The organism is Halomonas sp. BDJS001 (assembly GCF_026104355.1).
In the GTDB taxonomy this organism is placed as follows: Bacteria; Pseudomonadota; Gammaproteobacteria; order Pseudomonadales; family Halomonadaceae; genus Vreelandella.
In genome coordinates this window covers 2,939,137-3,054,479 of sequence record NZ_CP110535.1, presented here as the reverse complement: position 1 = coordinate 3,054,479, position 115,343 = coordinate 2,939,137, and the positions used below count along the sequence as shown (strand labels likewise).

Genomic DNA, 115,343 nt, shown 5'->3' with positions numbered 1-115,343 from the left:
CGCTGCCAGAGCGAGTCGAGCGGCTAACGCTGATTGATGGGCTCGGTGCGCTCAATACGCCTATTGAAGAGACCGCTAGTCAACTGCGCAAGGGGTTAATCGCCTATCGTCGGCCGCTTTCGCGGGCACCGCGTTACCCCGATATCGAGAGTGCCGTTGCCGCACGGGTTGCTGGTGGGGTCACGCCGTTGGATAGCATCACGGCAACGCCGTTGGTGGAGCGGAATACCCAGCCTACCGCCGATGGCCATGTGCAAATGCGCACTGACAGCCGACTACTGAAGCCTTCCCTGGTGCGCTTTACCCCGGAACAGGTGCTATCACTGCTGGCAGCCATTAACGCTCCGATGCTATTAATTGAAGGAGAGCAGGGGATTTTGGGGAACGAAAATGGGCCCAAGAGGCGCGGCAAGTGGTCAAAGGGTTAACCCGTCAGGTGCTCAGCGGCGGCCATCACTTACACTTGGAGCCCAGAGCAGTGGCGCAAGTTGCCTCGGTTATCGGCGGTCACTGGGGTAACTCCGGTTCCGTCTAGGGAAGGAACGTAGTATGAATGAATTGGCATATTTGAGTAGTGGCAAAAAGGTCGCACTGGTGCTGGGCAGCGGTGGCGCCCGCGGCTACGCCCATATCGGTGTGATTGAAGCGCTGGAGGCGCGAGGGTTTGAGATCGTTGCGGTATCCGGGTGTTCAATGGGCGCCGTGATCGGCGGTATTTACGCCGCTGGTAAGCTACCTGAATACCGCGACTGGGTGTGTCAACTCGACTACCTGGATGTGCTCAAACTGGTGGATGTCACCTGGAACTCTATGGGGGCGATGCGTGCCAGCAAAGTCATGAGCAAACTGGAGGCACTGGTCGGCGATATTCTCATCGAAGACCTGCCGATCCCCGTCACTACGGTAGCGACAGACCTGGTGCGACAGCGGGAAGTGTGGTTTCAAAGTGGCCCCTTGCTGCAGGCGATTCGTGCCTCCATGGCCGTACCGGGCGTTATCACCCCGGTTCATCTTGGCGATCAGGTGCTGGTGGACGGCGGGCTGCTCAACCCACTGCCGATCATGCCTATGGTCGCCGCCCACCAGGCGGATTTTGTGGTCGCAGTTAATGTGACTGCCCATAGCCCATTGCCGGTGACCTTAGAGGAGTTACTGCCTAAAGAGGAGGAAACCGCCGATAGTCGCACCCAAAGTGAGATCGACCGTGATCAACGCATGGGGCGCTGGATCGGCGATGTGCGCGCCGCTACGCAAAAACTGTGGGCAGGTCTTGGTGCTAATGTCGATGTCGCAAACGGGGAGGGCGACGACGAAGAGCTAGAGGAAACCACTGAAGCGCGCGGTAAGCGCGAGTGGAGCAAGCTAGATATGATTTTGGAGTCGTTTGATATTACCCAGGCGGCGTTGGCCAAATACAAGGTGGCAGGGTACCCGCCCGATGTGCTGATCGAAATCCCCAAAACGGTGTGTAGCACTTATGAATTTTACCGGGGCCGAGACTTGATTCGGCTTGGCCGTCATTTGGCGGATGAAGCGCTGGAGCGACGCATGCCCAGCATTGCGTCCGACGCAACCGAGTAGAGGGCTATTGGCCCCGCTTGCGGAGTAATATATACACCGCCCCGGTGCCGCCATCAATATCGATGGCCGAGCAGAATGCCAGCACTCCCGGCCACTCCCGCAGCCAAGCGTTGGTATGGCTTTTGAGCACAGGAAAATCCGCCGTAGTGCCCCAGGCTTTGCCGTGCACCACCAGTACGCAGCGCAGACCCTGGCTAGCCGAATCGCGTAAAAAGCTCTCTAACTCCGCACGCGCCTCCTCCAGGGTATAGCCATGCAGATCAAGCCCCGCTTGCCACGCCGTTTGGCCGCGTTTTAACTGGCTAAATGTGCGCCACGGCAAGTCGGGCACGCTGAACTCAAGATACTCGGAGGGGCGCACGGCTTCCACCCGGCCATCCGAGGTGCGTCCACTGGATTGGGGGGGACTGCTTTCTATTGCCGCATGGCGCCGCGCCTCATGGGCCTTATCGTCGCGCTTTGGTTTGCCAGGGTCTGCCTGATTGGTGGCGATAGGGCGTACCCCCGCCGCCTTCAAAGCGTCGCGAAAGGCACTGATATCGTCATCATTAGGCAGGTGGCGGCGTCGCGTCATGGGCAGGCTCAAGTGGTAGAAAAAGTGAATCAGTTAAAGGAGCACAGTATAGCGGGCTGAGCGTTGCTGTGAACCGGACGAAGTGAAAGGTACAATCTTTTCATTCGTAATACGTATAACGCATTATTGCCATGAGTACCGTTAACCAGGAGCCGCTGTGACCACGCATCTAAACGTTGAGCATTCACACTCAACCCTTTCCCTGTCGGAGTCGTCGCTGGTGAGCCAGCTGTTTACCCTACGCGACTACCTGCGCTGGGTCTCAAGCGAGTTTTATCTGGCGGGGCTGCACTATGGCCATGGCACTGACTCAGCCTGGGATGAGGCGGTGGCGCTCTGCTTAGGCGCGCTGCATCTGCCGTGGAATATTGACCCCAGTGTGTTAGAGGCGCGGCTGCTGCCCGTTGAACGCCAGCGCATTATTGCCCTGGCGCGGGAGCGGGTCACCACCCGTCGTCCGCTGCCTTATCTGCTCGGTGAGAGCTTCTTTGCGGGTCACCCGTTTAGCGTTGATGAGCGCGTACTGATACCGCGCTCGCCGATTGCCGAGCTGATTGAAGATGGCTTTGCCGCCTGGTTCCCCGAAGAGCCGCCCGCCAGCGTGCTGGATCTATGCACTGGCTCCGGTTGTATTGGCATTGCCACAGCCCTCTACTTACCCACTTGCGAAGTGGCGCTGGCCGATATCAGCCAGGATGCCCTCGCTGTGGCACGGCAAAATATTACCCGCCACGATGTAGGGGATCGGGTGCGAGCGATGGAGTCGGATGTCTTCAGCGGCTTGGAAGGTCGGCGTTTTGATCTCATCGTCTCCAACCCGCCCTATGTGGATGCCCGCGACCTGGCCACCATGCCTGCTGAGTTTCGCCATGAACCCTCGTTAGCGCTGGGGGCAGGTAGCGATGGCCTGGATATTGTGCGGCGCATACTGCGCGAAGCGCGGGAACACCTAACCGATGGGGGCTGGCTAATTGTAGAAGTCGGCAACTCTGATCGCCATGTGGAAGCAGCGTTTCCCGACGTGCCTTTCCTGTGGCTTGAATTCGAGCGTGGCGGCCAGGGCGTATTTGCTTTGAGCGCCGCTGAACTCGACGCCCATGCGGCGTCTTTCCAGTGAGGAACTAACCGCCATGTCTGGCAATACCTTTGGCAAACTATTTACCGTCACAACGTTTGGTGAGAGTCACGGCCCTGCGCTAGGCGCGATCGTTGATGGCTGCCCGCCGGGGCTAGCGTTAAGCGAAGCCGATTTGCAGCATGATCTGGATCGCCGCAGGCCGGGCAGCTCACGGCATACCACCCAGCGCAAAGAGCCTGATCAGGTGCGTATCCTATCCGGGGTGTTTGAAGGTAAGACTACCGGCACCGCTATTGGCCTGTTGATTGAGAATACTGACCAGCGCTCCAACGACTACTCAAAAATCAAGGAGCAGTTTCGGCCAGCGCATGCGGATTACACCTACCACCATAAATATGGCCACCGGGACTATCGTGGTGGCGGGCGCTCCAGTGCCCGTGAAACTGCCATGCGGGTGGCTGCCGGAGCGATCGCCAAAAAGTATTTGGCTGCCCAAGGCGTACAGGTTCGCGGCTATATGAGCCAGCTGGGCCCGATCAAGATTGAGTTCAAACAGTGGGAGTCGGTGGGTCAAAATGCTTTTTTCTGCCCCGACCCGGAGCGCGTAGCCGAACTGGAAGCCTATATGGATCAGCTGCGCCGCGATCAGGACTCGGTAGGTGCTGAGATCACCGTGATTGCCGAAGGCGTGCCGGTAGGGCTGGGCGAGCCGGTGTTTGACCGCCTGGATGCTGATCTGGCGCATGGTTTGATGAGTATTAATGCGGTAAAAGGGGTTGAGATAGGTGCAGGGTTTGGCTGTGTCGCCCAGCGTGGCAGTGAACACCGTGACGAGATGACGCCCGAAGGCTTTCTCTCCAATCATGCCGGTGGCGTGTTAGGCGGTATCTCCAGCGGCCAGCCCATTGTGGCTCGCTTGGCGCTAAAACCGACGTCCAGTATCACCACGCCAGGGCGCTCTATTGATATCCATGGTCAGGCGGTGGAGGTGATTACCAAAGGGCGTCACGACCCCTGTGTGGGTATTCGCGCAACGCCCATTGCTGAGGCGATGATGGCGATTACGCTGTTGGATCACTGGCTGCGTCAGCGTGGACAAAATGGAGAGGTGAGCGTTGATACGCCGCGTTTAACCCAGCGCTAACGCAATACGGTGAGGTTTGCAGTTCGCTGCTACACTCAAATAAAACAAATGCATGAGAATCAGTCATGAAAAGCCGTGCAGGAGCCGCCTATGAAGATTAACGTTGAGTTTGATCTTACTCCCGATGAATTTCGCCAATCGCTGGGACTGCCGGATGTCGAAGCTTTCCAGAAAAACCTGCTGGAAAATATTCAACGGCAGATGGAGTCTGGCGTCGAGGGCTACGACCCTATGAGTCTGATGCGGCCTTTTCTGCAGCAGCCGATGATGCAGCAAGGTCTCTCTCAGGGGCTCTCTGAAGGACTGTCTCAAGGGCTAGCCAACTTTGGCACTTATCAGCAAATGATGCTTGATATGTTGCGCCAAGCAGGCAGCGCAAGCACTAATGCCAGTGCGTCTTCGGCAAAGGGCAGTGAGGCGGAGCACCACGGTAACACCAGCGCAAAAAGCAGTGCGGCGAGTGCCAAGGCGAATAGTGCCAATAAAAATGCCAGTAGTAGCAGTGGTGGTAAGGCCAAGTCGACAGCGTCGTCACGCTCCCGTTCAGGCTCAAGCACACGTTCAACATCCAAACGCAGTGATTCATAAATCGGTAACGATATACGGGCAAAGATAGATTGTGAAAGTGGGCTGTAAGCGATTGGTAACGTGGTAAAGGTCGCTACCAGCGATGAGAGTCGTCATGCGGAGCCGTTGTTGTAGCGTTACCGGATGCTGCGGCTTAAAACGGTATCGCTGTTGCAATGCAGCATGTGTAGGACTACTCTTTTTGCAGTGCAGCAAGTCGAGGTGAAGTAAGACCAGCTACATCACGATGAGTCACTCCAAGGCTCATGCCAAGGAACTAAACAGGAGCAGACACTATGCAAGACAATATGATGGACGCCTTCAACGCCCAAACTAAGCAAATGTTTGAGCCCATGCGTAAAATTAATTCGCTGATGCTCAACAACATGGAAAAAATGACCCAGTACCAGCTGGAAGCCATGAAGCGCTACAGCCAGATGGGTACCGAGCGCATTCGTAGCGCTACCGAGATTCAAGATGCAGAGAGCCTGCGCGATTTCGGCACCAAGCAAGCTGAAATGATGAACGAGCTGTCCCAGCAGATGCAGGAAGACGCACGCGTAATGAGCGAGATGAGCCTGCAGTTTAAGTCTGAAATGGAAAAGATGTTCAGCGAGGCTGGCCAGCAAATGTCCGAGCAAGCCAAGGCGGCTACTAAAAGCGAGCAGCCTGCCAAAGCCTCTAGTCAGTCCTCGCGTAAGAGCTGATTAGTGACATCATCGCGGCGCCCAAGGGCGCCGCGATGCATTTATAAGCTTAAATTTATATATGCTTACATAGCCAAAGCGGTCGGTGCGCCTGAAGATAGGCGTAGGGAGAATAAGTATGCAGTCAGCGTGGCACAATCCGTTCCAGGCAATATCGCAAGGGCTCTCTGAAAGTCTGTCTCATGGGCTAGGCGAAGGATTTACGCAAGGGCTTTCTCAAGGAGTGCCTGAAGGGCTATCTCCAGCAGAGATTGAAGCCTGGAATAATCAGCTTAAAGAGATTAGCGAACAGTACCAAGGATTGATGCAGGATCTGCTTTCCCGTATTGCACCCAGTGAAGCCGCCGATTCAATTTACAGTGATATGCGCGAAAGCTTTGAAGCGGCCGCGCAGTCGCTAATGCAGAACCCTACCCTGTTGTGGGAGACCCAGAGCCGATTGCTACAAGACCAATGGCTGTTGTGGCAGCAAGCCGTCCGTGGCATGGCGGGAGAGCAAGTCACACCACTGATTACCCCGGCCAAAAGTGACCGCCGCTTCAAAGATGAAGCCTGGATCCAAGATCCGCACTACATGGCCATTATGCAGCAGTACTTACTGTTTTCGCAGATGGTGGAAGAGCTGGTTGAGAACTTAAGTGGATTGGATGAAACCCAGAAGCGTAACTTGATGTTTTATGCGCGCCAGTTGGTTAACGCGATGGCGCCTACTAATTTTATAACCACCAATCCAGAGGTCATGCGGCGCACTATTGAGACCCGTGGTCAAAACCTAGTGGATGGTTTGGCCCGTCTACGTGAAGATTTAGGTAACTCTGGTGAAGGCATTAATGTACGCATGACAGACCGCGCTGCCTTTGGCGTGGGCGAAAACATCGCCGTAACACCCGGTTCGGTGGTGTACGAAAACGAATTGATCCAGTTGATCCAGTACACGCCAACGACGGAAAAGACCTTTAAAACGCCGTTGCTAATGGTGCCGCCGTGGATCAATAAGTATTACATCCTTGACCTGCGTGAAGATAACTCCATGGTGAAGTGGCTGGTGGATCAGGGGCATACGGTGTTTCTGATCTCCTGGCGTAACCCTGGCCCGGAACAGCGCGATATCACCTGGGCCGACTATATGCAGATGGGGCCGATTAGCGCGATAGAAGCCATTGAGCAGGCCTGCGGCGAGAAGTCGGTTAACCTACTCAGCTATTGCGTTGGAGGCACGTTAACGGCTTCTACAGTGGCATACCTCACCAGCACTAGGCGAGGGCGCAAAGTAAAGTCGGTGACCTATATGGCCACGCTGCAGGACTTCCGTGATCCTGGCGACATCGGCGTGTTTCTAAATGATCGGGTCGTTGCAGGAATCGAAAAAACGCTAGAAGTGAAGGGCTATCTTGATGGGCGCTCCATGGCCTATACCTTCAACTTGCTGCGTGAGAATGATCTGTTTTGGTCGTTTTACATTAATAACTATTTGAAGGGCGAGACGCCCGCCGCCTTTGATCTGCTCTACTGGAACACTGATGGCACTAACTTACCTGCTGGGACGCATGCATGGTACTTACGCCATATGTATCTGGAAAACCGTCTGGTTGAGCCCGGTGGCATTGAGCTGGATGGCGTGAAAATTGATCTGCGTAAGGTCTCGGCGCCCAGCTACTTTGTGTCCACCAAAGAAGACCATATTGCCAAGTGGAACAGTACCTACTACGGGGCCTTGCTTCCCAAGGGGCCGGTTACTTTTGTGTTAGGTGGCTCGGGGCATATCGCAGGTATCGTCAATCCGCCCCATAAAAACAAATATGGCTACTGGACTAACGACGCGTTACCGGCAACCCACGAAGAGTGGCTGGAAAGCGCTACGGCACAAGAGGGCTCCTGGTGGCCCCATTGGCAGGCGTGGATGACCGACAATGGCTATGCCGATAGCGAAAAAATGGTGCCTGTGCGCCAACCCGGTGACGGTGAGCTCAAGGTGATTGAGCCTGCGCCAGGGCGCTATGTGAAGATGACGATCCCTGAGGTGTTGGGTGAGATACCGTCTTCTTCGTAATTAGCATAGGCGAATAGCCAAGGGCTTCGCGAGCGAAGCTTCCTTCCACTAAAAAGCCCGCTGACAACATGTCAGCGGGCGTTTCTTCGCCACTATCAGTTTCGAATGAGATAGTCGAAAGCACCCAGCGATGCCTTGGCGCCTTCGCCCATGGCAATAATGATCTGCTTGTAGGGCACGGTAGTTACATCGCCCGCGGCGAAGACGCCGGGCACGGATGTCATGCCGTGAGCATCGACGATGATCTCACCGCGGGGCGTCATTTCAATCGGAGAGCCTTTCAACCACTCGGTGTTAGGCACTAGACCAATCTGAACAAAAATGCCTTCCAGCGCGATGGATTTGCTCTCATCAGACGTGCGGTCTTTATAGTTCAAACCGTTAACGCGGCTGCCATCGCCCGTTACTTCAGTGGTTTGTGCGTTGAGAATGATATCGACGTTAGGCAGGCTTTTAAGCTTTTTCTGCAGTACTGCGTCGGCGCGCATCTCGCCCATAAACTCTATGAGCGTCACATGGCCGACAATACCCGCCAGATCAATCGCTGCTTCAACACCAGAGTTACCACCGCCAATGACTGCTACCCGCTTACCTTTGAACAGCGGGCCATCACAGTGAGGGCAGTAAGCCACCCCTTTGTTGCGGTACTGCTGTTCGCCGGGTACATTCATTTCGCGCCAGCGGGCACCCGTTGCCAGTACCAGGGTTTTGCTCTTAAGCGTCGCACCTGACTCAAAGGTAACTTCGTGCAGTCCACCTTCTGCCTCGGCTGCTTTAAACGCCGTGGCAAGTTGAAGGTTCATGACATCGACTTCGTACTCTTTTACGTGTTCTTCAAGCGCGCTTACCAGCTTGGGGCCTTCGGTATGGGAAACAGAGATAAAGTTTTCGATCCCCATGGTATCAGCCACCTGCCCACCGAAGCGCTCAGCGGCAACGCCGGTATTAATGCCCTTACGCGCTGAGTAAATGGCGGCCGCAGCGCCTGCGGGGCCACCACCAATGACGAGCGTATCGAAAGCGGCTTTTTCGCTGAGCTTTTTGGCGTCGCGTTCGGCAGCACCGGTATCTACCTTAGCCAGAATCTGTTCAAGGGTCATGCGGCCTTGATCGAACGGTTTACCGTTTAGATAGATGCTCGGTACCGACATGATTTCCCGCGACTCAACTTCGTCCTGAAACAGTGCCCCGTCAATAGCGACGTGACGCACGTTCGGGTTGAAAATAGCCATCAGGTTAAGCGCTTGAACCACGTCAGGGCAGTTCTGACAGGAGAGTGAGTAGTACGTCTCGAAAAGCATCTCGCCATCGAGGGCTCTGATTTGGTCGAGTAGCTCATCAGAGGTTTTGGGCGGATGGCCGCCGACTTGCAGCAGCGCCAACACCAGCGATGTGAACTCGTGGCCCATGGGGATACCGGCAAACACCACGCCAGTTTCTTCACCCGGGCGGTTAATCGCAAACGATGGCGTGCGGTCGTCCTGGCCATCGCTGTGTAGGGTAATCTGATCACTCAGGCTGCTGATATCCTCAAGCAGGCCGAGTAGTTCTTGTGACTTGGCACCGTCATCGAGGGAGGCAACGATCTCGAACGGCTGAGTCACTTTTTCCAGATACGCTTTTAACTGGGATTTTAAATTGGCGTCCAGCATGACGGTCGCTTCCTCGCAGTAAACATGTCGGTGTTTGATCACAGGACACGCAGTAAAAAGTGCCCTTAAAACGTGCTCTTAAAAAAACACCCGGGCTAGTGCCCGGGTGTCGCGCTGCCAAAAGAGCTACTAGAGGGTTAAAAAATGTCCGATTGGCAGCCGTGGGCAGTTTAGATTTTGCCTACGAGATCCAGCGAGGGCGCGAGTGTTTCTTCGCCTTCTTTCCATTTAGCCGGGCACACTTCGTTCGGGTTGGCACGAACGTATTGAGCGGCTTTCACTTTACGCAGTAGCTCTTCGGCATTACGGCCGATGTTGCCCGCGTTGATTTCAACAATCTGGATTTTGCCATCGGGGTCGACAACAAAGGTGCCGCGCTCTGCAAGGCCTGCTTCTTCAATCAATACTTCGAAGTTACGAGAAATCTGTAGCGTCGGATCAGCAATCATCGGGTACTGCAGTTTACCGATGGTCTCAGAGCTGTCGTGCCACGCTTTGTGAGTAAAGTGGGTGTCGGTTGAAACGCTGTAGATTTCAACGCCCAGCTTCTTGAACTCAGCGTAGTTATCGGCCAAATCGCCCAGCTCAGTGGGGCAAACAAAAGTAAAGTCGGCCGGGTAGAAGAAGAAAATAGACCACTGGCCTTGCAGATCCGCTTCAGTCACATCGACGAATTCGCCATTCAGATAAGCAGTGGCTTTAAACGGCTTTACTTCAGTGTTGATCAAGGACATTCAGATAATCTCCAGTTGTCATGAGTGTAGGTCTATAAAGTAAGGCTAATACTAACGGCTAGAGACTAATGTCTAAAATTAAAAAAGCCATCCAGTCAATAGCATTGCCCTATTGGCGAATAATGAGAATGCTGGTTTTACAAACTACTTAATGGGGTCGTTAGGGCAAAATACAAGAATTTTCCACATTGGCTTGCGGTAGGCGTCACTGCACCGCAAAATTCGCACGGTCAGCATTATGGCCTACGCTATGGTTAGCCGCTGACGGCTGCTTCGGGCAGCGGCAGAGCATACTTGGTAAAAAGCACGAGGCAAGACGTTTGGCTGAATGGTTGAGTGAATGCTGAACTCTTACGTGAATAGGTTAGACAACAGGAGCAGTGATAATGGGGAACATCCACAAACTTTCCGCGGCCGTTGCGGCCATCTCGTTCGCCGCAGCGGCTAGCGCTGCCCACGCCGAAGAGGTGCGGGTGTTTAACTGGTCAGACTACATTGCTCCGGAAACGCTGGAAAAATTTACCGAGCGTACCGGCATTGAAGTGACCTATGACGTTTATGACAGCAATGAAATCTTGGATGCTGCACTGCTCGCCGGGCGTTCCGGCTACGATGTGGTAGTCCCTTCTACCTACTACTTTACCCGCCAAGTGAAAGCCGGTGTTTTCCAGCCGCTTGACCATGAGTTACTGCCCAATTTAGACAATCTTAATCCCGAACTGATGGCCAATCTGGAAACCATCGACGCCGGTAGTGAATACTCGGTTCCTTATATGTGGGGCACCAACGGGATCGGCTATAATATTGATCGCGTTAAAGAAATTTTGGGAGACGACGCGCCGGTAGATAGTTGGGCGCTGCTGTTTGATCTGGAAATAACCGCGGCGTTAAGCGAGGCGGGCTGCGGCTTGTCGATGCTGGATTCCGCCGATGAGATGCTCTCTCCCGCCATGGCGTACCTGGGCTTAGATCCACTGAGTGAGAATATCGACGATCTGGAAGCCGCCGGTGAACTGATCGCTGAAGTGCGCGACGACATGACCTACTTCCACTCTTCGCGCTATGTATCCGATTTGGCCAATGGTGATATCTGCGTGGCCGCAGGCTACTCAGGGGATGTTTTCCAAGCCGCTGAGCGCGCTGAGGAAGCCGGACGTGACTTCAGTATCGGTTATAGCATTCCCAAAGAAGGCGCCGCGCTCTGGTTCGACATGATGGCGGTACCCGCCGATGCGCCGAATACTGAAAACGCTCACGCCTTTATTAATTTTATCCTCGACCCTGAAATCGCCGCTGAAATTACCGAGTACGTACGCTATGCCAATCCTAACGCGGCGGCCGATGAGTACCTCTCTGAAGAGATCATCAATGACCCGGCTATTTACCCGGAAACCGAGGTCATGCAAAACCTATACGTGCAGGCTGAAAAGCCTCAAGATGTGCTGCGTGCACGTACGCGCATTTGGAATCGCGTAAAGTCTGGTCGTTAAACCGACATTTATCCGATGGTGAGTCTGGGGTTGATGCTCAGACTCGCTGTTCGTCTTTTTAATGCCCGGACTGCCGGGCCTTTTGATGGGAGTGGCGAATGGTCACTACGTCCCTATCGAACGAGCCTTCATCTGCTTCGCCAATCACGCCTTCTTCGTCGCGCCCCCAGGGTAAAACCCCGCGGTTTGCTGAAGATGTGGTGCTGGAAGTAAAGCGCTTAAGCAAGCGGTTTGATGATGCGCTGGCGGTGGATGATGTCAATTTGCAGGTTAAGCGTGGGGAAATTTTCGCCCTGTTGGGTGGTTCCGGGTCGGGTAAATCAACCCTGCTGCGAATGTTGGCGGGCTTTGAAACGCCTTCTGAGGGCCGCATTGTCTTAGACGGTGAAAATATCACCGATATCCCTCCTCACAAGCGGCCTATCAATATGATGTTCCAGTCCTATGCGCTATTCCCGCATATGACGGTGGCGCAGAATATTGCCTTTGGTTTAAAGCAGGACAAGCTGCCCAAAGCGGATATCGACGCGCGGGTCGCGCAGATGCTGAAGCTGGTGCATATGGAACGCTTTGCCAAACGCAAGCCCCATCAGCTTTCTGGCGGTCAGCGCCAGCGGGTGGCGCTGGCTCGCTCGCTGGCTAAGCGGCCCAAGCTGCTACTGCTGGATGAACCCATGGGCGCGCTGGATAAGAAGCTGCGCACTGAAATGCAGCTAGAAGTGGTGGAGATCATCGAACAGGTGGGCGTGACCTGCATTATGGTGACTCACGATCAGGAAGAGGCCATGACCATGGCTGACCGTGTGGCGATTATGGCCGATGGCTGGATCGAACAGATAGGCTCACCTATCGATATTTATGAAAGCCCGGTGAGCCGTATGGTGGCGGAGTTCGTCGGTACGGTGAACCTGTTTGAAGGTGAGATTATCGAAGACGCTGCCGACCACTGCCGCATCGTTGCTCCCGCACTTGAGCGCCCCATTTATATTGACCACGGTATTACCACTCAGGCGGTCGATCGGCGGGTTTGGGTCGCGCTGCGCCCTGAGAAGATTTGGCTTACCCGTGAAAAACCCACTACGGAGTACAACTGGGCGGCTGGCAAGGTGGATGATATTGCCTATTTAGGCGGTTTCTCACTCTACTACGTGCGCACCCAATCGGGTCAAATCATTAAAGTCAGTATGGCCAATACAGAGCGTCGCGGTGATCGACCTACCTGGGAAGACAGTGTGTATGTCTACTGGGAAGACCACAGCACGATTGTATTAAACCGTTGATGCATGGCTTTTTTACCGCGGGGAGACCACTCTAAATGATGCTATCTCGTGTGTCAGCGATGCTCAAACGCTGGCAATTAGGGCGTCGTGCCGTGATTGCGTTTCCACTTTTGTGGCTGACGCTGTTTTTTTACTGCCCTTTGCGCTGGTACTCAAAATCAGCCTCTCCGAGGGGGCGATTGCGATTCCGCCCTATGGCCCGCTGCTTGAGTACGCTGATCAGACGCTGCATATATTTCTGAATCTGGGTAATTACCTCTTCCTGCTTTCGGACTCGCTCTACATTGCTGCTTACTGGGGCTCGGTAAAGACGGCGTTTATCGCCACGCTGGTCTGCTTGTTACTGGGTTATCCGATGGCGTATGCCATGGCCCGTGCCCCGGCGCGCTGGCAACTGCTGTTACTGCTGCTGGTCATGCTGCCTTCTTGGACGTCGTTTTTGATTCGGGTCTACGCTTGGATGGGGATTCTAAGCAACAGTGGCCTGATCAATAACCTATTGATAGGGCTTGGCCTCATTGATTCGCCGCTGCGCATGATGAATACCCAGTTTGCGGTCACCATCGGCATTGTTTATGCCTACCTGCCGTTTATGGTGCTGCCGCTCTACGCCCACTTAACCCGTATGGACAACTCGCTGTTGGAGGCCGCCGCCGATTTGGGTTCGCGCAAACTCAATACCTTTATTAAAGTCACCCTGCCACTCTCAACGGGGGGGATCGTCGCGGGTTCGATGCTGGTGTTTATCCCGGCGGTAGGGGAGTTTGTGATTCCTGAGCTGCTGGGCGGCCCTGACACGTTAATGATCGGTAAAGTACTGTGGGAGGAGTTCTTCCTTAACCGTGACTGGCCCGTGGCATCGGCGCTGGCCATGGTGATGCTGCTGCTGCTACTGGTGCCAATTGTCTGGTTTCATCGTTACCAGTCCAAGGAGCTTGAATAATGAGCATGCGACGGCCGAGCTTCTCAACGGTCATGCTGGTGCTTGGCCTGCTGTTTCTTTACCTGCCAATGTTTGTGCTGGTGGTGTATTCGTTTAACGCCTCGAAACTGGTCACGGTGTGGGCGGGGTTTTCTACCCAGTGGTACGGCGAACTGTTTCGCGATCAGCAAATTTTGTCGGCGGTATGGACGAGTCTGCGCATCGCGTTTTTCGCTGCCAGCATGGCGGTTTGCCTGGGCACAGTGGCGGCTTTTGTAATGACGCGCTATGGCCACTTTCGTGGTAAAACGGCGCTGTCGAGTATGGTCACGGCGCCGCTGGTAATGCCGGAAGTTATCACGGGCCTTTCGCTGCTGCTGCTATTTGTGCAAATGGCGCAAATTACCGGCTGGCCAGCCGACCGGGGCATGGCAACCATCTGGATTGCTCACACCACTTTTTGCAGTGCCTATGTGGCGGTTGTGGTGGCTGCACGCTTGCGGGAAGTGGATCACTCGATCGAAGAGGCAGCCATGGATCTGGGGTCACCTCCAGTGAAAACCTTCTTCTCTATCACGCTGCCGATCATTACCCCCGCGCTGGCTGCAGGCTGGTTGCTTGCGTTTACCCTCTCCCTGGATGACTTGGTGATCGCCAGCTTTGTTTCCGGGCCAGGAGCCAATACGCTGCCGATGGTGGTGTTTTCGTCGGTGCGTATGGGGGTGTCGCCGAAGATCAATGCCCTTGCTACATTGATTATCCTAACGGTATCGCTGGCGACACTGTTGGCGTGGTTTTTTATGCGGCGTAATGAGACCCGGCGTAAGGCTGCTCTACGAGATGTTTAGGTCAAACTATAGAACGTCGTCGTCGCGTCCGGCGACGACGCTATCGAGTTCTCCAGTCACCGGTGAGACGATAATTTGTAGCTGGATGGGCGCGCAGCATTGATGGCAATCCTCCCAGGTATCATGGCTGCCCTGTGACGTATCGATCAGGAAGGTCAGCGGCGAATCGCAGTAGGGGCAGTGGAAGTCATAATTGACCAGGGCGTCGTCTTGCATTGTTGGCTACCTTGTATAGCGGATGCGCTAAATCAGTTTCTTACCCAATGAGTGTAGCAGTGTGGTCGTCGGGTAGGGCATCAATGGATTGAATCAGGTAGGATATCTCAGGATTTAAGTTCCCAAAGCAACGCAGCGAGAGTAGCGATGATGTTACGTAACATGGCAGTAGCGGCCCTAGTGGCCTTTCCGATGGTCGCGTTGGCTGAAACCCCCAATGTCACCGCTGGTGAGTGGGAGTTTGTGAGCAAAACCAGCATCAGCGGCGAAATGGAAATTCCGGATCAAACGGAAACCGAACGCCAGTGTATTAGCCAGGAAGAGCTAGAAGGGGCCGAATTTGGCTTCATTGAGGAAGAAGAAGGCTGCGAGCTGCTCGACCAGGATCTGAACGCTGACGGTCTAAGCTACAGCATGGTGTGTCGCGCTGAGGGTGGCGAAGCCACCATCGATGGCGAAATGCGCTTTATGGGCGAGCGTATTGAAGGCAGCGTCGATATTCTTACCCAGTCCCCTATGGGAGAGCTGAGCATGAATACCGTGATTGAAGGCGAGTATCTTGGCGAGTGTGAGTGATCGCTTTCTGCCGTTAATAACTCGTTAGTTAATAACCAGCAGTAGCTTTCTAAAAGGGCGCTCCTTCACTAGGGCGCCCTTTTAGTTTACCGTCTTTATATGTCGGAGGTTCCCCTTGGGGCGTTAGCTATTTCCTCCTCCAGCTGTCGCTTCACTGCCCCGGGCGAACCGGTGTGGCGCGCCAGCAAGTCGTAAGCCACAGGCACCACAAACAGCGTAAACAGCGTTGCCGAGCCGACTCCCGCCATAATCACGGTGCCGATGACCAGGCGCGACTCAGCCCCCGGCCCTGTCGAGATGATCAGCGGAATGGCGCCGGCCATGGTGGTCACGGCGGTCATTAAGATGGGCCTCAGGCGTGTCACAGAGGCTTCAATTAACGCGTTACGAAAGGCTTTACCCTCATCACGCAACTGGTTGGCAAACTCGACAATCAGAATGCCGTTTTTCGCCGCCAGGCCAATTAGCAGCACCAAGCCTACCTGGCTGTAGATATTCAACGATTGACCGCTTAGCAGCAGGGCAAGCAAAGCACCGCTCATCGCCAACGGCACCGTCAGCATAATCACAAAGGGGTGAATTAGGCTCTCGAACTGCGCTGCTAACACCAAAAAGACCACTAGCGCGCCCAGTATCAGTAGGAACGCGGTGGCGCCACTGGCTTGTTGAAAGTCCCGCGAGGCGCCTGCCACATTGGTTTGCACCTCTTCGGGCAGTAACTCCGCAGCACTCTGATCTAAATAGGCCAGTGCTTCGCCAAGGGGGTAGCCATCGGCGAGATTGGCTTCAATGGTAATCGCCCGTATACGGTCAAAGCGGTTCAGGGTGCTGGCGCCAGCAAAGTCGGAGAGGGTGACGAGACTGGCCAGGGGGATCAGCTCCCCCGTGCGTGCAGAGCGCACCTGTATGTTATCCAGCGCCCGCGGGCTGTTCTGACTGCCCCGGTCGCCTTCCAAAATCACATCGTACTCTTCACCGTTATCCACATAGCGAGTGACGTTACGGCCACCTAACAGCACTTCAAGCGTTCTACCTATCTCGATGACGGTAACGCCCAGCGAAGCGGCACGTTCATAATCAATATCCACCCGCAGCTGTGGCTGTGTTTCGTTGTAATTGCTCTCAAGCGCCATCAGGCGCGGGTTATTCTCGCGTACATGATCGATGAGAGTATCGCGCCAGCGGGCCAGCTCTTCGTATGTCCCGCCACCCAGCACAAACTGCACCGGCTTTTGGGTGCGCTGCCCAAATCCTTGGCGCATCACTGGGAAAGCCTGTACCCCTGGGAGGGTGCGTAGCTTTTCACGCACTTCGGCCATTATCTCCCAGGCGCTGCGTCGACTGCCCCAGTCGGCCATATTGACGATAATAAAGCCGCTATTAAAGTTCTCGATGTTACCGAAACCACGTGGGGCGCGCACCACCACGCGCTTCAGCTCACCGCTCTCTACTAACGGCGTCATGCGTGCTTCGATCTCATCCATATAGTCCATCATATAGTCGAAGGTAGCGCCTTCGGGGCCGTTGACTAATACGATAAAGTTGCCGCGATCTTCCTGGGGTGTGTATTCGTTGGGCAGTACTGTGGCCAGCCAGGCGGTGGCGGTAATCAACAATACAAACGCTGCGACCACCAGCCAGCGCATTTTAAGCATCCACTCTAACGTGGCCTGATAGCGGCGTTGAGTGCCGCTGAGCAGCCACTGCACGGCTTTACCAATCCGGCTGTCGTGCATGCCTGGCTTGAGAATTTTAGACGCCATCATCGGCGTAAGCGTCAACGCCAACAGGGTAGAGACCACTACCGCGGCGGCCATGGTCAGTGCAAACTCGGAAAATAGCCGGCCAATATCGCCTTGCAACATACTGAGTGGCAAGAAAACCGCCACCAACACCAGGGTAGTGGCTATTACCGCAAAGGCGATTTGCCGAGTGCCTCGAAAGGCGGCGACTAGCGGTGTTTCGCCGTAGTCGTGCATGCGCCGATTAATGTTTTCAAGTACGACAATGGCGTCATCGACAATTAGGCCGATCGCCAGCACCAGCGCCAGCAGCGTGAGCAGATTGATGGAGAAGTTCATCGCTGCCAGCGCGGTAAAAGCCCCAATAACAGCAATGGGAACGGTCACCGCAGGTACCAGGGTGGTACGCAAATTACCCAAAAACATAAAGATCACCACCACCACCAAGCCCATGGCAATGAATAGTGTCATAACGACCTGCTCAATCGCTCCGGAGACAAACAGTGAGGCATCGTAGTTCAGGCTTAGCGACATGCCTTCGGGTAGGGTTCCCTGCAGACGTTCCAGTTCGATCTGTACGGCTTCGGATAGCTCGATCACATTGGCCGTCGACTGCATGATCATCCCTAGGCCCACCATGGGGATGCCGTTGGAGCGGAATACCGAGCGATCCTCCACCGCGCCGACTTCGACTCTTGCTACGTCAGCAAGGCGCACCAGATAGCCGTTTTCCTCCTGGTTTTGAGGAGAGCTGAGGGCGAGGCGCTGAAAATCTTCGGCGCTGGCAAAACTGCGGGGAAGGCGGACAATAAACTGGCGATCTTCGGATTCAAGCGAGCCTGCTGGTAGTTCGACGTTCTCTGCCCGCAGGGCATCTTCGATATCGCTTACGGTGAGTCCCCGTGCGGCCAGGGCATTGCGATCCAGCCATACGCGCATGGCGTAGTCGCTGCCGCCGCCGACACGCACCCGCGCGACCCCCGGTTGAACGGAAAGGCTGTCGACCAGAAAGCGGTTAGCGTAGTCGGTCAGCTCGGTGATCGAGTAGTCCTCGCCGGAAAGGCTTAACCACACCACTATCTCTTCACTGCTATCGGCTTTGGTCACCTCGGGGGTGTCAGCATCGTCGGGCAGGTTGCGCAGCGCGCCGGAAATGCGGTCACGAATATCGTTGGCGGCGGCATTGATATCCATATCGATACTGAACTCGATTTCAATCTGCGAGCGGCCATCCTCGCTTTGCGAGGTGATTAGCTCAATGCCTTCAACGCCAGCAATGCGGTCTTCTAATACTTGGGTAATGCGTGTTTCGACGACGCTGGCCGAGGCACCGGGGTAGCGGGTATCGATGGTGACCACTGGCGGGTCGATGGTGGGGTACTCTTGCAGCGGCAAGCGATTGAGCGCCAGCAGGCCAAAGGCAATAATCAGCGCTGCGATCACCATCGCCAGTACTGGCCGCTGAACAGAGATATCCGATAAGCGCATTAGCGGTCGGCCTCCAGCAGCGCTCGTATGCCGGTCTCGTCATCGACGATGCCGATCAGTCTCGCTTCTTGTCCATCTCGGGCCAGCTGTAGGCCATGCACGACAATTAAATCGTCGGGGGCCAACCCTTCAAGAATTTCCACTTCACCCTTGCGCCGCTCGCCGATTGCTATTTCGCGCCGAGCCAAGCGAGTCGTGTCGTCAGTCTGTTCGATAAGCATCACAAAGTGGCGGTCACCGCTAGGTTCAATGGCTGCCTCCGGGATAACAATAGTATCGCGTACGCGCTGTTGAACGATCACTTCCATCAGCATGCCTGGGCGCAGACGGCCATCGGCATTCTCAAGTTCAGCGCGGACGCTTACGCTGCGCGTCACCGGATCCACCCGTGTGCCAATGGTGGCAATTTCACCACTAAACACCTCGTCGGGGTAGGCGGCAGTGGTGGTATTAAGCATCAAACCGGGTGAAAGACGGCCGAGAAACACTTCGGGGACGCTAAAGTCGAGCTGCATAATATCCAGTTTATCGAGTGTCACCAGCTCCATTCCTGGAGTGACCAGGGCGCCGATGCTGATGTTGCGAAAGCCAACACGGCCGCTGAAGGGCGCTTTTATCTGGTAATTGGCCAACTCCGCTTCAATCGCTTGTATATCGGCATCTGCCTGACGCAGTCGTGATTGGCTATCTTCTACATCGGCACGGGCCGCAAGGTTGCGATCTTGCAGCTGGGAAGCACGATTTGACGCATTACGTCGCTCTTCGCGTAGTGCTTGAGAGGCCCTCAGCTGTGCCTGCTCTTCGGCATCCTCCAGGCGAATAAGTAACTGCCCCTCTTCGACCTGCTCGCCGTCGCGGAAATTGATCTCTGCAATGATGTCTGTGACGGTAGCTGAAAGCGTGACATTCTCATCAGCTCTAAGAGTGCCCAAGGCTTCGAGTGGATCCGACCACGTGGTCATGGCCACTCGTGTGCCGATGACCGATGGCATCGATTGAGCCATCGTTGCATTGGACAGCAGCAGGGTGAGGGGTACAAGTGCGAGTCGCAGCAAACATCGTCGATGTATAGACAGAAGCATAGTGTTCTCAGCGTTGGATAATATTTATACAATTATTGTATATGGTAATTTTGCCATATAATAATTTTTAAGTGTGACCCTGTTAGAATGCCTGCCTTTTACGGCGGGAATCGCCCTTAATATGAGCTGTCCATTATGATCTATGACGTTGTCGTCATCGGTGCTGGCGCCGCAGGCTTGATGTGTGCAGCGCAAGCGGGCTATGCCGGAAAACGAGTCTTAGTGCTTGATCATGCTAACAAAGCGGGTAAGAAGATTCTGATGTCTGGGGGCGGCCGCTGCAACTTTACCAATCTTGGCACAACGCCACAGCACTTTTACTCGTCAAACCCCTACTTTTGTATTTCAGCGCTCAAACGTTACCGCCCTGAGCACTTTGTTGAGCTGGTAGAGCGACATGGCGTTGAGCATGTGGAGAAAACGCCGGGCCAGCTATTTTGTGCCACTTCGGCCAAAGAGATCGTTCGTACGCTGCTTACGGAGTGTGAGTGGGCGGGGGCCGATGTCAGGCTCAGTACACAGATTACCGGGGTGGAGCAGCAGGGCGCCGCCATGCGGCTATCGACCTCGATAGGTAGAATAGAGGCGGGCGTGGTGGTGGTGGCGAGTGGTGGATTGTCCATTCCGAGTATGGGCGCGACGGGATTTGGCTACGATATAGCCCGTCAATTTGGTCTTGAGGTATTTGATACACGCCCTGGCCTAGTGCCGTTCACGCTGAGCGATACGTGGAAGGCGCGCGCTGCAGAGCTTTCAGGGGTAAGCGTACCCGTGGCCGTAAGCGCGGGCGGCCGGCGCTTTGTGGAGCCTATGCTATTTACCCACCGCGGCTTGTCTGGCCCTGCCATGCTGCAGATATCCAGCGTCTGGCAGCCTGGTGAGCGCATTACGATTGATCTGCTGCCCAGGGAGAATGTAGCGGCATCGCTGCGTGAGGCACGCCAGGAAGCGCCCAAACGCCAGCTATCGACTTGGCTTGGCGAACGCTTTCCGAAACGTTTGGCGCAAGCGCTGCTGGAGTGGTATCCCGACCATGATCCGGCCCGGCCACTGGCCCAGTACGCCAATGCGGCGTTGGATGAATGGGCGTCAAGGCTCAACACCTGGCAACTGAAACCAGCGGGCACCGAGGGTTGGCGTACCGCAGAGGTGACCATGGGAGGGGTAAATACCGACGCGTTATCATCCAAAACCTTTGAGGTTAAAGGCCTGCCGCAGTTGCGCTTTATTGGAGAAGTTTTGGATGTGACAGGAGAGCTGGGAGGGTATAACTTTCAGTGGGCGTGGGCGAGTGGCGTCGCCTGTGGTCAATCTTGCTAGGCTAGGAAATGCGTTTCACATTCATCCTAGCCCTATACAAAAGAGCCCAGTACAAAAAACATTAACGTTAAGTAGCCACTTTGGCTAATAACTTAAGCTTTTTGAATAGCATATAGCCCGCAAGCGCTTTTCTGCCTGCTGCCATGGCGCCGCCTGGGTGGCGCATCAGCCTGTACGCAGCAAGGCCACCGATGGCGTAGAGCGGCAGTTTGAAGCTTTGCCAGTTTCTATCCAGTGGTGAAGCGGCTTGCTGTAAATATTCGCTATCGACCAAAATATCCACGCGCTGCTGCTCAAGCTCGGCTAACAGTAGCGCTTTGCGCTCAGCACGGCTGAGCGGCTTTGTGTGTGGCTTAGCGGTGTCTGCGGATGGTTTCATCACTGGGCTCCTCAAGCAGTGCTCGGTCAGCAGCAAGCTGTTTGAGTGTTTCTTTTAACAGCGAGTGTTGCTTGGACTGGCGAATCGCAATAACCGCAAGTAGCAAACTGGCGCCTATCAACACGGCTGCGCTGATTGCAATAGCAGTGAGGCGGTAGGTATCCCAGAATAGCACCACTACTAGTGCCGTTAGCGTGGCAATCCCCAACAACATCAGCAGTAAACTTGCCCCTGCGAGCAGCAGTAGAACCAGTAAACGAGCACGCTCCTCCTCTAACTCAAACACCGCCAAACGCAGACGGGTTTCGCTATTGGCAATCAGCGATTTCAGTAAGCGTTTGGCGGCAGAGAAGACGCGTTGGGTTGGCCCCAAAGCCATTAGCGACGACCGAGCAGCATACCGATAACCATACCCGCTGCGGCGCCAATGCCAATACTCGTCCAGGGGTTCTCATGCACATAGCGGTCGCATGCATCGGCTTGATGGGTCAGCGAATCACGGGTTTCGTCATAGAGGCGTTCGCCACGTGCTTCAAGACGTGCACGAGTGTCTTTCAAGCGGCGCTCGGCGCGACTACGTAGATCGTTCATCTCTCCGCTGGCATCTTTAGCGGTCGCATTGACCAGCTCTTCAACGGTTTCACTCAGGTGGCGCAGATCATCTTTGAGTTGATCGGCTTGAGTAGAGTAAGTGGACTGACGTTTAGCCATGGAGTCTTCCTTTGACGAGTGAATGATAGCGCTGCTACTAGCATAGCAGTCACATGGGTAGAGACAAGTAAATGCCCTTACCGGTTCAGCCCAGAGGCACTAAATAAGGGATTTAAACTAAACCCAAGGCTTAAGCGGTGTACGCGATGATCATAATCGATCATGCTTTCCCCATATCCATAGTAGTACTGTACATGCGCTCGCAAGCTGTTGAAAGCAGGCCAACTGTAATCAATTTGGGTGCCTATATTGCCAGCACTGGGGTTGCCGCGTAACTGACCACTCACTTCATGGTTATTGTTGAGGCGCTTGGCGAGACGAATATCGCCGTATCCCATGTAGCGTTCGATATCCGGGTTGTCGTCATCCTCTGAGGATTCTGGTACCCGCCAATGGGGTGCCAGGGTGAATGCCCAGTCGCCGCGCTGGAAGGTGCTTTCAAGGTATATCCGGTTCCAGCTGCGTGAGAGAGGATCTGAGCGACCATTAGATTGGTGATTGAGGGATATTCGGTTGCGGGTATTGACCCAGCCAAGCGCCTCCCAGGCATTATCAAAATCGATAAATATTTCAGGCTCGTAGTTAGTTTCCCGAAAAGGCGACGAGGCGTCGGTATTATACGCCTGCCACCAACTGCGCTGGGTGTAACCAAAGTAGACGTCACCGTAGTCACCGAACATCCGTTCAGCCAGATTAACCTTGGCGCTAAACTGGAATTTTAGCTCTACGTCACTCACTTCACCATCGTTAGAGATATTGCGAAAGCTTTCACGGTTTTGGTTGGTGTTAAAGCTAACCGGAAACAGGTAGTTGGTGCGGTGGGTGGTGATTGAAAACGGATTGCGACTTGACTCCTGCTCGAGCTCACGACGCTCGTTCAAATCCTCCCGTGCGACCTCTTCAGGCAACTGTTCATACGGTAAGCCTAGTACGGCGTCTTCGGGATTCTCTATCTGCTGCAACTGTTGGTGCAGAGCATGCAGCTCAGCATTGAGGGCACGGATACGCGCCTCAATTTCCTGTTGAGACTCGGCGACGGCATTCGCACTAAAAGTAGCAAGGCTCAGTAGAACAATAAGTTTAGTCAACGGCAGTTTTCGGGTGACCATCAAGGTGACTCGCAAAATGAAGGAATAGGCAAATGCCAAGCTTGTTTCTATCACGCCGCCTGTGGAAGTCAACACCTCTGATTGCGCTGGCTATCAGAACGTCTGACAATAACCTCATTCTCCGTCTCTGCGGAGCATTTGATGTCAGCGAGGCCTTAAGTAACGTGTTGAGACGTAACGTGGTAAGAAGCGCCTGTAAGTGGAGTATAACCTGTTTGTTTCTGCTGCTCGTCATTAGCAGTAGCGCCGCATTTCATTCAGCCCACGCTGCGCTTCAGGCAAACATGCTTGACCGGGTGCCTGAACAGGCTGAGCTGGCTTCAAGACTTGCTCAGTTAGAGGCTCTTGAGGAGCCTTTAACTGACCAGCAGGCCAGGGATAAAGAGGCCCTGGAAGCGGCTATCGAAGCTTATGAACGTTTGGCCTCTGTGGACGAGCGCCTTACTGCGTTAGACACCCGGGTAGAGCAAGCCCCTGAAATGTTAGCACGTCTGCAGCGCGAGTTGAGCGAAGCTGAAGAAGCCTCTCAGCAGTTAACCGTTGCCGACTTGAGCGATCGTCCCCTCGACGAGCTGGAAACGTTGCAAACTAACGCCGTGGTCGAGCTTCAGCAGTTGCAAAGCCAACTGGCTGAAGTGAACTCGCAGCTGCTGGCCGCCCAAACACTTCCTGAACGTGCCCAGCAATCAATCGCGGAAACCCTCCAGCGAGCGGAAAGTTTACGCCGGCAGCACGATGAGCGCGAGGCTTTGCTAGTGGATCGTCAACTCTCTGCATTAAACGATGCACGGCTAATCCAACTACGTCTTGAGCGGGCGTTGGCCGAACGTGAAGTGAGTTTTTATCAGCGCGAGCTAAGCGCTAATAGCCGCCTGCGCGAACTAGCTCAGGAGCGCCGTGATGTGCTGATGGTGCAGATCGATTACCAAGAGCAGCAGCTAACCATGCTGCAAGGGGTAATTGATCGGCAGCGCCGGTTGGCCTCAGAGCAAGCCATTGCCGATGCCGCCAGAGATAACCCGTTAATCGCTGCGGGGCATCCGGTAGTGGTGCAGGCGCAGCAAACCAATCAGACACTTAGCCTGGAGCTACTGCGGGCAACTGACCGTGCCAACACGGTGGTTCGCGAAAATATTGAAGCCCAACGGCAGTTGGAGAACGTGCGCCAGTTACAGCGTAGCCTTAATGAACAAATTGAGGCAATACGCGGCAGCCAACTACTGTCGCGTATTCTGCGCGAGCAGCGCAAGTCACTTCCTCCCTTGGCGGCTCCACGCAATTTGCAGGACGAAATTGCCGACCTGCGCTTAAAGCAATTCGATTTAGTTCGCCAGCGCGATCAACTGCGCCAAAGCGAGCAGTTTGCCACTACGCGTTTGGCTGAGGCGGGCATTGAGGCGACGCCGGGGTTAGTCGATTCCCTTTCGCAGCTTTATCAATCGCGACGTGAGCTGGTGGAGCAACTAGAGCAGTCTTACGGCAGCTTATTAAGCGCGGCGATTGAGCTTCAGCTCAACCAACAGCAGTTGGTAACGACAACCGTTGAGTTGCGCAAAACTATCGATGAGCAGCTTTTTTGGGTCGCCAACAGTCGGCCTATGGATCTGAATTGGGTGCGCCAATTACCCCGCAACCTGAAGCTGGAATGGCAAGAAGGGGAGTGGCGCGCCATTTTACCCACCCGCTGGCAAGGGTTTTCATGGGAAGTACTTAGAGGCGCACCGCTAGTGTTGTTGAGTCTGGTGCTAATGGGGTTGCGTCGTAAAATCAAGACCCGCTTGGCCACGCTGCATTCGCAGATTGGTCGGTTAAAGAGCGATACCCAGTTGCACACACCCAGGGCGGTGCTGCTGAATGCGTTGCTGGCCCTCTCCGGCCCGCTGGCATTAGCGGGTATTGGCGTTGGGCTGCAGGGAGCGGCTGGGCCCTTGGCTAATAGCGTTGCCCCGGCGCTACTTCAATTGGCCTTGAGTTGGGCCGTCGTCGCCTGGGGGCGCAGGCTACTGGTCGCCGATGGGGTGGCCGAGCGCCACTTTACCTGGTCGCCACAGTACAACGCCCGGTTACGTCAGTTGTTAGGCGGGCTAGGTATCGCCCTGGTGCCGGTCATCGCCATTGCAGCGATGTCTGGAGAGATGGAAACGCCGCTAGCGCAGCGTCCTGTTGCCTTGGGGTTATTCTCGTGTGGCTTGATAGCGATGAGCTGGTGGCTGGCCCAGTTGATCCTGGCGCATATCCCCATTTTTGGTGTCCACCTGTTCCGCTTGCTGTTGGGGCTGGCGATGGCCTCGGTGCCATTGATCCTACTGGGATTGGTGGTTTGGGGTTACGAATACACCGCATTAAGATTAGTCGGACGGTTCGCGATCACCCTTTACTTGCTGGGGCTATGGGTCGTGGTGGAAGCTTCGCTGGTGAGAAGTCTCGCGGTGGCCGCACGGCGGCTCGCTTATCGCCGTGCCTTGGCGCGACGTCGCGCTCAGGTGCAAGAGGGGGCGGAAGGAGGTCTTGAGGTAGTAGAAGAGCCACCGCTTGATATGGCGCAGATCAACAGTCAGTCGCTGCGGCTCTCCAAGCTGATTGTGTTGATTGGCTTCAGTGCGCTGCTTTATTTGGTCTGGTCGGACTTGCTTTCGGTGCTTGGCTATTTGGATAACGTATCATTGTGGGAAGCGCAAGAGGGGGATTTGGTAGATAACGCACTATCGATATCCGACGTCTTTGCTGCCCTGCTGATTGTGGCTATTACGTTTATCATGGCGGGCAATTTGCCGGGGCTGTTGGAAGTGATGGTGCTCTCCCGGCTGTCATTGAAACAGGGCAGCGCCTATGCCATTAGCTCGCTGCTCTCCTACACCATTGTGGGCACGGGGATTGTCATGGGGCTGTCGACCCTTGGGGTTTCCTGGGACAAGCTTCAGTGGCTGGTGGCCGCCCTGAGTGTGGGGTTAGGGTTTGGCTTACAAGAGATTTTTGCCAACTTTATATCCGGTTTGATCATTCTGTTCGAGCGGCCGATTCGTATTGGCGACACCATCACTATTGGCAATTTGCACGGCACCGTTAGCCGTATCCGTATCCGTGCGACTACCGTCACCGATTTTGACCGCAAAGAGATTATTATCCCCAATAAAACCTTTGTGACCGACCAGCTGATCAACTGGTCGCTGTCGGATAATATCACCCGGGTCGTGCTCACCTACGGTGTGGCCCACGGCTCCGATATGACCAAGGTGCACCAGCTATTGCGGCAGGCGGCGGATGAAAATCCTCGTGTGCTAGCCGACCCTGAACCCCAGGTTTTCTGTTTAAGCTATGGGCAGCACAGCCTCAATTTTGAGCTGCGGATTTTCGTCAACGACCTGCTTGATCGGCTGTTTGCTGCCGATGAAATCAACTGCCGTATAGACGCGCTGTTCCGCGAAGCCGGCGTACGCGTGGCGTTTGAGCAGATGGATGTGTGGCTACACCCTGATCAGGGCGACGCTGTTAAAGTGCAGTCGGCGAACCAACTGCCCCCTGCATCGACTTAGTGCACTTTTAGGGCTCTCTTTTTAAGCCTCTTTTACTGCGTGCAGGAGGAATTCGCGGTTGCCGTCGCCGCCGGTAATTGGGCTCTCCTGCCAGTGGTGGATAGCCAGGCCGCAGGCGTTGCAACTGCGACGAATGCTGGCTTCCACTTCCGTAAAACGCTTTGCGTCGCGCACTACGCCGCGTTTATCCAGGGCGCCAGGCGTTAGTTCAAACTGCGGTTTGACCAGCGAAATCAACTGACCGCCCGATGGCAGAAGGGCTCCAATCTCGGGTAGAATCAGCGTTTGAGAAATAAACGAGACGTCCATAATGGCGCTATCGAGAGGGTAAACTGAAAGTACCTTGGCAAGGGCCTCGCTGCTACTCATCGAGCGGGCATTTAACCCTTCCAGGCAGGTGATTCGCGGATCTCCGCGCAGTTCAGCTGCCAACTGTCCGTGGCCAACTTCGACGCCAATCACGTGGCGGGCGCCAAAGTGCAGTGCGCAGTCGGTGAAGCCGCCGGTTGATTGGCCAATATCGAGCACGGTGCAGCCGTCAAATCGCAGCTCAAGCGCTGTGAGCACCGCTTCTAACTTCAATCCTGCCCGGGAGACATAGCGCTCTTCAGGATCGTCTTCTACTTCAAAACGGGTATCGTCGGGCCATTTCTCGGACGCTTTGATTAACGGCTTGCCACTATCGGCAAGCCGTATCCGCCCGTGACGAATAAGCCTTTGGGCGCGGGTACGCGAGTTGGCCAGCCCTTGGCTGACCAACAGTTGATCGAGTCGCATCATAGTGGTTAAAAGTGTCGTTAAGTGGGCTGCTTACCCCACGTCTGGGGACGTATTGGGTAGTGGTGAATCGGGTAGGGTTGAACTAGCGCCCTGATCCGCTTGTAGCTCAGTCGGTGGTAAGCGAGACGCGCCCCAGCTACGGTGCAAGTAATGTTTAACATTTTCCACCTCTTCGCTGGTCACATCGGCTGTGTCAACGCGCTCAAGAGGATCGTAGTGATAAATATATAGCCGCGATGCAAAGCGATCGAAAGGCAGCGAGGCCTCACCAAAGCGCTCACCATTGCCTGATGTACTCACAACCACACCATCGCCCCAATCCTGCCCGCTATCATTGTTGGGATTATAGAAGTAAATCCGCATGACATCAGACGGGTCGAGAGACGCCCGTAAAATGGTAATTGCGTGCCAACCAATAAATCGCGCTGCGCTATCGGTAACCGCAATGCCTGCTGGCTGAGGGTGGATCAGTGGCTGGTTGCCATTGTAATAGGGGTGATAGTAGGCGAAAAAGTGACGTATGAAGTCGTCGACATCGCTTAGTTGACCGGTGGCGACATCGACATTGATGCGAAAGCCCCGTCCCGACCACCAGCCATGAAATTCAGGGTTTACCCAGCGGTGTGGGTCACCTTCACGGCCAATGCAGCGCCGACCCATTTCGGCATAAATGCGATCCAGGTGGGGCACCACAATCAGCGAAACCGGGTCGAGGTCGATGGGCAACTGGGTCGCCACACCAGTGAGGCTTGCCATGGATGAAATGGCTTGCCCCTCGAAATGCATGATGATTTCGTCGTCGCGGGCTGCCCATGCCACCATCTGCAGCAGGTAGTCTGGGTCGTTGTACGCCCACATGGAGAGCGCTCGGGCTGACTGGCAGGTAGGATTGTTGCCCTGGCCAACGCCTAGCGGTAACCCCAGCATGCAGAGCACGCCTTCAATCAGTCTCGCCCGGGGAGAAACGGTGTCGCCATAGGCCAGGGTGAGCCGCGACTGCGCCCACTCGGATAGCGGCAGGTTAAGTTGACGCCACATGGCGGGCGCCACCGGCGGCTGATAAAGAATGCCGCGCTCAAGCATCAGCGCCAGGCCGTAAACCGCTTGTGCGGTGGCTGGATAAACGCCGCCTCGGATAAGCGCTTGAACCAGCTCGCGATAGCAGAGTAGGCAGTCGCGGCCAGTAGATGAAAGCCCCAGCGCCTCGGAGAGTAAGTGGTCACCCTCTTCGAGTAGGTGGCGCAATAGCACGGCGTGATAAGGCGATACCAAGCCGGTGTCGTGCATCGCCCGAGCGAAACCGGTAGATTCGGCCTGCAGAGCAGCCTGATCCATATGCTCTAATCGCTCGCGATAAACATCGACGCCAGGATCTTCGCGGCACGCTTGGGTGGGCCCGTAAAGCGAGCTGACCAGACGGTCAGCGCCCTGGCCGCTCGCGCCAAGATCGATCGTCGGGTTAGCCTGACACAGGGCGATTTGGGTAATCATCTGTTTGATCGAATCAACCTGAATCGGGCGCTGTTTTAAAATACGCCAGATCTCGTCAATTAGTTGATCAACAATATGTTCGTAGCCAATGCGATCGGCTAGGTGTTGGAAGAGATGGCGAGGAATGGTCGCCAGTCGCCCTTGGGTTTCCCGTTCGGCTTCACTGGGCGGTAAAAACAGCAGCCATAAATTAATCGCCATTACCTGAGTAAGGTAGTGGTGCGCATGCTCTGCGGATACCAGCGGGTGCTCAAAATTACCTTTAGCGACAGCCAGGAGTCGAAGTTCGCTTAATGCCTCAATGACGACCACATCGGCATCCGCGCTTTTCAAAGCGAAGGTGGTTAGGGTCGGCACCAAGTATTGAGGTGTTTCCCAATCGGAGCCCAGAAACACACCAGCATCCTCAAACGCTTGGGCGCGGGACTCGAGAGCTTCACAGCCTCCATCCTGAAGCAGGACGCGCCGCGCCGTATCCAATACACGCGGCAGCTTGGCGGGCTTTGAGAAGGCGGGCGCCTGGGTGAGCAGGCGCACGGCGTCGTCAAATTTGCTCAACAATCCATTGAGCTTGTTATCTTCATGAGAAGACGTCACTTGATCTGTCTCCACGGTGACTCCTTATCCCAGCATTAGCGGGGATTATACATAGAAGTCGAGATCTTCTTGGCGTTTTAGCAGATCGCGAATCGTATGCGCATCCTCGCCTTTAAAGTAGATCAGACCCCAATGGGTACCAAACGCAGTGCGTTTAGTAACGGTTTCTTCTACGGGTGAGGTTAGCTCATGAGACTCAAAATAGGGGTGATCTTCGGTCTCTTCGGGAATTTCCAAGCGGCTGACCACGCGGCGGCGTGGGTAAACACCAAAGCAACCGGCAAAGCCATTGGCATCGACCACTTCTTGCGGGAAGAATTTGGCCACTTCTTCTTGCGTGGTTTTTGGGTCGAATACCAGCATTGATGCCTGGTAAGCATTAAAGCCGTAAACACGCTCTAGTAGTTCAAATACTTTGAAGCCAGGCGGACGGTAAGCCACTTCCCCAAAGTACATTTCGCCATCGCTGGTGACAAAGTATTCTGGATGTAACAAACCAAACTCAATGTCGAATGCTTTAATGAGCTTTTCAATCTGTTGAGTAATCTGTTCGCGATAAATCTCTAGTTCAGGTGAGGCGGGCACAAATACCGAGTAACCCAGCGTCACGTATTCAGAGATGTTCAAGAAGGCGATTTTGCCATCATGAACCCAGGCTTCGACGGCAAACTCCCAGCCATCCAGATGCGATTCCATTAGCACCGGGAACTCTTCATCCGGGATGGTATCGACCTCATCAGGCGTGCGAATAACGCGGTGGCCCAGGCAGCCTGCTTTATCAAACGCTTTCAGGTGAATCGGGTCGTTGGGGTCGCCGTCCAGCTTGAGCAGCGTCTGGTTAACGCGCTTCAGGAAGCGCACTACATCATCTTTATCGTGGGCTTCTTCAAAAATGCCCACGCGGATGCCACCTAGTTGAGCACGACGCTTCATCAACGCTTTATCGCGCAACAGCAGCGACTGACCATAAAGACGAGGGTTATCCAGGAGTACAGAGTTAATGGCACCTGCCCACTCAACGGTCTCCTCATAAAGCGGAATGGCGACATCGACACCTTTTTCTTTGAGCGTCTCGGCAATTTCCATCGAGCGATCATTGAGTCGCTCGAAATTCCAAGGCACGTAAGGAATGTTGTGTTTTTGGCAATACTCTTCCGCCCAATCGGGTGCAACGACAATGTAGCGACGGTCAAAATTTTCGGCCGCTTCAATCGCATTGAGACTCCAGCCTAATAGAGCGATATAGCCCTTATTGGGATCCTTCTGCATGTTGATGACTCCTACTTGGTGAACGAACATAATTGCCAAATCACGCTCACCACCATACACGAGGGGGGCATGCGCGGCTAATGAGCCCATTATCCGTCGCATTACCGCTAAGCTTTCTAAGCTATCAGCGTAAAGGCGTGGCGGTGGGAATATGGTAAGCTAGGCGGTTCAACTCAATGTACGAATGGCAAGAGGATTAGGCCAAGATGGCGGCCAAGCCGATCTACCGTGTGGTGGTTCACCAGCAGGGTGAAATTTGGGATTTATACGTCCGTGAGATCTTTCAAAGCGAACTCTGGGGCTTTATTGAAGTCGAGGAGTTTGTCTTTGACGATGCTTCACGGGTAGTAGTGGATCCTGCGACTGAAAAATTGCAACGAACCTTCGATGGTGTCAAACGTAGCTATCTCCCTTTAAATGCTATTGTGCGCATTGATGAAGTAGAGCGCGAGGGGCCATTGAAGGCGGTCAAAACCGATGCCCGGGTAGCGGAGTTCCCCCGTCCCTTTCCGTTGCCTCCGCGCGGCGAAGGGTAAGCGTATGAGACAAGCGCACCGCTAAATTAGGCGATAAGCGCTGTTGGCTTCGTCCGCCTTGCAGCGTTTTTAATCAGGACATGATGTCATGCTAGTAAATAGAACTCGTTATCGAAATTATGCCGCTGCGGCTGGTCTTTTACTCACTGTTACCAGCTTCGATGCCACTGCCCAGTCCGCTAATCAGGCATGGGTGACCGATGAGCTGAGCACCTACGTGCGCAGCGGCCCCACCGATGGTTATCGCATCATTGGTACGCTCAACGCAGGCGAGCAGGTTGAGGTGTTGGAAACTAGCGGTGACTACACCCGTGTGCGTAACAGTGATGGTAATGCGGTCTGGGTGTTGAGCAGTGAGCTTCAGCAAACGCCTAGTGCGGTTGAACAGCTACCTGCGTTAGAAGCCCAGGTAGAGGAGCTCACCGCGGAGCTTGAGGATATCAATGAAACCTGGGAACAGCGTACGGCCTCAATGACGGAGACGTTAGAGCTGCGCGAGCGCCGCATTGCCGAGCTTGAAGCCAGTAACCAAGAGCTGGATGCTCAAGCAGAGCAGTCCCGACGGCAAGTGAGGGCGCTCCAGGCGCGCCTGGAAACTCAGGAAGAAGACCTGCTGATGCGCTACTTCATGTACGGAGGCGGTGTGGCTGGCGCGGGTTTATTGGTGGGGCTGATTGTGCCGCACCTACCCCGTCGGCGTAAAAAGCGCGACCGCTGGTTCTAAGATCACCTGAAGGCAGCCGAACCATGAGCGATCAGTGGCGCAAGCGTTGGCAAGAGGGGCGTATTGGCTTTCATCTACAGCAGGCGCATCCGGCGTTGCTGCGCCATTGGGCGTCACTTGGGGTTACTAATCGCACCAAAGTGCTGGTGCCACTGTGTGGTAAAAGCCTTGATATGCGCTGGCTGGCGGATGAAGGGCATCCAGTACTGGGGATTGAGTTTGCACCTGAGGCGGTTGAGCAGTTTTTGGCTCAGCGCAGTACAGCCGTATCCCGCTACCGTCAGGCAGGGTTTACGATTTCCCGCCAAGGTAATGTGGAGTTGTGGTGTGGGGACTTTTTTCACCTGCATATTCAGCAGGCTGCCGAGATTGGTGCATTTTACGACCGCGCCTCGCTGATAGCGCTGCCGCCAGCCACTCGGCAGCGCTATGCGTTCCACCTTGCGCAGCTTGTGCCGCCTGGGGCCAAAGGCCTGCTGATTAGTTTGTCACACCCCGATGGCAGTGCTGGGCCGCCCTATAGCGTGCCGGATAGCGAAATAGAAAGCCTGTTCACTGCCAACTTCACGCTCACGTTTCTGGAAGAGGGCACACCCGATGAGCGTGGCCGGAAGGAGAGCGTATGGGCACTGGAACGACGCGGGCCACGTCTTTAGAAGCTAAAAGACGCAGCCCTTGTCTACACTGCTGTGAATAAGAGAGGCCTTAACGTGCAAGTAAACGGCCCAGTTCCGGGTCGCTAAAGGCGCGGTTCAAGCCATCACTAACTAGGTCACTGAGCATACGTGTGTTGCTATCAGCGTCCGGTTTAAGGGCATAACCCTGGGTACGGCGTGATGTATAGGTGCCGGTGTAAGTGGTGCCCTTATTTTTAGCAATCGCGCGGAAAACGCCTTCAAGGCGCGCTTCATCGACCAGTGGCTGGCCGCTGTCGCCACGGGCGTAGTTGAGGCTGGCAAGTTCCAGCGTTAAGCTTGGCCGACCTTCGGCCTGCTCCGTGGTGGGGCTAAAGCCCATGTCCCGCACGGCGCGCTCGGCCTCTTCCTGCAAACGCGGAATCAGCTCATGGCTGCTCACGGTAATATGCGCCGTCGACATGCCGCCGCCTGCACGGTTGCCAATAATATCGCTCTCGCGGCCATCCTGGGCAATCACCGTGACCTGCTGGCCTGAGCCTACCTGCGGCACCTCCGCGCTGCGCTGTGGGCTGAGCTGTAAGTATTGGGGGCTGGCGCAACCGGCAAGCCACGCGCTGGCAAGCAGCACACCTGAAATCCGTAAAAAGTGACGCCGAAGCATGGTCATCCTCCGCTATGGCTAAAACGCCAGTATAACGCGGGTAGCGCGTTGGCGGTATGTTCTGGCGATGCGGCTTTACCAATAACGATCAAGATTGTCGTGGCGCTGCACTATCCAATCCAATTTAGCTGGGTTTCATGCAGTGGTGAGGGCAAAAGAGGCATTGTTATGACGTATACAGATCTGTTTGAAAACGACGATATGAAGTTGATTAATCTGCTTCCGCGGGATGGTGAGGTTTACTACCACGGCAAAGTCTTGGATACACTTACTGCCGATATGTATCTGGATAAGTGTCTAAGCGAACTAAGCTGGGAGCATGATCGCGCCTTTATTTATGGCAAAGAGATCGTTACTAAACGCAAGATAGCCTGGTATGCGGATAAGCCGGTTTCCTATACTTACTCTGGGTACACAAAAATGGCATTAGTGTGGCCGGACTTTCTGCGCGAGATTAAACAGCGGGTGGAGAGAGTGTGTGGAGAGGTGTTTAATTCATGCCTGTGTAATTTTTATAGCACGGGGGAGGAGGGCATGAGTTGGCACAGCGATGCCGAAAAAGACCTTGTCGAGAATGGTGTCATCGGGGCGTTGAGTTTAGGTGGGGAGAGGAAGTTTGCGTTTAAAAATAGACAAACAGGGGAGAGTGTTTCGCTTGTTTTAGCCCACGGTAGCCTGTTGATTATGAAAGGTACCACGCAGAAAAATTGGTTACATAGCCTGCCCAAAACCAAGAGAGATATTGAGCCGCGGGTGAGCCTCACCTTCAGGCAAATGCGCTTTTGAGATCATCTTATGAAACGCTAGCACTAGCGGCCCCGCTTGGGGCAACTAGCGCTTCTACAACAGCGTTATGCTACGCGGCTTTGTTCCATCGCTTTCGTTTCTACTTTGGGGAAGCGCCGCCAGTGGCGTGGATGAGCGAATAAGCGCTGCCCACGTTGTAGCGCCAGGTGTTCAAAGTCCGTATGGCGCACGGTCGCAAGCCAGGGCTGGGCCAGCCAATCAGCCTCTAGTTCCACGCGCACCTCGGCGCCCACCGGCGAGATCGCCGTGATAGTAACCGGTAGATGGCTCTCAGCGGTGGGCTGCTCGGTTAGCCGCACTTCGTGAGGGCGCAGCAGCAGCTCTTCGTGACCATCGGGTAGATCCACGTGCCAATAGGCGTCACCGCAGGTGAGGACGCCGTTGGTTATGTTGCCTTCCAGGTGATTCACATCGCCTAAAAACTCGAACACAAAGCGGTTTTTGGGCTCACGGTAGAGTTCATCGGGGGTATCAATTTGCTCAATGCGGCCATTGCTCATCACTACCACACGGTCGGAAAGCTCCAGCGCTTCCTCCTGGTCGTGGGTGACAAAGACGCTGGTGAAATTGAACTCGTCATGCAGGTGACGTAGCCAGCGGCGAAGCTCTTGACGCACCTTGGCATCGAGCGCGCCAAAGGGTTCGTCGAGCAGCAGAACTTCCGGCTCCACGGCCAGCGCGCGGGCCAGAGAGACCCGCTGCTGCTGGCCGCCGGAAAGCTGCGCTGGGTAGCGGTTGGCCAGGTGTTCCAGCTTGACCATTTCAAGCAGCCTAAACACCCGTGCACGAATTTCACCGCTGCTGGGTCGGCGTTTACGCGACTGCACGGTCAGTCCAAAGGCAACATTGTCGTAAACGCTCATATGGCGGAACAGCGCGTAGTGCTGGAAAACAAAGCCAATGCGACGATCACGAACATGCACATTGGTCACGTCGCGGTTACCAAACAGAATTTTACCCGGCTGGGCCGAGTGGTCGGCACTCTCCAGGCCGGCGATAATCCGCAGCAAGGTGGTCTTGCCTGAACCAGACGGGCCCAATAGGCCAACCAGCTCACCATCGTGAATATCCAGGTTAATCGGCTCTAATGCCTGAGTGTTGCCGAAGTGTTTGGCGATGTTGTGTAAGTGAATGCTCATGCAAATGCCTCCCGGCGCGCTGCGCGCCATTCCAGCCCGGCCTTGGCGGCGAGCGTCAGTAGGGCAATAAAGGCGAGTAGGGCCGCGCAGGCAAATGCCCCCACGGCGTTATAATCCTGATAAAGCTGCTCAAGGTGCAGGGGGAGTGTGTTGGTTTTGCCACGAATAGCCCCTGAAACTACCGAGACAGCGCCAAATTCCCCTACCGCGCGGGCGTTGGTAAGAATTACGCCGTACAGTAGTGCCCAGCGGATATTGGGCAGCGTAACGCGTCGAAAGGTCGTCCAGCCGGAGGCGCCCAGGGTTACCGCCGCCTCCTCTTCACGGGAACCTTGCGCCTGCATTAACGGAATCAGCTCGCGGGCAACAAAGGGGCAGGTGACAAAAATGGTCACCATCAGAATGCCCGGCCATGAGAACATGAGCTGAATATCATGACCATTCAGCCAGGTGCCGATCCAGCCGTTACGGCCATAGAGCAGCAGGTAAATCAGGCCAGCCACAACGGGGGAGACTGCAAAGGGGATATCGATCAACGTTTGCAGAACGCGTCGCCCAGGGAAGCTGAAGCGCGTGACCAGCCATGCAAGGGCAACGCCGAATACCAGGCATACGGGAATGGTCAGGAGCGCAATCACCAGCGTTAAGCCAATGGCGTGCAGGGTGAAGGTGTTGCTGACGTTCGCCCAGAACACCATGACGCCCTGGGATAATGCCTGGGCAAAAATGGCTACCAGAGGCAGCAGTAAAAACAGCGCTGACAGCACCAGGGCGGTACCTATCAGCAGGCGCCGGATAAGTGGCGCATCACCAATTCGACGCATTACCCTTTACCTCCATGCAGGCGACGTACAAAACGCCCTTGCCAAATATTGATCGCCAGCAGCAGCGCCAGGGATACAAACAGCACCACCGAGGCAATGGCCGATGCCCCTGCATAGTCATACTCTTGCAGTTTGACGAAAATCATCAGTGCGGTGATCTCGGTTTCATAAGGCATGTTGCCAGCGATAAAGATAATCGCCCCGAACTCACCCAATGAGCGAACAAACGCTAAGCCCGTACCGGTCACCAGGGCAGGCCAAATGTGTGGCAGTATCACCCGCCGAAAGGCCACTCCGTCGGTCGCGCCCAGCGACATGGCTGCTTCATCGACTTCGGCGGGAAGGTCTTCCAGCACCGGCTGCACCGTGCGCACGACAAAAGGGATGCTGGTAAACGCCATCGCTAGGGCAATACCTACCCAGGTGTAGGCGACCTGAAAGCCCAGTGGTTCCAGCAACCTACCCATCCAGCCGCTGCCGGCATAAAGGGTTGCCAGCGTGATGCCAGCCACCGCAGTTGGTAGTGCAAAGGGGAGATCCATCAGTGCATCTAGCAGACGCTTACCGGGGAACTCATAGCGCACCAGCACCCATGCCAGTAATAAACCAAAGATGGCGTTGACGATCGCTGCTACGGCCGCTGCGCCAATGGTAACCATGTAGCTGGCGACGACTCGCCCTTCGGTGATGATCGCCCAGTATTCGGCGAAGCTAAGCTCGGATAACTGGCCAAACAGGCCGGTAATCGGCAAGAGCAGCACCAGCGAGATGAACAGTACGCTGATACCCAGAGAAAGGCCAAAACCCGGCAGCACACGGGTGCTGCCGGTTCGCCAGGAGGCAAGTTGACTCATAGTTCAGGCTGGCTCATGAGTGAATATTAGCGACGCTGTAACTGGTCGAGAAGGGCGCCACCCTCGAAGTGAGTCTCCATGGCTTCATCCCAGCTGCCGAACACCTCATCCACTTCAAGCAGTTCGGTTTCGGGGAACTGGTCGGCAAACTCTTCAACCACGGTCTCGTTATGCACGCGGTAGTTGAAGCCCGCAAGCAGGCGCTGGATCTCTTCAGTATAGAGGTACTCAAGATAGCTCTGGGCCAAATCGCTGTTGCCGTTGCGCTCAGCATTTTCGCCCACAACGGCAACGGGGAACTCGGCCAGAATGCTCACTGGCGGCACGATCACTTCGTAGTCATCGCTGCCATACTCGCTGCGGATATTGTTCACTTCAGACTCAAAGCTAATCAGCACATCGCCAATTTCACGCTCGATAAAGCTAGTGGTTGCGCCACGACCGCCGGTATCGAATACCGCCACATTAGCTAGGAAAGTGCGCATGAAGTCTTCAATTTGCTCTTCATCGCCATCGAACTCATTCTCGGCAAAGCCCCAGGCGGCTAAGTAGGTATAGCGACCGTTACCCGAGGTTTTCGGGTTGGGGAAGACCATCTTTACATCTTCTTTGACTAAGTCGTCCCAGCTCTCAATACCTTTGGGGTTGCCCTTACGCACAAGGAAGGCAGTGGTAGAGTAGTAGGGCGACGCATTGTTCTCAAACGCATCCTGCCAATCTTCAGCCACCAGCCCGGCATCGGCGAGTACCTGCACGTCGGTCACCTGGTTAAAGGTCACCACATCGGCGCGCAGGCCTTGAAGAATGGCACGGGCCTGGGCGGAAGAGCCGCCATGAGACTGGCTAATTTCAATCTCTTCGCCGTGCTCTTCCTGCCACCAGGCCTGAAACTCGGGATTGATCGCCGCAAATAATTCCCGTGCGATATCGTAGGAAGAGTTGAGCAGTTCCCGCTCCTGGGCAGCAGCGGTACCACTAACGGTAACGCCTAGTGCAATGGCAATCAGGCTGCGGCGGAAAATGGTGGGCAGTGCCATAGAGAAGCTCCTTAAAACAGTAAGCGCAAAGTATCGCCGAATCGTAGCGTCGCAATATTGACAAGGTTAAATCTATCAATGTGGAATTACAATCATGTTTTATATTCTATTTAAGAATATAAGTGTGCGCAGATGTCCAATGCAAAGCCGTATAGGAGATGGGGCTTAGTAGGTGGCTCTGGTAACATAGCCGGCTTATTCCCCTGTTAATTTAGGAACGTGCTATGACCGCTGCGCAGGACTTTTTGATTGCCCCCTCTATTCTTTCCGCTAACTTTGCGCGGCTTGGCGAGGAAGTTGATAACGTGTTGGCGGCTGGCGCGGATGTGGTGCACTTCGACGTCATGGATAATCACTATGTGCCCAACCTGACCATTGGCCCCATGGTGTGCAAAGCGCTGCGTAAACACGGCGTGACGGCGCCCATCGATGTGCATTTGATGGTCAAGCCGGTAGATCGCATGATCAGCGACTTTATTGAGGCGGGCGCCAGCTACATTACCTTTCACCCGGAGGCGTCTGAGCACATCGATCGCTCACTCCAGCTCATTCGTGATGGCGGCTGTAAAGCTGGCTTGGTGTTTAATCCGGCCACGCCGCTCTCCTATCTCGACTATGTGATGGATAAAGTCGATATGGTGCTACTAATGAGCGTTAACCCAGGTTTTGGCGGACAATCCTTTATCCCCAGTACGTTGGATAAGCTGCGCGAGGCGCGGGCGCGCATTGACGCCTCAAGATTTGATATACGCCTGGAGATCGACGGCGGGGTGAAAGTGGATAATATTGCCGAGATCGCCGCCGCGGGCGCCGATACCTTTGTGGCGGGATCCGCCATTTTCAGCGCCCACCAGGCCAGCGATCCCCACGGCTATGACACGGTAATCAAGCAGATGCGTGCGGCGCTGGCCAAGTAAAAGTCAGTGTCGTAGTGTCGTTTAGTGAAGCTTCATGCGCGGCTTTAAGTAACGGTTAAGCTTATCGACCAGCCACGCTAGCCCCGTCTTCGGCGCCCCATGAATAGAGAGCTGGTGCATGCGGTAGAGCGATGCATAGGCCTGGCGGGCCAGCCAGCCCTCTAAAAACAAGCCTTTGGAGGCGGAGCTACGCATTAAATTGCCCACTGCATCGTAGCGGGCCAGTGATACCAATGAGCCGTGATCGCGGTAGCGGAAATCGGCGAGTGGTTTGCCATCGAGTCGATTGACGATATTTTTGGCGAGCAGTTTGGCCTGCTGATGAGCCGCCTGGGCGCGCGGTGGCACCGTGCCACTTTCTCCCATTGGGCAACTGGCGCAGTCGCCTAGGGCAAAAATCTTCTCATCATCGACACTTTGCAGAGTGCTGTTGACTTCAATTTGGTTTTTCTTATTCGTGGTTAGGCCTAGTTCCGCCAAAAACGGCGGCGCTTTGATCCCCGCTGCCCAGACGTTGATGTCGGTCTTGATCACCTCATCGTCACCAGTGACCAACTGGTACTCTTGAGCCTCTTTCACGGCGGTATCGGTGTGAACCGTCACGCCCATCTCTTCAAGCTCTGTTTTAACCGTTTGACTGACCCGTTCCGAAAGTCCTGGCAGCAAGCGGGGAGCTGCTTCTAGCAAGTGCACACTGATTTGCTGGTTATCCAGCGCCGTCACTCCATAGGCATTGAGCATGCGCGAAGCGTCAAACAACTCGGCCGCAAGCTCTACGCCTGTTGCTCCGCCGCCGACAATTCCAATGGTCAACTGCGTATGCTGGCGCAGGTTGGGGTCGGTATAGCGCAGAAAGGTATTGATCATATCGCGCTGGAACGCCTTGGCCTGCTCGGGGGAATCAATAAAGTGGCAGTGCTCCGCCACACCGGGTGTGCCGAAATCGTTGGAGACGCTGCCTATGGCCATGACCAGGTAGTCATAGGCAAGCTCTCGGGCAGGCAGCACTTCATATCCTTCTTCGTCAAGAATCGGGGCTAACTGGAGCGTCTGCTGCTCGCGATTAATGCCGGTGAGCGAACCGCGCTGAAAGCGGTAGAAGTGCGCCGATGAGTGCCCGCGAAGATCCACCTCGTCCATGCTGGAGTTCAGCACGCCGGTCGCCAGTTCGTGGAGCAGCGGTTTCCACACATGGGTGGTATTGCGATCCAGCAGCACAATTTCTGCGCGTTTGCGCTTACCTAAAGTGCGACCTAAACGTGTAGCGAGGGCTAAACCACCTGCGCCGGCGCCGACAATCACGATTCTGGGAGTGGGCATATCACTACCTCTTTAACTAAATTAGCCCAAGCATAGAGGGTTCTGACGCTTCTTACTAATGCGCACCGTTGCTGGGAACAGGTAAGATGGTTTTCTAATGAAAATGAGGTAGAGAGCATTGCAAGTACATTCAAGTCACTACTCAGAACGACACGCGGTGCTACAAGGAAAACGGCTGATTGCCTTCGACTTGGACGGCACGCTGATCGATTCAGTGCCGGATCTTGCCGTCGCAGTGGCGCGCACCTTAAATGAGCTGGATTTGCCAGCGCCGAGTGGGGCGGAGGTGAGGGACTGGGTCGGCAATGGTGCGCCCGTATTGGTTGAAAGAGCCCTGACCTGGGCGCTAGAAGCAGCACCGGAACCTGCTCTTCTGAAGCGCGGTTATGATGTGTTTATGGTGCACTACGGCGCTGCCCCCAATACCCTGACAACGCTCTACCCTGGGGTCAAACAAGCACTGCAGGCACTGCATCAGCAAGGCCTGACGTTGGTGTTGATCACCAATAAGCCCGAACGCTTTATTGAGCCGCTGCTAAGTCACTTCGAGCTGCTGGACTATTTCACCCTCTGCATTGGTGGTGATTCGCTGCCCGAAAAGAAGCCCCATCCTTTACCGTTGTTGCATGCTGCTCGACACTGCCAAGTGCCGCCAGAGGCGTGTGTGATGGTAGGCGACTCCCGTCATGATATAGCTGCTGGCAAGGCCGCGGGCTTTACGACCCTGGCGCTACCCTACGGCTATAATCATGGTGAACCGATTGAAAGCAGCTGCCCTGATCTGGTGCTCAGTTCGTTAACCGAATTACTGGCCGCTCCCTTGAAGGCACCGGCAACTGATTAATACCTGCGGCGGGTCGACTACTCTGCCGTCGCGCCCCCCAGGGCAGTATGCATGACTTCTGCATTATGGCGCAGCATGGCCGAATAGTTGGCTGCCGGGCCGTCTGCACCGCTTAATGAGTCCACATACAGCGGGCCCGCAAGAGGAATTGAGGCTTCTCTGGACAGGGCATCCATGTGAATGCTTGGGGTGGTGCTTTCAAAAAACAGCGACGGAGGTCGTGGGCGATTATTAGTGAGGTATTCGCTCATTTTGGCCATGGCCTGGGCGCTGCCCTGGGTTTCGTGATTAACGCCCCACACACCTAGGGCTTCAAAGGCGTAGGCGCGGGCGAAATAGCCAAAGCCTGCCTCACTGGTCACTAAGGTACGGTTCGTTTGTGGAATGCCGTCCAGGCGCTCTTTCACCGCTAGATTAAGGTTGTTCAACGCTTTGCGTGCCTCTTCAGCACGGGTATAAAACGCTTCGGCCTGGTCGGGTAGGTGCGCTGCCAGGGTCTCGGCAATCACATCAATGTAGGCCGCTGCCCCCTCTGGATCCATCCACATATGCGGATCCAGCTCGCCTTTATACTGCCCGGTCGAGATGATTAGCGGTGTATAGTCGGCTTCTCTAGCCACTTCCACTAGCGTAAGCTCATCGTCAGACATCGCTTCGACGTGGCGTATCCAGGGTTCTAGCCCAAGCCCGTTATAAAACACGATATGGGTCTCTTCCAGCGCCAGCACGTTGGGCGGCGTTAACTCCCAGCGGTGAACATCTTCCCCCCGCGGCACAATGACATTAACGCTGACTGTGTCGCCCGCCACCCGTTTTACCAGTTCCTCCATGACGGAAAAGGAGGCAATAACGCGCAGCGTTGTATTGGCATACGCTGGCGCAGCGCTTAGCAGCGCGACGAATAAGAGCGCACATACCCAGGTAACCCACTTTGACATCCCACGCTCCTAACTGGTTAAAAAAGCTATCGAAAAAGACGGCAGATAATAAAGACTGCGGTGGCCTGTTGCCAGTTCCGATACAGCGGCAGGCCGAAACAAGTATTGCTCAAGGGAGAATACCCTCAAGTGGAGAGGGCCACTATGCTGAAAAGAGCCTGTATTTCACTTCTAAGCATAGCGTGCCTTATGACCGTCCGAAGGGTTTCTTCTTTGCCGAATCGACGTGGTCATCCAAAGCTGTGATCTGTAGCCCGTAGGGCTGGTGGTCAAAAGGGAAGACTTGGCTGTCACTTACCCCCTGCAAGGGAGTGCTCGGTTGCGGTATCATCACTCAATAGCGGTTTAATCTGTGGTCGTAATGACGCAATGGAGTAAGTGGGGCAATGGCGCAAGCTCAGTCGGTGCAGAAACAGCCATCTCAGGAGCAGACAGCGCCGAAAGTGGTGATGTTGGATAATTACGATAGCTTTACGTTTAACATCGTGCAGTATCTGGGTGAGCTGGGCGCAAACGTTATCACCCACCTCAATGACGCCATCACCATTGAGCAAATCGAAGCGCACGCGCCGACGCACCTGGTGGTGTCGCCCGGCCCCTGCACACCCAATGAGGCGGGAGTCTCCATGGCTGCCATCAAACACTTTGCAGGCAAGCTACCTATTTTGGGCGTCTGCCTTGGCCATCAGGCGATTGGCCAAGTGTATGGGGGGAAGGTCGTGCGTGCGCCGCAGGTGATGCACGGCAAAACCTCTGCTGTGCGACACGCTAATCAAGGCGTTTTTGAAGGGCTGGATAATCCCGTTGAGGTGACTCGCTATCACTCCCTGGTGGTTGATAAAGCGAGCCTACCCGACTGTTTGCAAGTCACTGCCTGGACAGGCGATGACGATGTAACCCCCGGGTTAGTCATGGGATTTCGTCATCGCGAACTGGATATTGAAGGGGTTCAGTTTCACCCCGAGTCGATTCTTACCCGCCAAGGCCATGAGCTGTTGGCCAACTTTTTAAAACGCGGCTAATGGCCGGTTTCACACGCTTTTAGGGGCCCCTCTGCTCATGCAAATGCGAGATGCGATTAATGCGGTGATGCGCCGCGAAGACCTCTCTTTCGATGCGATGCACGCCTTGATGCGCCAAATCATGACCGGCGATGCATCTGACGCGCAAATTGGCGGCCTGCTGGTAGGCCTCGCCATGAAAGGCGAAACCGCCGCGGAAATTAGCGCTGCCGCCCAGGTAATGCGCGAGCTGATGAAGCGCGTTGAGCTGAGTGCTGACAACGTTGTGGATATTGTCGGTACCGGTGGTGATGGCGCTAACCTGTTTAACGTTTCCACCGCTGCCAGTTTTGTCGCCGCGGCTGCTGGAGCGCACGTGGCCAAACACGGTAACCGTAGCGTTTCATCGTCATCGGGCAGTGCGGATCTGTTCGATGTGGCGGGTATCTACCTGGATCTCAGGCCTGATCAAGTAGCGCGCTGTATCGAGCAGGTAGGCGTAGGCTTTATGTTTGCACCCAATCATCACCCGGCCATGCGCTATGCTATTGGCCCGCGCCGAGAAATGGGCGTGCGCACGCTGTTTAATATTTTAGGCCCGCTGACCAATCCTGCGGGGGCGCCCAACCAAGTACTGGGTGTTTACGCGCCGGAGCTGGTGCCGCTGATGGCGGAAGTGCTGAAAACTCTGGGCAGCCGCCATGTAATGGTCGTACATTCTGAGGACGGCCTGGACGAGATCTCACTAGCCAGCCCTACCTTGGTAGCCGAGCTCAAAGAGGGGAAGATTAGCCAGTATACCATTACCCCCGAAGAGCTGGGTATTGAGCGCCAGAGCCTGGCAACGCTGAAAGCCGCCACTGCAGAAGACAGCCTACGCCTGGTCAAGGCCGCGCTGTCTGGTGAAGGCGCGGCTGCCGATATGGTCGCGCTAAACGCCGGCGCCGCGCTCTACTGTGCGGGCGTGGCAGACACCTTAAAAGAGGGGGTGATGGTTGCCCAGGACGCTCAGGCCTCTAAACTGCCGCTTGAAAAACTCAAAGAGCTGTCGCACTTCACCAGCGTTTTTAAGCAGTAGGTGCTTAAACAAGATAAGCTTAAAAAAGAGATCAACATGACTCAACAGGCAACGCCGACTATTTTAACGCGCATTCTGGCTCGCAAAGAGCAGGAAGTGGCTGAGCGCCGTCAGGCCGTTTCAGAGGCGGATCTGCTCGCCCTCGGTGAGCAGCAGAGCGCCCCGCGTGGTTTTATCGCAGCCCTCAACGCGCGCATTGCAGCGGGTGATCCGGCGATTATTGCGGAGGTGAAAAAAGCCTCGCCCTCAAAGGGCGTGATTCGTGAAGAGTTTCACCCCTCGGATATCGCCAAAAGCTATGCCCAGGGTGGCGCCGCCTGTCTCTCCGTGCTGACTGACGCCGACTTTTTCCAGGGACACGAAGACTATCTCATCGCTGCCCGTGATGTCTGTTCGCTGCCGGTGATTCGCAAAGACTTTATTACCCACGGCTATCAGGTCTGTGAGGCACGCGCCATTGGCGCTGACTGTATTCTACTGATTGTCGCTGCCCTGGACGACGCCCAGCTGCGCGACCTGAATCAGCAGGCTACTCACTTGGGGATGGATGTATTGGTTGAAGTCCACGATGCTGAGGAACTTGAGCGCGCCCTTGCGCTGGATCTTAAGCTGGTGGGCATCAACAACCGTAACCTACATACCTTTGAAACCAGCCTCAACACCACACTGGATCTGCTGCCGCGTATTCCAGAGGGCGTTACGGTGATTACCGAATCCGGTATTCATACCCGCGATGACGTGGAGCTGATGCGCGACCATAACGTTAACGGCTTCCTGGTCGGCGAAGCCTTTATGCGTGAGAGTGATCCAGGCTTGGCACTTAAACGGCTATTCTTTTAGGCAAGGCTCAAGTAGATTGCCTTTCGCTTTTCCAGCTCAGCACGGCAACCGTTAGAGCGGGCAGGAACGTAACGGTCACAATCGCCGTGCCGAGCAGGCCGAACAGCACAATGGCACCGACACCGCGGTAAAGCTCGGTGCCTTCCCCAGGTAGAAACACCAGCGGTGAAAGGCCACACAAAGTGGTTAGCGTGGTCATCGCGATAGGCCGCAAGCGGCTTTCTACCGCGTGTTGAACGGCTTCGCGAACACCCATGCTCGCCGTGCGTAAATTCTCCCTCGCCTGATGAACTACCAATATCGGGTTGTTGACCACTGTCCCCATCAGAATCAAGAATCCCAACATGGTGATCATATCAAACGGCTGGCTGATGGCATTCAAGCCAATTTTCGGCAGTTGAGCGCCTACCGTATTCATCAGCCAGAGCCCCACAATCCCCCCAGCGGCGCCTAGCGGAATAGTAGCGAGAATAAGCAGCGGGTAACCCCAGTGAGCAAAAATTGCCACCAGCAGCAGATACACAATCGCCAGTGCGATTAACGCATTGCCGGTTAGTGCCTGCCGTGTGGCATCTAGCTGGTCGCCAGCACCGCTCACCGTGACATTAATGTTAGCGGGCAACTCGCCTTCGTCGCTCAGGTAGTCAATCACCTCACGCTGCATCGTCTCGATACCGGCTTCCAGCGCTACGCTGCGCGGTGGAAGGACGTCTAGCGTAACGCTGCGGCGACCGTCTACCCTTCGTAGCGTAGCCGTTCCCACGGTTTCCTGAATATCAGCAAGGGTGTTGAGCGGAACGCTTATCCCTGAGGGCGTGTGAATGGGCAGGGTGGCCAGGTCATCGAGATCAATATCCCCCGCGTCTGGGCCGTAGCCGTAGAGGTCGATTTTCTCATCGTCGAGATAAAAGTCATCCAGGTAGGCGCCGTTGGTAAGCACCGCCACGGTGGTACCCAACTCGCCGGTATCCAGGCCGACTTCTGCGGCGCGCTCCCAATTGGGATACACCTCGATTAGCGGCTGGCCAAGATCCAGGGCGGAGGGGCGCGACTGAATACGCGGGTTGTCGAACACCGCCTCGGCGCGCTGATAAATCGCATTGGCGGTGGTATAGAGTTCGTTTAGATCGTTGCCAGCAATATCCAGCGTGATACTGCGCGTGCCCCCATCATTGCTGGAGATAATCGATCCGCGGGCGGCAAAGGCGCGCATGTCTGGATATCTTTCAAAGCGCTGTGTGAGGGCGTCCATCAAGGCTTCGATATGGGTGGGGTCGATGGTTTCAGCGATGATTCGCAGGCTCTGGGCTTCTGCTTGAATACCCATGGTGCGAATCGGCGGAACGTCGGTGTCACCGCGCTCGAAGCGCTCTGGCTCAGCGCCCACATGGGGCTCCAACTCCTGTTGCAAGGTTTGGGCAATCGCATCCATGGTGGCCAGGTTGTAACTTGCCGGGGCGTTCATGCTGGCAAAGGTTTTGGCCTCTTCGCCTTCGGGCAGGTACTCCGCCGGGGGCGTCAGCCAGACAAAAATGCCGATACCCCCCACAATGCCCAGCACGATAGCGAGAAAGCGCCGGGAGGCGGTGCGGATAATGCTATTAACCACCCACAGGCAACCGCGCATCCAGCGAGGAGCAGAGGTTGAGGCGCTCTCCTTACCGCGAAAATCGATATGCGCGCCCAGGGTGGGAATCACGGTAATCGCGACCACCATCGAGACAATAATCGAGGTCGAGATAGCCACCGCAATATCGGAGTAAAGCTGCCCGGCTTCCTGCTGGATAAAGAAGATCGGCACGAAAACTAAAATAGTCGTCAACGTTGAGGCCAGCACCGCGGGCCACACTTGCTTGACGCCCTCCAGAGCCGCTTCAAAACGCGCCAGGCCACGGCGACGCTGGGTCTCGATGCTCTCAAGTACCACGATAGTGTTATCAATGGTCATGCCAATAGCGAAAGCGACACCCGCCAGCGAAATAACGTTGAGCGTGCGCTCTGCCAGCAGCAGGCCTAGAAAGGCGGCGATGGTGCAGATAGGAATGCCGATGACGCCAGCCAGGGTTGCGCGCGCAGAGCGCAGAAAGGTGTACATCACCAGGGTGGCAAACAGCGCACCCAGGCCCAGGTTGACCCACACATTGGCAATTGACGATTCCACGTAGCGCACGTCGTCGCTGGAGAGCGTCATGCGCATACCCTGCTGAGCCAGCATTCCAGCGTTTAATGTATCGACCTCGTCGAGCATGGCGCGCTTGATATCGATGACGTTGGCGCCCGGTTCCCGGCGCACCTGCACGCTCAGTACCGGCTGACCGTCCGAGCTGTAAGCCCGGGAGGTGAGTTCGGCGTAGGATTGGCGCACCTCAGCCACATCGCTTAGCCGGGTGACCGCGTCGCCGTCACGGATGAGAATCAGCGCTTCAAGACTCTCAACATCCTCAAAGCGGCCCACGGTACGCAGCAGGTAGCGGCGTTTACCGGTCTCAAGGTTGCCACCGGAGACATCCTGATTGCGGTTCTGAAGGGCGGCCTGAATATCAGCAATACTCAGTTCACGGGCGACTAGTGTTTCAGGGTCGATCAGCAACTGCATCTGCCGCTCTGCACCTCCGGAAACCGTCACTTCCGACACGCCAGCAACGCTCTCCAGGCGCGGGCGGACGTTATCCTCCAGGTAGTCGCGCATAGCGGGCATATCGAGCTGGCGCGGGTTACCCTCCCGGGGGCCAACGTTAAAGTACATAAAGGCGTTAGCGGAAAAAGAGTTAGCGACAATGCGCGGCTGGTCGACATTGTTGGGGTAGGAGGGCACCTGGCTTAGCGCATTGTTAACCCGAATCAAGGTTTCGGTGAGATCGACGCCAAACGGGAACTCCAGCTCGATTTCGGCGCTGCCGCTGCTGGCGGTGGACTCCATGCGCTGCAGGTTGGGCACATTGCGCAGGAACTCCTCCTGTTCGATCAGGATATCCTTCTCGATATCCTGAGGCGTTGCGCCCGGCCACTGGGTCTCAATGCCGATGACGCGGGTTTCCAGGTCGGGAATCATCTGCACCGGAATACGCCATATGGCAGCGATGCCTAGAATCAACAGGATAAGCGTCGTCACGCTAACCAAGATACCGTGACGGATAATGGCGGCAAACATAGCTGAGGGCGGCTCCTTTAGTCGTCGCTCAGGGACACGCTTTGCCCCTCTTCAAGGCGTTCGTTGCCGACGACAATGACACGGTCACCCGCCGATAGGCCTTCATTGATAGCGACTTCCCCCTGGTGGCTGCTACCAATCTCAACCCGCTGCTCAAAAGCTCGCCAAGTGTCTTCTTCTTGGCGAGCGAGCCAAACGCTGACACTGCCATCCGGGCGGCGGATTAGCGCATCCCGCGGCACGCTGGGGCCGCTTTCGCCATTAAGTTGCAAACGGCCTTCCACTGCCATGCCCGGTAGCATTTCCAGTGACTTTTCAGGCACAGCACGGAGTAGAAACTGTCGTGAACTGGCATCAAGCGGAATGCGCGCGAGAGTGTGTGCCGGGTGCCATTGGTCACTGCCTTCTAAGCGCACCTCTAATTGAGAGCCTGCAAAGCGTTGATAGGCAGAGAGTGGCACCGAGAAATCCAAGCGAAGAGACGCTAAATCGACCAAAGTAAGCAGGGTATCGCCAGGGTTGACCCACTCACCGACATTGCTCTCCCGCTGGGTGACCATGCCGTCGAAGGGAGCACGTATCTGGTGACGCTCAAGCTGCAGTTGGGCCAACGCGTAGTCGGCTCGGCGCGCTTCAAAGATGGCCTGAGCCGCCGCTAAAGTGCTTTCACGCTGGCGGCGTTCGCTGGCGGCAAAGTTTTGCGCCGAGAGCTGGTTGGCTTCGCTCACTAAACGTTGCGCTTCGTCGCGCTCGGCTTCGGCCTGGGCTAGATCTGCGCGGGCACGCTGGCTTTCCAGGCTAATATCGCGGATATCCAGGGAGAGCAGTTGCTGGCCTTGAGTGACTGTATCGCCCATTTCAACCGTTAACTCGCTGACCTGACCCGCTTCAGCACTTGATAGCTGTGAGGTGTGTGGAGCGCTGACGCTGCCGGTAAGCGTCAATATCTCAATTCGTGGAGAGTCAGCCACCACCTGTGTCTCAACGCGGTTTTCCTGAGCGACCGCCATGGCCACCAGGCTCAGGGTTAAAATGGCGCCTGAGCCGAAGCGAGTCAGGGAAGAAAATAGAGACAACAAGGCAGCTCCTGAAAAATAACAGCCAATGAACAGCATGACAGCTTTTTGCGCTGTACGCCGTTAGCTCCCTCAACCTTATACAAGGTTTAGTGTTTGTACAAACTTTAGCTGCGCTTTAGGGCAATGAGCAGCGCCTGCAAAGGATGTAGCAGAACTTGTTCAGAGTAGCGCTTCACCTGGCTGCGGCAGGAGTAGCCGGTCGCCAGTAACTTGCCTGTGTTTTCTTTGGCTTCCACCTGGGGCTGCCAGGACTGGGCGTAGATCGTTTTTGATGTAGCGGCGTTGCGGGTTTCGTGGCCGTAGGTGCCCGACATACCGCAGCAGCCGGTGGCCATCAACTCTAGCTCTAACCCAAACGCCGCAAATACCTGCTGCCACGCTTTCGGGCTGCCCGGCGCGTTGGTCTTCTCGGTGCAGTGGGAGAGCAGCTTAAAGCCTGGGTCGGTTAGCTGGAACTGGTTGGGCGCTAGCGTGTTAATACGGGTTGCCAGCCACTCTTGCAGCATTAGCACCTCGGGCACCGCCTCATTGCCTAACGCTTTGACATACTCCTGGCGATAGGTGAGCGTCATGGCTGGGTCGATGCCCACCAGGGGAATATCAAAACGGGCCAGGGTGCGTAGCCGCTCGGCCTGCTTGGCAGCGGTGCTCTCGAAGGCGCCCAAGAAGCCCTGCACCTGGAGCGGTTTGCCGTTCGCCGAAAAGGGCATCACGAATACGCGTAGATTTAGACGCGATAGTAGCTCCACTACGTCCATCACCAGCTTGGCTTCAAAGTGAGTAGTAAAGGCGTCCTGGACAATAATCACGCTGTTGGCGCGCTGCTGTTCGGTTAACAGCGCCAGTGAGAGCGGCGTTGCTTCGGCGATGCCCCAGGCCTTCAGCTGTTTCTTCACGCTGGCGTGGGAGAGGGCTGGGGAATCACTCATGCCCAAGGTGCTGCGCATCAGCTTTTCCACCCAGCCCTGGCCGATGACTGCGTTATACAGTGGTGCGGCCTTGGCCAGGGTGGGCAGCATAAACTCAGTGCCGCCAATCACGTAGTCCCGCACTGGGCGCAGGTAGCGGCCGTGGTAGACCTCAAGAAACTGGGAGCGGAACTGCGGCACGTTGACCTTGATGGGGCACTGCCCGGCGCAGGACTTACACGCCAAACAGCCCGCCATGGCGTCATAAACTTCGTGGGAGTAGTCGTGGTGCTGCTTGCGGCTTAGGGTGTTCGCCACCCGCAGCGGAAAGCTCTTAATAAAGCCCCAGCCGCCTTCGGCTTTTTTCTTACGCGACTCCTCAACGACATCGATCCCCGCCTGGGTCTGCAGGCGCAGCCATTCGCGGATCAGGCTGGCGCGGCCTTTGGGCGAGTGGCGGCGATCCCCGGTGGCCTTCCAGGAGGGGCACATGGGGTCGTCGAGGTCGTAGTTGTAGCAGGCGCCGTTACCGTTACAGTACACCGCGGCGTCGTAGGCCTGCCAGGCGCGCTCGTCGATGGTGCGGTCAAGCTGGCCGCGCATGGGCACGCCATCAATGGTCAGCAGATCGGGGTCGCTATCCTTGGCGATGACCTCGCCGCTCTCAGAGGGTGTGGCGATCTTGCCGGGATTAAGCTGGTTAAACGGGTCAAAGGCGGCTTTGACCCGCTGTAGGCTGGGGTAGAGTTCGCCAAAGAACCGGGGGGCGTACTCCGAGCGCACACCTTTGCCGTGTTCGCCCCATAGTAGGCCGCCGTATTTTTGGGTCAGCGCAGCGACTTCATCGGAGACCGCTCGAATCAGTTTTTCCTGCTCTGGATCCTTCATATCGATGGCGGGGCGTACGTGGAGTACCCCCGCATCCACATGACCAAACATCCCATAGGAGAGCCCGCGGGCATCCAGCGCGGCGCGGAACTCGGCAATAAAGTCCGCCAGATGTTCCGGTGGCACAGCGGTATCTTCCACAAATGGAATCGGGCGCTTTTCCCCTTGCACATTGCCGAGCAACCCCACCGAGCGTTTGCGCATAGCGTAGACTTTCTGAATCTGCCCGCGTCCCTCTGCCAGGGTATAGCCCAGGCGTTCGACAGTAGTGTCTTGGCTTAGATGGCCGGTGAAGGCTTCAACCCGCGCGGCCAGGGCGCTCTCATCGTCGTCATTGAACTCGATCAGGTTAATGCCGCGAATCGGCGCCGTTCCGGTTGCCGGGAAAAATTCGGCCACGCTGTCCCAGACAAAGTCCTCCATGGCGAGCTGGAGGACGGTGTCATCCACCGTTTCGATGGAGGTGGGGCGGGCGCTGGCGGCTTTCAGCGTTTTGGCATCCCGCAGGGCGTCCATAAAGCTTGTATAGCGCACATTGACCAACGTGGAGTGCTTGGGAATCGGCAGCACGTTCAGCACCGCTTCATTTAAAAAGCCCAGCGAGCCTTCCGAACCGCACAGCAGGCTGTTGAGGTTAAGCTGCCCCTCGTCGTCGCGCAGGTGGGCCAAGTCGTAGCCGGTCAAGCAGCGGTTGAGCGGCGGAAATTTTGTCTCTATCAGCTCACGCTGCTGGTCGATAATCTCGGCGGCGATGGTATGCACGCGGCCAAGAATGCCTTCCTGCTGGCGCTCGGCCTGCTCTTCGTCCGGGGTTAGGGCACGGCTGTGTAGATGCTGACCGCCAATCAGAACGGTGTCGAGCTCCAGTACGTGGTCGCGGGTTTTGCCGTATTCGCAGCTGCCCTGACCGCTGGCATCGGTAGAGATCATGCCGCCAATGGTGGCGCGGTTGGACGTCGACAGTTCCGGGGCGAAAAACAGCCCGTGGGGTTTGAGTGCGGCGTTGAGCTGGTCTTTGATCACCCCGGCCTGAACGCGCACCCGACGGTTTTCAACGTCGATCTCAAGGATCCGGTTCATATGGCGGGAGACATCCACTACGATGCCATCGGTGAGCGACTGGCCGTTGGTACCGGTACCGCCGCCTCTGGGCGTTAATACAATGCTGCGGTGAGTGGTTTGCGCGGCCAGCCGGGTTAGGCGTTCCAGGTCTTCGGCATGCTTGGGGTAGACCGCCGCCTGGGGCAGGCGCTGGTAAATCGAGTTATCCGTCGCCAGCACCGTGCGGTTGGCGTAATCGGGAGCGATTTCGCCTTCAAAGCCGCGCGTTTTAAGCGCCTGTAGAAAACGTACATACTCATTGCCCAAGCGTTCGAACGGGGCGGTACGGGTGTCCAAGGATGCAATCATAGTTGATCAAGCCGTCAGTGCCGGGGGCGCAATAAAAGAAGACCGCTACTTTACCGCAGCGGCTGCCCCGCTGCATCTCACGGTAGCGCATTGCTCTGTAGCTTATCCCACCCTTACTCCACACCCAGGGCCTCTTTTACCAGCGCTAATGAGGCGTCCGACATGGGGAGTTGCAAGGCCAGTTCGTGGGCGCGGGGTGACATTTTTCGCCAGGTCATCTGCACGATCCGTACCATATGGTCGTGCTCGATCTTGCGCGAAAAGTCGGCAAAGTAGTTTTCTAAAAACACCAGACAGGCGCAATCTTCCAGCGCCTGCACATCGGGGTCGCGGCCCAGGCCTTTCTTGCCAATAATGGTTTTGACTCGATTGGCCTCTTCGTCACTGTAGCCTGCCTCGCGCATTAGCTGGGCGGTCGTCTCGCCCGCGCGCTTGCCCTGGTCGCGCCGCCAGGTTAAATAGCCTACGCGCCCTTCGGGGTACTCTTCACGCGGCACTAACCAGCGCTGTAAGTGCTGGGCGCGTACCGCTAAGCGCAGCACTTCGTCTGGGTTGTCATGAACGCGGTCTAGCCAGTCGCTCATGCGCTGGGCATAGGCCAGTTCCTGGGGCATGGAGGTGCCATCGGCAAGGGTCGTGGCGCGCGGATCCTCGGCATGCAGGGCATCGATGGCGGCGAGCGTTTGATTAAAAGCGGTAGGCATAGCTGCGTTGCTCGGCTGGAAATGATGCTAATAGGTTGCCGAGAAACCGTCAGAATCACAACTGCTGTATAGCAGGGGAAGGCTATGAAGGGAAAGCGCAGTGCCCGCTGCTCATCACAGCGGGCACCCGTTCAGACGCTATCAAAGGCTAGGTTCAGGCTAGCGGCGGTTGTAGATCTCTTCATTGAGCTCCCCTTCGCTTTTACCTACCAGGGTTGTCACCATCAAATCACCGGCAACGTTGACGCTGGTGCGTGCCATATCAAGGATACGATCAATCCCCGCGACCACGGCGATGGCTTCCAGCGGCAGGCCAACCTGGGCCATGACAATCGAGAGCATAATCAAGCCCGCGCCCGGTACGCCCGCTGTGCCAATGGAGGCCAGCGTGCCGGTGGCAACAATCATGCCGTAATCCATCATGCTCAAGTCCGTGCCAGTCATCTGGGCGATAAATAGCACCACCACGCCTTGATAAAGCGCGGTGCCATCCATATTGATGGTGGCGCCCACGGGCAGCACAAACCCGGAAACCCCTTCGGAAACGCCCAGGTTCTTCTGCGCACAGCGGATAGAGACCGGCAGGGTGCCCGCAGAAGACGCCGACGAGAACGCTACGACAATAGCGTCCAGGCTGCCCTGCAAATAACGCATGGGGTTTAGCCGCCCCAGCAGCGAGATCAAGCCCGAGTAGATCACTAGCACGTGAAGTATGCTGGCCAGGTACGCCACGCCAATCAGCTTGGCCAGCGGCAGCAGTATCTCTAAGCCGTACTGGCCCGAGACATGGGCGATCAAGCCAAAGACGCCGAACGGGGCGAAGGCCATCACAATGCCGGTGAGCTTGTACATCGCCTCGGCAAAGCTATCGAAGACCTTCATGACCGGCTCGCCTTTGTCGCCAATCAGCGTTAGGGAAATACCCAAACCAATGGCAAACACAATGATCTGCATAATGTTGCCGTTGGCCAGGGCGTCCAGTGGGTTGCGCGGTACTAAGTTAACCAGAATAGAAACCAGCGAGGGTGCTTCGTTAGCGGCCACTTCAGAGTCGAAGCTTAAATCAACGCCCACGCCCGGCTGTAGCAGGGTGGATAACAATAGGCCAATACTTATGGCGAAGGCGGTAGTAATCAAGTAGAGCGTAATCGTGCGTGCGCCGATACGACCCATTTTCTGTGGGTCGCGCATGGAGGTAATGCCCACCACCAGCGTTGAGAACACCAGCGGCACAATCAGCATCATAATGGCGTTAATAAAAATATCGCCCAGCGGTTTAAACACGCTGGCGGTGTCGCCTAACAGCGCACCCGCCAAAATACCCAACGCCAAACCGGCGAGAATCTTCTTCCATAGGGCAATTCGTCGCCACCAGGCAAATTTTCCTTGCTGTGCTGTTTCCTGCACTGCCTTTCTCCTGTCCAAACTGTGAATATCTATTATTGAGCGATTCGTCAGTGGAATCGGCGGGCACTCTATCACTTTTGGCTAATGGGCTGGGATGGATATGCCGAGTGGTAATAGCACATACAGTCGACTCGATAACTGAATCTTACTTAGCGATAGTGCAAGCCTATTACGTGCCGCTAACTTCTAGCAGCGCTGCGCACTGCATTCGCGGGTGCGCCGTAGGCTTACCACGCGCTACTGGAGTGTGGCGTTATAAAGAGCATTGCTAGTGCCGACTTCTCTGGAGCTAGAGCCTTTAAGCGTAGCTAAACGTGTGTCTGGTGATACCGGCCATGGCTCCCCGCCGCGCTTTTGCCTACAATAGTTCCTTTTATGCACGCGCATTGGCGCGTTGCTCTTATTGTTTTCAGGCCAAGGGACAGGATTCATGCTCGATCCGAAACTGCTGCGCGGTGATCTTGATACGGTTGCTCAACAACTGGCCCGCCGGGGCTTTGTGCTTGATAAAGCGGGATTGCAGGCGCTGGAGTCGCGTCGTCGCGAGCTGCAAACCCAAACCGAGCAGTTGCAAAACGAGCGCAATATGCGCTCCAAAGCGATTGGTAAAGCCAAGGCCAACGGTGAAGATATTCAGCCGCTGCTGAATGAAGTCAGCGATTTAGGCGATCGCCTGGATAAAGCCAAAAAAGAATTGGCCGACGTGCAGGAAGAGTGGGACGAAGCCATTAGTGGTATCCCTAACTTGCCCCATGAGAGCGTGCCGGAAGGTAAAAGCGAAGACGATAACGTTGAGATGCACCGCTGGGGCACGCCGCGGGCGTTTGATTTCGAGGTGCTGGATCACGTTGATCTGGGCAAAAAATCCGGTTATCTCGATTTTGAACTGGCGGCTAAAATCACCGGTGCTCGCTTTGCGGTCATGCGCGGGCCGATAGCGCGCCTGCATCGGGCATTGGCGCAGTTTATGCTGGATACCCAAACCGAACAGCACGGCTATGAAGAGTGCTACGTGCCGTATATGGTTAACCGTGATTCGCTGATGGGCACCGGCCAACTGCCGAAGTTTGGCGAAGATTTGTTCAAGTTGGACGATGAGCGCGAGTACCATCTGATTCCCACTTCAGAAGTACCGCTGACCAACTTTGTGCGTGATGAAATCGTTGAGCAGGCGGCGCTGCCGATGAAGCTTACCGCCCATACGCCCTGTTTCCGCTCTGAAGCAGGCTCACACGGGCGCGATACTCGCGGTATGATCCGCCAGCATCAGTTCGATAAAGTCGAAATGGTGCAGATTGTGGAGCCGGAGAAGAGCTACGAAGCGCTGGAAGAGATGCGCGGGCATGCGGAAGCCATTCTTCAGGCACTGGAGCTACCGTACCGTGTGGTGACTTTGTGTACCGGTGATATGGGCTTTGGGGCGACCAAGACCTACGACTTGGAAGTGTGGCTGCCTAGCCAGGAGACGTATCGTGAGATCTCTTCGGTCTCAAACTGCGAGGATTTCCAGGCCCGGCGCATGCAGGCGCGTTATCGCCATCCGGATGCCAAAAAGCCGCAGTTGCTGCATACCTTGAACGGTTCAGGTCTGGCGGTAGGTCGTTGCCTGCTGGCGGTGCTTGAAAACCACCAGCAGGCGGATGGTTCGGTGGTTATTCCTGAGCCGCTACGTCGCTATCTGGGCGGCGTGGAGCGTCTGGCCCTTTAAGCGCCCACTCAACGCTAACCCCGGCATCAATGCGGATGGTGCCGGGGCTGTAATCACTGGCGGCACCCGATTGGCTTGAAGCAGTGTCGCTCTCTGCCCGCATTGCCATCATGCGCGGCTGGAAGATAGGCGATTGGGTCTCTTCAATACGCTGCACATGGCCCAGTTCAGCATCTAAGCTATCGGCCATCAGGTTCGCTTTGTGCTGTGCTTTCTCTAGCGCTTTAACCAGCGCTTCGTCAGTGGCAGCGTCGCGATCTTGAAGGTCGAACTGCACGCCGTCCAATGAGTTGACACCCGCGGCTATTAGCGCGTCTAACACTTCACTCAACTGATCCAGATCGGTTAATTCGACGGTGATTGGGCGCTCGAGACGCGTGCGCTGCAAGGTCTCATGCTCGCCATCTTCGTTGCGTGGCCCTTGTACGTGTTCGGGATAGACATTCAACGAACCCGCATTAATGGCGCTGCGTTCAAGGCCGGTGGCTTCCATTTGTTCGATTAATTCGCTGGCACGGCTCTCCAAACGTTCGCGGGCATCGCTAAGTGCGCTACTATCGCTCTCTTCCAGAGTGGAAAGGGCTGGCGTGTTTTCCCATAGCCGGGCATTGAGGGTGGCTTTGTCGGGTTCTACCTCTACCCATGACTGCGCTTGAACGTGCAGGCTTGGTGGGGGCGTGTGTGGCGGTGAAGCGTGGGCTAAGGGAGCGCAAATAAGTGCCAGCAGAGCACTGCCAATCAGACCACTGCGTAAACGTTTAGTGCGCAGGTTTTGAGAGCCTGATTTACGAAGACCGGGTTTACGAAAACCTGACTTTGGCAAATTAAGAGGAGTTGCTTTCATAAATGACTTCCTTAGTGTGCGGGCTGGTGTGCCGCTGAGTTAAACCCGAAATTCAAAACGTTAGGGTAGACGTTGCTTGGAAGCGTACAGGTCGTTTTGAAGCTTAGAAGAAGAGAAAGTTCAGCAGGGAAGAGTGAACGCAAAACAGTTGCTTATTATTTGCACGGTTTGTGCAATATGTCGTATGCAGCCATTATATATTGACAGCAAGCTAAGGATGGATCATGTCGAAATTGTCAGACGAGGATTACCGCAGTATCCCACTTAACGCCACTTTGGCGCTCGCCGCCTTGGTGGTGATTATTGCGGGTATGAAAGTAGGCGCTGATCTACTTGTGCCGCTGTTACTGGCGGTATTTATCGCGGTAGTGTGTACCTCACCAGTGCAATGGTTGCATCGCTGTGGCTTAAGTATGCGGGTGTCTGCCTTTCTAACCTTAATGGTATTGCTAGGGTTTTTGTCGCTGATTGGCCTGCTGGTGGTGAATAGCTTTAGTACCTTCATAGCGGCGTTGCCTGAGATAGAGTCGCGGCTTTATGAGCAGTATTGGAACTTGCTTAATGCGCTCTCTTCTCGGGGGCTGGCGATTAATCCTGATCAGATCAACTCGCTCTTTGAAGGAGAAGATGAAGGCTCTTGGATGCCAGAGCTACTGAGCCAGCTTGGCAACCTGTTCATGCAAAGCATCATTGTTGGGCTGCTGGTCATCTTCATGCTGTTTGAAACACTCAATGTGCGTGACAAAGTCTCGCGTGCACTGGAAAACCCTGCGCCCAGCTTGAAACGCTTTAGCGAGTTCAGCTTAACACTGAAGCGTTATCTGGCTGTTAAAACCATGATCAGTCTGGCCACTGGGGTTCTGGTATGGCTCTCCTGTGTGGTTGTTGGCGTGGATTTCCCGCTGCTATGGGGCGTGTTGGCGTTTGCCCTTAACTTTATACCCAATATCGGCTCAGCCATTGCTGCCATTCCACCGGTGCTGTTGCTGCTGGTATCTCAGGATGGCGGTGCCTTTCAGGCGCTATTGCTGGCTTCGGCTTATCTGGTGATCAACTTTGTGCTCGGTAACTTGATCGAGCCGAGGGTAATGGGGCAAGCGTTGGGGCTTTCCACCTTCGTGGCGTTTTTATCGCTAGTGGTATGGGGGTGGATCTTCGGTGCGGCGGGGATGCTGCTTTCGGTGGTGCTGACGATGACGTTGAAGATTGCCCTTGATAGCCATCCACAAACCCGCTGGATCGCTAGGCTGTTAGGGCCTGGGAAACGCCGTGTGAAAGATATCCGGTCGAGTGACGCAAGTTTGCCACCCTGGAAACGCAGAAACTAGCGAAAGAAAAACCGCCGACAGTGTCGGCGGTTTTCACAAGTGCTAAACGCACTGATCAAGCGTTTTGTTCGATGAACTGCGTCAGTTGCGATTTAGACTGCGCGCCAACCAGTGAAGCGACTTTAGTGCCGGATTTAAACAGCATCACGGTAGGTACACCGCGAACGCCTTGCTCGGCAGCAATTTCAGGAGCGTCGTCTACATTAACGCTAACGACTTTCAGGCTCTCCTGTCGTTCGGCGGCCACTTCATCAACGACCGGGGCCATGACTTTGCATGGGCCACACCACGGTGCCCAGAATTTCATTAGCACAGGCTGTTCAGCGTTGAGGACTTCTTGCTCAAAATTGGCGTTGGTGACATCAACATTATTAGCCATTTGCTTCTCCGTTTGCGTTGCTCTTACTGGTTCGTTGCCTCAAATGGAGCAACGGTCATTACGCGATCTATTGGCGCTCTTTTGCCGCGCCTCGTGTCTATCGCGATAAGCGTGGGCAGATGTTAGCGGGCGCGAAGGTTGCTGGCAAATTTCCCGCACGGTGAGTTAACTAAATAGCAGAAATTAATGGGTGCTGGTAGGGCATTTTTTTATAATATAAAAGCATTATTATGGTGTTTTTTATTCTATATGGTGCTGTAGAGTGCCGGTTGAGCCAAGCAGTGCAATGTAAGGTAAAGCAACGCAAAGCAATATACCCAGCCAGACGTGATGTGGCACCAGCGTATGGATGCGCTTAAACATTCGGCCTGCATAGAGATACGGTCTACATAGATCTGTCTAGAGAATAAATAAGGTGAGGACATGAAGCTACAACAGCTACGCTATATCTGGGAAGTCAATCGGCATAACCTGAATGTCTCGGCCACAGCGCAAAGTCTATTTACCTCACAGCCGGGGATCTCCAAGCAAATTCGTTTGTTAGAGGACGAGCTTGGCGTCGAGATTTTTGCTCGCAGCGGCAAACACCTAACACGGGTCACGCCTGCCGGGCAGTCGATTATTGACCTGGCGGGGCAGGTTCTGCGCCTCACCGAAAACATTAAACAGGTGGCCCAGGAGCATAGCGATGAGCGTCGCGGCAGCTTGGCCATAGCCACGACCCATACCCAGGCTCGCTACGCCTTACCGCCTATTATCAGCGAGTTCACCCTGAAATACCCGGATGTGGCGCTGCATATGCAGCAGGGCACGCCCAAGCAGATCGCCCAGATGGTCAGTGAAGGGCAAGCCGATTTTGCTATTGCGACCGAGTCGCTAGAGCTGTTTACCGATTTAGTGCTACTGCCGTGCTACCGCTGGAATCGTTGCGTACTGGTACCCAAGGGGCACCCACTAGCCACGCATCAGGGCCCGTTGACTCTAGAGGCGCTTGGCGAGCATCCATTGGTTACCTATGTGTTCGGGTTTACCGGTCGTTCGCAGTTAGACGATGCCTTTAAGGCCAAGGGCCTAACGCCCAATGTGGTGCTGACAGCGGCTGATGCGGATGTGATTAAAACCTACGTACGGCTGGGGATGGGAGTCGGCATTGTGGCGCATATGGCCGTGGATGAGGCACTTGATGATGATCTCGTCGCCCTGGATGCCAGTCACCTGTTTGCTAGCTCGACAACCAAGATTGGTATTCGTCGCGGCACTTTTATGCGTGGCTATATGTACGACTTTTTAGAGCGCTTTGCGCCTCATCTAACCCGTGACCGGGTAGAAGAAGCGCTTATGGCAGGCCCGCGCCATGAACAGTCGCTGTTCGATGACTTAGACCTGCCCGAATATTAATTCACGGTGTAAATCAGTGCTGTAAATGCAGTCCGCATTCGCGCTTCTCTTCCACCTTGGTGGGGTCGAAGTAGTCGAAGTTGTTGGGCAAGTTATGCGCCTGAAGGTATTGGTACATATCTTTGGCGCTCCACTGTAGCAGCGGGGCAACTTTCAATAGGCCATCGCTGTTGCGGCTAACCGGCTGCATTTTGGCGCGCTCTGGTGTGTCTTCAGCGCGCAGCGCGGTAAACCATACGTCGGGCTGCATTTCACGCAGCGCCCGCTCGAAGGGTTCGATTTTTACTTCCTGAGTAAAGGCCGCGTGGCGCGGGTCGTCGATGCCAGGCATAGGGCCCTCCAACGCCTCACGGTGGGCACGGGTTCGCTGGGGTATAAAGCTCACCAGATTAAGATTGAGCTGTTTGATGACTTCATCAGCAAACTGATAGGTCGCCTCGGTGTTGTAGCCACTGTCCATCCACACAATCGGAATATCCGGGCGCACCTGGGTCACCATATGCAGGATCACCGCCTCAAAGGGGCGAAAGTTGGTGGTGCAAATAGGCCGTGCACCCTGGGTCAGCGCCCATTCAACTAACCCTTTAGGATTATTGGCGAAATCTCTGTTAATCGCTGCAAGCTCTGAGGACATGCTGCCTCCTAATCGAGAATTAAATATCGAAAGTTAAATAATACTGACTAGGCTACCAAACAGGAGGCAGCGAGCCCCAATACCGTTTAGTTTGGCTTTTATATTCCTTTTTGATATAGAGCTCGCGTTGCTTATTCCAAAGCGCCAATTAGGTGACGGATTTTATCCAGCGTTTCGGTGTACTCTTCCTCCGCTTGGGAGTCTGCCACCAAACCCCCACCGCCCCATACATGCACTCTTCCCGCCTCGGCCACCATCGTGCGAATAGCGATAGAGGTATCCATGCTGCCGCGTACATCCACATAGCCAAGGCTGCCGCAATACACGCTGCGTTGGCAGGGTTCCAGTTCATCGATGATCTGCATCGCACGAATTTTAGGCGCGCCGGTAATTGAGCCGCCAGGGAAGGCTGCTTTAAGCAGTGCCAGCGGGGTATAGGCATTGGCCAGGGTTCCCTGCACGACACTGACCAGATGGTGCACGTTAGGGTAGCTCTCAAGATGACACAGCTGCGGTACGCGGATGGTACCGGGTTGGCAGACGCGACCTAAATCATTGCGCAGCAGGTCGACGATCATGACATTTTCAGCGCGATCTTTAGTGCTGCTCAATAGCTGCTCCGCCAGCGCCTGATCCTCTTCAAACGTCGTGCCACGCGGGCGGGTGCCTTTAATCGGCCGAGTTTCTACCTCGCCGTTGCGGCACTGAATAAACCGTTCTGGTGAAAGTGACATGACCGCTTTGTCGCCCCAGGCCATAAAGCCTGAATAGGGTGTTGGGGTGGCTTGGCGCAGTTGCAGGTATGCCTGCCACTCATCCCCCTGGTAGTCGGCATAAAAGCGCTGCGCCAGGTTAATTTGATAGCAGTCGCCCGCCCGAATATAGCGCTGAACGGCGTTAAAACGTGCCACGTACTGGGCGTGGCTAAGTTCTGCCTTAAAGGTATCCGTTAATGTGAATGCATGAGTGGGCGCTGGGGACTGGGTAAGCCAACCCTCTACCTGCTCACGGCGTTGCGGTGTGGCGATTAACCACGCCTGTTGGGCCATGTGATCCAGGGTAATACACCAGTCGTAAAGTCCTAAACGGGCTTGTGGCAGTGTGACCGGGCTTGCTTGACGGCTCGGGATGGATAAGGTTTTACGGCCTAAATCGTATCCCCAGTAGCCTATTAGCCCGCCCAGAAACGGGAGTTCGCTGGTTTCATCCGGAATATCCAATTGATCCAGCAGCCACTGCTGAAGGGCAAAGGCATCGTTGGCCAAGTGCGCCGGAGGGCTAAGCCGATCCGACGCGATACTCGCCTCACCATTATGAGCAACCTCAAGCGTAGCGAGCGGGTCACTGCTGATTATATCAAAGCGGCCGGTAGCGACCGGGCGGCCACTGTCGAGCAGTATTGCACCGGGCCTGGTACGCAGGCGAGCGAATAAACCCAATGGGTCGGGTGAATAGGGCAGGGCTGATATCGTCAACGCCTTGGTCATTAAGCAAACGCCTAGCCAGTAAAGGGCGGGTCATTTTAGAGGCGCGTAGACAATCACACCAGCGCAGCGCTTCGACGCCTTTCTCACGCAGAGAATTATCCGCAGCGTTGAGTAAAAAAAGGGCTTGATTGTTGACAAGATGGATTTTGTTGCGCCTGCTAATACAACGAAAGGCGTATAAAATCGGTAAACAAGGCTGGTTGACGGTTTAATTGACACGCGCTAGAGTTTATTTACTTTTCAATTGTCGACAATCAATTATGGCTTCTCTTGCTACTCCTTCACTAAGCACCACTGCAAGTTCGTCCGAAGAAAGTTCGTCTGAATCCACGACGCCTGAAGTGCGTACCCTCGCCGAGCGGGTGTTTCATCAGTTGCAGGATGCCATCGTACGGGGCGAGCTAGCTCCTGGCAGTAAGATCACCGAGCCCGGGTTATCAAAAACCTACGGCATTTCCCGTGGGCCGCTGCGCGAGGCGATGCGGCGTCTGGAGGCACATCGACTCATTGAGCGCGTTCCCCATGTGGGCGCACGAGTAGTTAAGCTCTCGATGAAAGAACTTCTAGAGCTGTTTGATCTGCGCGAAGCCCTTGAAAGCATGGCGGCGCGGCTGGCAGCTGAGCATATGACACCGGCAGAGGTTCAGGGCTTGCGGGATGTGCTGGCGCTGCACGAGGGCCAGGCCGATCTCAAGCGTGGCGAAGCCTACTACCAGCGCGAAGGTGACCTCGATTTTCACTACTGTATCGTTCAGGGCAGCCATAACAAGATGCTAATGAACCTGCTCTGCGATGATCTCTACTACCTTGTGCGCCTTTATCGCACCCAGTTTAGCGCCAGCGGCACCCGGCCCCAACGCGCTTTTGTGGAGCACCATCGCATTGTGGATGCCATTGAAGCGGGCGATGCAGAGTTGGCCGAGCTGCTGATGCGCCGCCATGTTAGTGCCTCCCGCGCCAATGTGGCAGATCGCTATGCCGCAGCCCTGGAGCAATCAGCAGCTAAACCGCAAGGTTAAAACATCACTAAATAAAGCTATGACATAACTAAAAATTAGCAATAGGAGAAACGCCCCATGTCCCAGATGACGCCAGGCGCCCGCTTTCGGGCTGCCCTCGACGCTAATCGCCCGCTGCCGATCTTAGGCACCATCAATGCTTATACCGCGCTGATGGCCGATAAAGTGGGCCATCAAGCGATTTATCTCTCCGGCGGCGGTGTGGCCAACGCCTCGTTCGGCTTGCCGGATCTGGGCATGACGACCATGAATGATGTGGTGGAGGATGCCCACCGTATCTGCGGCGCCACCGAGCTACCTTTGCTGGTGGATATCGATACCGGCTGGGGCGGCGCCTTCAATATCGCTCGCACTGTGAAAGAGATGCAGCGCGCTGGTGTCGCCGCGGTGCATATGGAAGACCAGGTGGCGCAAAAGCGTTGTGGACACCGCCCGAATAAAGCGATTGTTTCCCAGCAGGAGATGGTCGACCGTATCAAAGCCGCCGCCGATGCCAAGATCGACCCCGACTTCTATCTCATTGCCCGCACCGATGCGTTCCAAAAAGAGGGCCTTGACGCCGCCATTGAACGCGCCAATGCCTGTGTGGAAGCGGGGGCGGATGCCATCTTTGCCGAAGCGGTGCACACCCTGGATGATTACAAGGCTTTCTGCCAACGGGTCAATGCGCCGATTCTAGCCAATATCACCGAATTTGGCGCAACGCCTCTATTCACCCAGCAGGAGCTTGGCAACGTTGGCTGCCGCATGGTGCTCTACCCGCTCTCTGCGTTCCGCGCCATGAACGCCGCGGCGTTACAGGTCTACCAAAGCATTCTCGACAACGGTCACCAAAAAGAGGTCGTGCCGCTGATGCAAACCCGCGACGAACTCTACGACTTCCTGAACTACCACGATTTTGAGCAGAAGCTGGATGCTTTGTTTGCCGAGAAAGGTGATGACCAGTAAGACAACTGGTGAGAGGGCAGGTTTCCGCGAGGGCGGTGTAAACCCATCCCTGGGCGCTACTTTCGCCATCCCTGGCCGAAAGACCCTCGCTCCAACCTGCCCTCTCACCAAACCGGCTTTACCGAAAGCTTAATAAGCGAAATTATTCAGAACACGATAGTTAAAATAAAAGCAGTAATAGGAGACACACCATGGCAGATAAACCCGTGACAGGTGCAGGACTGCGTGGCCAGAGCGCCGGTTCCACCGCGTTGTGCACGGTAGGCAAAACCGGCTCAGGCCTGACCTACCGTGGCTTTGATATCAAAGAGCTGGCTGAAAAAGCCAAGTTTGAAGAAGTGGCTTACCTGCTGTTAAAAGGTAAGCTGCCCAATCAAGCTGAACTGGATCACTACATCGCCAAGCTGAAAAGCCTGCGTGGCCTGCCTGATGCGCTGAAAACAGTGCTCGAGCAGATTCCTAAAGATGCCCACCCCATGGATGTGATGCGCACCGGCACCTCGATGCTGGGTAATCTGGAAACCGAGGAGAATTTCGACCAGCAGCAGGATGTTGCCGACCGGCTGCTGGCGGTGCTGCCCTCAATTATCTGCTATTGGTACCGCTTCACCCACGACGGCGTGCGCATTGATACCGAGACCGATGACGACTCGGTAGGCGGCCATTTCCTTAATATGCTGCGCGGTGAGCCCGCCTCAGAGCTGCATGCGCGGGTAATGAACGTATCGCTGATTCTCTACGCCGAGCATGAGTTTAACGCCTCTACTTTTACCGCCAGGGTTTGCGCCTCAACGCTTTCCGATATGCACTCCTGCATAACCGGTGCCATTGGCTCGCTGCGCGGGCCACTGCACGGTGGTGCTAACGAGGCCGCCATGGCGATGATCGAAAACTGGCAGTCGCCGGAAGAAGCAGAAAGCAAGATCATGGGGATGCTGGAGCGCAAGGATAAGATCATGGGCTTCGGCCATGCGATCTATCGCGAGTCCGACCCGCGCAACGCGATTATCAAGCACTGGTCCAAGAAGCTCTCTGATGACGTAGGCGATAAAGTGCTCTACCCAGTTTCTGAGCGGGTTGAGGAAGTCATGTGGCGCGAGAAGAAGCTGTTCTGTAACGCCGACTTCTTCCATGCCAGCGCGTATCACTTTATGGATATTCCCACCAAGCTATTCACGCCGATTTTTGTGATGTCACGGCTGACTGGCTGGGCGGCCCATGTGTTTGAGCAGCGCGCCAACAACCGCATTATTCGCCCCAGCGCCGATTACACTGGCCCCGAGAAGAGCGAGTGGGTGCCGATAGAAGCGCGAGACTGACCCGCGTGCTGCCCGGTGCTTGATCACCGGGCCTTTTTCAGCCCCTTCTTGTGAGTATGCCTGCTATGAATACCCAATACCGTAAACCACTGCCTGGCACTGAGCTGGAGTTTTTTGATGCTCGCGCGGCAGTGGAAGATATCCAGCCCGGTGCCTACGCGCAACTGCCTTACACCTCTCGCGTGCTGGCGGAACAGTTGGTGCGCCGCTGTGATCCTGAGCTGCTCACCGATGCCTTGAAACAACTGATTGAGCGCAGAAGCGATCTGGATTTCCCCTGGTACCCGGCGCGAGTGGTGTGCCATGACATCCTGGGCCAAACTGCGCTGGTCGATCTTGCCGGGCTGCGTGACGCCATTGCTGAGAAGGGCGGCAACCCTGCCAAGGTCAACCCCGTAGTGCCGACCCAACTGATTGTCGATCACTCGCTGGCCGTGGAACACGCAGGCTCAGAAGAGGGCGCCTTTGAAAAAACCGCGCCATTGAAGATCGCCGCAACGATGACCGTTTCCACTTTATCAACTGGACGAAGACGGCCTTTGAGAACGTCGATGTGATCCCCCCCGGCAACGGCATCATGCACCAGATTAACCTTGAGAAGATGTCGCCGGTGGTGCAGAACCGCGATGGCATTGCCTACCCGGATACCTGTGTAGGCACCGATAGCCATACCCCTATGGTGGATGCCCTGGGCGTTATCTCCGTGGGCGTGGGTGGGCTTGAAGCCGAAAGCGTGATGCTGGGGCGTGCCTCGATGATGCGCCTGCCGGATATCGTTGGCGTAGAGCTAACTGGCAAACTGCAGCCCGGTATAACCGGCACTGATATGGTGCTGGCGATCACCGAATTCCTGCGTAAAGAGCGGGTAGTCGGTGCTTATCTGGAATTTTACGGCGAAGGCGCCAATGCGCTGACCGTTGGCGACCGCGCCACGATCTCCAATATGACCCCTGAGTACGGTGCCACGGCGGCGATGTTCTACATCGACGGCCAAACCATCGATTACTTGAAGCTTACCGGCCGCGAGGACGATCAGGTCGCACTGGTAGAGACCTATGCCAAGCAGACGGGCCTCTGGGCGGACAGTCTCACCGAGGTTGAGTACGAGCGGGTGCTGACCTTTGATCTCTCATCGGTGACTCGCACCTTGGCGGGGCCCTCCAACCCCCACGCCCATTTGCCTACTTCAGAGCTTGCCCAGCGCGGCATCGCCGTGGGGCTTGAAGCAGCACAGGCGGAGGAAAAAGCGGGCAAAATGCCCGATGGCGCGGTGATCATCGCCGCCATTACCAGTTGCACCAATACTTCTAACCCGCGCAATATGGTGGCGGCCGGGCTGATTGCTCGCAACGCCAACCGGCTGGGCCTGCTGCGCAAGCCCTGGGTGAAGTCGTCGCTGGCGCCGGGCTCGAAAACCGTCAAGATGTATTTGGAAGAAGCGGGTTTGATGAGCGAGCTGGAAAACCTCGGCTTCGGGGTGGTGGCCTACGCCTGTACCACCTGCAACGGCATGTCCGGGGCGCTGGATCCAAAAATCCAGCAGGAGATTATTGAGCGTGATCTCTATGCGACCGCCGTGCTTTCTGGCAACCGCAACTTCGATGGGCGCATTCACCCCCATGCCCAACAGGCTTTTCTGGCGTCACCCCCGCTGGTGGTCGCCTACGCCATTGCGGGTACCATTCGCTTTGATATTGAAAAAGATATCCTGGGTATCGATCAAGCGGGCAATCCCGTTACCTTGAAGGATATCTGGCCAGCGGATGAGGAGATCGACGCCATTGTTAAAGCGTCGGTGAAGCCGGAGCAGTTTCGCCAGACCTATATTCCCATGTTCGACCTGGATAAGAGTGCCCGCACCCAAGTGAGCCCGCTGTATCAATGGCGGCCGCAAAGTACCTATATCCGCCGTCCGCCCTACTGGGAGGGCAATATGGCCAAGGAGCGCACCCTTAAAGGTATGCGACCGCTGGCGATACTGCCGGATAATATCACCACCGATCACCTCTCGCCCTCCAATGCGATTCAGTTGAACAGCGCGGCGGGGGAGTACCTGGCCAAAATGGGCGTGCCGGAGGAGGACTTTAACTCCTACGCCACCCACCGGGGCGACCACCTCACCGCCCAGCGGGCGACCTTTGCCAATCCCAAACTGTTCAACGAGATGGTGCGCGACGCTGACGGCAAGGTGAAACAAGGCTCGCTGGCGCGGGTAGAGCCAGAGGGCGAAGTGACCCGCATGTGGGAGGCGATCGAAACCTATATGGCACGTAAGCAGCCGTTGATCATTATTGCCGGTGCCGATTACGGCCAGGGCTCTTCCCGGGACTGGGCGGCCAAAGGTGTCGCTCTGGCAGGCGTAGAGGCAATTGCCGCGGAAGGTTTCGAACGTATTCACCGCACCAACCTGATCGGAATGGGGGTGATGCCGCTGGAGTTTGAACCCGGCACCACACGCATAACCCTGGGCTTGGATGGCACCGAAACCTACGACGTGGAAGGCGCTGTTGCACCGAGGGCGATGCTCACCCTGGTGATCCATCGTCAAAGCGGTGACAGTGAGCGTGTAGCGGTAAAATGCCGTTTGGATACCGCTGAGGAAGTGTCGATTTACACCGCTGGTGGTGTGCTGCAGCGCTTTGCCCAGGACTTTCTTGAGTCCACCGCTGCGTAAACGGAGATGAGTTCATGCCTCAGATTAAAATTCCCGCCACCTATATGCGTGGCGGTACCAGTAAGGGAGTGTTTTTTAACCTTAGCGACCTACCCGAAGCCGCCCAGCAGCCAGGCGTTGCACGAGATCAGCTGCTGCTGCGGGTTATAGGCAGCCCCGACCCATACGAAAAGCAGATAGATGGTATGGGGGGCGCGACCTCCAGTACCAGTAAAGCGGTGATTCTGTCGAAAAGCGCATCATCGGAACACGATGTGGATTACCTCTTTGGCCAGGTCTCCATCGACAAGCCCTTCGTGGATTGGAGTGGTAACTGCGGCAACCTCTCTGCGGCGGTCGGCCCTTTCGCGATTAGCAATGGTCTTGTTGACCCTACACGTGTTCCTGAAAACGGGGTGGTCGAGGTACGCATTTGGCAGGTGAATATACACAAGACCATCGTCTCAAGAGTGCCAATCGTCAATGGCGAAGTGCAGGAAACCGGCGATTTTGAGCTGGATGGCGTGACTTTTCCTGCCGCTGAGATTCCGGTGGCCTTTATGGATCCCGCTGACGGCGAGGGGGCAATTTTCCCTACCGGTAACTTGATTGACCAGCTTGATGTTCCAGGCGTAGGAACATTGAAAGCAACGCTGATTAATGCCGGTATCCCCACGGTGTTTATCAATGCCGCTGATATTGGCTATACCGGCACGGAGCTGCAGGAAGCCATCAACGGTGACAGCAAAGCACTTAAGATGTTTGAAACCATTCGTGCCCACGGCGCGGTGCTTATGGGGCTGATCAGTGACATCAGCGAAGCCGCTAACCGCCAGCATACGCCCAAAGTCGCTTTTGTAGGGTCTCCCGCAGACTATCTATCATCAAGTGGTAAAAGCGTAAAGGCTGCTGACATTGATTTGGTGGTGCGTGCCCTCTCAATGGGTAAATTGCACCACGCCATGATGGGCACCGCCGCTGTAGCCATTGCGGCGGCTGCGGCCATTGAAGGCACACTGGTAAATCTGGCCGCCGGTGGTGGTAAGCGCAACGAGGTCACCTTCGGGCATCCTTCTGGCAGTCTGCGGGTGGGCGCTGAAGCAAGCCTGGTGGAAGGGCGTTGGCATATCGAACAGGCAGTGATGAGCCGCAGCGCGCGGGTGTTGATGGAAGGATTTGTGAGAATTCCTGATGACAGCTTTTAGGAAGCATTGCTTGGGCCATACTGACTTGAGCCATACTGAGTAGGTGAGTCAACCGCAGGAGAGCGTGCTATGTTTTCCAGACCGTCTGCAAAATCTTCCGCCACATCCGAAGCCAACGAGCGGCCCGATTACGACCCTGAGCTGCAGGCCATCGCCGACTATGTACTCAATTATCAGGTCGAGTCTCAAGAGGCATTGGAAACCGCCCGCTACTGCTTGATGGACACGCTGGGGTGTGGGCTGCTGGCGCTGCGTTTTCCAGAGTGTGCCAAGCATCTTGGGCCGATAGTGGAGGGCACGGTCGTACCCTTTGGTGCACGGGTGCCGGGTACCTCGTTGCGTCTTGACCCGGTCAAGGCGGCGTGGGATATCGGCTGTATTATCCGCTGGTTGGATTATAACGACACCTGGCTCGCCGCCGAGTGGGGCCACCCCTCCGATAATCTTGGTGGGATACTCGCTGTTGCTGACCATCTCTCTCAGCAGCGGGTCGCTCAAGGCGAGGCACCCCTGGTGATGCGCGATGTGCTCAACGCCATGATCATGGCCCATGAGATTCAGGGCGTGCTAGCGCTGGAGAATAGCTTCAACCGTGTTGGTCTTGATCACGTGGTGCTGGTTAAAGTCGCCTCAACCGCGGTGGCCGCTAAGCTGATGGGCGCCAATCGGGAGCAACTGCTCTCGGCGCTCTCTCACGCCTGGGTGGATGGTCAGAGTCTGCGCACCTATCGCCATGCGCCCAACGCTGGTTCGCGTAAAAGCTGGGCCGCTGGGGATGCCACTTCACGGGGGGTGCGCTTGGCAGATATTGCCCTGCGCGGTGAAATGGGTATTCCCAGTGCACTATCGGCGCCCCAGTGGGGGTTCTACGATGTGCTGTTCAGCCATGCCAACAAAGATTTGAGCCTGAAGCCGGAAGCTGACCGCCGCCTTCGCTTCCAGCGCGAATTCGGCAGCTACGTGATGGAGAATATTCTGTTTAAGATCTCCTTCCCCGCCGAGTTTCACGCCCAGACCGCTTGCGAAGCCGCTGTGACGCTGCATCCACAGGTGAAAGATCGACTAGCCGAGATCGATAAGATCGTACTCACCACCCACGATTCGGCGATTCGGATTATTTCCAAAACCGGCACGTTAGCCAATCCGGCGGATCGTGACCACTGCTTGCAATATATGACCGCAGTGCCGCTTATCTTTGGGGCGCTGACCGCCGAGCACTATGAGGATAGCTTTCATGCGGCCCATCCGCTGATCGATGAGTTGCTAGCCAAGATGGTGGTAGAAGAAAACGCCGAGTATTCGGCGGCTTATCACGACCCGGAGAAGCGCTCTATCGCCAATGCGGTGCAGGTATTTTTCAACGATGGGAGTGCGACGGATCAAGTCGCAGTGGAGTACCCGATAGGCCATCGCCGTCGAAGAGAGGCGGGGATGCCGCTACTGGTTGAAAAGTTTGAGCGCCATTTGGCGTCCCGCTTTCCATCAACCCGTTGCCAAACCATTACTCAACTCTGTCGCCAGCAGACAGCCCTTGAAGCGTTGCCAGTGCATAAGTTTATGGATTTGTGGATGATTTAAAGCAGGTTATACCAAAGCCCGGTGCTTATGTTGACCGGGCGATGGTGGTGGCTAACAAACGTTATCTCTATTCAAACGTCACTTGCCCCTGCAGGCGGTCAACGGTGGCAGGCCCAATGCCACTGACGCGCTCTAGGTCTGCAGCGCTTTCAAAGGCGCCATTAGCTTCGCGCTCTTCAATAATCGCGTCGGCCCGGCTGGGGCCAATACCCGGTAGTTCGGCCAGCAGTTCAGCGTCGGCGGTATTGACGTTAATAGGGGCCACATCCTGGGCCAGCACGCCACTGGAAAGACTTAAGCTAATGCTAAACAGTAGTGCGGCCAACACCCCTTTAAGTTTCATGTTCATCTTCAATGATCCTTTTAATAACGTTGGATGACTTGGGTTGCGCAGGCGGCGCTGGGAAAGATAAACGCCGATGCATTACTAACTTAGCTTTATTCCAAAGGTGTTTCTGTAAGAGATCTATGACGGTTTATGTAAGTTTTTAGCTATCCGTTTATGGTAAAAATCTTACATCTGGCTTACCTATCGCCTACAAACAAGGGGGAGGCGAGGAGTAGGGCGAGACTGATATAATGGCCGAAAACGTATTTGGAGCAACGTTGTGGCCACCGATTCCCCGATCATTATTGCCCTTGATTACCCTTCGCTTGACGCTGCGCTCTGCATGGCAGATCAGCTAGACCCCGCCCGCTGTCGAGTGAAAGTCGGTAAAGAGCTGTTTACCCGCAGCGGCCCTGCGGTGCTAGAAGCGCTGCACGGTAGAGGGTTTGAGGTGTTTCTGGATCTAAAATTTCACGATATTCCCAATACCGTTGCCAGCGCCGTGCAGGCGGCGGCGGAGCAGGGCGTGTGGATGGTCAACGTTCATGCCAGCGGCGGGCGGCGGATGATGGAGGCGGCTGTGCAGCGTCTGGAACAGCACGCTTTAACGACCCATTTAATCGCCGTTACTGTATTGACCAGTATGCAGGCAGACGATTTGGCAGAGCTAGGTATAAAGGCCCCACTGGCCGAACACGTGGAGCGCTTGGCGGTGCTGGCGAAGCAGAGTGGTTTGCAAGGAGTGGTTTGCTCAGCCCAGGAGTCTGCGCGGATTAAAACGCTATGCGGTGAGTCTTTCCTGAAAGTCACCCCTGGCATTCGGCCAAGCTTTGCAGCCGCCAATGACCAGCAGCGGACGATGAGCCCAAGCGAAGCCATTCAGGCAGGCAGTAGCCATCTGGTCATTGGTCGCCCCGTCACTCAGGCTGATGAGCCTATGGAGGCCCTGGCGGCGATTGAGGCGGAGCTAGGAGCGCACTGAATCTCTCTCAGCCTTGCGAGGGCTTCCTCCGCTTCGCGAGCGAGCCCTATTCGCCCTCTACGCCAATCACCGGTTTAATGGTGCCCCAGAAACGGCAGCTGGGGCACTGCCACTGTAACGCGTCGCTGGTAAAGCCGCAGCGCTGGCAGCGATGGCGGGTACGGTTAAGCAGCAGCGCATCGGTATGATGTTTCAGCAGCAGCAGGCGGGTATCCGGGGAAGGTTTTCCGCTAAGCCGCTGGCTTTCGATATACAGGTCGATCAAGTAATCCAGCCCACCTAAGCTTGGCACGGCGCGCAGGCGTTCGCCGATCAACTCGATCGCTTTGTCGACCCCGTCACGCTGATGAACGAGCTGTCCCAGCGCAATAATAATGCTGGTATAAGGGGCTTGCTCAAGCAGCCGATAAAGGTGAGCCTCAAAACCTGCTTCATCATTATTGCGCAAATAGGCGTGCCTGAGGGCTGGCAGCATAGTGGGGATATGCACGATGTCTTGGCGCGGGATAGTGTCCAAGCGCCCTATGGCGCGCGCATAGTGCCCGTTGTCCATCTCCAATTCGGCCAGCATTAAGGTGGCGCGAACGCAATTTTCATCCAGTTGAAGCGCTTGTTTGAGGTGCTTTTTAGCCAGTGGACGGCTGGCTTCGCTAATTTCCTCCAGTGCCAGTTCACATAACCAGTGGGCCGCGGGGCGCCGCATCTTCGGATACTGTTTCAGCAGTGGTTGGATAACGTCGAGGGCTTGCTGCCATGCTTTTTCGCGTTCCAATAAATCGATAAGCAGCTGTTTAGCAGCGTAGCGGTGTTCGTGATCACTACTCTGTTCCAGCAGCGTATTGAGCAGTCGCTGGGCACGGTCATGCACACCAAGCGCCATAAAGTCCCGGGCAAGCTCAAGCTGGATCTGCTCGTTGGTGTGCTGTGAAAGGGCGGGGCGCGCTAACAGGTTTTGGTGGATGCTAACCGCTTTATCGGCCTCGCCACGGGCGCGAAACAGTTTGCCGAGGGCGATATGGGTGTGCACCGTGTCACTGTTGACCGCAAGCACATTAATAAAGGTGTTGATCGCTTCGTCGGGCTGCTCGTTAAGCAGGTAGTTAAGCCCGACGAAGTAGTCCCGGGAGAGCGCCTGCGATGAGGCCATGGGCGGTTCGGAGCGATGTCGACGGCGTCCGGCTTGGCGATAACCTAATCCGTAACCGATGGCAATGGCGACCAACAGTACGCTTAGCAGCGCAACATCCAGCATTTATGCCAGTTCCTTAAACTCCTGGGTGCGCAGGCTGTCGAGCTCTTTACGCTGCTGCTTGTTTTGTCGCTGGCTGCGGGCCAGGGTTGCCTTTAACCGAACGTAGACGCCAAGCATGGCGAGCATGCCCAGTACGACGCCAAACACCAAGGTCGCTAGCAGCCATACCGAGAGCGATACTGCCGGTAGCTCTAGCCAAATAAGGTTTAAGGCAATGGTTTGCTGATTATTAACGGCAAACAGAATGCCTACCAGCACTACTATCAGCAAAATAACGGCTAATATCAGCCCTTTAATCCAACGCATTTGAGTTCCCTAGTCTGTGACATTCACGGTAGCGCTATTGTGTACGACTCTAGCGCCGACGTCATCCCACGTTTAGTAGCCGAGCGCCCGACTAGCGTCTACCTGCTCGCGCAGCTCCTTGCCAGGCTTAAAGTGCGGCACATACTTGCCTTCCAGATCAACTGCTTCGCCTGTTTTTGGATTGCGCCCTACCCGCGGCTCCCGATAGTGCAGTGAAAAACTGCCGAAACCACGGATCTCAACGCGACCACCGCTAGAAAGAGAATCCGTCATGTCGTCCAGGATAATACGCACCGCCGTTTCAACATCTTTGGCGGACAACTCCGGCTGACGCATCGCAATTTGTTCGATTAGTTCAGATTTAGTCATCGGTTGGCTCCCTGCGAACATTGAAGGCCGTGACGCGCTCTCGACCTCGCTAACATCAAATTCAGCATACTGCGCAATTCAGTATAAAACAATTCAGATAAAACAAGGTTCTAGACTCATTAACAGCATAGGCGAAGGTGGGCGCTGGCGCGACCCCGCAGCTTAGGTATACTGGCTGCTCATTTCTTAGATCGGAGCGGCTGACGTTGAACGACGATAATTCCCCAGCAGCCATTTTGCGCAAACGGCTTTACTGGCACTCCCGGCGCGGCATGTGGGAGCTTGATCTGCTGCTTATTCCGTTTCTTGAACAGCGTTTTGACCATCTCAGCGAAGCGGATCAACTGGCCTACCAGCAACTTATTGAGGGTGAGGATCAGGATCTGTTTGTCTGGCTGATGCATCGCGAGTGGCCCGAGGAGCCCAGCCAGCGGCGTATCGTACAAATGATCGTTGAACATGCTGAAACCACCGATAATTCTGCCTATCGTACCCTCTAAGTATTGGCTACTGTCTCAATCTGGTTTATGGGTCGGGGTAGTGGTGATCAGCTATTGGGTAGGGGGCGGGCCATTGGCAATGGCGATGGGGGGGCTGGGTGCTGCCCTTGGATGGCATGGCTATCTGCGTCAGCCTAAAGGCATGCTCTCGCTGACAACGACAATCCCTGACGTTCAAGGCCGCTGGCTGCGCGAGGCGTCGTCAGTGGAGACAGCCCTGGCGCAGCAAAGTGAAGAGTTGGGTGATGAGCAGCAGATCCGCTGCGACTATTTAGGGCCCTGGTTAATAGGGCTTTATGTCGGTAAGCAGCGGGTTTGGCTCTGGCCTGATAGCGCGCCTCAACAGAGCCTACGCGAGGTAAGGCGGTTGTTTCATCGTCCTGGTCGTTAGCGCTTTGGGTCTGTCGTGGCCGGTAAATCGTTGATCGAAAGCGAAGAGTCGATGGCTGCGGGCTTTTGGTTGGGCCAGTCGGTGGCGTAGTGCAGCCCGCGTGACTCATGTCGCTGCTGAGCGGCGATCACTGTCAGGATGGCTAGCGCTAAGGTTTGACGCAGTCGTATCCCTTCCGGCGCCGTTCGGGCTTCCTCAATCGTTTCCAAGCGGTTTAGCAGCGCCTTTAGTTGCGCCAGAGCCGTGTTCAGACCGGCTGCGTTGCGCACAATCGAGACGTGCTGGCTCATGGTGGTGCGCATTTGTTGGCGAATAGCGTTGAGTACTGCGTTGGGTAAGGCGGCAGCCTGGGGCGGGGGATGAAATTCTCGATTGCTGAATAGGTGGTCATGCTGCTCCTCATCGGCTAGCAGCGCCTGTGCACAGCTGCGGGCAAATACCAAGCACTCTAACAGTGAGTTGCTTGCCATCCGATTGGCCCCGTGCAGCCCCGTGCAGGCTGTTTCTCCGATGGCATAGAGATTGGCAACGTCGGTGGCGCCGTGCAGGTCGGTGGCGACACCGCCGCAGCTATAGTGGGCAGCGGGCACGACAGGAATAGCGTGTCGGGTGATATCAATGCCCCGAGATGCACAGTGGGCCAGAATAGTGGGGAAGTGGTGGTGGATCGCCTTTTCACCTAAATGACGAATATCCAGCCATACATGCCCTAGGGTGCCGCGCTGTATCTCAGCGTCAATGGCGCGGGCAACGATGTCGCGGGGTGCCAGCTCGGCGCGCTTATCTTGCGCGAGCATAAAGCGTTGCCCCGCTTCATTGAGCAAATGTCCGCCCTCTCCGCGAACCGCTTCACTGATCAAAAACGCCGGGCCTTCGGGGTCAAAGAGGCAGGTGGGATGAAACTGTTGAAACTCGAGATTCATTAATCGCGCCCCCAGCTCTGCGGCCATCATCATCCCTTCGCCGCTGCTCGGGGCGGGCGTCGTCGTGTGACGGTAGAGGCCGCTTGCGCCGCCAGTGGCCAATACGGTGTGGCACGCAGTGAGCGAGTGCCACTGGCGGTTAGTATCGCTGCCATAGGCGCCGCAGCAGGCACCTTGAGTATCTTGTAACAGGCCAACGACGGTTAAATCATTGCGTTGGGTGATATTGGGATGCTGCGCCACTTTGTCTACAAGCGTATCCACCACGGCGCGACCGGTGGCATCATCCGCGTGGATAATTCGCCGGGCGTTATGGCCGCCTTCGCGAGTTAGATGGTATGGATAGCGCGCGGCAGGATCGTTCTCGGGGGTAAAGGGTACACCTTTATCAATCAGCCACTGAATAGCAGTGGGCCCATGGGTAACGGTAAAGCGAACCGCCTCAAGATCACATAAACCATCGCCTGCCACCAGTGTGTCGTTGATATGGGCTTCCAGATTGTCATCCGGCGAGAGCACGGCGGCAATACCGCCTTGAGCCCAGCGGCTGGCTCCTTGGTCGTCTTGAGCGGGGCGCACCAATGTCACTGACCTGTGATCAGCCACTTCCAAGGCGAGGGTTAACCCAGCGACACCGCCGCCAATGATAAGTACATCGGATGTTGGCATGCTCATAGTGTCCGTTCCCTCTTGATGCCGACCAAACTCAATGCTGGCCAAAATAGTACTACCCCCTAAGCGTCGCTAGCTTCGCCGGGCGCGCAAATAATTAGAAGGCAGGCATCATAGCGTGGCGATTAGTGTTTAGCGATATTTTGGCACGGCTGTGGCGTTAGAAATGCGTAACAATCGTGCGCACTCATAGCGCTGAAAAGAGGGGGGAGAACCAGCGTAGAAAGCTAGAGGGCCATAACTAAAGAGCTATAACTAAAGAGCTAGAATTAAAGAACAATAGAAGGGGTGAAGCGGGAGGAGGAGTGAGTATTGATGATGGTGCCCGGAGCCGGACTTGAACCGGCACGGGGTTGCCCCCGAGAGATTTTAAGTCTCTTGCGTCTACCGATTTCGCCATCCGGGCTATGCATTACAACGTCACACGGCAATGCTGTTTTGTGCTACTTAAAACATCACTGCTACACAAAGATGGAGGCTGGAGTCGGAATCGAACCGGCGTACACGGAGTTGCAGTCCGCTGCATAACCACTCTGCCATCCAGCCTCAAGAGTCTATTGGAGCGGGAAAGGAGATTCGATCGGACTGGCGCACCAGCTCACGACCCTAACCTGCTTTACCAAACTATCCAAGACCACACTATCCAAGTTGGAGCGGGAAAGGAGATTCGAACTCCCGACCCTCGCCTTGGCAAGGCGATGCTCTACCACTGAGCTATTCCCGCTCGACTCGAGGGCGAATTATACGGATCGCCGCCGAGTTGTCAATCAATGAATTATATACGCTTTCTTATTGAGTTATCAGCAGATTACATTGAGCGACTAAGATGCGGCCAAGCCGCTCTCAGGTACTGAACCATCGACCACAGCGTTAGAATGGCGGCGGTATACAGGACTACAACGCCTAGCAGGGCAAATTCGTGTGTCGGCGGAAGCGCTAGCAAGATCAGTAGCGACACCATCTGCAGGGTCGTTTTAAGTTTGCCCACCCAGGAAACTGCCACCATGCCGCGTTTGCCCATTTCAGCCATCCACTCACGCAGGGCTGAAATAACAATTTCACGGCCGATGATCACCAGCGCAGGGAGCGTCAGCACCAGGGTGTCGTAACGCTCGATCAGTAGCGCCAGGGCGACGACCACCATGAGTTTGTCGGCTACTGGGTCTAAAAAAGCGCCAAAGGGCGTTGACTGATTCCAGCGGCGCGCTAAATAGCCATCCAGCCAGTCGGTGATGGAAGCCAGGCCAAATAGGCCAGCCGCCACGGGCATGCTCCAGCTGAAGGGTAGATAAAACAGCACTACCAGTAGCGGAATAAAGGCGATTCTCGCCAGTGTCAGTATGTTGGGTATGTTCATCGCAGGGTGCGATCCTTGCCGGGAAATCAGAGGATTCGAAGTTTCTTGGGCTCATTCTATCCCCCTTGGCCGATGGCATCCATGCCAAACGAGCGTTTATCCGTTGAGTGCTCGGTAAATACTCTCGGCTAACGACGCATTAATGCCGGGTACACGGGCAAGTTCGTCGCGGCTGGCCTTTTGTACCCCCTGCAGACCGCCAAAAAAGCGTAGTAGCTCCCGTCTGCGCTTAGGGCCAATGCCAGGAATATCCTGCAGGGTCGAAGTGCGTCGCGCTTTATCACGCTGAGCCCGATGGCCAGCAATGGCAAAACGGTGCGACTCATCGCGAATATGCTGGATCAAGTGTAATGCGGGAGAAGCCGGATCCAGGTCGAGCGGGTTGTCGGCGGTTTCCACAAACAGGCTTTCAAGCCCCGCTTTGCGCGTAGTGCCTTTGGCGACGCCCAATAGCATGATGTTGCTGATGTCGAGTTGTTTAAACACTTCACGAGCCATGTTGAGCTGGCCCTTGCCGCCGTCGACAATCAAAATGTCCGGAGCAACCGCTTCTCCACTTTTTACCCGCTTAAGACGCCGTGTCAGAGCTTGCTGCATGGCAGCGTAGTCATCACCTGCGGCGACCCCTTCAATGCGGAAATGGCGGTAGTCGCTTTTACGCGGGCCTTGATGATCAAACACCACGCAGGAAGCGACGGTCGCCTCACCGTGGCTATGGCTAATATCGAAGCACTCCAAACGCTGGGGTGTTTCTGCTAAGCCCAGCGCTTTCTGCAGGGCAGTAAAGCGCTGGGTAAGCTGGGTTTGGTTGGCCAGCTGGGAGGCCAACTGCTGCTCGGCATTGGTAATGGCGAGTTGCTGCCACTGGGCGCGGTGGCCACGCACTTGGCTGGTGACACGAATGCGTTTGCCCGCCTGCTGGGTCAGCGCTTCGGCGATCAGTTCGCTGTCGTTTAGCGGGTGGCTGGTAATCACTTCGCTGGGCACATTATGTGGTTGACCAAAATAGTATTGGCTAACCACTTCGGTGAGCAGCGTTTCAAGCGGTAGATCCAGATCGTTTTTCGGGGTGTGATGACGGGCCCCCAGCAGACGTCCATCACGGACACTCAGCACAGAAACGCCCAGCGCGCCGGGGCGCTGGGCGAGGGCGAAAATATCCGCATCCCCGCCACCGGTATCGACAAACTGGCGTTGCTGGAGCTGGCGCAGTTGCTGAACCTGATCACGCAGGCGGGCAGCTTCCTCAAAATTAAGCGCCCGGCTGGCCGCCTCCATCGCCTCCATCAATTCCTGGGTCACACGTTCACTTTTGCCCTCCAGGCACATTACGGCGTGTTCCAGGTCGCGGCGGTAGTCTTCGGCGGAAATGTAGTCGACGCAAGGGGCGCTGCAGCGCTGTATCTGATACTGCAAGCAGGGGCGCGAGCGGTGGGCAAAGACACTATCTTCGCAGTTGCGGATACGAAATATTTTTGCATAAGCGCTAAGCTTTCTCGAACGGCGCCGCTGCTGGGGTAGGGGCCTAGATAACGCCCATCGTCGCTGCGTTGCCGGGCGCGTTTATACTCAAGTGCCGGGTAAGGGTGACGGTCGGTGACAAAGACAAACGGGTAAGACTTATCGTCACGGAGCAGAATATTGTAGGGCGGACGCAACTGTTTGATTAGCGTCTGTTCGAGCAGCAGGGCTTCAGTCTCCGTGCGTGTGACGGTGACTTGAACATCGGCGATGCGCCCCACCATGGCCTGGGTCTTGGTGTTCAACTGGCCACGAAAATAGCTGGCAAGGCGCGCTTTTAAGCGCTTGGCTTTGCCTACATAGAGGGTATTACTTTGCTCATCGAGCATTCGGTAAACCCCAGGTGAGGAGCTTACCGAGCTCAAGAACTGTTTTGAATCAAAGGTCATATCAGCGTGTCGGTACCCGATAACAGCAGGGGAGATGGTGGGATTATATTTGGGTAGCGTCAAACCCCTCTACCAGCCCATGACGGAGCGCCAAGTGGGTAAGCTCAACGTCGGTGGCTACCGGTAGTTTATCAAAGAGTCGATAGCGATAGGTATTTACCGTTTTAGGGCTTAAATGCAGGCGATCCGAGATATCTTGTACACGCTGGCAGTTCACAATCATAAGGGCAATCTGTAGCTCTCGGTGAGAGAGGTGGCTAAACGGATTATCCTCATCGGTAAAGTGTGACATGGCCAGGCGCTGGGCAATTTGTTGACTGACATAGCGCCGGCCATGGAAGACCTGACGGATGGCATCAGTCATTTCTGTGGCGTCGGCGCCTTTGCTCAAAAAGCCTGATGCGCCCGCTTCAAGCATCCGGCGCAATACGCTGTCTTCCATGTGCGCGGTTAAAATCAGAACCTTGGCGTCTTTCATGCTGCGGTTAATGCGTCGAGTGGCTTCAAGCCCGCCGATGCCCGGCATGCGAATATCCATTAACACAATGTCGGGCTTTAAGTGGCGACACTGTGTTACGGCACTTTCACCATCGTCGACTTCGCCCACAATTTTAATGTCGCACTCTTCGTTTAGCAGGTGAGCAATGCTCGTTCTGACTAGGTGGTGATCATCTGCTATAAGTACACTGATCAATGGACAGGCTCCTGCATGGAAACATCATGGGCTCAGGCGTTGGCCTTGTACTCTATGCATAGAGTGCCACAGCTTGCGACAAAGGAGAATTAGTTGGCTGCGGTTGAGGCAAAAACTTGACCGAGATAAATGTTCATCGTAGTATCCGCCTCGCTGTCGGCAAGACAGCGTGTGGGGCCTTAGCTCAGCTGGGAGAGCGCAACACTGGCAGTGTTGAGGTCAGCGGTTCGATCCCGCTAGGCTCCACCATTATTTTGCTTCACCAGGATTCCAGAAAAAGCCTCGTTTAACAACGAGGCTTTTTTCGACCTTAAAAGCTGATTTTATTACTCAGCGATTTTTCCCAATAGTAAAAATTCAATCAGTGCTTTTTGTGCATGCAGGCGATTGCCCGCTTCCTGCCAAACCACGGCCCGGGGGTCGTCGAGCAGCGTGTGGCTAATTTCTTCTCCGCGATGGGCGGGTAGGCAGTGCAAGAAGAGCACGTCTTGGTTGGCTTGATCAAGCATCGCTTCGGTCACTTGAAAGCCTGCGAAATCGGCTTCACGTTTTGCCTGCTCTTCCTCCTGGCCCATTGATGCCCAAACGTCGGTAGTGATCAGGTCGACCTGTTTTACTGCTTCCTGAGGGTCGTGCAGCAGCGTCACCTTATCGCCAGCCGCCGCCATAATGTCTGCACGGGGCTCGTAGCCTTTCGGGCAGCAGATGCGCAGGTGAAAATCGAACTGACGGGCGGCATTGATCCAGGAGTGGCACATATTGTTACCATCACCGATCCACACCGCTGTACGTCCTTTGACGCTACCGCGAAGCTCGGTCCAGGTCATTACGTCGGCCAGCAGCTGGCAGGGGTGGTAATCATCGCTCAGAGCGTTGATTACCGGTACGCTGCTGGCGCTGGCGTAGGCTTCCAGCCCGGCGTGGGAGAAGGTGCGAATTATTACCGCATCGACCATTTCGGACAACACGCGGGCGGTGTCTTCGATCGGTTCGCCCCGGCCTAACTGCGTATCACGGGGGGAGAGAAAGAGTGCGTGACCGCCAAACTGTGCCATTCCCGTTTCGAATGAAACCCGCGTACGCGTAGACGATTTTTCAAAGATCATCGCCAGGGTGCGGTTGGGTAACGGCGTATAAACAGGGCCCTGGACTTTTAAATTGGTTTTGATCGTAATGGCGCGTTGGATCAAATAATCCAGCTCATCCGGGGTCAAATCTAGCAGGGTCAGGAAATGGCGTGTCGCCATAAGGGCTTCTCTCCGCGCAAAAACACTATCCTAGCGATGCCGCAGGGGATGCGCAACGCGAACGGCATGCGTAGAATGGCCTTTACACGTTAAAGCCGAGCGCTCTACTCAGGTACTGTTCTTGCGTACTGTTTCTTAAATGCTAGTTCTTAAGTACTGGCTCAAGTACCTATGACAAGGGCTAGGTTCTAGAATCAGGTTCAAGTGCCAGATTCAAGGGCCAAGCCAGGTAGATTAGTGAGAGGGTATCGGTCATTGATAAGCGAGGAGATAGTATGAGCACGACTGCCGAAAACATTCAGCGTCAAATTAGCGAAAATCCGATCCTGATTTACATGAAGGGTTCGCCCCAACTGCCCCAGTGCGGTTTTTCTGCCCAGACCGTTCAAGCGCTGATGAGCTGCGGTGAGCGTTTTGCCTTCGTTAACGTTCTGGATAACCCGGATATTCGCGCCGAGTTGCCCAAGATTGCCAACTGGCCAACCTTTCCGCAGCTATGGGTAGAAGGTGAACTGGTGGGTGGCTGCGATATCGTGGTTGAGATGCACCAAAACGGCGAACTGGAAAAGCTGGTAAAAGCCGCTGCTGAGCGTGCGGGTGCGGCGGAAGGTGGGGATAACGCCTAGGCGCTATCGACCACCCCGCTTTATCCAGGCGGTTGGCGGGCTGCGGTGCAACCGCTAGAATGGCGTTTGTTCTCGCATCATCTTTGTTATGCATCGTGGCCTTTGCCCCGCGCTGGCGACAGCGCGGGGCAAGTCAGCCCGCCGAAGGAAGTACAGCTTCATGAGCTATCAGGTTCTGGCCCGAAAGTGGCGGCCTCGCACATTCCACGAACTCGTGGGTCAGGCCCATGTTCAACGCGCCCTGGTCAACGCCCTTGATCAGGGTCGTCTGCACCATTCTTACCTATTTACGGGTACCCGCGGGGTGGGTAAAACCACCTTGGCGCGTATCCTTGCCAAGTGTTTAAACTGCACGGCCAATGGCCGTGGCGATGAAGGTATTACCTCTACACCCTGCGGCCAGTGCGACAGTTGCCAGGCAATTGATGAAGGTCGCTTTGTTGATCTGATTGAGGTTGATGCGGCGTCAAGAACCAAAGTAGAAGATACCCGGGAACTGCTGGACAATGTCCAGTACGCGCCTACCCAAGGGCGTTATAAGGTGTATCTGATCGATGAGGTGCACATGCTCTCCACCAGCAGCTTCAATGCGCTGCTGAAAACGCTGGAGGAGCCACCTCCCCACGTTAAATTTCTGCTGGCGACCACCGATCCGCAAAAGCTGCCGCCGACCGTACTCTCGCGCTGCCTCCAGTTTACCCTCAAACATATGCCGCCAGAGCGCGTGGTTGAGCACCTGACCTATGTGCTGGGCGAAGAGGGCGTTGCGTTTGACGAAAGTGCGTTATGGCTATTGGGGAAAGCCGCGGAAGGTTCGATGCGCGATGCCATGAGCCTAACCGATCAGGCGATTGCCTTTGGCCAGGGGGCCGTGCGCCATGCGGATGTAGCCGCCATGCTGGGCACCCTGGATCATCGTCATATACTTGGGTTGGCAGAAGCCCTGGCCGATGTCGATGTGCAGCGGCTGCTGGACGAGGTCGCCCAGTTAGCCGAACAGGGCCCCGATTTTGCCGCAGTGCTGGATGAGCTATCCAGCATGCTCCACCGTTTGGCCGTGGCGCAGATGGTGCCGGACGCCGTGGATAACAGCCACGGTGATCGCGACGTTATTCTGCAGCTAGCGAGCCGTTTCACCGCTGAAGATATTCAGCTTTATTACCAAATTGGTATTCAGGGCCGCGGGGACATGGTGCATGCCCCGGATCTGCGCAGCGCGTTAGAGATGACGCTACTGCGCATGCTGGCTTTTCGCCCCCAGGGCGTGCCGAAACCGCCGCGTACCCCGCTACCCCTGCGCCGCGAGACATTATCAGAGACATCTGAGTCAACAACTGTGGCTGATGCGAGTGCTCAAGTGTCAGAGGGGGAAGCCGCCTCATCAGCGCCGCCGCAGCCCTCACCAGAAGCTGAAGCCCGGCCAGAAGTTCACTCAAAGCCACCAGCCGAGCCTCAACCTCAGCCTGAAACGGTCATGCCTGCCGCTGCTGAGGCACCGCCGTTGCAAGAACCACCCCCTTGGACAGTCGAAGCTGATGCAGCGGTGGCAGAAGTGGAGGCTCCCCAGCAGCAAGCCCCTGAGCCAGCGGCGCTGGCTGAACCGGAACATGCTGCTGAGCCAGCGCCAGCCTTAACGCCTGAAACAGTCTCTGGGCCCGAGGCTTTAGAGCCCGCTATAGCTGAGATACCAACAGCCCAACCTGAGGCGCTATCAGACGCCATCCCAGAAACCCAGGCAGATTCTACGCCAGCAGCCGTTCCAGAAACCGTTCCAGAAACTGTCCCAGAAACTGTCCCAGCAACCCTGCCAGGCAAGCTGGATAATGCTAAGTGGTTGGAGTGCTTCGACTCCCTGGGCTTGGGCGGTTTAACCCGTAACCTGGCGGGTAACTGTTTGGTCGAGAGTGACGACGGCACGCTGCTGACGCTGCGTCTGGATCCCAGTCAAGAGGCCATGCAGGCGGAAGTGCATCAAACCCGCATTGAGCGGGCGTTAAAAGAGCAGGGCATGCCACGGCGAATAGCGTTTTACGTGGCCGAGTTGTCTAATAGCCTGGAAACGCCCCGCCAGCGCGAAGAGCGTCTTAATAAAGAGCGCCATGCTCAGGCGGTTGATCTACTCAATCACGACCCCCATGTACAGAAGCTGCAGCAGGCGTTTGGGGCCAAGTTGATAGAATCCAGCGTTAAGCCTGCCGATACGGTGCGCTAAGCGCTTTACAGACAGCCTGTCATACACGCTTTCATACAGTCTCAAAATAGCTAGAGATTACCTTATAACCACGTTGGAGATCAGACCATGCTTAAAGGTGGAATGGGCAACTTGATGAAACAAGCCCAAGAGATGCAGGAAAAAATGCAGCAAGCCCAGGAAGAGGTCGCCAAAACTGAAGTGCAGGGCGAAGCGGGCGCCGGTATGGTCAAGGTCACCATGAATGGTCGCCACGACGTATCCAATGTCTCCATTGATCCCAGCGTCATGGAAGAGGACAAAGAGCTGTTGGAGGATTTGCTTGCCGCGGCGGTCAATGACGCAGTGCGCAAGCTTGAAGTCAGCTCTAAACAGAAAATGGAAGAAGCAACGGCGGGTTTAAACCTTCCGCCCGGCTTTAAGATGCCGTTCTAATCAATGCGTTTTTCTCCACTCGTTGAGCAGTTAATGGAGGCGTTTCGCGTGCTTCCCGGCGTTGGGCCCAAAACGGCCCAACGCATGGCGATGCATCTGCTTGAGCGCGAGCGGCCCGGTGGCCAACGCCTTGCTGAGGTTATCCAGCAAGCCATTGAAGAAGTCGGCTACTGCCAGCGCTGCCGCACACTCACCGAGGCCGATATTTGCGCGCTGTGTGAGAGTCCGCGCCGCGATGATTCGCTGCTATGTGTGGTGGAGTCGCCTGCCGATCAACTGGCGATTGAAGAGGCCGGTGGCTTTAAAGGGCGTTACTTCGTGCTTCACGGGCACCTTTCGCCGTTGGATGGGGTTGGGCCAGAGTCAATTGGTTTAGACTTGCTGGAAGCGCGCGTGGCAGAAGGGCTCATTGAAGAGGTGGTATTGGCCACTAACCCGACTATCGAAGGGGAAGCCACGGCCCACTACATTGCCTCGCTGCTTTCAGCGCATAACGTCAAACTCTCGCGGCTTGCTTATGGCGTCCCCATGGGCGGTGAACTGGAGTACGTTGATGGCGGTACCTTGAGCCGTGCGTTTAATGGTCGTTTGCCGTTTGCCAGTGAATAAGCCTATTTAAAACGCAAGCGCGGTAGCGTTTGCGCCAACTTGGAAGAATGCTTTTGTCCTCTCTTACCCCCTCTTATCAATGGCTTGATACCCCAGATGCGCTTGATGCGGCCTGCGAGCAAGTAGCCGATGCCGCTGTGATCGCTCTGGATACCGAGTTTTTCCGAGAGAACACCTTTTTTCCAGTCCCGGCGCTGATCCAATTCACCGCGGGCGAAGAGGCTTATCTGATTGATCCGGTGGCCGTCCTTTGCACCGATAAATTCCGAGCGCTGCTGCAAAATAGTGCCATCAAGCTACTGCACGCCTGCAGTGAAGATCTGGAAGTCTTCCAGCTCTGGGCGGGCGTACTGCCGGAGCCGTTAATTGACACTCAGGTGGTGCAGGGCTTTTTGGGCGAAAACGCTGGAATGGGGTATCAAAAGCTGGTCGAATTTTGGGTCGGTGAAACCTTGCCTAAAGAGGAGACCCGCTCAAACTGGTTACTGCGCCCGCTGTCACCTGCCCAGTGCCACTACGCTGCACTGGATGTGATCTATCTGTTAAAAGTCTGGATGCTACAGGCGGAAAAGCTCGCCATGCTGGGGCGGCGTGAGTGGGTGGACGCTGAGTGTGCCAGCTTAATCGAGCTGGCGGGCCGCAGTGTGGATAACGACCAGCAGTGGTATACCCGTCAACGCCAGCTATGGCGCTTAACGCCCCGCCAAATGGAAGCGTATCGACTGATGACCACCTGGCGTGAAGGCGAAACACGCCGCCGGGACTTGCCGCGCAATTGGTTGATTAGCGATAAGCTGTTGTTTGCCATCGCCGAAAAGATGCCCAGCAACCGCTTCGAGCTCGCGGAGGTGGAAGGCATAAAGCCAATGCTGATCAAAAAAGAGGGCGACGCACTGCTGGCGATGGTGAAACAGGCTCAGCACTGTGATGAAGAGGCGCTGCCCAAGCGTTGGCCAGACCCCATGCACCCGACGTTCAAGTCACGCTTTAAAGCACTTAAAAAGGCGGTAACCGCTAAAGCCAATGACTTGGGGGTGGCTCCGGAAATGCTACTGCGCCGCCGGGATATTGAAACACTGGTGATGCAGGACTTGGCGGGGGAGCCGCTAAGCTGGCCCACCGGTTGGCGGGGCGAGTGTTTGAATGACGCTTTGGCCCAGGCCCTTGAGGAGCGACCATCATGAGCGACAAACTGATTTGCGAAGTGTTTAAAAGCTCGCGTAAAGATGAGATGTATTTATACGTCGACAAGCGGCAAGGGTTGGCCGACGTCCCCGAGCAACTGCTGGAAACCTTCGGCAAGCCGGTGCCGGTGTTTACCATGCTGCTGACCACTGACAAAAAACTGTCACGGGTCAACGCCGCAGACGTGGTGGCTGGGATTAAAGAGAAAGGGTTCTATCTACAAATGCCGCCGCCTAAAGAGGCCTATTTACTCGACGTGCACCGTGCCCACGTTGCCTCACACGCTGATAAAGCGTCATCATAGCCGGTTATGAATTTTCTGGCCCACGCCTGGTTGGTGAGTGGCGGTAGCGATGATTTTCTCTACGGCAACTTAATTGCCGATGGCGTTAAGGGTCGGGATTTAACCGCTTGGCCTGCGGCCACTGCGCTGGGTATCCGCCATCACCGCCGGGTGGATGCGTGGGTGGATAGCCATCCTAGTGTTGTTAATGCCCGACGGCGAGCGCCTGCGGGGCAGCGGCGCTATGCGGGCATTGCGCTGGATATGGTGTGGGATCATTTTCTGGCCCGTGACACGGCGGGGCAGGCGGATCAGGAAGCGCTAGTTGAGCGCTGCTATCGACTGCTTGCTGCCCGCACCGCGCCGAACCGGCTGGCGGGTATGATGCCGATACTGGTCGAGCACGACTGGTTAAGAGGCTACGCTGACTTTGCGTTTACCTGCCGGGCCGTTGCCGGCATTGGTCGGCGTTTATCGGGCCCCAATCAGTTGGCTGCTTTAGTACCGTGGTTGCAGGATGATTATCAGGCGTTAGAGAACGATTTTCAGACACTATGGCCAGAGCTGGTGGCTGAATTAAGCCATCAAGATAGATCCCCATAATAAAGTGTTTAACCGTGACAACGAGGCAGGAGAGATGCGATGCGCGAACGTTTTTGGGAGCGCTTTACCCTTGAAGAGCTGACGCCCCAGGAGTGGGAAGCGCTATGCGATGGCTGTGGGCAGTGCTGCTTACTGAAGTTGCACGATGAAGACACCCAGGAGTTGGCGGTGCTCAATGTTGCCTGTCGTCTCCTGGATATCCACAGCTGCCAGTGCAGCGACTATGCTAATCGTTTCGACAGCGTGCCCGACTGCACCCAACTGACGCCTGCCTTGGTTAAAGAGTTTACCTGGCTGCCGCAGAGCTGTGGTTACCGGCGGGTGGCGGAAGGGCGCAAACTGGCGGGCTGGCATCCGCTGCTGAGCAACGACGCCGAGCGGGTTCACCGCAAAGGGGTCAGTGTGCGCAGTTTTGCCGTTTCCCAGGACGAGGTGCCCGAGCAGCAATTAGAGTCGCATATTATTGCCGTGCTGCCGATGTAGTTCCCTTCTAGCACTTTACTCAGCAGTTGAAGGTGCTGGCGAGTGCAGTCCCAGCGCCCAGAGGATAAACGCGTCTTGGCGGGCGGTATCGCGCCAGGCTTTGAACCGACCGGATGCGCCGCCGTGGCCACTGCTCATATCGGTACGCATCAGAATCGGCGCTGACCCCAACTGCTGTTGTGCCACCTGGGCATAAAACTTGGCGGGTTCCCAGTAGCTGACCCGGGTATCAAACCAACTGCCCTCAATCCACAGGGCAGGGTAGGCCTGGGGCTGGATATTATCCATGGGCGAGTAAGCGGCTATTCGGGCAGCGACCTCTGGCTCTTCAGGATTGCCCCACTCGCTGTACTCCGCAGTGGTTAGCGGTAGCTCAGGGTTTTGCATCGTGCGTAACACATCTAAGAAAGGTACATCCAGCAGAGCAGCGCAAAACTTTTCCGGCGCACGATTAATACAGGTGCCGACCAGCAGCCCACCCGCGCTGGCGCCATAGGCTGCTATTCGTTGCGCGTCGCTGACCCCCTGTTCGACAAGTGCTTCACGCGCGGCCAGGAAGTCATTAAAACTGTTTTCCTTATGCTCCATTTTACCGTTTAAATACCAGGGTTCGCCGCGTTCGCCACCGCCGCGCACATGGGCAACGGCAAAGGCCGCACCGCGTTCAAGCAGTTCCAGCCGGGCGATCGAGAACCAGGGGTCGAGCGCGTCACCGTAAGCTCCGTAGCCATATAGCAGTGTGGGCAGGGGCTGCTCCGCCAGATCGGCGCGCATCACCACCGATACGGGCACTTGCTCGCCATCGCTACTGGTAGCCCAAAGGCGGCGACTGATTAACTGCTCCGGCTGTAAATTGCCGTAAACAGGTGCCTGTTTCAGCAGCGTCCGCTCGCCGCTGGTTAGATCAAGTGCGAACCAACTGGGGGGCTGGGTAAATGACTCTTCGCGCAGTCGCAACACCTGTGTATCAAAGTGCGGCGCATCTTCCAGCATCTGCGAACAGGGTTGTTCGGGCAGCGCCAGGTACTCATCCAACGTACAACTGTGCTGGGCATCAAAAAGCAAACGCCGCAAACGCACTTGCGCCTGGGCATGGTCGCGCTCAGCCAGCATCAGCCCCCAAGAGAACGCATCAACGCCTTCCAGGGTGGCTTCTTCACGGTGGGCGATTAACGTTTGCCAATTTAATTGGGACTGACCAAGTTGATTTTCCGACAGAAAATCGAGTTGAAAGTGTGCTCCTGCCTGGTTATGCAGACGATAAAAACTGCCTGGTCGGTGATCAATGCTGTACTCAACCCCCGGTTGGCGCGGCTGGATACACGTCGGCACTGCATCTGGCGCGTGGGCGGGAAGCAGGTGAATTTCACTGGTGTCTTTTGAGCCACTTTCGAGTAGCAGCCACGACCGCGAGCGCGTTTTGCCAATACCGAGCCAAAACTCAGGATCCTCTTCTCGTAGCACTAATGCTGGTTCATTTGAAGCGTCAGGCTCCATTAGTGAAAGCGAAAGCCGCCAAACGCTGTCGGGGCGCTGAGTGTCGTCAAACCGCGTGAACAGCAGCGTCGCTGTGTTGTCAGTTTGATCTTCTGCCCAGCATAGCCCCGCACCAATATCGCTTAATAGTTGCACGGGTGTCCCGTTAGGCAGTGCTTTCAACCACAGGGTAAAACGCTCGTCGCCTTGAGTATCTTCTGTCCAGGCCAACCACTGCTCGTCGGATGACAGCGCCATATCGCCCATGTCGTAAAAGTCGTGCTCGGCGGCGCGAGCTCTAACGTCAAAAAAGCATTCGTGCTGTTCGGGCTGATGATTAGGATGGCGCCACCAGCACGGGTAGTCATCGTCAGCGCCGGTTTCGTTCCAGAACGTGAAGTGGTCAAGCGTTGTCCTAAGGCTGGTCACGGCTAATTCGCGGCGTGACAAGTGGCTCTGGTATAGCGCTTCTTCCAGCGGGGCAAGGGGCGCAAACCAATCGGCTTGTTGCTGGTTGGCGGCCTCTAAAAAGGCGCTTACCTCGGGGGCGTCGCGGTTCTCCAACCAGTGCCATTTTGGGTCATTAGCGCGATAATAGCGTGCAGCGGGTAAGCCTGAATGTATGCCTTGCTGTGCTTTCATAAATTGATAGGTACCATAACGGGAAATCAACGTCGGGTGAGCTCACCCATATGAGGGGTATTATGCTGTTTGCAAATTCAACGCCACTACTGTGGTTGAGTTATTACGGGCTGTCGCTGTTAGTGATTGTCGCGGTCTATTTTGCACTTACTTTCCTGCCTCGCTTGCCGCGCCTTTTACTAACCTGGATGGTCGCTGGGGCGATATGGGCGCCTGCCACGTTCCGGTTGCCGCTAATAGAAGAGGGGGAATTCTATACCGGTTGGGCGCCGTCGGCGATGGTAGCGGCGGTTGGTTTTCTTGAGCATAACGGCGCGGCGCTGCGTGGCGGGTTGATGTGGCTAGTGCTGGGTATGACGTTAGGCGCACTGATTGGCATTGCCCTGTGGTGGTGGCGCCGTCCTGGGAGCGCTGAGTACGTCGATCAGGAAGACGAGAGTGCCGATGAACGCGAAGCACCACGCCGCCGTGAGCCGGTAATTGGTTAATGCCACGTTTGAACACTGTCTGGGTGTCTAGAGTTGTATGTATGAATCATATGTGTAAAGCGTATGTGTGAACTGCTGGGGATGAGCGCCAATGTGCCCACCGATATCTGCTTCAGCTTTTCGGGCTTTTTGCACCGCGGGGGCGGCACTGGCCCCCATCGCGACGGCTGGGGAATCGCCTTCTACGAAGAGGGTGGCTACCGCGATTTTCGCGATCCCCATCCCTCTGTGGATTCGCCCATCGCCCGGCTGATTTGTGACTACCCGATTAAGTCCAATGTGGTGATTAGCCACATTCGCCAAGCCAATGTGGGAGGCGTAAAGCTCGCTAACACTCACCCTTTCACCCGGGAAATGTGGGGGCGACCCTGGTGCTATGCTCACAATGGCCAATTAAGTGGCTGGGAGAGCCTAACGCTGGGCCACTACACCCCGGTTGGCAGTACTGATAGCGAGCACGCCTTTTGCTGGCTAATGGGTGAGCTACGCCGTACCTTTCCTACTCCGCCCGCTGATCCCACAACGCTTTGGGAGCACTTGCACCAACTTTGCGAAAAGTTAAGAGCGTTGGGGGTATTTAATATGCTGCTCTCCGATGGAGGCTACTTGTATACGTTTTGTGCCACGAAGCTTGCGCATATTACCCGTTGCGCACCTTTTGGCGAGGCAGAACTCTCCGACGCTGAGATGACGGTGAATTTTGCCGAACATACTACCCCTGACGACATCGTTTCCGTGATTGCCACTGAACCGCTCACGCACAATGAAGCTTGGCAGCGCATGGTGCCGGGTGAGCTATTAGTCTGGCGCAATGGAGAAATTCAGGCGCGTTACTGTCCATAAGGAAGCGATCTACTAAATTGGATGAGATAAGCTGTAGAAAAAGGAAACGATAAACGATCTGGGCTATTAAGATCTGGACTATGGGCTAAAGTTGAAACGTGAGTTTCAATCGATCGTTTTACAGCCTGTTGTAGGTCGTATATCGTTGTGCTTCTTAACCAATTTTTTCAGACCAAGCCTAGCGACAACAACAAGGTCGGTGACTTACGCCGACGCCAATAGCGGAGATTGCCCATGAGCGAACACGCCAACGCCGCCGTTTTACGTGGCCCAGCGCTTGAAGGGTTGGATCAGTACGATTCAGTCACGGATGTTTTTCATCACGCAGTAGCACGTTTTAAGGACAAGCCCGCTTTTTCCTGTATGGGAAAAACGCTCACTTTCGCTGACCTTGACCGCTTCTCTGCGCAGTTTGCTGCTTGGCTGCAGCATGAAACCGACCTCGTCCCCGGCGATCGTATCGCCATTCAGTTGCCCAATGTGCTGCAGTTTCCGGTAGCGGTTTTTGGTGCGCTACGGGCAGGCTTGGTGGTGGTTAACACCAACCCGCTATACACCGAGCGGGAAATGGCCCATCAGTTCAAGGACTCCAACGCTAAAGCCATTGTGATTTTGGCCAATATGGCGGACAAGCTGGAGAAAGTGCTCGATAAAACAGAGATCAAACACGTTATCGTCACTCAGCTAGCCGATTTGCATGACCTTCCCAAGCGCTGGCTAATCAACGCAGTGGTCAAGCACGTTAAGAAAATGGTGCCTGCTTATTCTTTGCCAAGTGCGATTGGTTTTCGCGATGCGCTAAAAAGGCGCCTCGCTAAGCCAAAGCGAGGTCAAAAGAAGTCCAGATGATTTAGCCGCGCTTCAATACACCGGCGGCACCACGGGGATGCCAAAGGGGGCAATGCTGACCCATCGCAACCTCATCGCCAACATGCTGCAGGCGCGGGAAGCGATAGGGCCTCATCTCACCGATGGCGAAGAGCTGGTTATCGCACCACTTCCGGTTTATCACATCTACACTTTTACAGTTAACTGCCTGTTTTTGATGGAAACCGGTAACCATTCGTTGCTGATCACCAATCCTCGCGATCTGGATGGTTTTGTCAAAGAGCTCAAGGGGCTGCCCTTTACCGCTTTTATCGGCCTCAATACGCTGTTTAATGCACTGTGTAATCGCGACGACTTCAAACAGCTCGATTTTTCCAAATTAAAGCTGACGATTTCCGGCGGTATGGCGTTGACCAAAGCAGCGGCGCAGCGCTGGGAAACCACTACCGGTTGTCCGATCGCTGAGGGGTATGGTCTGACCGAGACATCGCCCATCGTTAGTTTTAACCCCACCGATGCGATCCAGTTGGGCACTATTGGTAAACCTGTTGCGGGCACCGCGGTAAAAGTTGTCGATGGCGAAGGCAATGACGTCTCACTGGGCGAGCCGGGAGAACTCTGTGTGCAGGGCCCACAGGTGATGAAAGGCTACTGGCAGCGCGAGGACGATACCCGTGACGCCATCGATGAGGATGGTTGGTTCCATACCGGCGATATCGCGGTGCTGCAGGAGGATGGCTATATACGCATCGTTGATCGCAAAAAAGACATGATTCTGGTCTCCGGCTTCAATGTTTATCCCAACGAAGTTGAGGATGTCGTGGCTGCCCACCCAGAAGTGCTTGAATCGGCGGCAGTCGGTGTGCCGGATGAAAATGCCGGAGAAGTCATCAAGCTGTTCGTGGTAAGTAAGAATGATCAGTTGGATGAGAAAACGCTGCGTGACTGGTGCAAAAAGGAGCTCACTGGCTACAAGGTGCCCAAAATCATTGAGTTCCGCGAGGAACTGCCCAAAACCAATGTGGGCAAAGTGCTTCGCCGTCAGCTGCGTGACGAAGAACCCTCAAAAGCGTCATCCGATAGCCATTAATAAACACTTGATTAGCGGGTGAGGGCAGGTTGTAACAAGGGGCTTTCGCCATGGCCGGAAAATATTCCTGACAATTCCGGCATTTCCGCCATCCATGGCGGTCAGATGGCGAAAGTAGCGCCCAAGGCTGGGTTCACAGCGCCCTTGTGGAAACCTGGGCTCGCCAGCTTCCTGCTCGCTTTGTGGTTAGGCGTCGCGGAGCTGAAAGCGTTACACTATACGACCCGCTCAATTGAGCGGGTCGATTGTTTATATCTGTTATCAATGTCTCCTGTTAAATGCCCAAGCGAATGGAAGCCGACTCAATCGTGACCACCGACACATCCCCAGCCCCCACCGATAGCCAACGTCTTGCCTCGCTGAAACAGGCCGCGGGCGATGTGATGCTACGCGATGCAGAGCGGCTGGCGCGGCGTTTGGCCGGCCTAAATCGTCGCCTACGCGACAACAAGCCGATTAGCCGTGGTCTTGAGGAAGTGCAGCGCGAGCTTAACCGCGCCCAGCGACAGCTTAGCCAGCGCGAAAGCCAAAAGGTCGCCCTCAACTACCCGCCGGAACTGCCGGTGGTCGAACGGCGGGAAGATATCATTAACGCCATCCGCGATCATCAGGTCGTGGTGGTGGCGGGGGAGACCGGCTCAGGCAAAACCACCCAGCTGCCTAAAATGTGTTTGGAACTGGGCCGGGGCCGCCGTGGGTTAATCGGCCACACCCAACCGCGTCGCTTGGCTGCCCGCAGTGTCGCCAGTCGCTTGGCGGAAGAACTGGAAGTCTCTCTGGGCGAGCAGGTGGGCTATCAGGTGCGCTTCACCGATCAGAGCAGCCCGACGACCCTGGTCAAACTGATGACCGACGGGATCTTGCTGGCCGAAACCCAGCATGATCCGCTGCTGCTGCGTTACGACACCCTCATTATTGATGAAGCCCACGAGCGCAGCCTGAATATCGACTTTCTACTCGGCTACCTCAAGCGCTTACTACCCAAGCGGCCCGATCTAAAAGTCATCATTACCTCGGCGACTATTGACGTGGAGCGCTTTGCCAAGCACTTCGGCACCGCCAAGACGCCTGCACCGGTGGTGGAAGTCACCGGGCGAACCTATCCCGTTGAGGTGCACTACCGGCCGCTGGTGCGCGACGAAGACAATGAAGAAGACCGCACGCTGCAAGAGGGTATTTTGCACGCAGTGGAAGAGATTGAAGCGATCGAACGGGAGAAGGGCTGGTTGCACGGCCCACGGGATGTGCTGGTATTTCTGCCTGGTGAGCGCGAAATTCGTGAAACCGCCGATACCCTGCGCCGCGCCGAGCTGAAAGGCACCGAAATCCTGCCGCTCTACGCGAGGCTCTCCAACGAAGAGCAGAACCGCGTGTTTGCGCCGCACCGCGGTCGGCGCATTGTACTCGCCACCAACGTCGCGGAAACGTCGCTGACCGTACCCGGTATTCGCTACGTGATCGATCCGGGCCTCGTGCGTATCAGCCGCTATAGCTACCGTTCCAAGATCCAGCGACTGCCGGTAGAAGCGGTTAGCCAGGCCAGTGCCAACCAGCGTAAAGGGCGCTGTGGGCGGATTGCCGAAGGCGTGTGCATTCGCCTCTATAGCGAAGAGGATTTTCTATCCCGGCCCGGCTTTACTGACCCCGAAATCCAGCGCACCAACCTTGCCTCGGTGATCCTCTCGATGCTGGGGCTCAAGCTCGGCGATATCGAGGCCTTTCCGTTTGTTGATCCGCCGGATAGCCGCTTTGTGAAAGACGGCTTCAGACTGCTGTTCGAACTGGGGGCGGTGGACGAAAAGCAGCGCCTCTCTCCGCTCGGGCGTAAGCTGGCGCGGCTGCCGATTGACCCGCGCCTGGCGCGTATGGTGCTGGCGGGTGTCGAATTCGGCAGCCTACGCGATGTGCTGATCGTCGTCTCGGCGCTGGCCATTCAAGACCCCCGTGATCGACCGGCGGATAAACGCCAAGCCGCCGACCAAGCTCACCAGCGTTGGCACGACCCCGATTCCGACTTTGTCGCCTTGCTGAACCTCTGGCATGGCATTGAGAATGCCCGTGAGGCACTTTCAGGTAATCAGCTGCGCCGCTGGTGCCGCGAGCACTACATCAACTATCTGCGCATGCGCGAGTGGCACGACACCTTCCGCCAGCTGCGCCAACTGCTGCGCGATATGGATATCGACGTGCCCGCGCCGCCGCCCCGCAATGACGACGAGAGCGAAGAGCAGGCGCGCCAAGCGCGGCGAAAAACCTCGGGCAAGGTGCATCAGGCGCTACTTTCGGGGTTGCTCTCCAACTTGGGTACGCTGGTGGAGAACCGCGAGTATCTCGGCGCCCGCAATCGCAAGTTTATGATTCATCCAGGCTCAGGGCTGGCCAAGAAGTCGCCCAAGTGGATCATGGCGTTCGAGATGGTGGAAACCTCCAAGCTGTTTGCCCGCACCGTGGCCAAAATCGATCCCCAGTGGATTGAACCCCAGGCGCAGCATCTGGTTAAACGCAGCTACAGCGAGCCGCACTGGGAGATGAAACGTGCTCAGGTCGTGGCCTTTGAACAGGTAACACTGTTTGGCCTACCGATTGTGGCGCGACGCCGGGTGCACTACGGGCCAATCGCTCCCCAGGAGTCCCGGGAGCTGTTTATTCGTCGTGCGCTGGTGGAAGGGGAGTTCCAAACCAAGGGTGCCTTCTTTGCCCATAACCGCGCACTGATCGATGAAGTGGAAGCGCTGGAAGATCGTGCTAGGCGGCGGGACATTCTAGTCGATGAAGACACCCTGTATGATTTTTACGACCAGCGGATTCCGGCGGAGATCTTTAACGGCAAAGGCTTTGAGCATTGGCGCAAACAGGCCGAGCAGCAGGATCCTCAATTACTCCACTTCGATATTGATTCGCTTAAGGCGCGGGATGCTGACGACGTGACCCAGGCGCAGTATCCGGATCATTTGATTCTGGCGGGCGTGGCCTATCCGGTCAGCTACCACTTTGACCCTGAAGCCGAGGATGATGGTGTTACCCTGACCGTTCCCGCCGCCATGCTGCCCCAGCTGCCGGTGCATGCCCTGGAGTGGCTGGTGCCGGGGCTGCTGCGTGAAAAGTGTATCGCGCTGCTAAAATCGTTACCCAAAAGCATTCGCCGTCAGGTGGTGCCGATTCCCGATTGGGTAGATGCGGCGTTGGAAACCCTGGTGCCCGATCAGCGCCCGTTAACCGAAGCCTTGGGCGAGTTCATTCGCCGCCGGACATCGACACGTGTGCATCCCGACGACTGGCGCCTGGATCTGCTCGAGCCGCATCTGATCATGAATATTCGCGTGGTCGATCACGCGGGGAAACCCTGGGCCAGGGGCGCGATCTGCGCGCCTTGGAGCAGCGCTTTGAAGCAGCCGCCAGCGCAGGGGCCCAGGCGCTGGCCGAACAGGTTAGCCATGAGCCCGCCGTGGCCGGACTACCCAAAGAGCCGCTGCCTGCCTCACGGGTCACCACCCAGGCAGGCATTCGCGTAGAGGCGTACCCTGCATTGGTTGCAGCTGACGCCAACGAGTTCAAGGTAGCGCTATTTGATCACCCGGCAAAAGCGGATGCCGCCCACCAGGAGGGCATCGCCCGGCTGGGCATTGCCAAACGGCCCGAACAGGTTAAAGCGATTAAGCAACTGCCGGGTGTCGAGAAGTGCGCACTGCTGTTTGCCAAAGTGGGCAGTAAGCAGGCGTTGATTGATGACCTGCTGCTGGCGGTGTTTACCCAGGTAGTGGCTCAGCACCCCTTGCCGCGTTCGGAAGGGGAGTTTAACCAGCGCCTGGACGCTACTCAGGGCCTGCTGGTAGACGAAGCAAAAGCCCTCTTGATTAGGGTAGAGGCCGCATTACAAGGCCATTTGGCGGTCAGTAAAGTGCTCAAAGGAAAGCTCAATTTTGCCCTTGCGCTGGTGTACAGCGATGTTAGCGCGCAGATGCAGCGCTTGGTGTATCCAGGCTTTATTCGCGATGCTGGCGCCTGGCTGGACGAATACCCGCGCTACACCGAAGCTGCGCTGATTCGGCTTGAAAAAGCCGCTCGTGAACGCGGTCGCGATCAAATGATGATGCAGGATGTCCAGTCATTAGAGGCCCGCTTCGATGCCCGCCGGGAAAGCGAGCGACGCGGGCGGGTGGAAGACCCGGAACTGGTTGCTTTTGGCTGGTGGTTGCAAGAGTTGAGAGTGTCGCTATTTGCGCAGCAGTTGGGGACGAGCATGGTGGTGTCGGTAAAACGACTGGAAAAACGCTGGCAAGAGATCACTAGCGTTTAGCCGTGGTTGGAAAAAGTTGTTGAAAAAAGTTGCTGGAAAAACCGCTATTTTACGCACACAGTAACGTGATGGGCTCGCCGTAAATTGCACGCTACATTGATGGTCGGTCACGTCGGCAAGCCGCTTAGAGGAGATTGGCATGACACATGTGGTGATAACCGGTACAGGGCTCTATACGCCGGAACACGCCATTGATAATGCGGCCCTGGTGGCAGCATTTAATGCTTGGGTAGACGCAGAAAATGCGCAGTATGCCGATGCGATTCAGCGTGGTGAGCGCGAACCGCTGGCGCATTCCAGCAGTGAATTTATCGAAAAAGCCTCCGGAATTAAGAGCCGCTACGTGCTCGATGCGTCTGGAATCCTTGACCCACAGCGTATGCGGCCTAAACTGCCGCAGCGGGGCAACGACGAACTCTCTATCCAGTGCGAAATGGCAACCGCTGCTGCGCGGCAGGCGCTGGACGCCGCTCAGTTGGACGCAACTGATATTGAACTGGTCATTGTGGCCTGCTCAAACCTGGAGCGTGCCTACCCTGCCGTGGCGGTGGAAGTGCAGCAGGCCCTGGGAACAAGCGGCTATGGGTTTGATATGAATGTCGCCTGTAGTTCAGCAACCTTTGCCATTGAAATGGCTGTCAACGCCATAGCCTCCGGCAGCGTTAAGCGTGCCCTAGTGGTCAATCCGGAAATCTGCTCGGCGCATCTCAACTTCCGAGACCGTGACAGCCACTTCATTTTCGGCGATGCTTGCACAGCAGTAATACTGGAAAATAGCGCCGTTGCGGTAGCCAGTGAGCGGTTTGAAGTTCTTGGCACACGCCTGGTCACCCAGTTTTCCAACGCGATCCGCAATAACGCAGGCTTTCTTAACCGCGTAACGGACAGTGATCCACTGGCGTTGGATAAACTGTTTGTGCAGGAAGGGCGGCGGGTGTTTAGAGAAGTTTGCCCAATGGTGGCTAAATTGATCACCGATCACCTGGCCTCCTTGGAGTTAACCGGTAGTGATCTTAAACGCATGTGGTTACACCAGGCTAACCGGCATATGAACGACTTGATTGCCCGCAAAGTATTGGGCTATGACCCGAGTGAAACACAGGCGCCGATCATTTTGGATCGTTACGCCAATACCAGTTCAGCGGGTTCTGTCATCGCCTTTCACCTTCACCATGACGAGCTTGTAGAGGGTGATATTGGTGTGATCTGCTCCTTCGGGGCGGGCTACAGTGCGGGCAGTGTGGTTATCCGTCGTTTGTAGATGTACGTAAAAGTGCTAGGCAATTGAAAAAGGAAAATGTCATGTGGCAGTGGTTTAATAACGTGAAACCTGCGCGTTCGTTGTGCAGCAAAGGGTTGCCGCTACTGCTGGTGACGTTACTCGCAACGGGTGGTTGTGCCAGCACGCAAATGGCGGAAAATGCTGCTCCCGAAGATCCTTGGGAGGGCTTTAACCGCAAGGTATTTGCGTTTAACGACGTGCTGGATCGCTATGCGCTCAAGCCGGTGGCAAAAGGTTATCGCACCGTTACTCCAGATCCAGTGGAGACAGGGGTGGGTAACTTTTTCTCCAACTTAGGTGAGGTGCGTACCGCGCTAAATAGCCTGCTGCAGGGCAAGCCAGCGAATGCAGGCCTCGCCACATCGCGTTTTTTGATTAACTCCACGGTAGGCATTGGTGGCTTGTTAGATTATGCCACTCTAATGGAAATCACGGCGGATAAAGAAGATTTCGGCCAAACACTGGCCGTGTGGGGCTGGCAAGATTCCCGCTATCTGGTGCTGCCTTTGTTGGGCCCCAGCACGTTGCGGGACACCACCGGTTTACCTGCTGATATGACGTCGTATCCGTTGTATTACGTAGACGACGACGCCGTTCGACTGAGTCTTACCGCGCTGAATGTGATCGATACCCGTGCGGGTCTGCTTGACCAGGAAGAGTTAATTCGTGGTGATCGCTACCGTTTTATTCGTGACGCTTACTTACAGAGCCGCCAATTTGAGGTAAGCGATGGAGAATTGGGCGATGACCCCTTTGCCAGCGAAACCTTCGAATTTGATGACAGTGATTTTGACGACGCTGGCTTTGACAACAGTGACCAGGATGATAGCGACTTTGGTGGCGATGAAGTCACCGATTGAGGCTTATGATGGATCATTCTAAGCAGTTGATCGCGGTGATCGACGAACCCGGTCGTGAACGCGATGCGCTGGCGGAGGCGATTACCTGCGACGGTATGTGGGTGTTTGCCGCTGAGGATATCAAGAATCTACCCGCTGGCACGGCGTTGATCGTTGCCCATGCCCGAGCGGTACCCCGGCAGCAGTGGTCGCAGTTAACGCACCGTCTGCCTACGCTGGTAGTCAGCGACTCGCGGCAGGACGCTGATTTGATCAAGGCGGTCGATGTTGGGCTGGTGGACTATATCGTTCATCCACTGCGTCACGCCGAGTTGTTGCGGCGCATGATCCGTAAGGCCATTGAGCTTAACGATTTGGCACTGGAGCGTGAGCGGGATCATGCGAGGCTGGCGGAGTTAAATGAGAGTCTGGAGACCCACCTTGCGCTGCTGCGGATGGATCAGCAGAGTGGAGGGCATATTCAGCGGCGTTTGTTACCGCTGCGACCCAAGGTGATTAACGGAGTGTATTACGACTACGTATTTGCCCCTTCGCTCTATTTGTCCGGTGATTTCCTGGATTATCAACGCTATAACGAGCGTTACAGCGCCTTCTATTTCGCCGATGTATCGGGGCATGGCGCCTCGTCGGCGTTTGTGACCGTTCTGCTCAAATATTTATGCAACCGCTGGCTGGGTGAGTGGGACGGCCAGCATCCGGAAAATCTGCCACCTGATTGGTTAAAGGCGATGAACCGCGAATTGCAGGGCACCGACATAGGCAAACATGCCACCTTATTTGTCGGTGTTATTGACCACGAGGCGCATACTCTTCACTATTCGCTCGGCGCGCAGCTTCCCATGCCTCTGTTGGCAGCAGAGGGAGAGCTACGCCGTTTAGAAGGAGAGGGAATGCCGGTAGGCCTTTTCCCCGATGTAGAGTATCCTTCGCTGAGTTGTGCATTGCCGAATAAATTTCGGCTATGGCTCTGTTCAGACGGAGTATTGGAATGCTTGCCGGGTAAGACGCTCGACACGCGGCTCAAGGAGCTTGAGCAATTAGTAAGCGAGAGTGTAACGCTTGAGCAGTTGCGCGACCGGCTAGCAGAAACGAATGCACTTCTTGCCGAAGAGGATGCAGAGTTTGATGCCAACCAAGAGCGCGATGCTTTACCCGATGATCTAACAATCATGATGGTGAGCGGATTTGGTCATGCTGATTGAAGAGGGCCGCATTAAAGCGGCGTTCGATTCTGGTGTTTTTGTTCTAAAACTATGTGGTGATGTGCGTTTGACGCTCTGCGCCACACTGGATACTCAAGCCCAGCGTCTCGCCGAGACGCCGGGGTTGCGTGCCGTACTGATTGACCTGCGTGAAGCCACCAACGTGGATTCGACGGCGCTTGGCTTTCTGGCCAAGGTCGCGATGGCAGTGAAAGGACGCCTGGAGCAGCCACCGACGATTATTGTCGATAACCCTGATGTGCGGCAGATGTTGGACGTGATGGGGTTTGCGCGCTTTTTTACCTTGATGGAAGCGCCGCTGCAACAGGCAACCACACTCAACAATGAGCTTGAGGAGCTGCCCCAGGAGCCAGCAGACGAAGAAGGCCTACGTGGCCGCATCCTGGAGGCCCACCGCATTTTGATGCATATGAACGAGCATAACCGAGAGCAGTTTCAGCCACTGGTTGAGATGCTTGAGTCGCAAGATGCCACCACGCACCACTAAACTCTCCTTACCTCGATAAGCCCCTGGCCATCTCCAAAGGCTATTTCCAAAGGGCCACAGATAGATAGCGCTCGCCCCCGACAAGTGCCTTAAAATCGGCTATGATTAGCGGCCTATCTATTTCAGTGCGTACATTATCGCCTTAAGGAGACCCATGGATCTTAATCCTCGCCGGGTAGCGCTGTTGGTTGCCGCCAATACGGCGCTGGCGCCCTTTGCTATCGACGCCTATCTGCCTGCCATGGGTATCATTGCCGAAAGTATTGGCGCCAGTATTCACCGTACTGAACTCTCCATTAGCGTATTTTTGTTTGGCTTTGCGTTGGGCCAGCTCTGCTTTGGGCCGCTCTCGGATCGCGTGGGCAGAAAACCTGTGCTGCTGGGCGGTCTGGTGGTGTTCATGCTGGCAAGCCTGGCCATTACCATGGCGGATAGCTTGCCCACGCTGCTGGCTTGGCGTTTTATCCAGGCGCTGGGAGGCGGGGCCTGCGTGGTCAACTCAGCGGCCATTGTGCGTGACTGCTTTAGCGGGCGAGAAGCTGCCAAAGTGATGTCGACCATGGCGATGATTATGATGCTGGCACCGCTGGTGGCGCCAGCGGTGGGTAGTTTACTGCTGCATGTTGCCGGCTGGTGGCTGATTTTTGTGTTCTTGGCCGTTTACGCAGGCTTTTTACTCTGGTTGTTAGGAACGCGGTTACCGGAAACTCGCGATATGTCGCTCCCTGCGGCTTCTCCGCGGCAAGTCATCCGCAACTACGCCAGCGTGCTTAAACACCGTGAAGGCATGGGCTATATCTGTGCGGTAGCGGCCTCCTTTGCGGGCCTGTTTGCGTTCGTAACCGCTTCACCATTTCTCTATCTTGACTATTTTGGCCTTTCGCCAAGCACCTATCCGCTGGTGTTTGGGGTCAACGTGGTGGTGATTGCACTCTCTAACCGGGTCAATATTCATCTGCTCCGCAAGCGCACTCCCCAGCAGAATTTGCGTTTGGGTTTGCTTATACAGCTGATAGCGGCGCTAGGGTTAGTCGCGGCCACAGCCCTGGATATTGCGACACTAGCAATTGTGGTGCCGCTGGTTATGCTGTTTACCGGTATGATCGGGCTGATCACGCCCAACGCGATCTCGTCGTTACTGGATCATTTTGGCCATATCAGTGCCACGGCCACAGCGCTGCTGGGTGGCATTCAGTTTACTTGCGGCGCGTTCGCGGGAGTGATGGTAGGTCTGTTCGAGGTAGAGCATCTTTGGCCAATGGTACTCACCATGCTGGGCGCTGCGTTGCTAGGCAATATCGGTGTACGCAAACTAACTAAAGCACCTGCTGCGGATGAATAGTTTTTCAAATGAATAGGGCTTATGGACAGGGCGTATGGATAGTTTGAATGGATAAGTTGAATGGATAGCGTGCTGGCTTGGGTCAATATGCCAATGAGCACTTGGTTAGCTTGCTCCGCCGTACTGTTAATGGGCGCTTTTGTGCAGCGCGCCACTGGCTTTGGTTTGGCCATTATCGGCGCACCGCTACTGTTGATGCTTGAGCCTCGCCTGGTGCCTGTCATTCTGGTGCTGTTTGGCTTTACCGTCTCACTGATGATGGTGCGTCACTATTGGCACGAGGTGCGCCTGGATGCCATTGGCATGGCGTTAGTGGGGCGCCTTCCCGGCAATGCGCTGGGCATCTGGCTACTGCTCGCCGCGCCGATGGTGGTGTTAGAAAAGCTGATCGCAGTCATCGTCCTGTTTGCGGTACTTGTTACTTTGTGTCGCTTTCAATTGCCGGTCAACCGAATAACGCTGTTTGGCGCAGGCGTACTCTCTGGCATTTTTGGCACCGTTGCGGCTATTGGAGGCCCGCCCATCGTGTTGCTGATGCACGGTTTACCTGCCGACCGTGTGCGCGGCAATCTAGCCGCCTTTTTCATTTTGACCTCTCTGTTAACCTTAATCACCCTAGCTTTGGCTGGCCAGGTTCAGCTTTGGCATTTCCAGATCGCGCTGACCTTCCTGCCAGCAGTATTAATAGGTAACGCCTTGGCAGATACCGTCGCCCATCGTTTAGACCGGCGACTGCTGCAAGGTGCCTCGCTGGCGTTATGCTCCCTCGCAGCGCTAGGCCTTTTGTGGTGATGTAAGGCCAGGTTGCGTCTATGTAACGAAAATTTTTCTGCGTTTTGCTCGCTGTCATGAAGTTGTCATGGAATCAGTGCAAGGTATGCCTTGCGAAGGCCAGATCCCTACATGAACAGGAGTATTTCGCATGAACCGTATTCTAAAAAACACCGTTATCGCGGCTGCAGTAATGAGCGTTGCCGGTGTTGCTCAAGCCCGTGATCAAATCCGTATCGTAGGCTCCAGTACCGTTTACCCGTTCGCCAGCTACGTAACGGAAGAGTTCGGTGCCACCACTGGTAATCCGACACCTGTTATCGAATCAACAGGTTCTGGCGGCGGTTTGCGTCTGTTCTGTAATGGTGTTGGCGAAGGCACGCCTGACATTACTAACGCATCACGCCGTATGAAGGTTTCTGAGTTTGAGCGTTGTGAAGAGAACGGTGTTACCGATATCACCGAGGCTAAAATCGGTTCTGACGGTATCGTACTTGGCCAGTCCAATAGCAACGACGTTTTTGACCTAACCCGTGAGCAGATCTTCATGGCCGTCGCTGCCATGGTACCCGTGGATGGCGAACTGGTTGAAAACCCCTACACCAACTGGAGCGAGATCGACTCATCGCTGCCGGATCGTGAAATCTCTATCTATGTTCCCCGACCACCTCAGGTACCCGCGACGCTTTTGAAGAGCTTGTCATGGAAAGCGCTTCTGAAGAGATGGACGAGTACGAAGAGGGCTACACCGATATCCGCTCTGACGGTGTGTATATCGACGCCGGTGAGAATGACAACCTGATTGTTCAGCGCTTGACTGAAGACACTAAAGCCTTTGGCATCTTCGGCTACTCGTTCCTGGAAGAGAATACCGATACTCTGAACGCCGCCACTATTGATGGCGTTGAGCCAACGCCAGAAGACATTAGCTCGGGTGATTACCCGGTAGCGCGCTCACTGTGGTTCTACGTGAAGAACCAGCACGCTGAAGAAGTGCCGCCGATGTATGACTACGTCGACATGTTTATGAGCGAAATGATGATTGGCGCAGATGGTTACTTGAAAGATATCGGCCTGATCGTTCTGCCGGAAGACGAGCGCGAAGAGTGGCGCCAGGCTGTTGCAGACCGCACTGCAATGACAGCAGACGTTCTTAAGTAAGTTGGTAGGTCGGATGTAAAGGTGGTCGGCAGCGCAAGCTGCCGACCCGTTATTGTTGATAAGCTTCTTAACCGGTGACGACGTGAGAGAGATGCGATGCAGACCAACCAGCTTCTTCTGATATTTTGTGGTGCGTTATTGCTGCTGGGGCTGCTGGCTTTTTTGCTGGCCGTTCAAAAGCCACGCGTTTACGTAGCGCGGGTACGGCGATGTTTGCTCAGCCAGATCAATATGCTTGGTTTACCGTGCTCTCAACCGCAGGGCCAGCCTTATTGGTAAGTGCGCTGGGAGCTTTTGTACTGCTGTTGCTGGGTGCTGATATACCCACGCTCTATTTGTTAGCAGCGAGTTTAGTGGTGGCTGCTGTAGGCCTACTGTTAAGTCTTAATCAAGTTAAGCCCGATTTTCACGCCCGCCAGGCTATCGAACGGGTCATCCGACTGATTTTGGCCAGTGCCGCGTTAATTTCCATTTTGACGACTTTTGGCATTTTGATTTCGATTATTTCCGAGGCGCTGCGCTTTTTTCAAATGCACAGCTTCTGGGAGTTTATAACCGGCACCACTTGGAACCCTGGGGCAAGCTTTTTAGCCGCAGCCGGAAGAGGTGATGGGGGCGGCGCTGAATTTGGCTCGGTACCGCTATTCGCCGGTACCTTTATGATTACCGGCATTGCCATGTTGGTGGCAGTACCCATTGGTTTGCTGTCGGCGATTTACATGTCTGAATTTGCGCCGCGCAATGTAAGAACCGTTGCAAAACCTGTACTCGAAGTACTGGCAGGTATTCCGACCGTGGTTTATGGCTTTTTTGCCGCGATTACGGTCGCGCCGATTATCGTTAATATCGCCGGTTTTTTGGGCTTGATGCGTCTTATAACAATGCGCTCGCCCCCGGTATTGTGATGGGCATCATGATTATTCCCTTTATCTCCTCACTTTCCGACGATGTGATCAACGCAGTGCCGGACAGCATGCGCCAGGGCTCGTTAGCCCTGGGGATGACCAAAGGCGAGACGATTCGCGATGTAGTGGTGCCTGCCGCAATGCCGGGGATTATTTCCGCTTCGCTGTTGGGTATGTCTCGTGCCATGGGGGAAACCATGATTGTCGTTATGGCCGCTGGCATGCGCCCCAACCTGACGGCTAACCCGTTGGAAGATATGACCACGGTGACCGTTCGTATCGTAGCGGCCTTAACGGGAGACCAGGAGTTTGCAAGTGCTGAAACGCTGTCTGCCTTTGCGCTTGGGTTAGTGCTGTTCGTTGTGACCTTGGCTCTTAACCTGGTGTCAGTCCTGATGATCCGCCGTTTCCGTGAAAAATATCGCGTCAATAACCTGTAATGCTGAGGAACTGTTTCGATGAGCCACTCTTTTGACGAAATCAGCCAGCAGCTTAAGCGGCGCCACCGGAAGTCTGCCCGCCTGAAATGGATCACCATGGGGTCATTAGGTCTCGCGGGTCTTTTTCTGGTGCTGTTTTTTGCCGATATGCTGAATAAGGGGCTTCCCGCTTTCCAGCAGGCGTATATTCAGACAGAAATAAACTACACCGAAGAAGCAGAAACCGATGGGCGCCAAGCGTTTGATGAAGAGCTGCTGCCCTTAATTAGCCGTACAGTGGTGCGTACAATCCCGTTAGAGCTGCGTAATAATCCTGAGTTGATCGGTACCAGTAAAGCGCAATGGGTACTGGCAAATAGCCAGGTCGACCAATATCTAAAGGGTCACAGGCACCGCTTGAACGAGGAAGAGCAGGAAGCCCTTGACGAACGGGTTGACTCGGGGCAGGTCGATTTACGCTTTAATACCACTTTCTTTGGATCGGGCGATTCAAAAATCGCTGAGAACGCGGGTATTTTATCGGCAGTGGTCGGCACCATTATGACCATGATCGTCACCCTGGCGATATCCTTCCCCATTGGCGTCATGACAGCGGTGTACCTGGAAGAGTTTGCTCCAGATAATCGTCTAACCCAGATTATTGAAATTAACATCAATAATCTGGCGGCCATTCCATCGATTCTGTTTGGTCTGCTGGGCCTTGCTATCTTTATTAACTTTTTCGGGGTGCCGCGTTCGTCCCCATTAGTGGGCGGTATGACGTTGGCACTGATGACACTCCCCGTCATTATTATCTCGACGCGTACCGCCTTGCGCAGTGTGCCTGAATCCATCCGTCATGCGGGGTTTGGAGTGGGTTGTTCGCGCTGGCAAGTGGTTCGCGATCACGTTCTCCCCTTGGCAATGCCGGGTATTATGACCGGCTCTATTATCGGCCTGGCGCAAGCAATGGGTGAAACAGCACCTTTGATCATCGTGGGGATGGTAGCCTTTATCCCTGATGTCGGCGTTTCATTTACTAACGCGGCAACAGTGATGCCAGCGCAAATATTCACCTGGGCCGGTGAGCCTGAACGTGCGTTTGTAGAAAAAACCGCCGGCGGCATTCTGGTGCTACTCACCATACTCATCTCACTCAACGCCTTTGCCGTTGTGATGCGTAAGAAATTTGAGCGTCGCTGGTAGGCCAGTGCGCTATAGAGGACATTACTATGAATAGCCAAGCACCTGTAATGAATGGCCAGCAGACCCCTGCAGTTGGGCAACCATATACCCGAAATGAAACAGCGTGCCACGACCTGAGTTTCCGGATTCGCGATTTGAATCTTTGGTATGGCAAAAACCAGGCGTTGAATAACCTTAACATCGATCTGTTCCAGAAAAATGTGACGGCGCTCATCGGGCCTTCGGGTTGCGGTAAATCGACCTTTCTACGCTGTTTGAACCGTATGAATGATCTGATACCCGGCGTACGTGTTGAAGGTTTGGTCGAGATGGACGGATTAGACGTTAACGCGCCCAAAATGGACGAAGTGGCCTTGCGCCGTCGGGTGGGCATGGTATTCCAAAAGCCGAACCCATTTCCTAAATCGATATTTGAAAACATCGCTTATGCACCGCGTATGCACGATTTGGTTAGCCGTAAAACCGAGCAGGAAGAACTGGTTGAAAAGGCACTGCGCGATGCCGGGCTCTGGAACGAAGTGAAAGACAAGCTGCATGAGCCAGGTACCTCGCTTTCGGGTGGTCAGCAGCAACGGCTGTGTATTGCCCGTGCTATTGCGGTTCAGCCTGATGTCATCTTGATGGATGAGCCCACCTCAGCGCTTGATCCGATCTCAACAGCCACCATCGAAGACTTGATGGACAAGCTGAAAGAGAAGTTCACCATCATTACCGTCACCCATAATATGCAACAGGCGGCGCGAGTGGCGGACTACACGGCGTTCTTCCACCTGGGTGAAATCATTGAGTACAACGACACCAAAGTGATGTTCTCAACCCCGGCCCAGAAGAAGACCGAAGACTATATCTCTGGTCGTTACGGTTAATTAACCCGTAACCAACAGGCCCACCATCAAGGGTGGGCCTGTTGGCTAGTCAGCTTTTTTTACCCATTAATATATGTTTTAGCGTATGTGGCCGTTATGCTTTCCCGTAATAAATGGCTTAAATCAGTTAGCTCAGGAGGCTCCCGTGGCACTACGTATCGGTATCAACGGTTTTGGACGCATTGGTCGCTTAGCACTGCGCAGCCTGTGGGTAAAGGTGGCCGCAGGTGACGTGGAACTGGCGCGTATCAATGACCCCGGCGGCGATGCGGCCACCTTTGCCCACCTGCTGGAGTTTGATTCGGTGCACGGGCACTGGTCACCAGGGAAAGGTATTGAAGCAACGGATAACGCTATTGTTATCGATGACCAATCCATCGCCTTCAGCGCCAATAAAGCAATTGCCGATAGCGATTGGTCAGGCTGCGATGTAGTGGTCGAGTGCTCGGGCAAAATGAAAACCACCGAAAAGCTGCAGGCATACCTTGATCAAGGGGTAGGGCGGATAGTGGTCAGTGCGCCAGTAAAAGACCCGGGTGTGCTTAATGTGGTGATGGGGGTGAACGACCATCTCTATGATCCCGCTCAACACCGGGTTGTCACCGCTGCTAGCTGTACCACTAACTGTTTGGCGCCAGTGGTTAAAGTAATCCAGGAAACCTTTGGTATCCGCCACGGTTCCATGACCACGGTTCACGACATCACCAATACTCAAACGATACTCGACGCACCGCATAAAGACCTACGTCGTGCCCGCGCCTGCGGTATGAGCTTAATTCCCACCACAACGGGCTCGGCGAAAGCCATCACCGCGATTTTCCCCGAACTGGAAGGGAAGCTAAACGGCCATGCGATACGGGTGCCACTGGCCAATGCATCGCTTACCGATATGGTGTTTGAGCTTGAGCGTGAAGTGAGCGTCGATGAGGTGAATGCTGCATTGAAAGCCGCCGCCGATGGTTCGCTTGCCGGTATTTTAGGCTATGAAGAGCGCCCGCTGGTGTCGATCGATTACCGCACTGACCCCCGCAGCTCGATTATCGATGCGCTCTCCACCATGGTGGTCAATGGCACCCAGCTAAAACTCTACGCCTGGTACGACAATGAATGGGGCTATGCCAACCGCACCGCCGAGCTGGCCCTGAAGGTCGGACGTGAGCAGGTGGCTCGTGGCTGAATCTATGCTCGCAAGGATGAAGGCGCTACCTTTCGAGGTGCGTCAATACATGCTGATTACCGGCAACTACTGGGCGTTTACGATCACCGACGGCGCGTTGCGCATGCTGGTGGTGATGCACTTCCACCAGTTGGGTTACTCGCCACTAGAAATCGCCATGCTGTTTCTGTTTTACGAAGCCTTTGGCGTGGTGACGAATCTGGTAGGTGGCTGGTTGGGCGCGCGACTGGGCCTCAATCGCACCATGAATGTAGGGCTTGGGCTACAAATTATAGCGCTCGCCATGTTGATGGTGCCCGCGAGCCTGCTGACCGTTGCCTGGGTAATGGCCGCTCAAGCGCTTTCAGGGATCGCCAAAGACCTCAACAAAATGAGCGCAAAAAGCGCCGTTAAGGTGCTGGTACCCAAGGAGAGCGTCAACGCCAATAGCTCGCTTTACCGCTGGGTAGCGATGCTGACCGGCTCTAAAAATGCGCTAAAGGGGCTGGGCTTTTTTGTCGGCGGGCTGCTGCTCACCTTGATTGGCTTCCAGGCGGCAGTGTTCGTCATGGCAGTCATGCTGGGTGGCGTGCTGCTACTTTCGCTGCTGCGGCTAAAGGCGGATTTAGGCCGTCAAAAAGTAAAGCCCAAGTTCTCTGAAATCTACTCAAAATCACCTGCGATTAACGTGCTCTCCGCGGCGCGTTTCTGCCTGTTTTCGGCGCGGGATGTGTGGTTTGTCGTAGCACTCCCGGTGTTTTTATACGACCAGCACGGCTGGACGCACTGGACTGTAGGGGGACTGCTGGCCGTCTGGGTGATCGGCTACGGTGGAGTGCAAACCCAGGCGCCCAAGCTAACCCAGCTGATAAGAGGGGATGCCTGGGCGCTTACCGCTGGCTGGGCGGCAGCGCTGGCGATGCTGGCGATTGTGTTGGCGATGCTGCCCTTGGCGCAAGTAGGTTGGTTAGTCGTCGGCCTGCTCGCCTTTGGGGTACTGTTCGCGATTAACTCCAGCTGGCACAGCTATTTGATTGTGCATTACGCCCGTGCCGACGGCGTTTCCCTGGACGTCGGCTTCTACTATATGGCCAATGCCATGGGGCGCTTAGTGGGCACGCTGCTGTCGGGCTGGCTGTATATGGCCTACGGGCTGAGCGCCTGCCTGTGGGTGTCGGCTGCCTTAGTGGCTTCCAGTGCATTGATGGCGCTGGCGTTGCCACGGGGTAGTGATTTAATAAGTTAATAGCCACTAGCACACTGGAAAATGATGGCGGGTTTTATTGGCAATTCTTACCAGCGCCAGCATTAGCGGTACTTCGACCAATACGCCCACTACCGTGGCCAGCGCCGCACCTGACTGTAAGCCAAATAGCGCAATCGCTGCCGCGACGGCTAACTCAAAGAAATTGCTCGCACCAATCATCGCCCCCGGGGCGGCAATATTGTGCGGCAACTTCCAGGCTTGAGCCCAGCCATAGGCAATAAAGAAGATCAGAAACGTCTGAATAACCAGCGGTATCGCGATCAGCACGATATGCAGCGGATTATTGAGAATGACCTCGCCCTGGAAGGCAAACAGCAGTACCAGAGTAATGATCAAGCCAATCGGGGTGATCGGGCCAACGCGCTTCATAAACACGTTGTCGTACCACTCGGCGCCGTGCTTTTTAATCAGGGTTTGCCGGGTGATATAACCCGCTGCCAGAGGAATCACAATATACAGCACCACGGACAGGGCGACGGTGTCCCAGGGCACTTGAATATTGGAGATTCCCAGTAGGAAGACCACGATGGGAGCAAAGGCAAACAGCATGATCAGGTCGTTGAGAGCGACTTGCACCAGGGTGTAGGCGGCATCGCCACGGGTCAGGTAGCTCCACACAAACACCATGGCGGTACACGGCGCGGCGCCGAGCAGAATCGCCCCGGCTAAGTACTGGCTGGCCAACTCGGCGGGAATGAAGGGCCGAAAGATCACCATCAGAAACAGCCAGGAGATGGCGAACATAGTGAAGGGTTTGATCAACCAGTTAACAGAGGTCGTGATGATCAACCCTTTTGGCTGGCGCCGCACACCTAATAAGGCGGTGAAGTCAATTTGCGCCATCATGGGGAATATCATCGCCCAAATGAGTATTGCCACGGGTATCGACACCTGTGCCACTTCAAAGCGTGACAGCGTTTCCGGTACCGCCGGGATAAATTGCCCAACTAAGATGCCTACCACAATGGCGAGGGCTACCCAGAGTGACAGATAGCGCTCGAACACTCCCATACCTTCGGTGGTGGAGGGCGATGCGTTATCTTGCAGTGCTGACATATGAAGCTCCTAGTTAGATAGCGCGTTGATTAACCCGTTTTGAAACTTCTTCAGCGCTCTCTTTACGCTCCGAGTAACGATCCGTAAGCAGTTCGCTGCGGTCACGCACCAGCAGCGTGAATTTCACTAGTTCTTCCATGACATCGACGATACGGTCATAAAACGGTGAAGGCTTCATCCGGTCGTTATCATCAAACTCCATAAAGGCTTTGGGTACCGAGGACTGATTGGGAATTGTCAGCATACGCATCCAACGCCCCAAAATACGTAGCTGATTGACCGTATTGAAGGACTGCGAACCACCACAAACCTGCATGACTGCCAATGTCTTACCCTGAGTAGGGCGGACGCCACCCAAGGCAAGCGGTATCCAGTCTATTTGCGCCTTCATAATGCCGGTCATTGCGCCGTGACGCTCGGGCGAGCACCACACCATCCCTTCTGCCCATTGGGCCAATTGGCGTAGCTCATCGACTTTGGGGTGGCTGGCATCTTCAGCATCCGGTAATGGCAGCCCCCTGGGGTCAAAGACTCTTGTTTCTGCGCCCATGGCATTGAGCAAACGTGCGGCTTCCTCAACCGCTAATCGGCTGAAAGAGCGCTCACGCAGGGAGCCGTATAGCAGCAATATTTTTGGTGCGTGTGCAGTGCTATGTGGAATACCCAGCCGTTCGTTGGTGGGCGGTTCAAAGAGTGCAGCGTCTATATTAGGCAGATCATTCAGGTCGGAAAAATCAGTCAGTGAGGTCATCGCGGGTTACTCGGATTATGTCGTACTAGCTTGATGATCTCATCATATATGTTTTTTCGTATATTTCTAGGGCAACTGTGTGCCTGCAACATTGCCGTCATGAACCCGGCGTAGAGTGGCAGCCACTAACTGTATAAGAGGCTGTTTATTTATGACGAAGCGCCGCGTGTTGTTCCTCTGCAATGCTAACTCTGCACGTTCACTGATGGGGGAGGCGTTGCTTCGCCATATGGCAGCTGATCGCTTTGAAGCGTATAGCGCGGGTTCTGAACCCGATGAGCCTCATGCGTTGACACTTGAAGCGTTGCGCAAACATGGGCTTCCCACCGAGGGGCTGCGCAGTAAGTCGTTGGATGAATTTGAAAGCGAGACCTTCGACTTTGTCATTGTACTGTGTGATAAGGCCCAGCAAGCCTGTCGCGATTGGCAAGGCAAAGCAGGCGAAGTGCTGTTCTGGGATATTCGTGATCCTCGTCTGATTGGCAAGGCAGACGCTTATCAGCAGGCGTTATTAGAGATTCGTCGGCGCCTTCAGCTCTGGCTGCCCCTCCACACCTCTGATTAATCTTACTGAAAGGGGCGGGTCGAGATGAAATGGATTAATAACTTAAGCGTTAAAGCGAGCTGGACGCTGGTACTGTTAGCCTTTAGTGGCTTGGTCGTCGTTATTGGCGCGCTGGGTCTGTTCGCCAATCATTTTGGTCGTGAGGCCTTCACGTCGCTGCATGAAAGGGATATGGCGCAAATTAGCAACCTGGATAGCGCCTACTCTCAGCTTTTGCGTGCTCGTATACAGATGAACCGTGCGGCGGAATTAATCCGTACCCCTTCATTTGATCGGCCTGACCCTTTGATAGAAGAAGCTCAGCGCTTGCTTGATGAGGCGTCTGAGAATTTCTCACAATTTGCAGCGAATGATTTTGAGGCCGATCAGCAAGCGCTGGTCGATCAGTTAGTGTCGACTTTTCAGTCGTTCGTTAACAATAATCTCAACCTTCAAATGATGATGCTTGAAGAGCGCGACATATCCGGGTTTTTCTCGGGCGAGTCGCGGGTGGATGAAAGTAGCCAGCACTTTGTAGAGAGCGCTGAGGCTTTTTTAGTGCTTCCACACAGCGGGGTAACAATTTGCTTATACGCTTTGAGCAGGTTTCATCGCTACTTTTTTGGGGCGTGATTGCGGCGCTGGGTACTGCGTTGCTGGTAGTGGCGGTAGTGGTATGGGGCGTGCGTAAAAACGTGCTTCGCCCGTTGAAGAAAATCACTGAGCACTTCCAGCGCATTGCTAATGGCGACCTGTCGGCGCCAGTAACAGCGCACTCAAATAACGAAATTGGTCAGCTGTTTAGTGAGCTGGATAAGATGCAGCACTCGCTGACGGCCACGGTCAATCGGCTCAATGCAAGTAGTCAGCAGGTATATAGCAATAGTCAGGAGATGACCGAGCAGAACCAGCTGTTAGCGAGCCAAACCGACACTCAGGTTTCGGCCTTGCAGCAAATGGCGGCGAGCTTGGAGCAGCTCACCGCCACGGTGAACCAGAACGCGGAAAGTGCGGCCCACGTTAACCAGTCAACGGCAGATGTGTCCCAAAAAGCACAGCAGGGTGATGAGGTAATTACTCAGTTTATCGCTACCATGGAGGCGATAAATAGCCACTCCGAAGAGATTCAAAGCATTATTCGCATGATTGAAAGCATTGCTTTCCAAACCAATATTTTAGCGCTCAATGCATCGGTTGAAGCGGCGCGTGCCGGTGAACACGGGCGTGGGTTTGCGGTGGTCGCCAAAGAGGTGCGTGCGCTGGCAACGCGCAGTGCCAGTGCCGCCAGTGATATTCGCTCACGCATTGAAGCATCGAGTGCGAGCGTACAGCAAGGTAGCGTATTGTCTCAGCAGGCTGGTGAACATACACGGGCGATCATGCAAGCAGCGAGGAATGTTGACACGCTAATGACGCAAATCACCCATGCCTCTGAAGAGCAGCGGCGAGGTATTGAGGAGGTCAACCAGGCGGTTACTCAAATCGATACCACTACCCAGGACACTATGCGGTTAGTCAACCAGGCCGCCCAGAGCGCAGAGGTGTTGTCCCAGGAAGCTTTGCAAATGCGTGAATACGCCGGCCAATTTAGAGTTGTCGAGGAGGCTGGTGAAGCAGGCCGACAGAATGCCCACGGGAAGGACGCCGACTATCCCGAATGGGAGCAGCTTAGCCATCAAGACGTTCCTTTGTCTGACCTTCATGAGCAATCCCGTCGCCAAGCGAGTTTATTGGCTTCCGCTTAGCGTTCTGGATTAGGAAATTTAGCTTTACTCATCGGCTTACAACGCTATCATGCGATTTTCTCTGAGCATCATGTAGCGTGTTGGTAACAAAGAGGGCACTGGCCCCCGTCAGTTTATTTTTTCAGCGTTTTCTAAACGACCCTATGCTGCTCTTCATGAGTGGTATA

General features: G+C 55.4%; 96 protein-coding genes, 4 tRNA genes and 8 pseudogenes (2 of these 108 only partly in view). 64 read left to right on the top strand and 44 right to left on the bottom strand.

Features of this window, described 5'->3' with window-relative positions:
* Both OM794_RS14180 and OM794_RS14175 read left to right on the top strand, forming a co-directional pair.
* Positions 1–535: pseudogene (locus OM794_RS14180) on the top strand (alpha/beta fold hydrolase) (it extends 367 nt beyond the left edge of the window).
* A gap of 14 nt (positions 536–549) precedes the next feature.
* Positions 550–1,581 (top strand): patatin-like phospholipase family protein, encoded by a 1,032-nt coding sequence (locus tag OM794_RS14175; RefSeq protein WP_226250741.1) that lies wholly within the window; start codon positions 550–552, stop codon positions 1,579–1,581.
* Between the two features lie 4 nt (positions 1,582–1,585).
* Here OM794_RS14175 and OM794_RS14170 read toward each other — a convergent pair whose 3' ends face one another.
* Complete coding sequence (locus OM794_RS14170; protein WP_226250742.1) at positions 1,586–2,155, bottom strand: Smr/MutS family protein; 570 nt, start codon at positions 2,153–2,155, stop codon at positions 1,586–1,588.
* Positions 2,156–2,312: 157 nt separating this feature from the next.
* On the opposite strand from OM794_RS14170, the gene prmB reads away from it, so the two are divergent.
* From prmB to phaC, 5 genes are all read left to right on the top strand, one after another.
* A complete protein-coding gene (gene prmB, locus OM794_RS14165; RefSeq protein WP_226250743.1) occupies positions 2,313–3,272 on the top strand; it encodes a 50S ribosomal protein L3 N(5)-glutamine methyltransferase in 960 nt (319 codons plus the stop codon).
* Between the two features lie 13 nt (positions 3,273–3,285).
* On the top strand, positions 3,286–4,377 hold the full coding sequence (aroC, locus tag OM794_RS14160; RefSeq protein WP_226250744.1) for a chorismate synthase: 1,092 nt from the start codon (positions 3,286–3,288) through the stop codon (positions 4,375–4,377).
* A 90-nt stretch (positions 4,378–4,467) separates the two neighbouring features.
* Positions 4,468–4,965: a hypothetical protein gene (locus tag OM794_RS14155; RefSeq protein WP_226250745.1), complete on the top strand. Its 498-nt coding sequence runs from the start codon at positions 4,468–4,470 to the stop codon at positions 4,963–4,965.
* 275 nt (positions 4,966–5,240) lie between these two features.
* Positions 5,241–5,651 (top strand): phasin family protein, encoded by a 411-nt coding sequence (locus OM794_RS14150; RefSeq protein ID WP_007113285.1) that lies wholly within the window; start codon positions 5,241–5,243, stop codon positions 5,649–5,651.
* 118 nt (positions 5,652–5,769) lie between these two features.
* Positions 5,770–7,701: a class I poly(R)-hydroxyalkanoic acid synthase gene (gene phaC, locus OM794_RS14145; RefSeq protein WP_226250746.1), complete on the top strand. Its 1,932-nt coding sequence runs from the start codon at positions 5,770–5,772 to the stop codon at positions 7,699–7,701.
* A gap of 95 nt (positions 7,702–7,796) precedes the next feature.
* On the opposite strand, the gene ahpF is transcribed toward phaC, so the two are convergent.
* Together ahpF and ahpC are read right to left on the bottom strand one after the other, a co-directional pair.
* Positions 7,797–9,353, bottom strand: a complete 1,557-nt coding sequence (ahpF, locus tag OM794_RS14140; RefSeq protein ID WP_226250747.1) for an alkyl hydroperoxide reductase subunit F — start codon at positions 9,351–9,353, stop codon at positions 7,797–7,799.
* Between the two features lie 170 nt (positions 9,354–9,523).
* Positions 9,524–10,087, bottom strand: coding sequence for an alkyl hydroperoxide reductase subunit C (gene ahpC / locus OM794_RS14135; RefSeq protein ID WP_226250748.1), 564 nt, complete (start codon positions 10,085–10,087; stop codon positions 9,524–9,526).
* Positions 10,088–10,473: 386 nt separating this feature from the next.
* Here ahpC and OM794_RS14130 point away from each other — a divergent pair, with 386 nt between their 5' ends.
* The 4 genes and pseudogenes from OM794_RS14130 to OM794_RS14115 all read left to right on the top strand — a co-directional run bounded on the left by OM794_RS14130 (position 10,474) and on the right by OM794_RS14115 (position 14,627).
* Positions 10,474–11,577, top strand: coding sequence for a polyamine ABC transporter substrate-binding protein (locus OM794_RS14130; RefSeq protein ID WP_226250749.1), 1,104 nt, complete (start codon positions 10,474–10,476; stop codon positions 11,575–11,577).
* Between the two features lie 98 nt (positions 11,578–11,675).
* Positions 11,676–12,857: a polyamine ABC transporter ATP-binding protein gene (gene potA / locus OM794_RS14125; RefSeq protein ID WP_226250750.1), complete on the top strand. Its 1,182-nt coding sequence runs from the start codon at positions 11,676–11,678 to the stop codon at positions 12,855–12,857.
* Between the two features lie 35 nt (positions 12,858–12,892).
* A pseudogene (locus tag OM794_RS14120) lies at positions 12,893–13,800 on the top strand (ABC transporter permease subunit).
* Positions 13,800–14,627: an ABC transporter permease subunit gene (locus OM794_RS14115; protein WP_022522776.1), complete on the top strand. Its 828-nt coding sequence runs from the start codon at positions 13,800–13,802 to the stop codon at positions 14,625–14,627. Before OM794_RS14120 ends, OM794_RS14115 begins: the two are co-directional and overlap by 1 nt.
* Positions 14,628–14,633: 6 nt before the next feature.
* Here OM794_RS14115 and OM794_RS14110 read toward each other — a convergent pair whose 3' ends face one another.
* On the bottom strand, positions 14,634–14,843 hold the full coding sequence (locus OM794_RS14110; protein ID WP_027958413.1) for a CPXCG motif-containing cysteine-rich protein: 210 nt from the start codon (positions 14,841–14,843) through the stop codon (positions 14,634–14,636).
* A 147-nt stretch (positions 14,844–14,990) separates the two neighbouring features.
* Here OM794_RS14110 and OM794_RS14105 point away from each other — a divergent pair, with 147 nt between their 5' ends.
* The gene (locus OM794_RS14105; protein ID WP_088700405.1) at positions 14,991–15,419 is read left to right on the top strand and encodes a DUF3617 domain-containing protein; all 429 of its coding nucleotides are present in this window, start codon (positions 14,991–14,993) and stop codon (positions 15,417–15,419) included.
* Between the two features lie 95 nt (positions 15,420–15,514).
* Here OM794_RS14105 and OM794_RS14100 read toward each other — a convergent pair whose 3' ends face one another.
* Both OM794_RS14100 and OM794_RS14095 read right to left on the bottom strand, forming a co-directional pair.
* Positions 15,515–18,649, bottom strand: a complete 3,135-nt coding sequence (locus OM794_RS14100; RefSeq protein WP_226250751.1) for an efflux RND transporter permease subunit — start codon at positions 18,647–18,649, stop codon at positions 15,515–15,517.
* On the bottom strand, positions 18,649–19,731 hold the full coding sequence (locus OM794_RS14095; protein ID WP_226250752.1) for an efflux RND transporter periplasmic adaptor subunit: 1,083 nt from the start codon (positions 19,729–19,731) through the stop codon (positions 18,649–18,651). Before OM794_RS14095 ends, OM794_RS14100 begins: the two co-directional genes overlap by 1 nt.
* A gap of 135 nt (positions 19,732–19,866) precedes the next feature.
* On the opposite strand from OM794_RS14095, the gene OM794_RS14090 reads away from it, so the two are divergent.
* Complete coding sequence (locus OM794_RS14090) at positions 19,867–21,051, top strand: NAD(P)/FAD-dependent oxidoreductase (RefSeq protein ID WP_226250753.1); 1,185 nt, start codon at positions 19,867–19,869, stop codon at positions 21,049–21,051.
* Between the two features lie 67 nt (positions 21,052–21,118).
* On the opposite strand, the gene OM794_RS14085 is transcribed toward OM794_RS14090, so the two are convergent.
* The 4 genes from OM794_RS14085 to OM794_RS14070 form a co-directional block, all read right to left on the bottom strand.
* The gene (locus tag OM794_RS14085) at positions 21,119–21,430 is read right to left on the bottom strand and encodes a YqjK family protein (protein ID WP_226250754.1); all 312 of its coding nucleotides are present in this window, start codon (positions 21,428–21,430) and stop codon (positions 21,119–21,121) included.
* Positions 21,405–21,809, bottom strand: a complete 405-nt coding sequence (locus tag OM794_RS14080) for a phage holin family protein (RefSeq protein ID WP_226250755.1) — start codon at positions 21,807–21,809, stop codon at positions 21,405–21,407. Before OM794_RS14080 ends, OM794_RS14085 begins: the two co-directional genes overlap by 26 nt.
* Entirely contained in the window at positions 21,809–22,141 is a 333-nt protein-coding gene (locus OM794_RS14075) for a DUF883 family protein (RefSeq protein WP_226250756.1), read from the bottom strand. Before OM794_RS14075 ends, OM794_RS14080 begins: the two co-directional genes overlap by 1 nt.
* A gap of 77 nt (positions 22,142–22,218) precedes the next feature.
* On the bottom strand, positions 22,219–23,250 hold the full coding sequence (locus OM794_RS14070) for a phospholipase A (protein ID WP_226250757.1): 1,032 nt from the start codon (positions 23,248–23,250) through the stop codon (positions 22,219–22,221).
* 221 nt (positions 23,251–23,471) lie between these two features.
* Between OM794_RS14070 and mscK the strand changes: the two genes are divergently transcribed.
* Positions 23,472–26,783, top strand: coding sequence for a mechanosensitive channel MscK (gene mscK / locus OM794_RS14065; protein ID WP_226250830.1), 3,312 nt, complete (start codon positions 23,472–23,474; stop codon positions 26,781–26,783).
* A gap of 21 nt (positions 26,784–26,804) precedes the next feature.
* Here mscK and OM794_RS14060 read toward each other — a convergent pair whose 3' ends face one another.
* From OM794_RS14060 to OM794_RS14050, 3 genes are read right to left on the bottom strand one after another with little or no spacing between them, the layout of a single operon-like run.
* Positions 26,805–27,563, bottom strand: coding sequence for a TlyA family RNA methyltransferase (locus tag OM794_RS14060; protein WP_226250758.1), 759 nt, complete (start codon positions 27,561–27,563; stop codon positions 26,805–26,807).
* A 30-nt stretch (positions 27,564–27,593) separates the two neighbouring features.
* The gene (locus tag OM794_RS14055; RefSeq protein ID WP_226250759.1) at positions 27,594–29,666 is read right to left on the bottom strand and encodes a hypothetical protein; all 2,073 of its coding nucleotides are present in this window, start codon (positions 29,664–29,666) and stop codon (positions 27,594–27,596) included.
* A 30-nt stretch (positions 29,667–29,696) separates the two neighbouring features.
* Positions 29,697–30,920, bottom strand: a complete 1,224-nt coding sequence (locus OM794_RS14050) for an ATP-grasp domain-containing protein (RefSeq protein WP_226250760.1) — start codon at positions 30,918–30,920, stop codon at positions 29,697–29,699.
* 206 nt (positions 30,921–31,126) lie between these two features.
* Between OM794_RS14050 and OM794_RS14045 the strand changes: the two genes are divergently transcribed.
* The 3 genes from OM794_RS14045 to OM794_RS14035 all read left to right on the top strand — a co-directional run bounded on the left by OM794_RS14045 (position 31,127) and on the right by OM794_RS14035 (position 32,836).
* The gene (locus OM794_RS14045; protein WP_007113264.1) at positions 31,127–31,456 is read left to right on the top strand and encodes a DUF1820 family protein; all 330 of its coding nucleotides are present in this window, start codon (positions 31,127–31,129) and stop codon (positions 31,454–31,456) included.
* Positions 31,457–31,544: 88 nt separating this feature from the next.
* Positions 31,545–32,180 (top strand): TIGR04211 family SH3 domain-containing protein, encoded by a 636-nt coding sequence (locus tag OM794_RS14040; protein WP_226250761.1) that lies wholly within the window; start codon positions 31,545–31,547, stop codon positions 32,178–32,180.
* A gap of 23 nt (positions 32,181–32,203) precedes the next feature.
* A complete protein-coding gene (locus tag OM794_RS14035; protein ID WP_226250762.1) occupies positions 32,204–32,836 on the top strand; it encodes a thiopurine S-methyltransferase in 633 nt (210 codons plus the stop codon).
* A 49-nt stretch (positions 32,837–32,885) separates the two neighbouring features.
* Here OM794_RS14035 and OM794_RS14030 read toward each other — a convergent pair whose 3' ends face one another.
* Entirely contained in the window at positions 32,886–33,479 is a 594-nt protein-coding gene (locus OM794_RS14030; RefSeq protein WP_226250763.1) for a YajG family lipoprotein, read from the bottom strand.
* A gap of 48 nt (positions 33,480–33,527) precedes the next feature.
* Between OM794_RS14030 and OM794_RS14025 the strand changes: the two genes are divergently transcribed.
* Entirely contained in the window at positions 33,528–34,265 is a 738-nt protein-coding gene (locus OM794_RS14025; protein ID WP_226250764.1) for an alpha-ketoglutarate-dependent dioxygenase AlkB family protein, read from the top strand.
* A gap of 65 nt (positions 34,266–34,330) precedes the next feature.
* Here OM794_RS14025 and OM794_RS14020 read toward each other — a convergent pair whose 3' ends face one another.
* Genes OM794_RS14020 through cysP form a run of 4 tightly spaced genes read right to left on the bottom strand, consistent with a single transcriptional unit; the run spans position 34,331 to position 38,140 of the window.
* Complete coding sequence (locus OM794_RS14020; RefSeq protein WP_226250765.1) at positions 34,331–35,425, bottom strand: sulfate/molybdate ABC transporter ATP-binding protein; 1,095 nt, start codon at positions 35,423–35,425, stop codon at positions 34,331–34,333.
* On the bottom strand, positions 35,422–36,249 hold the full coding sequence (gene cysW, locus OM794_RS14015) for a sulfate ABC transporter permease subunit CysW (RefSeq protein WP_226250766.1): 828 nt from the start codon (positions 36,247–36,249) through the stop codon (positions 35,422–35,424). The genes OM794_RS14020 and cysW overlap by 4 nt, the downstream gene beginning before the upstream one ends.
* Positions 36,249–37,103: a sulfate ABC transporter permease subunit CysT gene (cysT, locus tag OM794_RS14010; protein WP_226250767.1), complete on the bottom strand. Its 855-nt coding sequence runs from the start codon at positions 37,101–37,103 to the stop codon at positions 36,249–36,251. Before cysT ends, cysW begins: the two co-directional genes overlap by 1 nt.
* 26 nt (positions 37,104–37,129) lie before the next feature.
* On the bottom strand, positions 37,130–38,140 hold the full coding sequence (gene cysP / locus OM794_RS14005) for a thiosulfate ABC transporter substrate-binding protein CysP (protein WP_226250768.1): 1,011 nt from the start codon (positions 38,138–38,140) through the stop codon (positions 37,130–37,132).
* A gap of 224 nt (positions 38,141–38,364) precedes the next feature.
* Here cysP and rpe point away from each other — a divergent pair, with 224 nt between their 5' ends.
* Positions 38,365–39,057, top strand: coding sequence for a ribulose-phosphate 3-epimerase (gene rpe, locus OM794_RS14000; protein WP_226250769.1), 693 nt, complete (start codon positions 38,365–38,367; stop codon positions 39,055–39,057).
* 21 nt (positions 39,058–39,078) lie between these two features.
* Here rpe and OM794_RS13995 read toward each other — a convergent pair whose 3' ends face one another.
* Complete coding sequence (locus OM794_RS13995; protein ID WP_226250770.1) at positions 39,079–40,377, bottom strand: NAD(P)/FAD-dependent oxidoreductase; 1,299 nt, start codon at positions 40,375–40,377, stop codon at positions 39,079–39,081.
* A 118-nt stretch (positions 40,378–40,495) separates the two neighbouring features.
* On the opposite strand from OM794_RS13995, the gene OM794_RS13990 reads away from it, so the two are divergent.
* A complete protein-coding gene (locus OM794_RS13990; RefSeq protein ID WP_226250771.1) occupies positions 40,496–41,221 on the top strand; it encodes a phosphoglycolate phosphatase in 726 nt (241 codons plus the stop codon).
* Positions 41,222–41,238: 17 nt separating this feature from the next.
* Here the strand turns inward: OM794_RS13990 and OM794_RS13985 are convergent, their stop codons facing one another.
* Positions 41,239–42,159: a metal ABC transporter substrate-binding protein gene (locus OM794_RS13985; RefSeq protein ID WP_226250772.1), complete on the bottom strand. Its 921-nt coding sequence runs from the start codon at positions 42,157–42,159 to the stop codon at positions 41,239–41,241.
* Positions 42,160–42,545: 386 nt separating this feature from the next.
* Here OM794_RS13985 and OM794_RS13980 point away from each other — a divergent pair, with 386 nt between their 5' ends.
* The 3 genes from OM794_RS13980 to trpC are packed head-to-tail and all read left to right on the top strand — an operon-like array spanning position 42,546 to position 45,078.
* Positions 42,546–43,181, top strand: a complete 636-nt coding sequence (locus tag OM794_RS13980) for an anthranilate synthase component II (protein WP_226250773.1) — start codon at positions 42,546–42,548, stop codon at positions 43,179–43,181.
* Between the two features lie 37 nt (positions 43,182–43,218).
* Positions 43,219–44,238, top strand: coding sequence for an anthranilate phosphoribosyltransferase (gene trpD / locus OM794_RS13975; protein WP_226250774.1), 1,020 nt, complete (start codon positions 43,219–43,221; stop codon positions 44,236–44,238).
* 36 nt (positions 44,239–44,274) lie between these two features.
* On the top strand, positions 44,275–45,078 hold the full coding sequence (trpC, locus tag OM794_RS13970) for an indole-3-glycerol phosphate synthase TrpC (protein WP_226250775.1): 804 nt from the start codon (positions 44,275–44,277) through the stop codon (positions 45,076–45,078).
* Positions 45,079–45,085: 7 nt separating this feature from the next.
* On the opposite strand, the gene OM794_RS13965 is transcribed toward trpC, so the two are convergent.
* The 5 genes from OM794_RS13965 to OM794_RS13945 all read right to left on the bottom strand — a co-directional run bounded on the left by OM794_RS13965 (position 45,086) and on the right by OM794_RS13945 (position 54,625).
* Positions 45,086–48,229: an efflux RND transporter permease subunit gene (locus tag OM794_RS13965; RefSeq protein WP_226250776.1), complete on the bottom strand. Its 3,144-nt coding sequence runs from the start codon at positions 48,227–48,229 to the stop codon at positions 45,086–45,088.
* 17 nt (positions 48,230–48,246) lie between these two features.
* A complete protein-coding gene (locus OM794_RS13960) occupies positions 48,247–49,305 on the bottom strand; it encodes an efflux RND transporter periplasmic adaptor subunit (protein ID WP_226250777.1) in 1,059 nt (352 codons plus the stop codon).
* A 107-nt stretch (positions 49,306–49,412) separates the two neighbouring features.
* Complete coding sequence (locus OM794_RS13955) at positions 49,413–52,514, bottom strand: FAD-binding and (Fe-S)-binding domain-containing protein (protein ID WP_265153810.1); 3,102 nt, start codon at positions 52,512–52,514, stop codon at positions 49,413–49,415.
* A 113-nt stretch (positions 52,515–52,627) separates the two neighbouring features.
* Positions 52,628–53,218 carry a DUF4202 domain-containing protein gene (locus OM794_RS13950; protein ID WP_226250778.1) on the bottom strand — a complete coding sequence of 197 codons (591 nt, stop codon included), beginning with the start codon at positions 53,216–53,218 and terminating at the stop codon, positions 52,628–52,630.
* A gap of 159 nt (positions 53,219–53,377) precedes the next feature.
* Positions 53,378–54,625, bottom strand: coding sequence for a dicarboxylate/amino acid:cation symporter (locus tag OM794_RS13945; RefSeq protein ID WP_226250779.1), 1,248 nt, complete (start codon positions 54,623–54,625; stop codon positions 53,378–53,380).
* A 430-nt stretch (positions 54,626–55,055) separates the two neighbouring features.
* Between OM794_RS13945 and serS the strand changes: the two genes are divergently transcribed.
* The gene (gene serS / locus OM794_RS13940; RefSeq protein ID WP_226250780.1) at positions 55,056–56,333 is read left to right on the top strand and encodes a serine--tRNA ligase; all 1,278 of its coding nucleotides are present in this window, start codon (positions 55,056–55,058) and stop codon (positions 56,331–56,333) included.
* Here the strand turns inward: serS and OM794_RS13935 are convergent.
* Positions 56,278–57,177, bottom strand: a complete 900-nt coding sequence (locus OM794_RS13935; protein WP_226250781.1) for an SIMPL domain-containing protein — start codon at positions 57,175–57,177, stop codon at positions 56,278–56,280. The genes serS and OM794_RS13935 overlap by 56 nt on opposite strands.
* Positions 57,178–57,401: 224 nt before the next feature.
* On the opposite strand from OM794_RS13935, the gene OM794_RS13930 reads away from it, so the two are divergent.
* Positions 57,402–58,505, top strand: coding sequence for an AI-2E family transporter (locus tag OM794_RS13930; protein ID WP_226250782.1), 1,104 nt, complete (start codon positions 57,402–57,404; stop codon positions 58,503–58,505).
* A 55-nt stretch (positions 58,506–58,560) separates the two neighbouring features.
* On the opposite strand, the gene trxA is transcribed toward OM794_RS13930, so the two are convergent.
* Positions 58,561–58,884 (bottom strand): thioredoxin, encoded by a 324-nt coding sequence (gene trxA, locus OM794_RS13925; protein WP_007113240.1) that lies wholly within the window; start codon positions 58,882–58,884, stop codon positions 58,561–58,563.
* 423 nt (positions 58,885–59,307) lie between these two features.
* On the opposite strand from trxA, the gene cysB reads away from it, so the two are divergent.
* On the top strand, positions 59,308–60,282 hold the full coding sequence (gene cysB / locus OM794_RS13920; RefSeq protein WP_226250783.1) for an HTH-type transcriptional regulator CysB: 975 nt from the start codon (positions 59,308–59,310) through the stop codon (positions 60,280–60,282).
* A 13-nt stretch (positions 60,283–60,295) separates the two neighbouring features.
* Here the strand turns inward: cysB and OM794_RS13915 are convergent, their stop codons facing one another.
* On the bottom strand, positions 60,296–60,916 hold the full coding sequence (locus OM794_RS13915; RefSeq protein WP_226250784.1) for a phosphoadenosine phosphosulfate reductase family protein: 621 nt from the start codon (positions 60,914–60,916) through the stop codon (positions 60,296–60,298).
* 131 nt (positions 60,917–61,047) lie between these two features.
* The gene (gene pabB, locus OM794_RS13910) at positions 61,048–62,403 is read right to left on the bottom strand and encodes an aminodeoxychorismate synthase component I (protein ID WP_226250785.1); all 1,356 of its coding nucleotides are present in this window, start codon (positions 62,401–62,403) and stop codon (positions 61,048–61,050) included.
* A 260-nt stretch (positions 62,404–62,663) separates the two neighbouring features.
* Here pabB and OM794_RS13905 point away from each other — a divergent pair, with 260 nt between their 5' ends.
* From OM794_RS13905 to prpD, 6 genes and pseudogenes are all read left to right on the top strand, one after another.
* The gene (locus OM794_RS13905) at positions 62,664–63,422 is read left to right on the top strand and encodes a GntR family transcriptional regulator (RefSeq protein ID WP_226250786.1); all 759 of its coding nucleotides are present in this window, start codon (positions 62,664–62,666) and stop codon (positions 63,420–63,422) included.
* A 57-nt stretch (positions 63,423–63,479) separates the two neighbouring features.
* Positions 63,480–64,370 (top strand): methylisocitrate lyase, encoded by an 891-nt coding sequence (gene prpB / locus OM794_RS13900; RefSeq protein ID WP_226250787.1) that lies wholly within the window; start codon positions 63,480–63,482, stop codon positions 64,368–64,370.
* Between the two features lie 191 nt (positions 64,371–64,561).
* The gene (gene prpC / locus OM794_RS13895) at positions 64,562–65,689 is read left to right on the top strand and encodes a 2-methylcitrate synthase (RefSeq protein WP_226250788.1); all 1,128 of its coding nucleotides are present in this window, start codon (positions 64,562–64,564) and stop codon (positions 65,687–65,689) included.
* Positions 65,690–65,754: 65 nt separating this feature from the next.
* Positions 65,755–68,363: pseudogene (acnD, locus tag OM794_RS13890) on the top strand (Fe/S-dependent 2-methylisocitrate dehydratase AcnD).
* Between the two features lie 14 nt (positions 68,364–68,377).
* On the top strand, positions 68,378–69,547 hold the full coding sequence (gene prpF, locus OM794_RS13885) for a 2-methylaconitate cis-trans isomerase PrpF (protein WP_226250790.1): 1,170 nt from the start codon (positions 68,378–68,380) through the stop codon (positions 69,545–69,547).
* Between the two features lie 69 nt (positions 69,548–69,616).
* Positions 69,617–71,125, top strand: coding sequence for a 2-methylcitrate dehydratase (gene prpD / locus OM794_RS13880; protein WP_226250791.1), 1,509 nt, complete (start codon positions 69,617–69,619; stop codon positions 71,123–71,125).
* Between the two features lie 67 nt (positions 71,126–71,192).
* On the opposite strand, the gene OM794_RS13875 is transcribed toward prpD, so the two are convergent.
* Positions 71,193–71,474, bottom strand: coding sequence for a ComEA family DNA-binding protein (locus OM794_RS13875; protein WP_226250792.1), 282 nt, complete (start codon positions 71,472–71,474; stop codon positions 71,193–71,195).
* Between the two features lie 259 nt (positions 71,475–71,733).
* On the opposite strand from OM794_RS13875, the gene pyrF reads away from it, so the two are divergent.
* Positions 71,734–72,435, top strand: coding sequence for an orotidine-5'-phosphate decarboxylase (pyrF, locus tag OM794_RS13870; protein ID WP_226250793.1), 702 nt, complete (start codon positions 71,734–71,736; stop codon positions 72,433–72,435).
* Positions 72,436–72,481: 46 nt separating this feature from the next.
* On the opposite strand, the gene lapB is transcribed toward pyrF, so the two are convergent.
* The 3 genes from lapB to OM794_RS13855 form a co-directional block, all read right to left on the bottom strand.
* A complete protein-coding gene (gene lapB, locus OM794_RS13865) occupies positions 72,482–73,687 on the bottom strand; it encodes a lipopolysaccharide assembly protein LapB (RefSeq protein ID WP_226250794.1) in 1,206 nt (401 codons plus the stop codon).
* Positions 73,688–73,993 carry a lipopolysaccharide assembly LapA domain-containing protein gene (locus OM794_RS13860; protein ID WP_211596080.1) on the bottom strand — a complete coding sequence of 102 codons (306 nt, stop codon included), beginning with the start codon at positions 73,991–73,993 and terminating at the stop codon, positions 73,688–73,690. It abuts the gene before it with no gap.
* Positions 73,994–74,065: 72 nt separating this feature from the next.
* Positions 74,066–74,362 (bottom strand): integration host factor subunit beta, encoded by a 297-nt coding sequence (locus tag OM794_RS13855; protein ID WP_211596081.1) that lies wholly within the window; start codon positions 74,360–74,362, stop codon positions 74,066–74,068.
* Positions 74,363–74,568: 206 nt separating this feature from the next.
* Here OM794_RS13855 and OM794_RS13850 point away from each other — a divergent pair, with 206 nt between their 5' ends.
* Complete coding sequence (locus OM794_RS13850) at positions 74,569–74,862, top strand: succinate dehydrogenase assembly factor 2 (protein WP_039860102.1); 294 nt, start codon at positions 74,569–74,571, stop codon at positions 74,860–74,862.
* Complete coding sequence (locus OM794_RS13845) at positions 74,822–75,253, top strand: hypothetical protein (RefSeq protein ID WP_226250795.1); 432 nt, start codon at positions 74,822–74,824, stop codon at positions 75,251–75,253. The genes OM794_RS13850 and OM794_RS13845 overlap by 41 nt, the downstream gene beginning before the upstream one ends.
* Here OM794_RS13845 and nadB read toward each other — a convergent pair.
* The 7 genes and pseudogenes from nadB to uvrY form a co-directional block, all read right to left on the bottom strand.
* On the bottom strand, positions 75,250–76,851 hold the full coding sequence (gene nadB, locus OM794_RS13840) for an L-aspartate oxidase (RefSeq protein ID WP_226250796.1): 1,602 nt from the start codon (positions 76,849–76,851) through the stop codon (positions 75,250–75,252). The two genes, OM794_RS13845 and nadB, sit on opposite strands and share 4 nt — an antisense overlap.
* A gap of 316 nt (positions 76,852–77,167) precedes the next feature.
* Positions 77,168–77,254: transfer RNA gene (locus OM794_RS13835), tRNA-Leu, on the bottom strand.
* A gap of 66 nt (positions 77,255–77,320) precedes the next feature.
* Positions 77,321–77,394: transfer RNA gene (locus tag OM794_RS13830), tRNA-Cys, on the bottom strand.
* 103 nt (positions 77,395–77,497) lie between these two features.
* A tRNA-Gly gene (locus tag OM794_RS13825) sits at positions 77,498–77,572 on the bottom strand.
* Positions 77,573–77,656: 84 nt separating this feature from the next.
* A complete protein-coding gene (pgsA, locus tag OM794_RS13820; RefSeq protein WP_226250797.1) occupies positions 77,657–78,205 on the bottom strand; it encodes a CDP-diacylglycerol--glycerol-3-phosphate 3-phosphatidyltransferase in 549 nt (182 codons plus the stop codon).
* Positions 78,206–78,301: 96 nt separating this feature from the next.
* A pseudogene (gene uvrC, locus OM794_RS13815) lies at positions 78,302–80,115 on the bottom strand (excinuclease ABC subunit UvrC).
* Between the two features lie 43 nt (positions 80,116–80,158).
* On the bottom strand, positions 80,159–80,809 hold the full coding sequence (gene uvrY, locus OM794_RS13810; RefSeq protein ID WP_211596085.1) for a UvrY/SirA/GacA family response regulator transcription factor: 651 nt from the start codon (positions 80,807–80,809) through the stop codon (positions 80,159–80,161).
* A gap of 173 nt (positions 80,810–80,982) precedes the next feature.
* Between uvrY and OM794_RS13805 the strand changes: the two genes are divergently transcribed.
* Positions 80,983–81,058 (top strand) — tRNA-Ala (locus tag OM794_RS13805).
* 77 nt (positions 81,059–81,135) lie between these two features.
* On the opposite strand, the gene argF is transcribed toward OM794_RS13805, so the two are convergent.
* Positions 81,136–82,056: an ornithine carbamoyltransferase gene (gene argF / locus OM794_RS13800; protein WP_226250799.1), complete on the bottom strand. Its 921-nt coding sequence runs from the start codon at positions 82,054–82,056 to the stop codon at positions 81,136–81,138.
* A gap of 275 nt (positions 82,057–82,331) precedes the next feature.
* Between argF and grxD the strand changes: the two genes are divergently transcribed.
* The 8 genes from grxD (at position 82,332) to OM794_RS13760 (ending at position 88,471) form a co-directional block, all read left to right on the top strand.
* Positions 82,332–82,682, top strand: coding sequence for a Grx4 family monothiol glutaredoxin (gene grxD / locus OM794_RS13795; RefSeq protein WP_133732744.1), 351 nt, complete (start codon positions 82,332–82,334; stop codon positions 82,680–82,682).
* Between the two features lie 160 nt (positions 82,683–82,842).
* The gene (dnaX, locus tag OM794_RS13790; protein WP_226250800.1) at positions 82,843–84,894 is read left to right on the top strand and encodes a DNA polymerase III subunit gamma/tau; all 2,052 of its coding nucleotides are present in this window, start codon (positions 82,843–82,845) and stop codon (positions 84,892–84,894) included.
* Between the two features lie 87 nt (positions 84,895–84,981).
* The gene (locus OM794_RS13785; protein ID WP_226250801.1) at positions 84,982–85,308 is read left to right on the top strand and encodes a YbaB/EbfC family nucleoid-associated protein; all 327 of its coding nucleotides are present in this window, start codon (positions 84,982–84,984) and stop codon (positions 85,306–85,308) included.
* A gap of 3 nt (positions 85,309–85,311) precedes the next feature.
* The gene (recR, locus tag OM794_RS13780; RefSeq protein ID WP_211596089.1) at positions 85,312–85,917 is read left to right on the top strand and encodes a recombination mediator RecR; all 606 of its coding nucleotides are present in this window, start codon (positions 85,312–85,314) and stop codon (positions 85,915–85,917) included.
* Between the two features lie 47 nt (positions 85,918–85,964).
* Positions 85,965–87,101 carry a ribonuclease D gene (rnd, locus tag OM794_RS13775; protein WP_226250802.1) on the top strand — a complete coding sequence of 379 codons (1,137 nt, stop codon included), beginning with the start codon at positions 85,965–85,967 and terminating at the stop codon, positions 87,099–87,101.
* Positions 87,098–87,406, top strand: coding sequence for a YcgL domain-containing protein (locus OM794_RS13770; protein ID WP_226250803.1), 309 nt, complete (start codon positions 87,098–87,100; stop codon positions 87,404–87,406). Before rnd ends, OM794_RS13770 begins: the two co-directional genes overlap by 4 nt.
* A 6-nt stretch (positions 87,407–87,412) precedes the next feature.
* Positions 87,413–87,988, top strand: a complete 576-nt coding sequence (locus tag OM794_RS13765; protein ID WP_226250804.1) for an ACP phosphodiesterase — start codon at positions 87,413–87,415, stop codon at positions 87,986–87,988.
* Between the two features lie 39 nt (positions 87,989–88,027).
* On the top strand, positions 88,028–88,471 hold the full coding sequence (locus OM794_RS13760; RefSeq protein ID WP_211596093.1) for a YcgN family cysteine cluster protein: 444 nt from the start codon (positions 88,028–88,030) through the stop codon (positions 88,469–88,471).
* Between the two features lie 15 nt (positions 88,472–88,486).
* Here OM794_RS13760 and OM794_RS13755 read toward each other — a convergent pair whose 3' ends face one another.
* Entirely contained in the window at positions 88,487–90,589 is a 2,103-nt protein-coding gene (locus tag OM794_RS13755) for a S9 family peptidase (RefSeq protein ID WP_226250805.1), read from the bottom strand.
* A gap of 62 nt (positions 90,590–90,651) precedes the next feature.
* On the opposite strand from OM794_RS13755, the gene OM794_RS13750 reads away from it, so the two are divergent.
* From OM794_RS13750 to arsJ, 16 genes and pseudogenes are all read left to right on the top strand, one after another.
* Entirely contained in the window at positions 90,652–91,077 is a 426-nt protein-coding gene (locus OM794_RS13750) for a hypothetical protein (protein ID WP_226250806.1), read from the top strand.
* 63 nt (positions 91,078–91,140) lie between these two features.
* Entirely contained in the window at positions 91,141–91,920 is a 780-nt protein-coding gene (locus OM794_RS13745; RefSeq protein ID WP_226250807.1) for a class II glutamine amidotransferase, read from the top strand.
* 234 nt (positions 91,921–92,154) lie between these two features.
* Positions 92,155–93,838, top strand: a pseudogene (locus OM794_RS13740) (AMP-binding protein).
* Between the two features lie 278 nt (positions 93,839–94,116).
* Positions 94,117–98,135 (top strand): annotated as a pseudogene (gene hrpA / locus OM794_RS13735) (ATP-dependent RNA helicase HrpA).
* A 139-nt stretch (positions 98,136–98,274) separates the two neighbouring features.
* Positions 98,275–99,396, top strand: coding sequence for a beta-ketoacyl-ACP synthase III (locus OM794_RS13730; RefSeq protein WP_226250809.1), 1,122 nt, complete (start codon positions 98,275–98,277; stop codon positions 99,394–99,396).
* A gap of 41 nt (positions 99,397–99,437) precedes the next feature.
* Positions 99,438–100,277, top strand: a complete 840-nt coding sequence (locus tag OM794_RS13725) for a VacJ family lipoprotein (RefSeq protein WP_226250810.1) — start codon at positions 99,438–99,440, stop codon at positions 100,275–100,277.
* 8 nt (positions 100,278–100,285) lie between these two features.
* Positions 100,286–101,479: a PP2C family protein-serine/threonine phosphatase gene (locus OM794_RS13720; protein WP_226250831.1), complete on the top strand. Its 1,194-nt coding sequence runs from the start codon at positions 100,286–100,288 to the stop codon at positions 101,477–101,479.
* Positions 101,469–101,987 carry an STAS domain-containing protein gene (locus tag OM794_RS13715; protein ID WP_211596103.1) on the top strand — a complete coding sequence of 173 codons (519 nt, stop codon included), beginning with the start codon at positions 101,469–101,471 and terminating at the stop codon, positions 101,985–101,987. The genes OM794_RS13720 and OM794_RS13715 overlap by 11 nt, the downstream gene beginning before the upstream one ends.
* Positions 101,988–102,141: 154 nt before the next feature.
* Positions 102,142–103,329: a Bcr/CflA family multidrug efflux MFS transporter gene (locus tag OM794_RS13710; RefSeq protein ID WP_226250811.1), complete on the top strand. Its 1,188-nt coding sequence runs from the start codon at positions 102,142–102,144 to the stop codon at positions 103,327–103,329.
* Positions 103,330–103,389: 60 nt separating this feature from the next.
* Positions 103,390–104,121: a sulfite exporter TauE/SafE family protein gene (locus OM794_RS13705; protein WP_226250812.1), complete on the top strand. Its 732-nt coding sequence runs from the start codon at positions 103,390–103,392 to the stop codon at positions 104,119–104,121.
* Between the two features lie 130 nt (positions 104,122–104,251).
* Positions 104,252–105,261 (top strand): annotated as a pseudogene (locus OM794_RS13700) (substrate-binding domain-containing protein).
* Between the two features lie 96 nt (positions 105,262–105,357).
* A pseudogene (gene pstC, locus OM794_RS13695) lies at positions 105,358–106,606 on the top strand (phosphate ABC transporter permease subunit PstC).
* An 18-nt stretch (positions 106,607–106,624) separates the two neighbouring features.
* On the top strand, positions 106,625–107,791 hold the full coding sequence (gene pstA / locus OM794_RS13690; RefSeq protein ID WP_226250814.1) for a phosphate ABC transporter permease PstA: 1,167 nt from the start codon (positions 106,625–106,627) through the stop codon (positions 107,789–107,791).
* 26 nt (positions 107,792–107,817) lie between these two features.
* Positions 107,818–108,657, top strand: coding sequence for a phosphate ABC transporter ATP-binding protein PstB (gene pstB / locus OM794_RS13685; RefSeq protein WP_226250815.1), 840 nt, complete (start codon positions 107,818–107,820; stop codon positions 108,655–108,657).
* A 145-nt stretch (positions 108,658–108,802) separates the two neighbouring features.
* Complete coding sequence (locus OM794_RS13680; protein ID WP_226250816.1) at positions 108,803–109,834, top strand: ArsJ-associated glyceraldehyde-3-phosphate dehydrogenase; 1,032 nt, start codon at positions 108,803–108,805, stop codon at positions 109,832–109,834.
* 4 nt (positions 109,835–109,838) lie between these two features.
* Complete coding sequence (gene arsJ / locus OM794_RS13675; RefSeq protein ID WP_264167974.1) at positions 109,839–111,059, top strand: organoarsenical effux MFS transporter ArsJ; 1,221 nt, start codon at positions 109,839–109,841, stop codon at positions 111,057–111,059.
* A gap of 6 nt (positions 111,060–111,065) precedes the next feature.
* Here the strand turns inward: arsJ and arsB are convergent, their stop codons facing one another.
* Together arsB and arsH are read right to left on the bottom strand one after the other, a co-directional pair.
* Positions 111,066–112,136, bottom strand: coding sequence for an ACR3 family arsenite efflux transporter (gene arsB, locus OM794_RS13670; RefSeq protein WP_226250818.1), 1,071 nt, complete (start codon positions 112,134–112,136; stop codon positions 111,066–111,068).
* Between the two features lie 13 nt (positions 112,137–112,149).
* Entirely contained in the window at positions 112,150–112,887 is a 738-nt protein-coding gene (arsH, locus tag OM794_RS13665; protein WP_226250819.1) for an arsenical resistance protein ArsH, read from the bottom strand.
* 151 nt (positions 112,888–113,038) lie between these two features.
* Here arsH and OM794_RS13660 point away from each other — a divergent pair, with 151 nt between their 5' ends.
* From OM794_RS13660 to OM794_RS13645, 4 genes are all read left to right on the top strand, one after another.
* Entirely contained in the window at positions 113,039–113,452 is a 414-nt protein-coding gene (locus OM794_RS13660; RefSeq protein ID WP_226250820.1) for an arsenate reductase ArsC, read from the top strand.
* A gap of 24 nt (positions 113,453–113,476) precedes the next feature.
* Positions 113,477–114,064 (top strand): Tar ligand binding domain-containing protein, encoded by a 588-nt coding sequence (locus tag OM794_RS13655; RefSeq protein WP_265153806.1) that lies wholly within the window; start codon positions 113,477–113,479, stop codon positions 114,062–114,064.
* Positions 114,016–115,176 (top strand): methyl-accepting chemotaxis protein, encoded by a 1,161-nt coding sequence (locus OM794_RS13650; protein ID WP_265153805.1) that lies wholly within the window; start codon positions 114,016–114,018, stop codon positions 115,174–115,176. Before OM794_RS13655 ends, OM794_RS13650 begins: the two co-directional genes overlap by 49 nt.
* Before the next feature lie 155 nt (positions 115,177–115,331).
* A protein-coding gene (locus OM794_RS13645) for an SLC13 family permease (RefSeq protein ID WP_226250822.1) crosses the window boundary here: on the top strand, positions 115,332–115,343 show its start. Its footprint extends 1,050 nt past the window's final position; 12 of the gene's 1,062 nt are visible here — the first part of the coding sequence; the start codon lies at positions 115,332–115,334; its stop codon lies beyond the right edge, outside the window.

Bases quoted from the DNA above. Each gene is read 5' to 3' on its own strand.
- OM794_RS14175 (WP_226250741.1), top strand. From the start codon at position 550: ATGAATGAATTGGCATATTTGAGTAGTGGCAAAAAGGTCGCACTGGTG.
- OM794_RS14170 (WP_226250742.1), bottom strand. From the start codon at position 2,155: ATGACGCGACGCCGCCACCTGCCTAATGATGACGATATCAGTGCCTTT.
- aroC (WP_226250744.1), top strand. From the start codon at position 3,286: ATGTCTGGCAATACCTTTGGCAAACTATTTACCGTCACAACGTTTGGT.
- OM794_RS14155 (WP_226250745.1), top strand. From the start codon at position 4,468: ATGAAGATTAACGTTGAGTTTGATCTTACTCCCGATGAATTTCGCCAA.
- OM794_RS14150 (WP_007113285.1), top strand. From the start codon at position 5,241: ATGCAAGACAATATGATGGACGCCTTCAACGCCCAAACTAAGCAAATG.
- phaC (WP_226250746.1), top strand. From the start codon at position 5,770: ATGCAGTCAGCGTGGCACAATCCGTTCCAGGCAATATCGCAAGGGCTC.
- ahpF (WP_226250747.1), bottom strand. From the start codon at position 9,353: ATGCTGGACGCCAATTTAAAATCCCAGTTAAAAGCGTATCTGGAAAAA.
- ahpC (WP_226250748.1), bottom strand. From the start codon at position 10,087: ATGTCCTTGATCAACACTGAAGTAAAGCCGTTTAAAGCCACTGCTTAT.
- OM794_RS14130 (WP_226250749.1), top strand. From the start codon at position 10,474: ATGGGGAACATCCACAAACTTTCCGCGGCCGTTGCGGCCATCTCGTTC.
- potA (WP_226250750.1), top strand. From the start codon at position 11,676: ATGGTCACTACGTCCCTATCGAACGAGCCTTCATCTGCTTCGCCAATC.
- OM794_RS14115 (WP_022522776.1), top strand. From the start codon at position 13,800: ATGAGCATGCGACGGCCGAGCTTCTCAACGGTCATGCTGGTGCTTGGC.
- OM794_RS14110 (WP_027958413.1), bottom strand. From the start codon at position 14,843: ATGCAAGACGACGCCCTGGTCAATTATGACTTCCACTGCCCCTACTGC.
- OM794_RS14105 (WP_088700405.1), top strand. From the start codon at position 14,991: ATGATGTTACGTAACATGGCAGTAGCGGCCCTAGTGGCCTTTCCGATG.
- OM794_RS14100 (WP_226250751.1), bottom strand. From the start codon at position 18,649: ATGCGCTTATCGGATATCTCTGTTCAGCGGCCAGTACTGGCGATGGTG.
- OM794_RS14095 (WP_226250752.1), bottom strand. From the start codon at position 19,731: ATGCTTCTGTCTATACATCGACGATGTTTGCTGCGACTCGCACTTGTA.
- OM794_RS14090 (WP_226250753.1), top strand. From the start codon at position 19,867: ATGATCTATGACGTTGTCGTCATCGGTGCTGGCGCCGCAGGCTTGATG.
- OM794_RS14085 (WP_226250754.1), bottom strand. From the start codon at position 21,430: ATGAAACCATCCGCAGACACCGCTAAGCCACACACAAAGCCGCTCAGC.
- OM794_RS14080 (WP_226250755.1), bottom strand. From the start codon at position 21,809: ATGGCTTTGGGGCCAACCCAACGCGTCTTCTCTGCCGCCAAACGCTTA.
- OM794_RS14075 (WP_226250756.1), bottom strand. From the start codon at position 22,141: ATGGCTAAACGTCAGTCCACTTACTCTACTCAAGCCGATCAACTCAAA.
- OM794_RS14070 (WP_226250757.1), bottom strand. From the start codon at position 23,250: ATGGTCACCCGAAAACTGCCGTTGACTAAACTTATTGTTCTACTGAGC.
- OM794_RS14060 (WP_226250758.1), bottom strand. From the start codon at position 27,563: ATGATGCGACTCGATCAACTGTTGGTCAGCCAAGGGCTGGCCAACTCG.
- OM794_RS14050 (WP_226250760.1), bottom strand. From the start codon at position 30,920: ATGCAGAAGGATCCCAATAAGGGCTATATCGCTCTATTAGGCTGGAGT.
- OM794_RS14045 (WP_007113264.1), top strand. From the start codon at position 31,127: ATGGCGGCCAAGCCGATCTACCGTGTGGTGGTTCACCAGCAGGGTGAA.
- OM794_RS14040 (WP_226250761.1), top strand. From the start codon at position 31,545: ATGCTAGTAAATAGAACTCGTTATCGAAATTATGCCGCTGCGGCTGGT.
- OM794_RS14035 (WP_226250762.1), top strand. From the start codon at position 32,204: ATGAGCGATCAGTGGCGCAAGCGTTGGCAAGAGGGGCGTATTGGCTTT.
- OM794_RS14030 (WP_226250763.1), bottom strand. From the start codon at position 33,479: ATGCTTCGGCGTCACTTTTTACGGATTTCAGGTGTGCTGCTTGCCAGC.
- OM794_RS14020 (WP_226250765.1), bottom strand. From the start codon at position 35,425: ATGAGCATTCACTTACACAACATCGCCAAACACTTCGGCAACACTCAG.
- cysW (WP_226250766.1), bottom strand. From the start codon at position 36,249: ATGCGTCGAATTGGTGATGCGCCACTTATCCGGCGCCTGCTGATAGGT.
- cysT (WP_226250767.1), bottom strand. From the start codon at position 37,103: ATGAGTCAACTTGCCTCCTGGCGAACCGGCAGCACCCGTGTGCTGCCG.
- cysP (WP_226250768.1), bottom strand. From the start codon at position 38,140: ATGGCACTGCCCACCATTTTCCGCCGCAGCCTGATTGCCATTGCACTA.
- rpe (WP_226250769.1), top strand. From the start codon at position 38,365: ATGACCGCTGCGCAGGACTTTTTGATTGCCCCCTCTATTCTTTCCGCT.
- OM794_RS13995 (WP_226250770.1), bottom strand. From the start codon at position 40,377: ATGCCCACTCCCAGAATCGTGATTGTCGGCGCCGGCGCAGGTGGTTTA.
- OM794_RS13985 (WP_226250772.1), bottom strand. From the start codon at position 42,159: ATGTCAAAGTGGGTTACCTGGGTATGTGCGCTCTTATTCGTCGCGCTG.
- OM794_RS13980 (WP_226250773.1), top strand. From the start codon at position 42,546: ATGGCGCAAGCTCAGTCGGTGCAGAAACAGCCATCTCAGGAGCAGACA.
- trpD (WP_226250774.1), top strand. From the start codon at position 43,219: ATGCAAATGCGAGATGCGATTAATGCGGTGATGCGCCGCGAAGACCTC.
- trpC (WP_226250775.1), top strand. From the start codon at position 44,275: ATGACTCAACAGGCAACGCCGACTATTTTAACGCGCATTCTGGCTCGC.
- OM794_RS13965 (WP_226250776.1), bottom strand. From the start codon at position 48,229: ATGTTTGCCGCCATTATCCGTCACGGTATCTTGGTTAGCGTGACGACG.
- OM794_RS13955 (WP_265153810.1), bottom strand. From the start codon at position 52,514: ATGATTGCATCCTTGGACACCCGTACCGCCCCGTTCGAACGCTTGGGC.
- OM794_RS13950 (WP_226250778.1), bottom strand. From the start codon at position 53,218: ATGCCTACCGCTTTTAATCAAACGCTCGCCGCCATCGATGCCCTGCAT.
- serS (WP_226250780.1), top strand. From the start codon at position 55,056: ATGCTCGATCCGAAACTGCTGCGCGGTGATCTTGATACGGTTGCTCAA.
- OM794_RS13935 (WP_226250781.1), bottom strand. From the start codon at position 57,177: ATGAAAGCAACTCCTCTTAATTTGCCAAAGTCAGGTTTTCGTAAACCC.
- OM794_RS13930 (WP_226250782.1), top strand. From the start codon at position 57,402: ATGTCGAAATTGTCAGACGAGGATTACCGCAGTATCCCACTTAACGCC.
- trxA (WP_007113240.1), bottom strand. From the start codon at position 58,884: ATGGCTAATAATGTTGATGTCACCAACGCCAATTTTGAGCAAGAAGTC.
- cysB (WP_226250783.1), top strand. From the start codon at position 59,308: ATGAAGCTACAACAGCTACGCTATATCTGGGAAGTCAATCGGCATAAC.
- OM794_RS13915 (WP_226250784.1), bottom strand. From the start codon at position 60,916: ATGTCCTCAGAGCTTGCAGCGATTAACAGAGATTTCGCCAATAATCCT.
- pabB (WP_226250785.1), bottom strand. From the start codon at position 62,403: ATGACCAAGGCGTTGACGATATCAGCCCTGCCCTATTCACCCGACCCA.
- OM794_RS13905 (WP_226250786.1), top strand. From the start codon at position 62,664: ATGGCTTCTCTTGCTACTCCTTCACTAAGCACCACTGCAAGTTCGTCC.
- prpB (WP_226250787.1), top strand. From the start codon at position 63,480: ATGTCCCAGATGACGCCAGGCGCCCGCTTTCGGGCTGCCCTCGACGCT.
- prpC (WP_226250788.1), top strand. From the start codon at position 64,562: ATGGCAGATAAACCCGTGACAGGTGCAGGACTGCGTGGCCAGAGCGCC.
- prpF (WP_226250790.1), top strand. From the start codon at position 68,378: ATGCCTCAGATTAAAATTCCCGCCACCTATATGCGTGGCGGTACCAGT.
- prpD (WP_226250791.1), top strand. From the start codon at position 69,617: ATGTTTTCCAGACCGTCTGCAAAATCTTCCGCCACATCCGAAGCCAAC.
- OM794_RS13875 (WP_226250792.1), bottom strand. From the start codon at position 71,474: ATGAACATGAAACTTAAAGGGGTGTTGGCCGCACTACTGTTTAGCATT.
- lapB (WP_226250794.1), bottom strand. From the start codon at position 73,687: ATGCTGGATGTTGCGCTGCTAAGCGTACTGTTGGTCGCCATTGCCATC.
- OM794_RS13860 (WP_211596080.1), bottom strand. From the start codon at position 73,993: ATGCGTTGGATTAAAGGGCTGATATTAGCCGTTATTTTGCTGATAGTA.
- OM794_RS13855 (WP_211596081.1), bottom strand. From the start codon at position 74,362: ATGACTAAATCTGAACTAATCGAACAAATTGCGATGCGTCAGCCGGAG.
- OM794_RS13845 (WP_226250795.1), top strand. From the start codon at position 74,822: ATGCTGAAACCACCGATAATTCTGCCTATCGTACCCTCTAAGTATTGG.
- nadB (WP_226250796.1), bottom strand. From the start codon at position 76,851: ATGAGCATGCCAACATCCGATGTACTTATCATTGGCGGCGGTGTCGCT.
- pgsA (WP_226250797.1), bottom strand. From the start codon at position 78,205: ATGAACATACCCAACATACTGACACTGGCGAGAATCGCCTTTATTCCG.
- argF (WP_226250799.1), bottom strand. From the start codon at position 82,056: ATGGCGACACGCCATTTCCTGACCCTGCTAGATTTGACCCCGGATGAG.
- grxD (WP_133732744.1), top strand. From the start codon at position 82,332: ATGAGCACGACTGCCGAAAACATTCAGCGTCAAATTAGCGAAAATCCG.
- dnaX (WP_226250800.1), top strand. From the start codon at position 82,843: ATGAGCTATCAGGTTCTGGCCCGAAAGTGGCGGCCTCGCACATTCCAC.
- OM794_RS13785 (WP_226250801.1), top strand. From the start codon at position 84,982: ATGCTTAAAGGTGGAATGGGCAACTTGATGAAACAAGCCCAAGAGATG.
- recR (WP_211596089.1), top strand. From the start codon at position 85,312: ATGCGTTTTTCTCCACTCGTTGAGCAGTTAATGGAGGCGTTTCGCGTG.
- rnd (WP_226250802.1), top strand. From the start codon at position 85,965: ATGCTTTTGTCCTCTCTTACCCCCTCTTATCAATGGCTTGATACCCCA.
- OM794_RS13770 (WP_226250803.1), top strand. From the start codon at position 87,098: ATGAGCGACAAACTGATTTGCGAAGTGTTTAAAAGCTCGCGTAAAGAT.
- OM794_RS13765 (WP_226250804.1), top strand. From the start codon at position 87,413: ATGAATTTTCTGGCCCACGCCTGGTTGGTGAGTGGCGGTAGCGATGAT.
- OM794_RS13760 (WP_211596093.1), top strand. From the start codon at position 88,028: ATGCGCGAACGTTTTTGGGAGCGCTTTACCCTTGAAGAGCTGACGCCC.
- OM794_RS13755 (WP_226250805.1), bottom strand. From the start codon at position 90,589: ATGAAAGCACAGCAAGGCATACATTCAGGCTTACCCGCTGCACGCTAT.
- OM794_RS13750 (WP_226250806.1), top strand. From the start codon at position 90,652: ATGCTGTTTGCAAATTCAACGCCACTACTGTGGTTGAGTTATTACGGG.
- OM794_RS13745 (WP_226250807.1), top strand. From the start codon at position 91,141: ATGTGTGAACTGCTGGGGATGAGCGCCAATGTGCCCACCGATATCTGC.
- OM794_RS13730 (WP_226250809.1), top strand. From the start codon at position 98,275: ATGACACATGTGGTGATAACCGGTACAGGGCTCTATACGCCGGAACAC.
- OM794_RS13725 (WP_226250810.1), top strand. From the start codon at position 99,438: ATGTGGCAGTGGTTTAATAACGTGAAACCTGCGCGTTCGTTGTGCAGC.
- OM794_RS13720 (WP_226250831.1), top strand. From the start codon at position 100,286: ATGGATCATTCTAAGCAGTTGATCGCGGTGATCGACGAACCCGGTCGT.
- OM794_RS13715 (WP_211596103.1), top strand. From the start codon at position 101,469: ATGCTGATTGAAGAGGGCCGCATTAAAGCGGCGTTCGATTCTGGTGTT.
- OM794_RS13710 (WP_226250811.1), top strand. From the start codon at position 102,142: ATGGATCTTAATCCTCGCCGGGTAGCGCTGTTGGTTGCCGCCAATACG.
- OM794_RS13705 (WP_226250812.1), top strand. From the start codon at position 103,390: ATGGATAGCGTGCTGGCTTGGGTCAATATGCCAATGAGCACTTGGTTA.
- pstA (WP_226250814.1), top strand. From the start codon at position 106,625: ATGAGCCACTCTTTTGACGAAATCAGCCAGCAGCTTAAGCGGCGCCAC.
- pstB (WP_226250815.1), top strand. From the start codon at position 107,818: ATGAATAGCCAAGCACCTGTAATGAATGGCCAGCAGACCCCTGCAGTT.
- arsJ (WP_264167974.1), top strand. From the start codon at position 109,839: ATGCTCGCAAGGATGAAGGCGCTACCTTTCGAGGTGCGTCAATACATG.
- arsB (WP_226250818.1), bottom strand. From the start codon at position 112,136: ATGTCAGCACTGCAAGATAACGCATCGCCCTCCACCACCGAAGGTATG.
- arsH (WP_226250819.1), bottom strand. From the start codon at position 112,887: ATGACCTCACTGACTGATTTTTCCGACCTGAATGATCTGCCTAATATA.
- OM794_RS13660 (WP_226250820.1), top strand. From the start codon at position 113,039: ATGACGAAGCGCCGCGTGTTGTTCCTCTGCAATGCTAACTCTGCACGT.
- OM794_RS13655 (WP_265153806.1), top strand. From the start codon at position 113,477: ATGAAATGGATTAATAACTTAAGCGTTAAAGCGAGCTGGACGCTGGTA.